This is a genomic window from Klebsiella sp. A-Nf5, assembly GCF_002810545.1.
In the GTDB taxonomy this organism is placed as follows: Bacteria; Pseudomonadota; Gammaproteobacteria; order Enterobacterales; family Enterobacteriaceae; genus Klebsiella; species Klebsiella variicola.
The window spans coordinates 173,015-260,028 of record NZ_PIOG01000131.1; the positions used below are offsets into that span (position 1 = coordinate 173,015).

95 protein-coding genes, 1 tRNA gene and 2 pseudogenes (1 of these 98 cut by a window edge) are annotated in these 87,014 nt (G+C 53.4%); 62 read left to right on the forward strand and 36 right to left on the reverse strand.

Annotation, left to right across the window (positions count from 1 at the left end; genetic code table 11):
* The 3 genes from pqiB to rmf all read left to right on the forward strand — a co-directional run.
* Positions 1-588, forward strand: partial view of an intermembrane transport protein PqiB gene (gene pqiB / locus CWM53_RS13400; RefSeq protein ID WP_074386395.1) — the end only. It extends 1,050 nt beyond the left edge of the window; the window shows 588 of its 1,638 coding nt (coding positions 1,051-1,638); the start codon falls outside the window, past its left edge; its stop codon occupies positions 586-588.
* The gene (gene pqiC, locus CWM53_RS13405; protein ID WP_074386394.1) at positions 588-1,151 is read left to right on the forward strand and encodes a membrane integrity-associated transporter subunit PqiC; all 564 of its coding nucleotides are present in this window, start codon (positions 588-590) and stop codon (positions 1,149-1,151) included. The genes pqiB and pqiC overlap by 1 nt, the downstream gene beginning before the upstream one ends.
* 253 nt (positions 1,152-1,404) lie before the next feature.
* Entirely contained in the window at positions 1,405-1,572 is a 168-nt protein-coding gene (gene rmf, locus CWM53_RS13415; RefSeq protein ID WP_002898396.1) for a ribosome modulation factor, read from the forward strand.
* A gap of 68 nt (positions 1,573-1,640) precedes the next feature.
* On the opposite strand, the gene fabA is transcribed toward rmf, so the two are convergent.
* Both fabA and CWM53_RS13425 read right to left on the reverse strand, forming a co-directional pair.
* On the reverse strand, positions 1,641-2,159 hold the full coding sequence (fabA, locus tag CWM53_RS13420) for a bifunctional 3-hydroxydecanoyl-ACP dehydratase/trans-2-decenoyl-ACP isomerase (RefSeq protein WP_012542300.1): 519 nt from the start codon (positions 2,157-2,159) through the stop codon (positions 1,641-1,643).
* 69 nt (positions 2,160-2,228) lie between these two features.
* Positions 2,229-3,986: an AAA family ATPase gene (locus CWM53_RS13425; protein WP_100631486.1), complete on the reverse strand. Its 1,758-nt coding sequence runs from the start codon at positions 3,984-3,986 to the stop codon at positions 2,229-2,231.
* A gap of 185 nt (positions 3,987-4,171) precedes the next feature.
* Between CWM53_RS13425 and matP the strand changes: the two genes are divergently transcribed.
* Positions 4,172-4,624, forward strand: coding sequence for a macrodomain Ter protein MatP (matP, locus tag CWM53_RS13430; protein ID WP_008805891.1), 453 nt, complete (start codon positions 4,172-4,174; stop codon positions 4,622-4,624).
* Between the two features lie 107 nt (positions 4,625-4,731).
* On the opposite strand, the gene ompA is transcribed toward matP, so the two are convergent.
* Together ompA and sulA are read right to left on the reverse strand one after the other, a co-directional pair.
* Positions 4,732-5,784 (reverse strand): porin OmpA, encoded by a 1,053-nt coding sequence (gene ompA, locus CWM53_RS13435; RefSeq protein WP_008805892.1) that lies wholly within the window; start codon positions 5,782-5,784, stop codon positions 4,732-4,734.
* Between the two features lie 352 nt (positions 5,785-6,136).
* On the reverse strand, positions 6,137-6,646 hold the full coding sequence (sulA, locus tag CWM53_RS13440) for an SOS-induced cell division inhibitor SulA (protein WP_100729783.1): 510 nt from the start codon (positions 6,644-6,646) through the stop codon (positions 6,137-6,139).
* 350 nt (positions 6,647-6,996) lie between these two features.
* Between sulA and CWM53_RS13445 the strand changes: the two genes are divergently transcribed.
* Positions 6,997-7,593 carry a TfoX/Sxy family DNA transformation protein gene (locus CWM53_RS13445; RefSeq protein WP_074386392.1) on the forward strand — a complete coding sequence of 199 codons (597 nt, stop codon included), beginning with the start codon at positions 6,997-6,999 and terminating at the stop codon, positions 7,591-7,593.
* A gap of 13 nt (positions 7,594-7,606) precedes the next feature.
* Here CWM53_RS13445 and yccS read toward each other — a convergent pair whose 3' ends face one another.
* Complete coding sequence (yccS, locus tag CWM53_RS13450) at positions 7,607-9,742, reverse strand: YccS family putative transporter (RefSeq protein ID WP_100729782.1); 2,136 nt, start codon at positions 9,740-9,742, stop codon at positions 7,607-7,609.
* A gap of 17 nt (positions 9,743-9,759) precedes the next feature.
* A complete protein-coding gene (locus tag CWM53_RS13455) occupies positions 9,760-10,206 on the reverse strand; it encodes a YccF domain-containing protein (protein WP_100729781.1) in 447 nt (148 codons plus the stop codon).
* A 124-nt stretch (positions 10,207-10,330) separates the two neighbouring features.
* On the opposite strand from CWM53_RS13455, the gene helD reads away from it, so the two are divergent.
* A complete protein-coding gene (gene helD / locus CWM53_RS13460) occupies positions 10,331-12,385 on the forward strand; it encodes a DNA helicase IV (RefSeq protein WP_100729780.1) in 2,055 nt (684 codons plus the stop codon).
* Positions 12,386-12,396: 11 nt separating this feature from the next.
* Here helD and mgsA read toward each other — a convergent pair whose 3' ends face one another.
* On the reverse strand, positions 12,397-12,855 hold the full coding sequence (mgsA, locus tag CWM53_RS13465; RefSeq protein ID WP_008805898.1) for a methylglyoxal synthase: 459 nt from the start codon (positions 12,853-12,855) through the stop codon (positions 12,397-12,399).
* Positions 12,856-13,008: 153 nt separating this feature from the next.
* Between mgsA and CWM53_RS13470 the strand changes: the two genes are divergently transcribed.
* Positions 13,009-13,422, forward strand: a complete 414-nt coding sequence (locus tag CWM53_RS13470) for a CoA-binding protein (RefSeq protein WP_002898434.1) — start codon at positions 13,009-13,011, stop codon at positions 13,420-13,422.
* Positions 13,423-13,451: 29 nt separating this feature from the next.
* Here CWM53_RS13470 and hspQ read toward each other — a convergent pair whose 3' ends face one another.
* Both hspQ and rlmI read right to left on the reverse strand, forming a co-directional pair.
* Positions 13,452-13,769: a heat shock protein HspQ gene (hspQ, locus tag CWM53_RS13475; protein WP_002898441.1), complete on the reverse strand. Its 318-nt coding sequence runs from the start codon at positions 13,767-13,769 to the stop codon at positions 13,452-13,454.
* A 59-nt stretch (positions 13,770-13,828) separates the two neighbouring features.
* Positions 13,829-15,031, reverse strand: coding sequence for a 23S rRNA (cytosine(1962)-C(5))-methyltransferase RlmI (gene rlmI / locus CWM53_RS13480; RefSeq protein WP_061155149.1), 1,203 nt, complete (start codon positions 15,029-15,031; stop codon positions 13,829-13,831).
* A 190-nt stretch (positions 15,032-15,221) separates the two neighbouring features.
* On the opposite strand from rlmI, the gene CWM53_RS13485 reads away from it, so the two are divergent.
* Genes CWM53_RS13485 through yccX form a run of 3 tightly spaced genes read left to right on the forward strand, consistent with a single transcriptional unit; the run spans position 15,222 to position 16,912 of the window.
* Positions 15,222-15,776, forward strand: coding sequence for a YbhB/YbcL family Raf kinase inhibitor-like protein (locus CWM53_RS13485; RefSeq protein WP_077268407.1), 555 nt, complete (start codon positions 15,222-15,224; stop codon positions 15,774-15,776).
* A 17-nt stretch (positions 15,777-15,793) separates the two neighbouring features.
* The gene (locus CWM53_RS13490) at positions 15,794-16,582 is read left to right on the forward strand and encodes an AraC family transcriptional regulator (RefSeq protein WP_061155147.1); all 789 of its coding nucleotides are present in this window, start codon (positions 15,794-15,796) and stop codon (positions 16,580-16,582) included.
* A gap of 48 nt (positions 16,583-16,630) precedes the next feature.
* Positions 16,631-16,912 carry an acylphosphatase gene (yccX, locus tag CWM53_RS13495; RefSeq protein ID WP_012542291.1) on the forward strand — a complete coding sequence of 94 codons (282 nt, stop codon included), beginning with the start codon at positions 16,631-16,633 and terminating at the stop codon, positions 16,910-16,912.
* On the opposite strand, the gene tusE is transcribed toward yccX, so the two are convergent.
* Both tusE and yccA read right to left on the reverse strand, forming a co-directional pair.
* Positions 16,909-17,238: a sulfurtransferase TusE gene (gene tusE / locus CWM53_RS13500; protein ID WP_002898457.1), complete on the reverse strand. Its 330-nt coding sequence runs from the start codon at positions 17,236-17,238 to the stop codon at positions 16,909-16,911. The two genes, yccX and tusE, sit on opposite strands and share 4 nt — an antisense overlap.
* 89 nt (positions 17,239-17,327) lie before the next feature.
* Complete coding sequence (gene yccA / locus CWM53_RS13505; protein WP_002898458.1) at positions 17,328-17,987, reverse strand: FtsH protease modulator YccA; 660 nt, start codon at positions 17,985-17,987, stop codon at positions 17,328-17,330.
* A gap of 268 nt (positions 17,988-18,255) precedes the next feature.
* Between yccA and CWM53_RS13510 the strand changes: the two genes are divergently transcribed.
* Together CWM53_RS13510 and CWM53_RS13515 are read left to right on the forward strand one after the other, a co-directional pair.
* Entirely contained in the window at positions 18,256-19,881 is a 1,626-nt protein-coding gene (locus tag CWM53_RS13510) for an ABC transporter substrate-binding protein (protein ID WP_100729779.1), read from the forward strand.
* 146 nt (positions 19,882-20,027) lie between these two features.
* A tRNA-Ser gene (locus tag CWM53_RS13515) sits at positions 20,028-20,115 on the forward strand.
* Positions 20,116-20,174: 59 nt separating this feature from the next.
* Here the strand turns inward: CWM53_RS13515 and CWM53_RS13520 are convergent.
* From CWM53_RS13520 to CWM53_RS13555, 7 genes are all read right to left on the reverse strand, one after another.
* Entirely contained in the window at positions 20,175-21,212 is a 1,038-nt protein-coding gene (locus CWM53_RS13520; protein WP_100729778.1) for a tyrosine-type recombinase/integrase, read from the reverse strand.
* Positions 21,213-21,215: 3 nt separating this feature from the next.
* Complete coding sequence (locus tag CWM53_RS13525) at positions 21,216-21,440, reverse strand: DUF4224 domain-containing protein (protein ID WP_004199480.1); 225 nt, start codon at positions 21,438-21,440, stop codon at positions 21,216-21,218.
* Positions 21,441-21,649: 209 nt separating this feature from the next.
* Complete coding sequence (locus CWM53_RS13535) at positions 21,650-21,835, reverse strand: hypothetical protein (RefSeq protein WP_004141609.1); 186 nt, start codon at positions 21,833-21,835, stop codon at positions 21,650-21,652.
* 1 nt (position 21,836) lies between these two features.
* Positions 21,837-22,403, reverse strand: coding sequence for a siphovirus Gp157 family protein (locus CWM53_RS13540; RefSeq protein ID WP_069135042.1), 567 nt, complete (start codon positions 22,401-22,403; stop codon positions 21,837-21,839).
* Complete coding sequence (locus CWM53_RS13545; protein WP_100729777.1) at positions 22,403-24,532, reverse strand: hypothetical protein; 2,130 nt, start codon at positions 24,530-24,532, stop codon at positions 22,403-22,405. The genes CWM53_RS13540 and CWM53_RS13545 overlap by 1 nt, the downstream gene beginning before the upstream one ends.
* 44 nt (positions 24,533-24,576) lie before the next feature.
* Entirely contained in the window at positions 24,577-24,900 is a 324-nt protein-coding gene (locus CWM53_RS13550) for a hypothetical protein (protein WP_227521711.1), read from the reverse strand.
* A gap of 840 nt (positions 24,901-25,740) precedes the next feature.
* Positions 25,741-26,148, reverse strand: a complete 408-nt coding sequence (locus CWM53_RS13555) for a helix-turn-helix domain-containing protein (protein ID WP_100729776.1) — start codon at positions 26,146-26,148, stop codon at positions 25,741-25,743.
* A gap of 82 nt (positions 26,149-26,230) precedes the next feature.
* On the opposite strand from CWM53_RS13555, the gene CWM53_RS13560 reads away from it, so the two are divergent.
* The 33 genes from CWM53_RS13560 to CWM53_RS13720 all read left to right on the forward strand — a co-directional run bounded on the left by CWM53_RS13560 (position 26,231) and on the right by CWM53_RS13720 (position 53,510).
* Entirely contained in the window at positions 26,231-26,431 is a 201-nt protein-coding gene (locus tag CWM53_RS13560) for a Cro/CI family transcriptional regulator (protein ID WP_100729775.1), read from the forward strand.
* A gap of 60 nt (positions 26,432-26,491) precedes the next feature.
* Positions 26,492-26,938, forward strand: a complete 447-nt coding sequence (locus tag CWM53_RS13565) for a toxin YdaT family protein (RefSeq protein WP_100729774.1) — start codon at positions 26,492-26,494, stop codon at positions 26,936-26,938.
* A 20-nt stretch (positions 26,939-26,958) separates the two neighbouring features.
* The gene (locus tag CWM53_RS13570) at positions 26,959-27,180 is read left to right on the forward strand and encodes a hypothetical protein (RefSeq protein WP_004141593.1); all 222 of its coding nucleotides are present in this window, start codon (positions 26,959-26,961) and stop codon (positions 27,178-27,180) included.
* A gap of 2 nt (positions 27,181-27,182) precedes the next feature.
* Positions 27,183-28,166 carry a helix-turn-helix domain-containing protein gene (locus tag CWM53_RS13575; protein ID WP_004191078.1) on the forward strand — a complete coding sequence of 328 codons (984 nt, stop codon included), beginning with the start codon at positions 27,183-27,185 and terminating at the stop codon, positions 28,164-28,166.
* The gene (locus tag CWM53_RS13580) at positions 28,163-29,551 is read left to right on the forward strand and encodes a replicative DNA helicase (RefSeq protein WP_100729773.1); all 1,389 of its coding nucleotides are present in this window, start codon (positions 28,163-28,165) and stop codon (positions 29,549-29,551) included. The genes CWM53_RS13575 and CWM53_RS13580 overlap by 4 nt, the downstream gene beginning before the upstream one ends.
* 38 nt (positions 29,552-29,589) lie before the next feature.
* On the forward strand, positions 29,590-30,240 hold the full coding sequence (locus tag CWM53_RS13585) for a hypothetical protein (protein ID WP_009308333.1): 651 nt from the start codon (positions 29,590-29,592) through the stop codon (positions 30,238-30,240).
* A gap of 3 nt (positions 30,241-30,243) precedes the next feature.
* Positions 30,244-30,477 (forward strand): hypothetical protein, encoded by a 234-nt coding sequence (locus CWM53_RS13590; protein ID WP_080922675.1) that lies wholly within the window; start codon positions 30,244-30,246, stop codon positions 30,475-30,477.
* 240 nt (positions 30,478-30,717) lie between these two features.
* A complete protein-coding gene (locus CWM53_RS30510) occupies positions 30,718-31,410 on the forward strand; it encodes a hypothetical protein (protein WP_103215074.1) in 693 nt (230 codons plus the stop codon).
* Positions 31,411-31,422: 12 nt separating this feature from the next.
* On the forward strand, positions 31,423-32,103 hold the full coding sequence (locus tag CWM53_RS13595; protein ID WP_133123792.1) for a hypothetical protein: 681 nt from the start codon (positions 31,423-31,425) through the stop codon (positions 32,101-32,103).
* Entirely contained in the window at positions 32,100-32,627 is a 528-nt protein-coding gene (locus CWM53_RS13600) for a hypothetical protein (RefSeq protein WP_100729771.1), read from the forward strand. The genes CWM53_RS13595 and CWM53_RS13600 overlap by 4 nt, the downstream gene beginning before the upstream one ends.
* A gap of 375 nt (positions 32,628-33,002) precedes the next feature.
* Positions 33,003-33,194, forward strand: coding sequence for a hypothetical protein (locus tag CWM53_RS13610; protein WP_100729770.1), 192 nt, complete (start codon positions 33,003-33,005; stop codon positions 33,192-33,194).
* 68 nt (positions 33,195-33,262) lie between these two features.
* Positions 33,263-33,856 carry a DUF1367 family protein gene (locus CWM53_RS13615; protein WP_100729769.1) on the forward strand — a complete coding sequence of 198 codons (594 nt, stop codon included), beginning with the start codon at positions 33,263-33,265 and terminating at the stop codon, positions 33,854-33,856.
* A gap of 10 nt (positions 33,857-33,866) precedes the next feature.
* The gene (locus tag CWM53_RS13620) at positions 33,867-34,169 is read left to right on the forward strand and encodes a Ref family recombination enhancement nuclease (RefSeq protein ID WP_009308344.1); all 303 of its coding nucleotides are present in this window, start codon (positions 33,867-33,869) and stop codon (positions 34,167-34,169) included.
* On the forward strand, positions 34,157-34,513 hold the full coding sequence (locus CWM53_RS13625) for a helix-turn-helix domain-containing protein (RefSeq protein WP_064145708.1): 357 nt from the start codon (positions 34,157-34,159) through the stop codon (positions 34,511-34,513). The genes CWM53_RS13620 and CWM53_RS13625 overlap by 13 nt, the downstream gene beginning before the upstream one ends.
* The gene (locus CWM53_RS13630; protein WP_023279624.1) at positions 34,510-34,743 is read left to right on the forward strand and encodes a hypothetical protein; all 234 of its coding nucleotides are present in this window, start codon (positions 34,510-34,512) and stop codon (positions 34,741-34,743) included. The genes CWM53_RS13625 and CWM53_RS13630 overlap by 4 nt, the downstream gene beginning before the upstream one ends.
* Positions 34,727-34,987: a hypothetical protein gene (locus CWM53_RS13635; RefSeq protein ID WP_009308351.1), complete on the forward strand. Its 261-nt coding sequence runs from the start codon at positions 34,727-34,729 to the stop codon at positions 34,985-34,987. The genes CWM53_RS13630 and CWM53_RS13635 overlap by 17 nt, the downstream gene beginning before the upstream one ends.
* Positions 34,988-34,993: 6 nt before the next feature.
* A complete protein-coding gene (locus CWM53_RS13640) occupies positions 34,994-35,446 on the forward strand; it encodes a DNA-packaging protein (RefSeq protein ID WP_020947865.1) in 453 nt (150 codons plus the stop codon).
* Positions 35,447-35,530: 84 nt separating this feature from the next.
* A complete protein-coding gene (locus CWM53_RS13645) occupies positions 35,531-36,925 on the forward strand; it encodes a hypothetical protein (protein ID WP_100729768.1) in 1,395 nt (464 codons plus the stop codon).
* Positions 36,925-38,589, forward strand: coding sequence for a portal protein (locus CWM53_RS13650; protein WP_100729767.1), 1,665 nt, complete (start codon positions 36,925-36,927; stop codon positions 38,587-38,589). The genes CWM53_RS13645 and CWM53_RS13650 overlap by 1 nt, the downstream gene beginning before the upstream one ends.
* 2 nt (positions 38,590-38,591) lie before the next feature.
* The gene (locus CWM53_RS13655) at positions 38,592-38,915 is read left to right on the forward strand and encodes a GTP-binding protein (RefSeq protein ID WP_100729766.1); all 324 of its coding nucleotides are present in this window, start codon (positions 38,592-38,594) and stop codon (positions 38,913-38,915) included.
* On the forward strand, positions 38,902-39,627 hold the full coding sequence (locus CWM53_RS13660; protein ID WP_100729765.1) for a hypothetical protein: 726 nt from the start codon (positions 38,902-38,904) through the stop codon (positions 39,625-39,627). Before CWM53_RS13655 ends, CWM53_RS13660 begins: the two co-directional genes overlap by 14 nt.
* Before the next feature lie 10 nt (positions 39,628-39,637).
* Positions 39,638-40,633 carry a major capsid protein gene (locus tag CWM53_RS13665; protein WP_004191051.1) on the forward strand — a complete coding sequence of 332 codons (996 nt, stop codon included), beginning with the start codon at positions 39,638-39,640 and terminating at the stop codon, positions 40,631-40,633.
* Between the two features lie 38 nt (positions 40,634-40,671).
* Positions 40,672-41,145: a Bbp16 family capsid cement protein gene (locus CWM53_RS13670; protein WP_100729764.1), complete on the forward strand. Its 474-nt coding sequence runs from the start codon at positions 40,672-40,674 to the stop codon at positions 41,143-41,145.
* Between the two features lie 61 nt (positions 41,146-41,206).
* A complete protein-coding gene (locus tag CWM53_RS13675; RefSeq protein ID WP_100729819.1) occupies positions 41,207-41,812 on the forward strand; it encodes a hypothetical protein in 606 nt (201 codons plus the stop codon).
* On the forward strand, positions 41,812-44,088 hold the full coding sequence (locus CWM53_RS13680; protein ID WP_100729763.1) for a hypothetical protein: 2,277 nt from the start codon (positions 41,812-41,814) through the stop codon (positions 44,086-44,088). The genes CWM53_RS13675 and CWM53_RS13680 overlap by 1 nt, the downstream gene beginning before the upstream one ends.
* Complete coding sequence (locus tag CWM53_RS13685; protein WP_100729762.1) at positions 44,081-44,482, forward strand: hypothetical protein; 402 nt, start codon at positions 44,081-44,083, stop codon at positions 44,480-44,482. The genes CWM53_RS13680 and CWM53_RS13685 overlap by 8 nt, the downstream gene beginning before the upstream one ends.
* 2 nt (positions 44,483-44,484) lie before the next feature.
* Entirely contained in the window at positions 44,485-44,766 is a 282-nt protein-coding gene (locus tag CWM53_RS13690) for a hypothetical protein (protein WP_016197572.1), read from the forward strand.
* A complete protein-coding gene (locus CWM53_RS31945; RefSeq protein ID WP_022644612.1) occupies positions 44,766-45,197 on the forward strand; it encodes a hypothetical protein in 432 nt (143 codons plus the stop codon). Before CWM53_RS13690 ends, CWM53_RS31945 begins: the two co-directional genes overlap by 1 nt.
* A gap of 3 nt (positions 45,198-45,200) precedes the next feature.
* On the forward strand, positions 45,201-45,698 hold the full coding sequence (locus CWM53_RS13700; protein WP_100729761.1) for a hypothetical protein: 498 nt from the start codon (positions 45,201-45,203) through the stop codon (positions 45,696-45,698).
* A gap of 111 nt (positions 45,699-45,809) precedes the next feature.
* The gene (locus CWM53_RS13705; RefSeq protein WP_100729760.1) at positions 45,810-46,181 is read left to right on the forward strand and encodes a hypothetical protein; all 372 of its coding nucleotides are present in this window, start codon (positions 45,810-45,812) and stop codon (positions 46,179-46,181) included.
* Positions 46,182-48,896 carry a transglycosylase SLT domain-containing protein gene (locus CWM53_RS13710; RefSeq protein ID WP_100729759.1) on the forward strand — a complete coding sequence of 905 codons (2,715 nt, stop codon included), beginning with the start codon at positions 46,182-46,184 and terminating at the stop codon, positions 48,894-48,896.
* A complete protein-coding gene (locus CWM53_RS13715; RefSeq protein WP_226649875.1) occupies positions 48,880-50,586 on the forward strand; it encodes a hypothetical protein in 1,707 nt (568 codons plus the stop codon). Before CWM53_RS13710 ends, CWM53_RS13715 begins: the two co-directional genes overlap by 17 nt.
* A complete protein-coding gene (locus CWM53_RS13720) occupies positions 50,586-53,510 on the forward strand; it encodes a hypothetical protein (RefSeq protein WP_100729757.1) in 2,925 nt (974 codons plus the stop codon). Before CWM53_RS13715 ends, CWM53_RS13720 begins: the two co-directional genes overlap by 1 nt.
* Here the strand turns inward: CWM53_RS13720 and CWM53_RS13725 are convergent, their stop codons facing one another.
* The 4 genes from CWM53_RS13725 to CWM53_RS32160 form a co-directional block, all read right to left on the reverse strand.
* Positions 53,511-53,723 (reverse strand): hypothetical protein, encoded by a 213-nt coding sequence (locus tag CWM53_RS13725; protein ID WP_032451348.1) that lies wholly within the window; start codon positions 53,721-53,723, stop codon positions 53,511-53,513.
* Positions 53,724-53,786: 63 nt separating this feature from the next.
* Positions 53,787-54,440: a hypothetical protein gene (locus CWM53_RS13730; protein ID WP_009308364.1), complete on the reverse strand. Its 654-nt coding sequence runs from the start codon at positions 54,438-54,440 to the stop codon at positions 53,787-53,789.
* 144 nt (positions 54,441-54,584) lie between these two features.
* A complete protein-coding gene (locus tag CWM53_RS32220) occupies positions 54,585-54,737 on the reverse strand; it encodes a transmembrane anchored protein (protein ID WP_071786703.1) in 153 nt (50 codons plus the stop codon).
* Between the two features lie 32 nt (positions 54,738-54,769).
* The gene (locus CWM53_RS32160) at positions 54,770-54,901 is read right to left on the reverse strand and encodes a hypothetical protein (RefSeq protein ID WP_023343144.1); all 132 of its coding nucleotides are present in this window, start codon (positions 54,899-54,901) and stop codon (positions 54,770-54,772) included.
* 165 nt (positions 54,902-55,066) lie between these two features.
* Between CWM53_RS32160 and CWM53_RS13740 the strand changes: the two genes are divergently transcribed.
* The 8 genes from CWM53_RS13740 (at position 55,067) to CWM53_RS30520 (ending at position 60,264) form a co-directional block, all read left to right on the forward strand.
* Positions 55,067-55,282 carry a phage holin gene (locus CWM53_RS13740; protein WP_004199490.1) on the forward strand — a complete coding sequence of 72 codons (216 nt, stop codon included), beginning with the start codon at positions 55,067-55,069 and terminating at the stop codon, positions 55,280-55,282.
* Between the two features lies 1 nt (position 55,283).
* Entirely contained in the window at positions 55,284-55,823 is a 540-nt protein-coding gene (locus tag CWM53_RS13745; RefSeq protein WP_004199518.1) for a lysozyme, read from the forward strand.
* Positions 55,820-56,350, forward strand: coding sequence for a hypothetical protein (locus CWM53_RS13750; protein ID WP_009308366.1), 531 nt, complete (start codon positions 55,820-55,822; stop codon positions 56,348-56,350). Before CWM53_RS13745 ends, CWM53_RS13750 begins: the two co-directional genes overlap by 4 nt.
* Positions 56,347-56,499, forward strand: coding sequence for a DUF1378 family protein (locus CWM53_RS13755; protein ID WP_004199504.1), 153 nt, complete (start codon positions 56,347-56,349; stop codon positions 56,497-56,499). The genes CWM53_RS13750 and CWM53_RS13755 overlap by 4 nt, the downstream gene beginning before the upstream one ends.
* Positions 56,500-56,587: 88 nt before the next feature.
* Positions 56,588-59,314, forward strand: coding sequence for a hypothetical protein (locus tag CWM53_RS31950; RefSeq protein WP_227521713.1), 2,727 nt, complete (start codon positions 56,588-56,590; stop codon positions 59,312-59,314).
* A gap of 6 nt (positions 59,315-59,320) precedes the next feature.
* Entirely contained in the window at positions 59,321-59,614 is a 294-nt protein-coding gene (locus CWM53_RS13765; protein WP_100729756.1) for a hypothetical protein, read from the forward strand.
* Between the two features lie 177 nt (positions 59,615-59,791).
* Complete coding sequence (locus CWM53_RS30515) at positions 59,792-59,980, forward strand: hypothetical protein (protein ID WP_133123791.1); 189 nt, start codon at positions 59,792-59,794, stop codon at positions 59,978-59,980.
* A gap of 11 nt (positions 59,981-59,991) precedes the next feature.
* The gene (locus CWM53_RS30520) at positions 59,992-60,264 is read left to right on the forward strand and encodes a hypothetical protein (protein WP_133123790.1); all 273 of its coding nucleotides are present in this window, start codon (positions 59,992-59,994) and stop codon (positions 60,262-60,264) included.
* 123 nt (positions 60,265-60,387) lie between these two features.
* Here the strand turns inward: CWM53_RS30520 and CWM53_RS13770 are convergent, their stop codons facing one another.
* Entirely contained in the window at positions 60,388-60,756 is a 369-nt protein-coding gene (locus tag CWM53_RS13770; protein WP_100729755.1) for a hypothetical protein, read from the reverse strand.
* Between the two features lie 124 nt (positions 60,757-60,880).
* Between CWM53_RS13770 and CWM53_RS13775 the strand changes: the two are divergent.
* Positions 60,881-61,090 (forward strand): annotated as a pseudogene (locus tag CWM53_RS13775) (helix-turn-helix domain-containing protein); the annotation flags it as partial.
* Here CWM53_RS13775 and CWM53_RS13780 read toward each other — a convergent pair.
* Complete coding sequence (locus tag CWM53_RS13780; protein ID WP_100729818.1) at positions 61,064-61,339, reverse strand: hypothetical protein; 276 nt, start codon at positions 61,337-61,339, stop codon at positions 61,064-61,066. The pseudogene CWM53_RS13775 and the gene CWM53_RS13780 sit on opposite strands and share 27 nt — an antisense overlap.
* Positions 61,340-61,900: 561 nt before the next feature.
* On the opposite strand from CWM53_RS13780, the gene CWM53_RS13785 reads away from it, so the two are divergent.
* Positions 61,901-64,327, forward strand: coding sequence for a glycogen/starch/alpha-glucan phosphorylase (locus tag CWM53_RS13785; RefSeq protein WP_100729754.1), 2,427 nt, complete (start codon positions 61,901-61,903; stop codon positions 64,325-64,327).
* Positions 64,328-64,390: 63 nt separating this feature from the next.
* Positions 64,391-64,729: an STAS domain-containing protein gene (locus CWM53_RS13790; RefSeq protein WP_074386387.1), complete on the forward strand. Its 339-nt coding sequence runs from the start codon at positions 64,391-64,393 to the stop codon at positions 64,727-64,729.
* A 38-nt stretch (positions 64,730-64,767) separates the two neighbouring features.
* On the opposite strand, the gene CWM53_RS31955 is transcribed toward CWM53_RS13790, so the two are convergent.
* Together CWM53_RS31955 and CWM53_RS31960 are read right to left on the reverse strand one after the other, a co-directional pair.
* Complete coding sequence (locus CWM53_RS31955) at positions 64,768-65,592, reverse strand: cyclic diguanylate phosphodiesterase (protein WP_227521714.1); 825 nt, start codon at positions 65,590-65,592, stop codon at positions 64,768-64,770.
* A gap of 96 nt (positions 65,593-65,688) precedes the next feature.
* Positions 65,689-66,303, reverse strand: a pseudogene (locus CWM53_RS31960) (CSS-motif domain-containing protein); the annotation flags it as partial.
* Positions 66,304-66,705: 402 nt separating this feature from the next.
* On the opposite strand from CWM53_RS31960, the gene CWM53_RS13800 reads away from it, so the two are divergent.
* The 4 genes from CWM53_RS13800 to CWM53_RS13815 all read left to right on the forward strand — a co-directional run bounded on the left by CWM53_RS13800 (position 66,706) and on the right by CWM53_RS13815 (position 71,491).
* On the forward strand, positions 66,706-67,722 hold the full coding sequence (locus tag CWM53_RS13800; protein ID WP_074386385.1) for an iron ABC transporter substrate-binding protein: 1,017 nt from the start codon (positions 66,706-66,708) through the stop codon (positions 67,720-67,722).
* A 21-nt stretch (positions 67,723-67,743) separates the two neighbouring features.
* A complete protein-coding gene (locus CWM53_RS13805) occupies positions 67,744-69,318 on the forward strand; it encodes an ABC transporter permease (RefSeq protein WP_165785078.1) in 1,575 nt (524 codons plus the stop codon).
* A 1-nt stretch (position 69,319) separates the two neighbouring features.
* The gene (locus tag CWM53_RS13810) at positions 69,320-70,348 is read left to right on the forward strand and encodes an ABC transporter ATP-binding protein (protein WP_100729752.1); all 1,029 of its coding nucleotides are present in this window, start codon (positions 69,320-69,322) and stop codon (positions 70,346-70,348) included.
* A 243-nt stretch (positions 70,349-70,591) separates the two neighbouring features.
* The gene (locus CWM53_RS13815) at positions 70,592-71,491 is read left to right on the forward strand and encodes a GGDEF domain-containing protein (protein ID WP_074386382.1); all 900 of its coding nucleotides are present in this window, start codon (positions 70,592-70,594) and stop codon (positions 71,489-71,491) included.
* Between the two features lie 17 nt (positions 71,492-71,508).
* Here CWM53_RS13815 and CWM53_RS13820 read toward each other — a convergent pair whose 3' ends face one another.
* The gene (locus tag CWM53_RS13820) at positions 71,509-72,342 is read right to left on the reverse strand and encodes a helix-turn-helix transcriptional regulator (protein WP_061155138.1); all 834 of its coding nucleotides are present in this window, start codon (positions 72,340-72,342) and stop codon (positions 71,509-71,511) included.
* Positions 72,343-72,602: 260 nt separating this feature from the next.
* On the opposite strand from CWM53_RS13820, the gene CWM53_RS13825 reads away from it, so the two are divergent.
* Positions 72,603-73,370, forward strand: coding sequence for a phytanoyl-CoA dioxygenase family protein (locus CWM53_RS13825; RefSeq protein WP_100729751.1), 768 nt, complete (start codon positions 72,603-72,605; stop codon positions 73,368-73,370).
* Positions 73,371-73,383: 13 nt separating this feature from the next.
* Here the strand turns inward: CWM53_RS13825 and CWM53_RS13830 are convergent, their stop codons facing one another.
* The 5 genes from CWM53_RS13830 to CWM53_RS13850 are packed head-to-tail and all read right to left on the reverse strand — an operon-like array spanning position 73,384 to position 78,347.
* Positions 73,384-73,725: a PTS fructose-like transporter subunit IIB gene (locus CWM53_RS13830; RefSeq protein WP_061155136.1), complete on the reverse strand. Its 342-nt coding sequence runs from the start codon at positions 73,723-73,725 to the stop codon at positions 73,384-73,386.
* A gap of 15 nt (positions 73,726-73,740) precedes the next feature.
* Complete coding sequence (locus CWM53_RS13835; RefSeq protein WP_100631498.1) at positions 73,741-74,616, reverse strand: [formate-C-acetyltransferase]-activating enzyme; 876 nt, start codon at positions 74,614-74,616, stop codon at positions 73,741-73,743.
* Positions 74,582-76,879, reverse strand: coding sequence for a formate C-acetyltransferase (locus CWM53_RS13840; RefSeq protein ID WP_100729750.1), 2,298 nt, complete (start codon positions 76,877-76,879; stop codon positions 74,582-74,584). The genes CWM53_RS13835 and CWM53_RS13840 overlap by 35 nt, the downstream gene beginning before the upstream one ends.
* A gap of 50 nt (positions 76,880-76,929) precedes the next feature.
* Positions 76,930-77,250: a PTS fructose-like transporter subunit IIB gene (locus tag CWM53_RS13845; protein ID WP_100729749.1), complete on the reverse strand. Its 321-nt coding sequence runs from the start codon at positions 77,248-77,250 to the stop codon at positions 76,930-76,932.
* A 20-nt stretch (positions 77,251-77,270) separates the two neighbouring features.
* Positions 77,271-78,347 carry a PTS fructose transporter subunit EIIC gene (locus CWM53_RS13850; protein WP_074386376.1) on the reverse strand — a complete coding sequence of 359 codons (1,077 nt, stop codon included), beginning with the start codon at positions 78,345-78,347 and terminating at the stop codon, positions 77,271-77,273.
* A 309-nt stretch (positions 78,348-78,656) separates the two neighbouring features.
* Between CWM53_RS13850 and ptsP the strand changes: the two genes are divergently transcribed.
* Positions 78,657-81,158, forward strand: a complete 2,502-nt coding sequence (gene ptsP, locus CWM53_RS13855) for a phosphoenolpyruvate--protein phosphotransferase (RefSeq protein WP_100729748.1) — start codon at positions 78,657-78,659, stop codon at positions 81,156-81,158.
* 37 nt (positions 81,159-81,195) lie between these two features.
* Here ptsP and CWM53_RS13860 read toward each other — a convergent pair whose 3' ends face one another.
* The 4 genes from CWM53_RS13860 to CWM53_RS13875 are packed head-to-tail and all read right to left on the reverse strand — an operon-like array spanning position 81,196 to position 86,454.
* Entirely contained in the window at positions 81,196-82,161 is a 966-nt protein-coding gene (locus CWM53_RS13860; protein ID WP_100729747.1) for a PDR/VanB family oxidoreductase, read from the reverse strand.
* A gap of 57 nt (positions 82,162-82,218) precedes the next feature.
* Positions 82,219-83,667, reverse strand: coding sequence for an NAD-dependent succinate-semialdehyde dehydrogenase (locus tag CWM53_RS13865; RefSeq protein ID WP_100631500.1), 1,449 nt, complete (start codon positions 83,665-83,667; stop codon positions 82,219-82,221).
* A gap of 18 nt (positions 83,668-83,685) precedes the next feature.
* The gene (gene yeaW, locus CWM53_RS13870; protein WP_100631501.1) at positions 83,686-84,810 is read right to left on the reverse strand and encodes a carnitine monooxygenase, oxygenase subunit YeaW; all 1,125 of its coding nucleotides are present in this window, start codon (positions 84,808-84,810) and stop codon (positions 83,686-83,688) included.
* Between the two features lie 36 nt (positions 84,811-84,846).
* Entirely contained in the window at positions 84,847-86,454 is a 1,608-nt protein-coding gene (locus CWM53_RS13875) for a BCCT family transporter (RefSeq protein ID WP_061155128.1), read from the reverse strand.
* Positions 86,455-87,014: the final 560 nt, after the last annotated feature.

Consider the following 87,014-nt stretch of genomic DNA (forward strand, 5'->3'; position numbering starts at 1 on the left):
GGCGGCGATCCGAATATTCGCGCCCACATTGACGATCTGATCAACCGCGGACTGCGCGGCTCGCTGAAAACCGGTAACCTGGTGACGGGTGCGCTGTATATCGATCTCGACTTCTATCCGAAAGCGCCGCCGCGCGGGAAAATTCAGGAGTTTAACGGCTATCCGATTATCCCGACCATCAGCGGTGGCCTGGCGCAGATCCAGCAGCGTCTGATGGATGCGCTGGATAAAATCAATAACCTGCCGCTCAATCCACTACTGGAACAGGCAACCAGTACGCTGGCGCAAAGCGAGAAGACCATGCAGCACGTGCAGGCCACGCTGGATAGTCTGAATAAGATCACCTCCAGTCAGTCGATGCAGCAGCTGCCTGCTGATATGCAGACGACGCTGCGCGAACTGAACCGCAGTATGCAGGGCTTCCAGCCGGGCTCCGCGGCCTACAATAAGATGGTGGCCGATATGCAGCGTCTGGATCAGGTGCTGCGTGAACTGCAGCCGGTCCTGAAAACGCTCAATGATAAGAGCAATGCGCTGGTATTTGAGGCGAAGGATAAAAAAGACCCACAGCCGAAGGGAGCGAAATAATGAAAAAATGGTTACTGGCAGCAGCCGTTTGCGCGCTGACAGCGTGCAGTAGCGGCGGCGAGAGCAAAACATACTACCAGCTGCCGGTGGTGCAGGGCGGCGCACAGAGCGCCGCCAGCCAGGGGGCTCGCCTGCTGTGGGTGGAGCAGATCAGCATCCCGGATTATCTGGCGGGCAATGGAGTGGTCTATCAGACCACCGATGTGCAGTATGTGATCGCCAGTAATAATCTGTGGGCCAGCCCGCTGGACCAGCAGCTGCGTACTACGCTGGTGGCAAACCTCAGCCAGCAGTTGCCGGGCTGGGTAGTGTCGTCCCAACCGTTGGGCAGCGAGCAGGATACGCTCAATGTGGCGGTAAATGGCTTTCACGGGCGCTACGACGGGCGGGTTATCGTCAGCGGCGAGTGGTTATTGAAGCATCAGGGACAGCTGATTAAGCGCCCGTTTAACATCGTGCTCAAGCAGCAGCAGGATGGCTATGACGCGATGGTGAAGACCCTGGCGCAGGCGTGGAGCCAGGAGGCGGCGGCCATTGCCGGCGAGCTTAACCGTCTGCCATAAGTAAAATTCATAAAAGTGATATGCCGCGCGGTTCATCTGAGCCGCGCGGCATTTTTTTTGCCAGGTCAGTTCGTTAGCAACCGCGGCGCGGAATGAACAAAAAATGAACTCTTATATAGGTCACAAATATGACACTGGCGTGAATTTTGCGCATTGACGTTGCCTTCATTTCGCGGTATTCGTAACCCGTGGCTGCATAATTTGCGACCACTGTTTTCTTTTCCACCAGATCAAAGAATGAGGGAAACGAGGCATGAAGAGACAAAAACGAGATCGCCTGGAACGGGCACATCAACGTGGATATCAAGCGGGTATCGCGGGAAGATCGAAAGAAATGTGTCCATACCAGAGCTTGAATCAACGCTCATGGTGGCTGGGAGGCTGGCGAGAAGCCATGGAGGACAGGGTACTAACGGCCTGACACTGTCTCTTTAAAAAAGAAGCCTCCGCATAGCGGGGGCTTCGCCTTTTAATCGCTGCCGATGATTATCAGAAAGCGGAAGTATCCTGGAACAGGCCTACTTTCAGATCGTTCGCGGTATAGATCAGACGATCGTCAACCAGCACTTCGCCATCCGCCAGGCCCATAATCAGACGACGGTTAACAATGCGCTTGAAGTGGATGCGGTAGGTGACTTTTTTCGCGGTCGGCAGAACCTGACCGGTGAATTTCACTTCGCCAACGCCCAGCGCACGGCCTTTGCCTTCGCCGCCGAGCCAGCCAAGATAGAACCCGACCAGCTGCCACATCGCATCCAGGCCCAGGCAGCCCGGCATCACCGGATCGCCGATGAAGTGGCAACCGAAGAACCACAGGTCCGGGTTGATGTCGAGTTCTGCCTCAACATAACCTTTGTCATAGTTACCACCGGTTTCGCTCATTTTGATGACGCGGTCCATCATCAGCATGTTTGGTGCTGGCAACTGCGGGCCTTTCGCGCCGAACAGTTCACCACGACCAGAGGCAAGAAGATCTTCTTTTGTATAGGATTCGCGTTTATCTACCATGTTTTCAGTAAGCCTTATTTTAAGTTCGGGACGCAGGATAGCTAACACGTGTAAGCTGAACAAGTCCGATCAGTTAGAACTTGTCCCACCTAACCAGCGTAGCGGCCACGGAAAACGATGGCGAGTCTCTTGCTGGGTCGCCTGCGCTATCCGCTCCTGAATGGTTTGTCGCAGCGTCTGCCCTTCACCGTCCCACATCAGTTGGGTCAGCATCGGCAGCGCTTCGGTGATATCGTCAATGGCCCAGATGGCAAACTGGTTTTCGGCAACGGCCTGACGGAGCTCATGGCTAAGACTGAGATGACGAACGTTGGCCGCAGGGATAATGACGCCCTGTTTACCGGTTAGCCCGCGCTGCTGACAGATAGTGAAGAATCCTTCAATTTTTTCATTCAGACCGCCGACCGGCTGCACGCGACCAAACTGGTCGACGGAACCGGTAATTGCGATGCTCTGATTAATCGGCACATTGGCCAGCGCGCTGATTAAGGCGCAGAGTTCGGCCATGGAGGCGCTGTCGCCGTCCACTTCACTGTACGACTGTTCGAAGGTCAGCGAAGCGGAGAACGGAAGCTGCTGCTCCAGCTCCAGCTCGGACATCAGAAAAGCCTGCATGATCATCATGCCTTTCGCATGAATATTGCCGCCGAGCTCGGCTTTGCGTTCGACGTCAATAAACTCGCCATCACCAATGTGCACGACGCAGCTGATGCGCGAAGGTTCACCGAATGCGCGCGGATGGCCGGGGAATTCAATCACCGACAGGGCGTTGATCTGCCCGACGCATTCGCCTTCGGTTTCAATCAGGATCTGTTCCTGCAGGATTTCATCCTGCATTCGTTCTGCGAGGTAGCCTTCACGCCACTCCCGGCGTGCCAGCATCGTCTGCATTTCTTCGCCAGTAATCTCCTCGCCCTCGCAGAATGCGGCGGCCTCCCGCAGCTGGCGGGCTATCCATAGCGGACTGAGCGGCAGGGTCTCCTGATCGCCGGTGTAGCGCGTCCCCTCATCGATCAGCAGTGGCCAGGCGTCGGCCGCCGGACCTGGCAGCGTCAGCTGCTGGGCATTTTGCCATACCCACTGGCACCAGGCTTTCAGCGTCTCGGCGTCAGCAAACTGCAAAGTGTCTTCATACTCACTGTAGATCGCCTGAGCACAAAGCTCTGGTTCCATTTCCTGGAAATCCGCCAGCGATTCGCGTTCGCCGACCAGCATGACTTTCAGGCTCAGCGGCATGGAGGGAATGCTGACCGGCAGCGGGCGTGACTCATCGATGGAGAGCCAGTCAAACCGCTGACGGGTCACCATATTTTTCAGGCGCACCCACAGCAGCGGTTGCGCCAGCAGTGTACGAAGCGAGATTACCAGCACGCCACCATTGGCCTGATGAACCAGGCCTGGCTGGAGGGTGATGCCACCGTTAAACTGGCGTACGCAGCCAAATAGCTGTTCCGCCTCTACCCAATCGGCCGCGACGACCGGCGCGGTGCTGGCAAAATTATCCTCAGCACGTTGTGCCGGGGAGAGCGTCACGCGAGCGCCGTCAATGTCATAGCGGACCCCGTAGAGCGGGGCGGCAGGTTCATGCAGCGTGCGGGTTTCTGCCGTCAGCCATTGCAGATACTCCGGTTCTTCGGGGGCTTTCACCAGCATGAAGGAGGAGACTGCCGGCGTGCACAGCAATTGCTCAAGCGCGTAGAACAAACGCGGCTGCAGATCGCCCGAGAGGGAGGGGGCCGGTTGAGAGAGATCAGCTTGGGCAAACAGCGCCTGATAAGGTTCCATATCGGGCGCAAGGTCGGTTCGGGTCAGTTTCGTAATGGTCAAAGTCGCTGTTTTTTAGTTAGATGTAAAGCGCGCAATTATACCTGATGCCGCGACTGAGCACACGGAGGATTATGATTACCCCGATGATTCCCCGGCCATACACATCACGAATAATGATTTATATTCAGCACATCAGGAAAAAACTGATATCCTGAAATGAGTTACACGGTCACATTGAGATCGCAATGAAATATCAACAACTGGAAAATCTTGAAAGCGGCTGGAAATGGAAATATCTGGTAAAGAAGCACCGGGAAGGTGAGCTGATTACCCGCTACATTGAGGCCAGCGCTGCGCAAGCTGCGGTAGATGACTTGCTGACACTCGAGAATGAACCTGTGCTGGTGCATGCCTGGATTGAGCAGCATATGAATCCGGCACTGATGAACCGCATGAAGCAGACCATCCGTGCACGGCGGAAACGGCATTTTAACGCGGAGCATCAGCACACGCGCAAGAAGTCTATCGATCTTGAGTTTGTCGTCTGGCAGCGTCTTGCCGGCCTGGCGCAGCGGCGGGGTAAAACCTTGTCTGAAACCATTGTGCAGCTGATTGAGGATGCTGAGCATAAAGAGAAGTATGCCAGCAAAATGTCGAGCCTGAAGCACGATCTGCAGGAACTGTTAGGCAAAGAGTAGCCTGTACGGCCAGTCAGGGGTTACCCTGATATGGAGGCTTCCACCGCGAAAGCGAGCGAGAAGACATAAAAAAACCCGCCGAGGCGGGTTTTTTCATCAGTTCTAACTTAAGCCGCTGGCTGAGTTACAACTTCTTTGTAGCCTTTAACTTCGATCTCTACACGACGATCCGGGGCCAGGCAGTCGATCAGTGCAGCGCGAGCTTTCACGTTGTCACAGGTGTTGCCAGTAACCGGGTTGGATTTACCCATACCGCGTGCGGAGATTTTGCCAGCCGGGATGCCTTTAGCAACCAGGTAGTCAACAACGGACTGAGCACGTTTCTCAGACAGCTGCTGGTTGTAAGCTTCGGAACCGATACGGTCGGTGAAGCCCATAACAACTGCAGAACCGTCTTTCGGATCCATGTTGCTCAGCTGGGTGTACAGCTGATCCAGAGCCTGCTGACCTTCCGGTTTCAGGGTTGCTTTGTTGAAGTTGAACAGAACGTCAGACTTCAGGGTGAAGTGCTTGGTAGTCACTTCCGGAGCCGGAGCCGGAGCCGGAGCTACAACCGGTGCAGCATCTTCCTGACCGAAACGGTAGGAAACACCCACGCTCAGCATGCCGTTGTCCGGACGAACGCCAACGGTGCCCGCGTCGCCAATGTTGTTAACCCACTGGTATTCCAGACGGGTAGCGATGTCACGAGTCACAGCCCACTCTACGCCGCCAGCAAATACCGGAGATACGCCAGTGTCGTGGTTGTCGCCAGCGATGCTGTTGCTGGAGTCTGCGCGCCATACCATGCCGCCCAGACGGGTGTAGATATCCAGATCGTCAGTGATCGGGTAACCCAGTTTAGCGGTCAGCTGAACGCCCTGAGCTTTGAATGCGCCATTAACCTGGTCGCCTTTGTACGGCATACGGCCCAGCCAGTCGTAACCCATTTCGAAACCGAGGTACGGGTTAACCTGGTAACCACCGAACGCACCAGCGCCCAGCTGGCTTTCGTGGGTCGGACCATTGTTGTTCAGAGAGCTGTTGTACCAGCCAGTGTCATGGAACTGGGACCAACCCAGTTTACCACCTGCATACCAGGTGTTATCTTTCGGAGCGGCCTGCGCTACGGTAGCGAAGCCAGCCAGTGCCACTGCAATCGCGATAGCTGTCTTTTTCATTTTTTGCGCCTCATTATCATCCAAAATTCGCCATGAAGTTACAAAAGACCTCACGGTTAAATCCTTCACCCGGGGCGTGACTTGTTGTTAACTATGCTGATACATGCAGCGTAAGCCGATCACCCCTGGCGATGTAAAGTCTACAACTTAGTTCGAAACTTACAAGTGTGAACTCTGTCAGGCATATGAAAAAAAAGGGTTGTGTACACAATATTTAACAAATATGGTTGATTTTCGTACGCAGAAAAAAGACAGAAATGCCCGTGTGACAGGCATTCCGCGAAAAAGACCCTGAAAAACGCTGTGGCTTTACCATCGGTAAAAAAAATTCCAGGAATAATCCTAATTTCACTCAATGATACAAATTTGAGTGAATTTTTAGCCCGTTGAGTTGTCTGCCGAGCGTGCCTTGATTTCTCACCGGGCGCATGATGAATCCCATCGCGCAACCTTCCTCGGCTGCATTGACCAGACGCTCATGCTCTTCCGCGGTTAGCTCCTCCGTTAGCCAGCAGATAACCACACTATAATTACCAGTGCGCAGCGCGCGGATCATCGAGTCTACGGTATGGCAGGGTGACAGCTGGCTAATTTGCATGACTTTAGACAGCGGTAGACCGGCAGACTGGACCCACTCTCGGCTAAGCTTTTGTTGCGGCGTGAGCCACAGCTGCCAGCGAGACTGTTGACCCAGCTGTTGTAATAAAGGTAGCAGCAGTAACTGTGTCATCATGGGTTGATCTTCACGATAGACAATTTCACTGATCAGCCCATTGGCGGTCTGTTCGCCAGAACGATGAGCGTAGTGGCCTGCAGAAGCAGAAGCCTGTGCTGAACGATTTGCGTGAGCTGAAGTAAACATAGTCTATCCCGCCTGTAGTTACTGTATGCATATACAGTATATCTACCTGGGGAAAAGATCAACCGCAATTTGCCATTTTGCTGGCTGAAATTTAATCATTTCCAGGCGCGTCTTATCTATAGAGATGCGCACCTCTTCTCAACGATATCCTTCACGCGGGCTAATCATTTCTTTCCACCCTGTTGATTGCAGCAACGTCAGCGATTTTCTGAAAGCGTCTCGCAAAACCGCGTTCTGGTGGAAAAGTCGGCGAAAATCATCTTGCTGCTGTTCGGGAAGTCCCTTATGTTTTCTCTTAGCGGATCCGTTAACAACTTAAGTTTAATTACATGATTAACAAAGGAATGATCATGAGAAAACTAGTATGTCCGCGGTTCCCGCAATTTCAGGCCTGCGTCTCGCCGCTGGGTCAGTTATATTCTCGTCCGCTTTTTGGCGGCTATAGCCTGGCCATTGATGATACGGTGTTTGCGATGGTGGCAGAGGGGGATATTTACCTGAGAGCCTGCGAGCAGAGCGCCGCGTATCGGGTTGAACATCGTAATCCTTTATTAACGCTACGCCGACACGGGCGCATCGTGCCGATGAAGTATTATCAAATTGACGAGGCATTGTGGCGCGATGAAACACAGCTTTTTCGGCTGTCGCTGCTGTCGTGGCAAAGCGCCCAGCGTGAAAAGTACCACCGCCGGGAGTCTGGCCGCCTGAAGGATTTACCCAATATCAGCTTTCATATGGAATTGCAGCTGATCCACGCGGGCATACCGGATGTCAGGACGCTTCGGGAGGTAGGCGCTCAGCAGGCCTGGCAACGGCTGCGAGAAAACAACGCCTCCCTGTCGGTCAACGTCTTGCTGGCGCTGGAGGGGGCGATTGTCGGCGTTCACACCGCTGCACTCCCGACGCTGCGGCGTCAGGAGCTGCTCGAATGGGCTGGAGCCCGCTAGCGGACGACCACCGTTATTCTGTTTGAGCGTGGACGCGCTGTTGCAGGCGGCAAATTTCAGGCAGCAGCGCGAGCAACAAGCCAATCTGCTGCAATACCAGCGGCTCTTTACTGTCGGCGCTCGGTTCCAGATGCTGGATCCGGCTTTGCAGGCTGCTCAAAGCCTTCTGCACCCGATGTTCATCGGCGGGGGTATGGTGCAGGGCGTCATCAACATAACAAACGGCATCATCCAACAGGGCAAGGATATCAGGGGTGGACAGTTTTTCCCGATGCGCGCCGAGAGCGGAGATGTAGCTGGTGAAGGTATGGTTGAGACACAGCAAGCGAAAAGCGGTCTCGCGCTGGGCGCCATCCGCGCGCGGTTCAGTCGACAAATTCGAGACCACGGAGGCCAGTTCGGCATCACGGTTGTAGGCATCACGGCGGGCGACACGATAGGCCAGACGGTTGTCGCGGCCCTGGTGATACTGCTCCAGAATGGCATCCAGATAACGGCAGTTCGCGTTCATCGCCCGGTCCAGGACGCGCGGCAGATTGCGAAATTTCCAGTCCGGCCAGATGAAGCTGACCGCCGCCCAGGCGATGGCGCAGCCGATCAGGGTATCAATGATGCGCGGCAGCGCGACCTCAAAGCCTTCGCCAAGCAGGTTAAAGCACAGCAGCACCAGCAGCGTAATAAACATGGTGGCATGGGCGTACTGCACGTTACGAAAGGCAAAGAACAGCACGCCGGTGAGCACGATCAACACCAGTTGCCCTTCAACAGAAGGCACCAGCAGCAGGACGGGCAGGCCGATCGCCACCCCCACCAGCGTGCCGATGATCCTCAGCGCCAGTCGGTGTCGGGTGGCGTTATAGTTCGGCTGACAGACAAACAGGCTGGTCAGCAGGATCCAGTAGCCATGCTGGAGCCCGGTAAACTGGATAAAGGCATAGCCGGCGCAGAGGACCAGCGACATACGTACCGCGTGGCGAAAGAGAGCGGACTCCGGTGACATGTTGCGCCGCAGACGCAGCCAGATGTCGTTCAACCCGCCGAGTCTGTCGTCGGCCAACAGCGTCTCGGTGTTGCTCCCGGCAGGCGCGGTCGTTTGCACAGATTCAATCGTGGCCAACTGCGCATCGATAGCGCGCAGGTTATTGAGTAAAAATCCAAGGGCATTGATCTGCTCGTCGGACGCGCCGCTGGCGCGCACGCGGTCGAGCGCCGCGTCGAGATGCATAAACGCGCGTTCAAATTGGGCGTCATGCTGGTAGGGTTCGCGCAGCAAAATCGCCCGTGAAAGTTTCTGACAGGCCTGGGCCTGCATCGAGAGCATGCGCTGGAAACGGAACATCACATCGCTGTAGCGGAATTGATCGCGTAAGGTCTGGTACTGAATATGCGATGAGCTGGCGCGTTCGTGGATATCCTGGGCCACAAAATAGTACTGCAGCGTGCGGCGGGTGCCGCGCTGGCCCCGATCGCCTCGCAGCCTGGTCAACAATGAGACCTTAGTTTGATTGAGCGTGGCCACCAACTGGCCGTTGGCGAGGGCCAGATCGTACAACGGCGCCTGGCTCTCATCCTCCAGGTCAGGATCAAACAGTCGGGATTTGAGCTCAAGATAGCGGGCCAGTTGCTCATAGCTGCGCGCAAGGTTGTCCTGTAGCGGTCGAATCGGAAATATCAGGTGCCCGGACAACGTCAGCAGGTTGTACCACACGGCGCCCGCCAGCAGAAACAACGGCTGCAGATACCAGTGATCGTACAGCGTGACGCCGAGCATCGTGTAAATGGCGATGAGCAGGGCGCCGAAGGCGATAGTGGCATAGCGCTGACCGAGGCCGCCGAGCAAAATAAAGCCAATGGTAGACACGGTCAGGCCAAGAGCAAACAGCGGCGGCCACGGAAACAGTAGCTCCACAGAGGCGGAGGCGATGAAAAAACAGACCAGGGTAATGGCGAGGTTGCGCAGACGACCGGTCAGCCGGTCGTCGAGGTCGGTCAGGGCCGCGGCAACAACGCCAAGGGTGAGAGGGATGGTCAGTTTGACTTCGCCGATCCACCAGGGAAACAGCGTTGTGCCGCAGAGCGCGATAAAGATCCGTACGTTATAAAGCCAGGCACTGTTCCAGGTATAGCGGCGTAGCAGGGGGCTAATCATGTCCGTGTTCCGTTCGGTTACTGAAAGCGACGACGCGCATTGGCTTCACGTGCGGCACGCGCGGTTTCCACAGAGACGACCCTGCGCCCTACCGGCCAAAGGGCAATGGCAGCAATTTTAAAATTCGCGATCCCCACCGGGATGCCAATAATGGTCAGACATTGAGCTATGCCGCTGAAAATATGCATCAGGCACAACCACCAGCCGAAAAAAATGAACCACAGAATATTCAGCACGGTGCCGCCGGCGTTGAGAAGACCGTTTTTACGGCGCGGCTCCAGCTCATCGACATGAATCGCCTCGTTACCGTAAGGAAATAACGAGAGTCGGGTGATTTCCCAGCAGGAGCGGGTCAGCGGCAGCGTGACGACCAGAATGATGCTAACCAGCGTGGCGAGCAGCCAGCCTAAAGTGGTGGCGAAACCACCAAGGATAAAGTTCAAAATATTCAGAATGGTACGCATAAACCCTCGGTTTTGCCCTGTGGATAATAAGACCTGACAATTGTAACGTTTTTTTGCGCTGGAGCACCTGGTCCCGGGCGGTTAAACTGAAAAACAATCCACCCTGATTGAAAATCGACATTATATGGAACTTAAAGCGACAACATTGGGCAAACGCATGGCTCAGCACCCTTATGATCGGGTGCAGTTACTGAATGCCGGCGTAAAGGTTTCCGGCGACCGTCATGAGTATCTTATCCCTTTCAATCAGTTATTGTCAGTGCATTGTAAGCGCGGTCTGGTCTGGGGCGAACTAGAGTTTGTGCTGCCTGACAGCAAAGTCGTGCGTTTGCACGGTACCGAGTGGAGCGAAACGCAGCGCTTCTATCACCATTTACAAGCACTCTGGGAGCAGTGGAGCGCGGAAATGAGCGACATCGCCGCAGGCGTGCTGAAGGCGCAGCTGGCGACGATCGAGCACACCCGTGCGGAAGGCAAATGGTTGACGCGTCAGCAGGTGGCGGATGTGCAGGATAACATTCGCCAGGCGTTGACTGGCTTGCCGATGCCCACCAGCCGGCTTGAAGCCTTTGACAACTGTCGGGAGCTGTGGCGGGAGTGTCAGCGCTGGTTAGGGGATATTGAAGCGACACGCCTGGCCCATAACCAGGCCTTCACCGAGGCGATGCTGGAGCAGTATCGCGGCTTTTTTGACGGCGTTGAGTCGTCCCCTCTTAATGCCTCACAGGCACGGGCGGTGGTGAACGGCGAACGTTCCCTGCTGGTGCTGGCGGGCGCGGGCAGCGGCAAAACCTCGGTGCTGGTGGCGCGGGCAGGCTGGCTGCTGGCGAGGGGAGAAGCGGCAGCAGAGCAAATTTTGTTACTGGCATTCGGCCGCCAGGCGGCGCAGGAGATGGATGCGCGGATCCGCGAGCGTCTTGCATCCGACGATATCACCGCGCGTACCTTCCACTCGCTGGCGCTACATATTATTCAGCAGGGCAGCAAAAAAGTCCCCACCATCAGCAAACTGGAAAGCGATAGCGCAGCTCGTCAGGCGCTGCTCGTGAAAAGCTGGCAGCAGCAGTGTCAGGAGAAAAAAGCGCAGGCGAAAGGCTGGCGCCTGTGGCTGGAAGAGGAGATGGGCTGGCAACTGCCGGAAGGCGATTTCTGGCAGGACAAGAAGGTGCAGCGGCGTATGGCCAGCCGGCTCGACCGCTGGGTCAGCCTGATGCGTATGCACGGCGGCTCCCAGGCAGAGATGATTGCCGGGGCGCCGGAGGCGGTACGCGATCAGTTCAGTAAACGGGTGAAACTGATGTCGCCTCTGATGAAAGAGTGGAAGGCGGCGCTGAAGGCCGAGAATGCGGTCGATTTTTCCGGCCTGATCCATCAGGCGGTCAATATTCTCGATAAAGGCCGCTTCGTCAGCCCATGGAAACACATTCTGGTGGATGAATTTCAGGATATCTCGCCGCAGCGGGCCTCGCTGTTGGCCGCATTACGCCGGCAGAATACCCAAACGACGCTCTTTGCCGTCGGGGATGACTGGCAGGCGATTTACCGGTTCAGCGGGGCCCAGCTTTCCCTGACCACCGCGTTTAATCATTACTTTGGCGAAGGGGATAGCTGTGCGCTGGATACCACCTATCGCTTTAACGGCCGCATTGGCGAAATCGCCAATGGCTTTATCCAGCAGAATCCACATCAGTTAAGTAAACCGCTGAACAGCCTGACGGCGGGCGATAAAAAGGCCGTCACGCTGTTAGCCGACGATAAGCTGGATGATTTACTGGATAAACTGAGCGGCTACGTTAAGCCCGAGCAGCGGATCCTGCTGCTCGCCCGCTATCATCATCTGAAACCCGACGCGCTCAACAAGGCGGCGACGCGCTGGCCGCATCTGCAGCTTGATTTTATGACTATTCATGCCAGCAAAGGCCAGCAGGCGGACTATGTGATTGTGCTGGGACTGCAGGAGGGAGAGGATGCGTTTCCCGCGCCGGCGCGCGAGTCGATCATGGAGCAGGCGCTCCTGCCGCAACCGGAAGATTTTCCTGATGCGGAGGAGCGTCGACTACTGTACGTGGCGATAACCCGCGCACGTCATCGGGTGTGGTTGTTGTTTAACAAAGCGCAACCTTCGCCGTTTGTCGACATCCTGCAGGCCCTGGATGTGCCGGTTGCCAGGAAACCCTGATCACGGCTGGGTTATTTCAGGCGCTCGGCAAGATAACGCGGATAATCCGGGATTAGAATATCGAGCGGCTGATTAAAGTGCGGTGACTGGATGATAAAGTCAGCGGTGGAGACGTTAGTCGCGACCGGAATGTTCCAGACGGTGGCCAGGCGCAGCAACGCTTTGACGTCCGGGTCGTGAGGCACGGCGTTCAGCGGATCCCAGAAGAAGATCAGCACGTCGATTTTCCCTTCTGAAATGAGCGCGCCAACCTGCTGGTCACCGCCCATCGGGCCGCTCAGCATGGCATTGACCTCCAGTCCGGTAGCCCGCGAGACCAGGTTACCGGTGGTGCCGGTGGCATACAAAACGTGTTGCGCCAGCAACGCCTGATGGCGAGCGACCCATTTCATCAGCATATCTTTACAGTGATCGTGAGCCACCAGCGCGATATGTTTTTGCGCGGACAGGGTACGAGTTGTCAGTTCCATATTTTCATTCCACATTTTGACCTGCAGACAGATTACTGAATGTGGCTGCTGCTGCAAGCATCGGGGTGAAAATTTTGTCGAATCTGTGGGTTAGCCTGGATGGCCGCCTGCTGCGGATTAGCATACACTTAGGTGAAATAGCAGGAGGAACCCATGAAAGAGAACGATATTGCCGGCATCCTGACGTCGACACGGACGATTGCGCTGGTTGGCGCCAGCGACAAACCTGACCGCCCGAGCTACCGGGTCATGAAGTATCTGTTGGATCAGGGGTATCACGTTATCCCGGTTTCGCCGAAGGTGGCGGGCAAGACGCTGCTGGGACAGCAAGGGTATGCGACGCTCGCCGACGTTCCGGAAAAGGTCGACATGGTTGATGTCTTCCGTAATTCAGAAGCGGCGTGGGGCGTGGCGCAGGAGGCGATAGCCATCGGCGCGAAAACGCTGTGGCTGCAGCTGGGGGTGATCAATGAGCAGGCCGCAGTGCTGGCCAGAGAAGCCGGGTTAAACGTGGTGATGGATCGTTGTCCGGCCATTGAGCTGCCGCGACTGGGATTAGCAAAATAACAAAAAACCCCGCCAGGCGGGGTTTTGTTTTAGTTGCGAAGGCGCGGAGCCTGCAGCTGCTGACGAATCGTTTTGGCCAGTTCGTCGAGGGACGGCTGTTCCGGGTGTTCGTCGCGGGTTTCGCTGCTCAGCTGCGCTTCTGCCAGATAGGTGTGGATCGGCTGACCATCATCATCTTCCATCACCACATGGTACCAGGGCGCCGCACGCAGTTCGTCATTGGCGGCAATCTCATCCTCTTCCGGTTCCGCGAGTGAATACTCGGGATCGACATCGACGATGACGCCCAGGTAGCCCAAGAGCGTATGGCGGACCTGTTGGCCGATACCGAATTTGCTGGCTATCATAGGCACCTCCTGGGAAACATGAATACTCCCTATATGAGGCTCATGTTTCGTTTTTCAAGTTACATGACGCGACAGGCAAACCCCTTCAGATACAGCCCTTCCGGGTAGGTTGCGATCACCGGGTGGTCGGCAGCCTGACGGAACTGTTCTATAAATTGTACATCACGCCCGGCATCAATTGCGGCATCCGCGATGATTTTCTGAAATAAATCGGTGGTCATCAGGCCGGAGCAGGAGAAAGTCAGCAGCACGCCGCCGGGGTTCAGCAGCTGGATCGCCAGCATATTGATATCTTTATAACCGCGGCAGGCGCCCATCAGCTGGCTTTTGTTTTCCACGAACTTCGGCGGATCCATCACGATCACGTCGAATTTCTCTCCCTGATCGCGGTATTTACGCAGCAGTTTGAACACGTCGTCGCGCACAAATTCCGCTTTGGACAGATCCAGTCCGTTGAGCTCTACGTTCTGTCGGGCAACGTCCAGCGCTTCCTGAGAGGTATCCACGCTGGTGACCTGGCGGCAGCCGCCCATCAGCGCTGACACCGCAAAGCCGCCGGTATAAGAGAAGCAGTTCAGCACTCGCTTATCGGCGACATAGCGGCGAGTGGCCAGGCGACTGTCGCGCTGGTCGAGGTAATAGCCAGTTTTGTGCCCGCCCTGGATATCAACCAACAGCTTCATGCCGTGCTCGGTGATTGGCAGCAGCGCCGGGGGCAGCTCGCCCACCACCGGCCCCTGGGCCAGCTCCAGTCCCTCTTTTTTACGCACGGCGACATCGCTGCGATCGTAAATGGCACAGTCCGGGAACAGGTTCTGCAGGGCGCTGATGATGGCGGCCCGCTGGTATTCCGCGCCTGCGCTGAGCAACTGCAGCACGAAAAAGTTGCCAAAGCGATCAATCGTCACGCCCGGCAGCCCATCGGACTCGCCGGCGATCAGACGGTAGCTGTCGAGGCCATCGCGCTCTGCCAGCCATGCCCGCCAGGTTTGCGCTTGCTGCAGGCGGCGTTCAAAGAAGGCGCTATCGATGGTTTCATTGCGGTCGAAGGTCCACACGCGGGCGCGGATCTGCGACGACGGCGAGTAAGCGCCGCGGGCCAGCCATTTTCCCTGATGGTCAACGATATCGATGGTTTCACCGCTGCGGGCTTTACCCTCCATGCGGGCGACGCCGCCGGAGAAAATCCACGGATGGCGACGCAGCAGGGATTTCTCGCGTCCTTTGGCTAACACTAAGCGGGGGAATAGGGAATCTGTCATGGAGCTACCTTTAAGCAACGGGAATGTCGGCACCGAAAAATGGCGCGTAGAGTAGCACACCTGGCGCACGCAAGCATCTTTCGCCCGGCAGGCACAGGTGAGCGTTTCGGCACAAAATGCAGGCGCTTCGGCACATTCAGCTTGTGCGGACTCTCATACCCTGTTTTCTCACCCCAACGAGGATCAGATGATGAAAACAGGTATCCGCATGGCCGTGGCGATGGTCACGATTGTGAGCAGTGGCGCGATGGCTGCGCCGTTTAGCGTGAGCAGCGATGATATGCATGACGGGCAGGCGCTGACCCGGAAGCACTGGTTTGCCGGTTTCGGCTGTACCGGAGGCAATGTCTCCCCGCAGCTGGCATGGAAAAATGCCCCGGCGGGGACGCGAAGCTTCGCGGTCACTGTCAGAGATCCCGATGCGCCTACCGGCAGCGGCTGGTGGCACTGGACGGTGGTCAATATCGCCAGCAGCGTCTTTTCGCTGCCCGCTGGCGCGGGAGATAAAAACAGCGCTACACTGCCGGGCGGAGCGGTACAGGGCCGCAACGATTTTGGCTATGCCGGCTTCGGCGGCGCCTGTCCGCCAGCGGGAGATAAACCGCACCGCTACCGTTTTACAGTATGGGCGCTGGATGTCCCTACGCTGCCGGTGGATGCCGGGGCCAGCGGGGCGCTGGTCGGCTATCTGTTACACAGCCATGCTCTCGCCAGCGCACAGTTGACAGCGATGGCCGGGCGCTAAAATAAAGGGTCGATCCGATGGAGAGTATCCACTTCCAGCATAACGCCTTAACCGCGGCAGAGGTCACCACCCGACGGCTGTGTAGATTGCATCGGGTGCGCCTGTTCTCCCCGGCGCTCTGTCGGGTTAAACGCGGCAGCAAAGTGATTGTGCAAGGGGAGAGCCGGGTGCTGGCGACGCCGCAACAGCTGATTGTGTTGCCGGCTGACGTTGAGCTGGAGGTGATTAACCAGCCGGATAACGGCCTGTTTTGTTCCGATCTGCTGTCGCTGACCCCCGAGCTGCTGACGATGTTTAAGACCCGTTATCTCAGGGAACCACCGCCAGGGCGTCTGACCTCGCTCTGTGCCCCGGTGACGACAGAGCTGGCGTTTATGTGGCAAAGCGTCCTGCAGGCGGTGCGGGAAGGCTTATCCTCTTCACTACAGCACCACCAGACCATGGGCCTGCTGCTGGCCTTGCACGAGGCGGGCTATGCAGGCCCGCTGCTCGTCGAGCGGCAGCAGGATCTGTCGGCGCAGGTTCGACAACTGGTCATGCTGTCGCCGGCGCAGGCATGGAGCGTGTCGCGGGTGGCGAAAATGCTCTTTCTCGGCGAGTCCACGCTGCGCCGTCGGCTGCAGCAGGAATCGCAGAGTTTTCGCCAGATTGTTGAGGAGGTGCGGATGGCCCACGCCCTGGGGCAGCTGCAGACCACCTCGCGGCCAATAGGCGAAATCGCGCAGAACAGCGGATATCAGTCGGGATCGCGCTTTACCGCGCGCTTCCGTCAGCATTATGGTTTACTGCCGAAGCACGTACGCTGAGCGAATTTGCTATCCTCAGCGTAAAGTGTGAGCGAAAAGGAGATGATAATGGCCAGTATCTGCACGATGGCATGGGTTTACGGTTCGGTTCAGGGCGTAGGGTTTCGCTATTCAACACAGCGGGAAGCGCTGCAGCTGGGGTTGACCGGCTATGCCCGTAATCTGGACGACGGCGGGGTGGAAGTGCTTGCCTGCGGCGAGGCAGAGCAGGTGGAGAAACTCATCGCCTGGCTGAAAGCCGGGGGGCCGCGCAGCGCGCGGGTTGACCGAGTGTTAACCGAACCCCATCAACCCACCCGCAGCTGGGAAAAATTCGCGATTCTCTATTAGATGCACTTCACCGGCTTCGGCAGCCCGGCGATTTTGGTCGCCTGTTTGGCGGGGCCTTTCGGGAACAGGCGATAGAGATAGCGGCTGTTGCCTTTCTCTTCGCCAAACTTGTTGGCCATCGCCTTCACCAGCATGCGGATCGCCGGAGAGGTATTGAACTCAAGGTAAAACTCGCGCACAAAGCGCACCACTTCCCAGTGTTCAACGGCGAGCGTTATCCCTTCCTGCGCGGCAATGACTTCCGCCATCGCCTCGCTCCACTGGGTGGTATCTTTCAGATAGCCTTCGCTATCCGTTTCAATTTCGTTGCCTTCAAAAATAAACATGATTTTTCACATACCGCCTGAAACTGGCCGCAGTGTAGCAAAAAAAAAGGCCCCGCATAAGCGAGGCCTCAGGATGAGCAGGAGAGCGGTTAGTCCCGGCTGGCGAAGCCCAGGATGCTCAGCAGGCTGACAAAGATGTTGTACAGCGAGACATACAGGCTAACTGTTGCGCGGATGTAGTTGGTTTCACCGCCGCGGATGATGTTGCTGGTCTCGAACAGGATGGCACCCGAAGAGATCAGGATGAACACCGCGCTAATCGCCAGATGAAGCGCCGGCAGCTGCAGGAACAGGTTAGCGACCATACCAATCAGGACCACCACCACGCCCGCCATCAGCATCCCGCCGAGGAATGACATGTCTTTGCGCGTCGTCAGCACGTAGGCCGAGCAGCAGAAGAAGACCAGTGCGGTGCCGCCCAGCGCCAGGCCGATTAAATCGCCCATGCCGGCAGAAAGGTACGCGTTCAGCATCGGCCCAAGGATATAGCCGAGGAACCCGGTGAAAGCGAAGGCGGAAATAATCCCGGTGGGTTTATTCGCCGTTTTATAGGTCAGGAACATCAGACCGTACATCCCCACAAGAGTCAAAATCAGCCCCGGGGAAGGAAGCATCAGCACCGTGCTGGCGGTGGCGGTGATAGCGGAAAACGCCAGCGTCAGGCTGAGCAGGAAATAGGTATTACGCAGAACCTTGTGCGTGCTGAGCAGCGAGGAACGGTCACGCGATGATGTAATTATGCGATCCATGAGTCACTCTCTTATGACAGATGTAATTAGGGATAAAGAATAAGAAAAACAAGCGTGAAGCCCTAATGCTTTTACCCATCTTTACTTAGCTTTTGCCGCTTTTGTCCAGCATAAAATTCTACATGGATTGGGAAAAGCGATATGTTTTCGCGTTTCGCTTCGGTGAGCCGATCGAAATCTTATAGGTTGCTGAAATATATTGCTTTATTTAAATTCTGCGACTAAGTGTGGAAGGGGGAATCACTCCGTACGTTAAAGGCAAAGGGAAATGACATTACACAAAAACAATCACATCACGCGAACGTTCCTGGCAATGAGTCTGATGGTCATAACCGGCGGGGCGCTGGCGGCACAGGTGCCGCCTGGCACCCAGCTGGCGGAAAAGCAGGAGCTGGTCAGAAATAACGGCAGTGAACCTGCCTCACTCGATCCGCATAAAGTCGAGAGCGACATTGAATTCAACATCATTAGCGATCTCTTTGAAGGGCTGGTCAGCGTGACGCCTGCGGGGGCGATCCAACCCCGGCTGGCGGAGCGCTGGGAAAACAAGGACAACCTGTTATGGACCTTCCATTTACGCCCCGGTCTGACCTGGTCCGACGGCACGGCCATCACGGCGCAGGATATCGTCTGGAGCTGGCAACGGCTGGTCTCGCCGGCCACCGCCTCGCCCTATGCGAGCTATCCCGGCAATATGCATATCGCCAACGCCCGCGAAATTGCCATGGGGCAAAAGGGACCCGAGACGCTGGGGGTAAAAGCGCTGAACGACTCCACGCTGCAGGTCACTCTGAACCAGCCGAATGCCGCTTTCCTGGCGATGCTGGCGCACCCTTCGCTGGTACCGATCGACAAAGTGCTGGTGGAGCGTTTTGCCGATAAATGGACCCGACCAGAGCATATCGTCACCAGCGGCCCGTATAAGCTGACCCAATGGGTGGTGAATGAGCGGCTGGTGGCTGAACGTAATGCGAAGTACTGGGATAATGCGCACACCGTTATTAATAAAGTGACTTACCTGCCCATCTCTTCGGAGGCTGCCGATGTCAACCGCTACAAAGCGGGGGAGATCGATATTGTTTATACGGTGCCGATCAATCAGTTTGCGCAGTTGCAGAAAACCATGGGCGATCAGCTGGACGTTTCGCCGCAGCTGGCGACCTATTACTACGAATTCAATACTACCCGCCCGCCGTTTAACGACGCCCGCGTGCGGCGCGCGCTGAATATGGCGCTTGATAAAGATATCATTGCCGGAAAAGTGCTTGGCCAGGGGCAGCGACCGGCCTGGGTGATCAGCCAGCCGGATATCGGCGGCGTGACGCTGCACAACCCGGACTACGCCAGCTGGCCGCGCGAGAAGCGGATTGCTGAGGCGAAAAAACTGCTGGCGCAGGCGGGGTATGATGACAGTCACCCATTGGTCTTTACCCTGCTGTATAACACCTATGAGTCGCACCAGCGTATCGCCATCGCCGCCAGCTCTATGTGGAAGAAAAACCTCGGCGTCGAGGTGAAGCTGCAGAACCAGGAATGGAAGACGATGCTGGATACCATGCATACGCATAACTTTGACGCCGTCCGCTATGCCTGGATCGCCGACTACGACGATGCCGCCACTTTCCTCAATACGTTCCGTACCGGTGATAGCGAGAACACCAGTCAGTACAGCAACCCGGCTTACGATGAGGCCCTGCGCAATGCGGCGAAAGCCTCCGACGTAGCGACACGGGGCAAATACTATCAGCAGGCGGAAGATCTGCTGGCGCAGGATGTTCCCGCCATTCCGGTCTATCACTATGTGCGTACCCATTTAGTGAAACCCAGGGTGGGCGGTTTCACGCCGGATAAGCTGGGGTATTACTACACCAAAGACATGTACATTAAAAAATAGTCATCTGATAGCGGTGAGGAGCGCTGATTTTCTGTGCGAACTGCCTGAAATTCAGACGAATAACACAAAATTGTTTGTTTTTAAGGCAGTTGAACAAAATGGTGCTTTACAGCATCCGCCGAGGTGTTTATAGTGCGCCTCACACCGGAAGTGTGGCCGAGCGGTTGAAGGCACCGGTCTTGAAAACCGGCGACCCGAAAGGGTTCCAGAGTTCGAATCTCTGCGCTTCCGCCATATAAAAGAAGGGGTTACCGAAAGGTAACCCCTTTTTGCTTTGGTGTCTTAGAATAGACTTAGAATATTAACTTAGAATTTTTAGTCTCAATTGGCGGCTTGTCGAGAGTGGGTGACACCTTCGTTTTACGATCATAAATCAGAACCTGGCTTTCTGTTTTATGTCCGCTGAACAGTTGTTTATCCCGGCTGCTTCCTTCGTAATCAGAGATACCTTTCGCCTTCAGATCGTGGAACGTACAGTCGAGAACGTACCCCAGTTTTACAGAAGCTTTATGCCTTGCCTCCTCCCATCGGTGGCTGAATCCTCTTTTACTGAACCCGCTACCATGTGAGCCCATCAGGACGAATGCTCCTGGATTGCCGGAATTAGAGAATGTTTTTGCAAGTTCGAAAGCCTGTTTAAGCCGGTCTGTCCACTGCTTGATCTGGCTAACATTGTTTTTACCCTGCTGAATGAAGATTCCTTCCGGCGTTACCTGTCGCCACTGCATGCCGAGTACATCAGCCAGGCGGGCAGCGCAAAGATAGGCAATTTCCATTGCTGTACGAACGACATCATCCGCCTCCTTATAGATGGCCTCATATTCCGCGTCGGTAATGTACCTCCCGCGGGCGACAGCTTTAAATTTACTGACGCCCTGGCAAGGATTTCCTTTAACCATACCCCGCTCAAAACCCCATCTGAAAACACGAGACATGCTACTCATTTCATGATTTGCCTGTGTTTTACTTTGCAAGCCTCGCCTATCCATAAACATCCTGATATCTTCAGTTTTAATTTTATCTGCCGTAATCTTCCCAAATACAGCAAGTAGCTTTTTCTGGTGTTGCAGATAATCTTTCTGCGTCCTTGGTTTCAATTCAAGATAATAGGCACTCTTAAGAAATAACCCCCATAATTTACTGAATGTCATTACGTTGGCCTGTTCGTCAATTAATGCCTCATATCTTGCCCATAACTGAGACAAGGGCATTGATACGGGGCCAATTGTGATGCATTCTTTTGAGGTTGGTTTGTAATAGTAACTGTACTTATTTGAATAAACGCGGGGAGGAAGTTTGTTATCCTCCTGTTTTTTTCTTTTTCTTCCCATAATTTAAATAGCATCAAAGTTTGGTTTTTCTTCTTCGTCAGCAACTATTTTTCTGTCTCCGAATAGTGCTGCATTCACATGTGTCCATGTCACGCGAGGCCGGCCGTCCCGACGTTTAACAAACGAAATACCGGATTTAGCTAAAGCCGAGCACTGCTTAGAAGGAAATCGGTATCCGGTCAATTCTATCAGTTCATCGTCGGTCAGGAGATCGTTTTCTCTGGTCATGGTCTTTCCTCATAAGCCGGGCTATTGCGTTGTCAGCTGTATCACAAGCGATATGGATATCGGACTGGGTCAGAGTCCTTTTTCTAACGCTGGCTGATAGCCTGCCAATTTTGATATCGAATTCAGAAAGTAAAACTACACCTGGTTGCCAACGTAGCATTGTGATCTCCGGTTTATTGGTAGACCACAATGCTAGCGGTAGTGATGGGCTATTTCTGATTATGCTTAATCAGGTTTTGTTTCGGTTGGAATGCACCATCCTCACGCGTTATCTTGATATTGCGGGGGAAGTGCATACCGAGTTCACACCGGGCCAGCGCTTCGATAATTGCGTTAGTCCCATCCGGTAACACGATATGAACTGCATCACCTTTTTTCAGAGATAGTCTCAGCATATCAGCGCACCTGCAGTGAACGTTCGCCAATCTCAAGGTGAGCGCCAGGCACTGGATTTAACAGTTCTCCCGGTATCTCTCCGCCATCAGCAGTAATCTGTGCAGCCGCCGCCTGCGAGGATTCGATAGCCTCTTTAATTGCCTTTTTGTCCGGTGTAACCACTGTCTCAACGGTTACCAAATCATCCGGAAGTAAATCGACATTATCGATCACCACGTTGATTGCACCTTTGCGGGCGGTGAAAGTGTTCTTTGCAGTTTTAACGGTATCCTGCCCCGCGGCCAGCAGGCACTGAAGCACATAATTCTTCAGGTTGATGATCTTACCTTCGAATGACTTTTTACGGGCGGCCAGGCGTTTGGCTTCTTCGTCGCAGGTTTTCGCCAGACCTTCAAGGTTGCGAACATGGACGAATACCGCGTCGAGTTTGTCGCCGAGCTGCAGTTCGAGCCCCTCCATTGTATCGGCGATCATTTCAGCTGACAGACCAGAACCGTCTTCATTTTCCAGAAGCGCCTGGAGTTTAGACATATCAGCAGCAATAGCGATTGCAGTTGTGGAAGTCATTATGCTTTCTCCTCGGCTTTATTCAGTTCTTTGAGACGACCATCTTTAATGGCAATCAGGCGGCGCAGGCGGCCAGAAAGATAGCGTTCATGTTGCTTGTCGCCGTTGGCCTGTGCGGCCTTAATGTGAACATCGATTTCACGTGCGATAGGGGAGAACACACCGTTTATTTCGTTCACTGTTACGCCATGTGCTAGTGTATTGGCGACGCGGGTTAGTTTGTCATCGAACTCCTGACGCAACCGCGCTGCATCTTCGGCGGTTTCGCTGGCGTTCTTAAGATCAAATTCGGCCTTATTCTTTTGGCGGTACTCCAGATTGTCGTAAAGCCCCATAAATATATCGCCGCTGAATCCGAGGCCGGATAATGCCTTTTTGGTGGCGTCAGTTAGTGATTTTTTAGTAGCTTCGCCGTCGCAGGTAGGGCCGTATTTACTGCCGTAAATGTAAGGGGTACATCCGTAGGCGTATTCTTCACCACGAACACCGTTTACCAGGTACCACAGCCTAATTTTTATCACATGGTGTTTTTCAGTTAGGAAGCCACCATTACCATCAGGGATCAGTTCCCATGTATTATTACCGTCAGCTCCTTTTACTGTACGTGTAATTGGTGCGCCATCATCAAAGCGTTCTTCCAGAATATCGACGCCCCAGCCACTCCCTTTCAAGCCAAACTCACGTGTTGCTACCATCGTTAGGTACGTGCCATTGATCGAGGTGCCGCCGCCGTTCTGCGTAAAGGCTTTAGTAAACCGTTCATCAGTTTTGAAAACTCGTTTCCATAGTTCCAGATTGTCACGTTCTGTTTCCTGCATTTCGTTAATGCTCTGGACGACTTCGGAAGCTTTCGGCAGGTTCTCTTCTCGGTTAGTTCGTTCAACAAGCTGATCAACGTCCTGAACGATAGTTTTTACTTTTTCTCTCAAATTCTCTTCTGGCTCTGCTCCTTCACCAGAGGCATATACGCCATAGCCCATATCGTTGAGCGTCTCACGCGCCTGTTTGGCCTGGGTATCGGTTACAATCGGCGGCGGCACTTCCTCTTTTTTGACCACGTTTGAGGCGGTATTTTGCTCCGCTGTCGGTTGTCTTTGTGATGAGCCTTCGTCTTCTTCAAAGCGGCCGTTAGCTTCAAGCCATGAAGTAATATGGCGGCGCAGACTTTCCGGAAAATGGTAAGTATCTTTCGCCGGAACGTTCTGCACTACGCCGAAAATGCTGGCACGGTCATATTTGAGTATGTTCGGTGTGACATGCAGTGATGCAGACCAACGTTTAAAATCCTCACGATCGTCTGCAATGATTTTCTCCGCGTCGCGAAGGTTGCCTGATAATACTGGCGCGTCGGGAGAGATAGGGAGCAGCGCAACAGCGATCTCCTGATCCAGTGTTGCATAGGTATGTTTATAACCACGCTTTGGCGCGATTTTAACGTTGTTATCAGTGCTGGGGGCATAATTTTGGCCTGGTACCATTTCTTCGCGTTTACCGGGATTTTCAAGCCAGCGTTTTACAAATTGAGAAATAGCCGCTTTACCCGGCATCTGGTTTTCAAAATGGGAGAAGATGCCATGGATCAGATTGTTCAGACCTTCCACGTGCATATGTTTCACTGGTTCGTTATTGTGCAGGGCGCAAAGCACATTGAAATTAAAACGGTCATCCTCTTCTATGGATTCGTTGTGGTTATCCAGATCATCAAGATAATCTACAACCTGCGAATAGAGCTGGCCGTTTATCTCTAATTTGCTGAAGAGTAATACAGCAGCAAAACGCTCCCTGGGGGATACCGTCATCAGATCGATAACTTCATCGCCTGCCGGCAACTCGGTGGCGCCGTCATCCTGGCTGTTAGCCACCCATTTTTCACCGTCAAAGGTGTTTTCCTGGGCGAAATGTTCATCGAACTGGCCGACTGCCGGCAGTGGCTGGCCTTCAATGTGTTCCCACAGCTTAGGTTTGAAATAGTTGTCTCCGTTCGCCGGGTAAGACTCCCAGAGTTTTCCGGTCATAATACTTTCAGCGACTTTCTTGTTAGGTGCTTCGACGGCGATCGCCAGCTGCACGGCACCGCAGTCTTTAATAGCCGATTTCTTGGGCTCAAATAAGCCGTTGTATATGGTCATTGGTCTTTCCTCTTGGTTGCAGGCGCAGGTCAGGCGCCAGTTAATTAAAACGGTACGTCGCTTTCTTCAATCGGAGAGTGGTCGATGCACAGCAGCTGCTGGATCTGATCTTCAATAACATTTTGCTGTATATCGGCTTCAACTGAGATTTGTTCTTTCCTTGCGCGCAGGGCGTTAACCTGCATCCCGATGATGTCGATAGGTTCTAACGGTGGAATGGGGAGTTCCAGCGTTTTGGTCGAAACGAGAACGTATCGACCAGGAAATTGCTGTGACATGTCACAAGTCGATGCATGATAAGAGGTTGGTAAAAAAGGATTAGTTGTTGCCAGAACGTAGATTGTTACTGGGATGGTAAGCGCTTCCATAGCGACTCCTTGTTGATGTATACTCAGAGCCGATCAGTGTTGATTCTGTCGGCATTGGTCTTTCCTCGCTACGGGGTTGGTCCCCTGTAGCATTCCGGGCGGTTTGGTCACTGTCCCGGGTAAATTAGCCCACTTCGGTGGGCTTTTTTACGCCTGCTGGTTGCCGGTCTTTCCTGGCAGTCAGGGCTGGTCAGGCCCGTTGGTCATTGGTCTTTCCCGGCGTCAGAGCTGGTCATGCTCACTGGTCTTTCCTCGCCACTTCCCTCTCTTGGAGGGCTTCAGTTTTCACTGAAGGGTCACAAAACCGTGCTGTTAAAAAAATTGCCCGCCGCAAAGCGGGCAAAGACTACACACAGCAGTTTTCCTCTGGTACCACGCTGGCTACGTGATTCTTTACAACTGGGAGCGCACTCCGCCTTTTGATTTAACAACATCGCCATAACTGATAAAAATGAAGCGCGCTCTCATGTTGTATCCCGGACTCTTCCCGGGAGTCACACCGTACCGCCACGATGGTGAATCGCCTGTCGTGCCTGGACACCTAGCTTGCACATTCCGGCTACCCGCTGGGCTATGTACCAAGGAGCCCCCGGACCGCTTCGACGCATGTGCCATACGCCGGTTGCAGTCTTTCCCGCATGTCATCGTACTGTCGGCGACCCGAAGAATTCGCGCCCGTCTTTCCGGACTGTCAGAACTGTTTCTGAACAACTGCCGCGTGGTTAGTGCGTCGTTGATGGAGGTTAATTTAATCAAGGTTAAATTTAACGTCAAGATAGTTTTGTTTATAAAAGTTAAATGCGATGACAAAAGAAAACAAACACATTGATTATTAAGTGTTTATTTTTTCTTATTTGATTTTCTTGCCTGAAGAAGTTCGTAAAAAAGCCGATTGAAATCGTCAACCTTGCCACGTAAGTCAGCGATATGTCGCTCTTTCTCTGATTCCGGCAGTGACCTGAATAGTGTGATCAGCTCACTTTCAAGATCATCAAGCTTAAGTGGCTCTTCGTTTGATTCAGGAATTGTTGGCTGATGGTTTTCATCACCAAAAAGAATCCATGTAGGTGAGCACCTCAACGCTTTACTGAGCTGGAAGAGGTTTTGGCCGCGGGGTTCGTTATCACTGCTTTCCCATTTAGAAATGGACACGTGGGAAACCTGCGCGAGCTTCGCAACTTCGCGCTGGGTGAGGTTCAATTCTTTGCGCCGATTTTTAATCCGATCGCCAGGGGTCACGTTGTTCATCAGGTTAATATAAATTTACTTGACTTAATTTTCTTTAACTCTTAGCTTTGTTTCTTAAAGTTAACAAAGTGGGAGTTCATCAATGTTGAAAGAAGATGCCCTGGCATTCTTTGGGAATGCCACAAAACTGGCTCACGCAGCCGGTGTGTCTCTACCAGCAGTTTCTCGTTGGGGGGAAGTAATCCCCGAACGCCGCGCTGCTCGCCTGGACAGAGCGACAAAGGGCGCTCTCAAATATGATCCTGTGTTTTATCAAGGGCAGCAGCCAGGTAACGCAGCTTAGCAGCAAGCGAATTTGATATCTGATTACGCTTAATCAATTTTCAGCGACAGGAGACGCGAAGTGGAAAACCTCGATGAACTGAAACGAGAGATCTTTAACTGGGCAGCAGAAAGCGGGCAGGAGTTAGTCGCCATCGAGATCAGCCGTATGTGGTTTCGTCTCGGCGGTAATACCGGCGCGCTGAAGCTGCACCAGATTGAAGATGCTGCGGGAAACGCCAACTGGCGGGCGATCAACAACAACCGGCAACAGATTTTTCGTTGGCTGCGAGGCGAGACCAAAGCTGCGAGAGCCAAAACTATGGCCCTGGCCAAGGCGATGGAAGCGGCGCTGCCGGCGGAACGTTACGCACGCCTGGACATGTCTACCCAGTATTTGATCTGCGTCGCCATACGCGAATTTGCGGCGGCCATTATCGCGTTATTGCTCGAGGCCAGAGACGGCCCGCAGCAAGTTGCGAAGGCATTGCAAGCGATGAGAGAAACACAGCGCCTGACCAGCGTTTAACCTGTACCGAGGAAAGACCAATGAGAACACAAGACCGCATCACCTGGCGGAACGGGTTTCGCCGGAACGGGGTGCAAGTCCCGATGGAAGATATCGAATCGATTTTCGAGGAACGTCGCGCTGCTGCGCTGACGATCTGGGAACGCTACGAGCTGCGAAAGGCAGAACTGCAGGAATTAGGTCTGACCCAGAAAGAATATGAAATAGCCTGCCGCCAGTTGGCCGATACGCTGGGGATCTGACTATGAGTATGACACTTATGGCCAAAGCAATGGCCATCAAAACCGGTAACCCGATACGAAAACTAGTGCTGATCAAACTGGCGGATAACGCCAATGATTCCGGCGAATGCTGGCCGTCTTATAAGCATATTGCCGATCACTGCGAATGCAGCAAAAGCGCAGTTCGTGATCATATCGATGCATTAATTTCTATGGGTCTGCTGGTCAAAGAAAACCGCCCGGGGGTAAAAAACGGAAAGGGAAACGCATCGAATCTGTATTGTATGAATCTCGATAACCCTATGCCGCCAAAAAGCATAGCCCCTATGCCGCCAGAAAGCACAGGTATGCCGCCAAAAAGCATAGCCCCTATGCCGTGTGGCGGCACCAGAACCAGTCACTCTTTTGAACCAGTCATAGAACCTACTGATCCCCCTAACCCCCAAACGGGGGAAGGCGAGGAAAGAATTAATTCTAATGCTAAAAAAGCGCTGGAATTTTACAACGAGAAAACGGGCACCCGCTGCCGAGACCTGAAACCGTTTGTGATGATGCTGACTCCTACCACCACTCGGGAAGGGTACACCCTGGACGAACTGCAGTTGGTTATCCGCTGGGTGCTGGCCACATGGCGCCGCCGCGGCGATAGCCTGCCGAAGCCTGCGAACATCTGCCGGATAAACCGCTTTGATGGCTATCTTGCCGACGCTGAGGCATGGGCTGTTTTGGAGGCGAATATCGACCCGGAAGCCGTCATGAACGGCTACAACGAAATTTTCGCTGACGTTCTGCCTGCTGCTGAACTGGATGCCGACCGCCGCCGGATGATCACCCGCCTGGCTGCTCACATGAAAAATAAAACTACCGGTGCATTCCTGGGGTACTTCGAAAAATTCCGCGCTGATGCTCCTGATTTTTATTTCGGTACAGATGGCGGATGGCGAGCCAGCTTTGACTACCTGATGAAACCAGAAACGTTACGCAATACCCGGGAAGGTTCGTTATGACTCCGCAGGAACTGGAAGCTTGTGTGCTGGCTGGCCTGCTAAATGGCGGCGCCAGTCCGGACGCATTCGATGTGATCGCCTCTACGCCTGAAGAATCTTTCAGTATCGGGTTTCACCGTCGCGCGTTCTCCGAAATTAAAAAACAGGCGCTGGCGAACGGCCTGATCGACATGCTGTTTGTCAGTGAAGCGCTGGGCGGTAGTAGTCTGGCTGATTTATCAGAAATTACACGTATGCCTGCCACGGTACCGAACCTGAAGGGTTACGCCGGCAAAATGGTTAAGGCGTGGCGCAGCCGCCGTATGGCCGAATTACTGCAGCAGGGCGCTGATGGCATCCGGCAGGCAAACAACCAGGAACAGCGCGATCAGGTTGTTGAAACTGCCGTGGCGCAGCTGCTGGACATGACCGGCGACACTGGCGACGTGCAGCCGGTACACATGAGCGAATTATTGCCTGTGTACATGGAAACCATGCAGAAACGCATGGACGGCGAAGAGGGCACCCGAAATTTAAAGACCGGGATCGACGAACTGGACGATGCCACTGGCGGTATTAACCTGCAGGATTTGATTGTTGTCGCTGGCCGTCCTGGCATGGGTAAAACGGAATTTGCGCTGAAGATTGTCGATGGCGTTACTGCTGCCGGCGGTGGCGCGTTGATATTCAGCATGGAAATGGCTGCTGCGCAAATCGTAGAACGCTCTCTGGCGGGCTCTGGCAACATGTCGGTTTCACGCCTGCGTAATCCCCTCGATATGCAGGATGAGGACTGGGCGCGCTTTACAGCGGCCATGGAGACCATGAACGGGCGCGATATCTGGATCGTCGATGCTACCGATCTGACGATTGAGCAAATCCGGGCTGTTGCAGAGACGCATAAGCGCCGCTATCCGCATCTGGCGATGATCGTTGTTGATTACCTTGGCCTGATTAAAAAACCGAAGGCAGAGCGTAACGACCTGGCGATCGCCCACATTTCCCGGAACCTTAAAACTATGGCTATGCGCCTGCATACGCCGACGTTCGCGCTTAGCCAGCTTTCGCGCGCCGTGGATTCCCGTCCGGCGACCCAGCGTCGCCCGGTTATGTCAGACCTCCGCGACTCCGGTTCTATCGAGCAGGACGCCGACAGCATCATGTTCCTGTACCGCGATGAAGTCTACAACCCTGAAAGCCCGGCGGCGGGGATCGCCGAAATCATCCTGGGGAAAAGTCGATTCAGTGCTGCTGGTGCCGTTATCTATCAGGAGTTCAAAAACGGTCACTTCCTGCACGTTGATCAGCATGTCGGCAAAGAGAAAACACGCATTCAGCTGGAGGCAGCAAAACCACGAAAACAACCGCGTAGATATTCAGAGAAGTACAACACCGATGCATTTTAACTGCGCCTGACCAGCGCAATAAAACCGAGGAAAGACCTATGACCACGAATTTAAATTACCCAAAACCTGTAAATCCAGATGATGGCTGTAACTGGATCCCCGTTATTCTGTGGCGCATGAACGCCGGCGCCCGTGCGCGTAGCCGTTCTGTATTCGTCGCTGCTCCGCGGCCAGAACCAGTTCCGGGGATCACCCCGAAAAAGCCGGTAAAACGTGAAACTGCTACGGCCGCGGTATCCGGCCGCCGTCGTAAAACACATGTCGGCACCGTGATTTATTACAAGGGTGAAAAAACTGTACGGCTCAGCGAGGGTGCTACCGTCTGGTCTGCTGGACCTAATGAGCATTTCGATAAAAAAACTGGCCAGCGTGTCGGCAGCATTGGCCGGCATCGCCTGCTGCTGGAGAGTATTAAACCTCTGAATAGCACCATCGATGAAGTTTCCGCCCAACAATTAGTTGCGCTGATGAAGGGTAAGACACTGTCGTATCAGAACATTCTTTCAGCCATCAAAAAACATCATCCTGATGCTGAGATCACCTTACGTGATCTGCAAAAACGTATCTCAACGATGCTCGCATCGAATCACGTCGGAATTATTCGGCATGACGACATGCCTGTGCCGCATTTCACACTGACCAGCGTGGATCCCCGCTATTACGCCAACTCTGAAAAAACGAGGGCATGAGGCATGGCCGGGCAATCAGATTATCTGCCGCCCGGCTTACCGCTCAATCGCGCCAAATGGCCGCAGGAGTGCCAAATCAAAGAGCACTACGACATGCGCGCCTCGGCACTCATACGCCAGCTGTTCGAGAAGAAAGTTACTCGGCAGTACATCGTTGAGTCGATTGCAGCGACGCCGGAAAGCTACCGGGAGTTTTTCAAAGCGAGATTAAATTTTTGGCGGGAGAAGCGAGCGTAGATAGAGTTATTTAAGTAATTGCAGGTTTTAAAATATACTCATCTTGGCGTTTTTATACTAATTAACAAGCTCATGGATGGCTTTAGATTTATCGATAGGCTGGCTTATTTAATGTAGGTTGTTAAAGATAGCATATGTCTTAGAAGAGCTCTTGCGTGAGAATATGATTTTCTTGACTTTTTTGATGGAAAGTGGTAAAGATAAAAAAGATTTTATATAGATCATTTTAGGGACAGAATCATGCAATGTGTACAGAACAATCAGCAGTTTAATTTTTTTTCTGATAATACAGATGTTACCACTAACCCAATGGTAATTAGCTCATTTTTGAATGCTTTATCTAAATTTGGTCTGATACCGACTTTTGGTCAAGAGTTAAATGCTTTAACGGGTGAAAAAAAACAAGTTTTAATCATGACTAACCCTGAGCAAACGTATAAAATTGAATTCCCTTCTCACGCTGTAATGATATCTGGCGTTGGCATGGATGTTGATGAATATAACGCCAGAACTATCGATGTTCTTGGTGCGCTGGGATCACTGATGCCTAATAAGAAAGCGAACAGGTTAGCTGTTATTAATGCGGCAATATATAGTGGAACTCAAGAGCAGTATCAAAGCACATATACTAAACTATTTACCTATAAAGATATTGAACCATTTGAGTGGGAGAATAAAGTAGTTCAAAGATTCAACACTCCTGAAGTGGATGTAGATATTAATCATGTTAGCGTGATTAGACGCTGTACAATTTCATCTGCGCTAGTCAATTCAGGGAGAGATACTGATGTTATAATGTTTGAAAATGATACCAATACTGTACGTGAGGCATCTGCTTTTCGTTATGACTGGAATCGAACTATTGAATTATTTAAATCATTATCCTCAATTAACGCTTCTGAATTAGCAAAAGCTGAAAGATACACAAAATAAATGGAGGTTGGAGTGAGTAAATTTTCAAGTGATTTATATTCAATATCTTACAAGCGAAATGATAGCTCTCGCGGTTATACTGGAATAGTATCTTTTCTTGGGGAAAACAGTATTGAGAGGTCAGGGGATAATGACGGTCGGTATAAAAACCTGGGAATCACTAAAAATTTAGCATTTCCAGAATTGAAAGGAGTTGCAAGTAGTGTAAATGAAATGGCTTTGATTAAGTCTCAAACATCAGGTTCTTCTCAACAACAAGATGTTTATATCGAAGTCCCTAATTTGGTTAGTAATGTTTTAGGTTATTTAGTCTCTGAGGAGTATATTGATGGCGAGATATCGAAAACACACTTGTATTTAGAAACAATTAGAGAAAAGCATCCAATTCAATTCCCCGATGTTTTTCAACAGGTTTGGTTGAGGCTTTTTAGAGATGATGCGCTAAGGTTTAGGAATTTCATTTGTATAGCAGCCGGCCTGAATTATAACCACCTTAAAGACAGGGCCGATGCTCTCGTTTTGGGAGCATTTGCGCATGTGGATGAAGATGTAAATGAAGCAGGTATTAGGGCTGTGGAATCCTGGGGAGTTTCCAGCCATTATTCTTTAATTTCAAATTTACGTCCCTTTAATGATTCATTCTTAGAGGAATATAGAATTGCTGTTCTTGCTGATTTGAAAGGTGGGATATGACCTATTTATTAAGGAAGTTTTCATACTCTAAATGGAAGGTGAATAAAGAATTCCCTCCAATGCATTTTACTGCTGATGCTATTACTAATTGCATTAAAACAAGCAAAAACCAGCTATCTGTTTGGTTGTCAGACAGTAATGATTTTTCTAGTGATGAAGTGCAAAAATTAGTTGTTGCTTTAGCAACGACTATGGATAAACCAGATGTGATGGATTTTGTTTGGTTGGATTCAGAATGGTTTGAGAATGAGGATATTCCATTAATCTATAATAAAGGCATATCAAAATATGAATCATTAAATGTTAAGCATAGAGATTTATCTGAGTTAGATTTGGAAAGGCTTTCAAAGGTAGGAAAGCATATAATCGAAAAAATGGAAGCGCCGGATAATCGAAAGAGATTCACTAAAAAAGAAATAATAGCCTTGGTTTTGAAGTGGCAAATGACAGATAACGAATTTCAAATATCAGATTTGAAACCAAGCTGGCATGAGCCATTAAATGAACTACTTGCAAAGTCCTAATAATGGCCTTTCTATCTGAATGTAAAAAATAAATTATTATCTAGCTTCAAATTGTGGCTCCTGAAGGATATTTTTTTACGACTTGTAAAGCAGAAATTATAGCAATTAGATGTGAACTTCCTGTTTGGCTTGGGTGCCACCAAGGAAGTTCCAGTGATATTTTATGCGGTGTATTCATTAAACAACACTCCCAATAAACATACAGGCATACACATAAGAGCCGTCAAAAATGACGGTTTTCTTTTATATTAAATCGGGTATTTTCAGATTAATTGTTGTTTTTTAACGATTTGTGCTCTGAAAAATTTGCGCTTACTGTCAGTTGATAGTATAAATACTGTAATTTTATACAGTGTTATTGTTGAGGGAGAGGTAGTGGTTGATAAGAAAGACGCAGGAGACCTTCTCCCCGACGATGGCGATGTACTGATAACGTGTGAAAATGGGAAGATCAAGAAGACCAGAAAAGTCCACCCTGATGAGCATGTGGCAACACTTAACGCGTTGTTTGAGTTAGCTAAATTGACTGGTTACACCATTATCAAACCAGACGGTACTATGCTATAATTACTCCGTTGGCCTGAACACCCAACACAATGTAATTCTGAACAATTGCTGCGCTAAAGGGGAACCCAATGGCGCAGTATTCATTTATCAAATCAGCAGGCGATGTATTAATCCCTGCATCTCCAGACGCCCGCGAGTTTGTTAAGAAAATTCGCCTAGGGGCAGTCCTTTATTCTGATTTTAAGCAGGCAAGAAACCCGGCATTTCACCGCAAATTTTTTGCCCTCCTGAATCTGGGATTTGATTACTGGCAACCTTCCGGCGGTGCAATATCGCCAGCCGATAAAAAACTGGTCCGTGGTTACGTGCTGCTGGTGGCCCACTATGCCGGACATGGCGACACATTGCAGGAACTGGCGGATCAATATCTCCGTGAAGAGGCTGAAAAGCGCGCAGGGAATATCAGCGCTGTTAAATCGTTTGAAGCGTTTCGCGCCTGGGTAACCATCGAAGCTGGTTTTTATAACGAATACCAGATGCCTGATGGCACCACTCGCAAGGAACCCAAATCCATATCGTTCGCAAAAATGGACGACCTTGAATTCTCCCAGCTTTATAAGTCAGTCCTCGACGTTCTCTGGAACTTCATTCTGTTCCGCACCTTCCCGACACAGCAGGCCGCAGAAAATGCAGCCTCTCAGCTTTTCAGTTATGCGGCCTGAGGTCACCACCATGACTAAAGACGATAAAGACTGGCTGTCAGACGTAGCCGAACTGGGTTGCATTGTCTGTCGCAATCTTGGTTTTGGTTCCACTCCGGCAGAAATTCACCACATCCGAACCGGTCAGGGCGCCGGCCAGCGAGCAAATCACAAAAGAACCTTGCCTCTTTGCCCTGCGCACCACCGCACTGGCGGTTTTGGCGTGGCAATTCATGCCGGACAAAAGACATGGGAGGGCAAATACGGTACCGAACTGGAGTTGCTCGATCAGGTGACTACTGAAGTGAAGGTGTTGCGCCTATGTCGGGTTTAACCAGAAAAAAAATTGCGGTACTTGAGCTTATTCGCACCTGTTCGGAAGGGATAACTTCTGCCGAAGTGATGTATTCGCTCGGCATGTCGCGCAGCACAGTATTTTTTATTTTGGACAGTCTGCTTAAAGCCAATCTCATATTCCGCGCCCACAACGAAACAGGACGTAATTCACGTCGTATTTATTTCCCAACTGCAGAGCTGGCGGAGGAGTTTTCCGGGAAAAAAATCCCTATGAGCAAGCGTGAAAGCTTTTTCGACTCCTGCCGGCGCCACAGCAAAAACTACATGATCACTCTGCTGCTGCGGAGCGCACGCCAACCACCGAAAGAGGAGAATCAATGATCACCCTTAATGAAGAACAGGCAAAGAAACTGCTCTCACTGATGAAAGAGCGGTTTCTAAAAGCTCACCTTAATACCGCTATGTACGGCGCAGCTGCTTACGCGAACGGTGATTCTGACCGTGTAATTTTACGCGCAATAAAAAACGGTGACGCCCCTGAACTGAAAATCCTGATGGCCGCCATGGGTCTCATCCCAGAAGAGGAAGACAATAGTGAAAAAACTGCATGAGTTAGACACCAGTATTCAGGTGGAGATCGTCAAAAGTGCTGGTGCTGTTCTGGCTAAAAATTTCGGCTGGCCCGGCGGTTCAGACGGAACGCAGGCAGCTAAAGACATTGTCACATCTGTCGTGGATGCATTCCTGTCGCTTTACCCGGAAGAAAAACCACACGATGAGAAAATTGAAGAGCCAAAAAGCGATCCCGAAGAAATTCAGCAGAAACGGAAATACACCCGTCGTAACACGGAGTAATGAGATATGGCAGCGCCAAAGGGCAATAAATTCTGGCTGGCACGCAGCAAGCACGGGAGAAACCCAAAGTTCTCTGATCCTGAAAAGCTGTGGGATGCCTGCTGTGAATATTTCGACTGGGTGGAAAAGCATCCTCTGTGGGAAACCAAAGCATTCAGTTTTCAGGGACAAATCACTAAAGCCAGACTCCCGAAAATGCGTGCTATGACGCTTAGCGGCTTGTTTCTGTTCCTCGATATAGACCGGAAGACGTGGGAAGCATACGCGAAGAAAAAAGATTTACTCCCGATCACTACGCGAGTGGAAAGCCTCATCTATGAGCAGAAATTTTCTGGCGCTGCCGCTGATCTGCTTAACGCCAACATCATTGCTCGCGAGCTTGGGCTGGTGGAAAAAAAATCTGTTGAGGGTGATCTGGAAATGACCGTCAAGGTAAAGCACTTCAACGAAAAAGAATAGCCAGGCGTTTCAATTGCCTGGTTAATCGATTGAATGAGATAAACCCCGGCATTTTATCCAGTAGAGTGAATAGGAAGTGAATAAATGGCAGAAATTATTCTCCCGGCGAACAACTGGACTCCCCGCCCACATCAGCGAAGGGCATGGGCTGAAATTCAGGGTGGAAAAAAAAGAGCGGCGCTTTGCTGGCCTCGCCGTTACGGGAAAGATGATTTCAGCCTGCACATGACAGCATGTAAGGCATTCGAGCGTGTCGGGAACTATGCCCACTGCCTGCCGCAGGCGAACCAGGTAAGAAAGGCTATCTGGAAGGCGGTTAATCCGAGGACGGGGCGTCTGCGTATCGATGAGGCTTTTCCTCATGAGTTGAGAAGAAAAACGCTCGATAACGAGATGATGATCGAGTTCATCAACGGTTCCACGTGGCAGGCAGTCGGCAGCGACAACTATGGCGCGCTCATTGGTTCCGGTCATGTCGGGATTGTTTTCTCTGAATGGGCACTAAGTAACCCCTCTGCGTGGGCATTTTTGCGACCGATACTGGCTGATAACGGCGGCTGGGCTTTTTTTGTCTCCACACCACGCGGGAAAAACCACTTCTACAAAATGTTCCAGGGTGGGTTAAAGGATCCTGACAACTGGTTTTGTGATCATTTAAGCGCCGATATTACGCTGCACATCCCACCGGAAACACTCGCTCAGGAGTTGCGCGAGATGCAGGCAGAGCGCGGGGAGGATGAGGGGCAAGCTCTGTTCAATCAGGAATACATGTGCGACTGGAACGCTGCAATACCCGGCGCCTATTACTCATCGATTTTGGTTGGTCTGGAGAAGGCAGGGCAAATAGGGAATGTGCCGTGGGATCCCCAGTATGAGGTTTACACGTCATGGGACCTGGGCATTGGCGACGCAACGGCTATCTGGTTTTATCAGTTTATCGGCAAAGAGGTACGCGTCATTGATTATTACGAATCGTCCGGTGTTGGCCTGGAGCACTACGTAAAAATATTGCGCGAGAAACCGTATACCTATGCTGAGCGTCATTTCTTCCCGCACGATGTACGCGCCCGAGAACTTAGCACCGGAGCATCACGCGAAGAGACGCTGGGCAAGCTGGGGATACGCTGTAAGGTACTGCCGGCCACATCGGTTGATGATGGTATCAGCGAGGTGCGCATGATGCTGCGTTCCTGCTGGTTCGATAAGGCCAAATGCGAAAAAGGCCTGGAGGCTCTGGGACAGTATCAAAAAGAGTGGGACGACACTCGCAAAATGTATAAGCCAACCCCTCTGCATAACTGGACGTCTCACGGCGCAGACTCATTCCGCTATGGTGCAGTAGGCAGTAAGTCTTTGCGTAGCGGCAACCGCCACACAATCCAGCAATTTGCCCAGTCCAATTACGATCCTTATAACCCTCCTGGACAAAGCCAGCAGTTTTACGCTGATTCCGACTGGGATCTGTACGGGGATAACTGATGTCAGACCAAAACACACAAGAAAATGAATCAGAGCGTATCGGCCGGATACTGCGCGAGCAAAAGAGCATGGAAACGGATCGCTCCGTATTCGAACAGCACTGGCAGGAAATAGCAGAGCGCATTCTACCGCGCAGTGCTGAGTTCAAGGGGACCAGGCAGAAGGGCGGTAAACGTACCGAGAAAGCGATAGATGCTACTGGCGCGCTGGCGCTGCAAAAATTCGGAGCGGCCATCGAATCAGTTATCACCCCGAGAACACAGAAATGGCACACTCTCAGCAATGAGCGATTCGCTAATGATGAAGAGGTGCAGCGTTATTTCCAGGAGGTTCGCGATATTCTCTTCCGCCTCCGTTATGCACCGTGGGCTAATTTCGCCTCGCAATCTCATGAGCATTATATTTCCTCGGGTGCATTTGGGACCGGCTGCACGTTCGTTGATAACGTGATCGGAAAAGGCCCGCGTTATTGCACTTATCACCTGCGAGAAATTTATTTCACTGAGAATTTCCAGGGGATGATCGATGTTGTCCACCGTAAATATTGCATGACTGCCCGTCAGGCTATTCAGCAATTTGGCGAAGATAATCTCCCTCAACAGGTAAGAACGACCGCGAAGAGCGACCCGTCAAAGCAATTTAACTTCCTACACCGCGTCGAACCTAATGATAAACGTGACATGTCACGGCAGGACAAAGAGGGCATGCCATTCCGGTCTGTGCATATTTGCATGGAGGGAAGCAAGATTGTGCAGGAGGGTGGCTACTGGTCACAGCCCTATGCAATCAGCCGCTATTACACCGCGCCGGGTGAGGTATATGGACGCTCACCTGCAATGGTTGTTCTACCGGATATTAAGCTGCTGAACGAAATCAACCGCGCCATTATCGAGGGTGCGCAAATGGCCGTGCGCCCGCCGATGCTGTTACCGGAAGACGGCATTCTGCAACCGTTCAAAATGATGCCTGGCGCGCTGAACTTCGGCGGAATGAACCGGGACGGTAAACCACTTGCCTTACCTCTGAATACTGCTACTGATTTTAGCGTGGCGATGACGCTGGCAGAGCAGAAACGACAGACAATCAACGACGGTTTTTTTATCACGCTCTTCCAGATCCTCGTTGATAACCCTCAAATGACTGCAACAGAAGCGATGCTGCGTGCTCAGGAAAAAGGTCAGTTGCTGGCGCCGACCGCCGGGCGTATTCAGGCCGAGTTCCTGGGGACTCTGATCCTGCGGGAAATTGACATTGCTTATCAGAACGGTCTGCTGCCCGAACCGCCCGAACAACTGAAAGAAATTGGTGGCGAATACGATATCGAATACACCAGCCCGCTGGTGCGCCTGCAGATGAGCGAAGAAGCGAGCGGGATAATGACCGTTATAAACGCAGCAGGCACTATCGGGCAGTTTGATCAGGGCATCGCCAGAAGCCTGAATGGTGACGACGCATTGCGCTTTATTGCTAAAGCCAGTGGCGCGCCGCAGCAGATCGTTAAAACCGCAGAGGAAATATCTGAGCAGGATGCTGCAGATCAGCGGCAACTGCAACTACAGCAGCTTCTTGCTGCAGCTCCCGTCGCTGCAACCGCAGCTAAAGATTTCGCCCAGGCCAATCAGATTGCGCAGACACCCGCGCCGTCGCCAGCGTTACAGGGATAATGATGAACCGTATAAAAAGTCTGTGGCTCACGCTGAACCGTGCGCGGGCTTTCCAGTCCGTCTTCGGCACCCCGGGGAACATGACGCCGGAACAGAAAGTTGTCATCCGACTATTGGCAAAACTCTGTCACGTCAATTCTTCCAGTGTCGCTATTTCCCCAACGACCCAGCAAACCGACCCATACGCCGTATTTGTTTCGGAGGGCCGCCGGGAAGTTTTCCTGCACATAAACCACTATCTCGGCCTGTCGCAATCTGATATTGCCGCCATGATCGCCGAAGAAATGAACGAACTAAACGAGGAGGACAACAATGAATCTGTTTGAACGTTTGATGCTGCGCCGTCTTATGAATGTTGCGGGTGAAGGTGGAGAGGGTGGAGCCCCGTCAGCAGCCGCAACAGAAGAACAACAACAGGAGCAGCAGCCCGGCCTTCTTAATCCCGGTGAACCAGCAGGGCAGCAACCGGGCCAACAACCTCAGCAGCAGGAACAACAACAGGCGCCCGCGGCGTTTATTGAAAAATTGCCTGACGATGGCGACGAAAAAGGCTGGCAGGATCTTTATGCGAAGTTGGGGCGCCCGGAAAAAATTGAAGACTACGGTATTAAGCCACCGGAAGGCAGTGACGGGGCATTTTTAAATACGGCCTTGAGCTGGATGCATGAAAGCGGGCTCAATAAAAAGCAGGCTGAAACCGTAATTAATAAATTCAACGAATATGCAGCCGAACAACAAAAAAGTGCCCAGGAAAATATTGCTAATCAAAATGCTGCTAACCGGGAAAAGGTTATCAAGTCCTGGGGAAGTGAAGTTGAGGCAAATACAGCGATCCTCCAGAACGCCGTGCAGCGATTTTTCCCCGATGCTGTGATTGAAAAATTCAACACTGCGGGATTACTCAATGACCCAGACCTTGTGAATGCAGTCCTGGCGATCGGTAAAGCGCTAGGTGAAGACAAAACAGTTACAGCCGCAGCGACGGGGAATGCAGCAGAAAAAGACATTGCCCACCGCATGTGGCCGAACATGCAATAAGGAGTTTTAAATGCCAACACTTACCGGCTTACCGACTCTCTGGGACGCAGCGAAATTGCTTGATCCTGATGGCACTTCTGCGAATGTCGCGGAGGTTCTGGATCAGGACAACGAAATGCTCTGGGATTGCCCGTTTTATGAAGGCAACCTGCCGACCGGAACGCGCATCACAACCCGTACTGGTTTACCTGCTGTGTACTGGCGCAAGCTGAACAAAGGTATTCCGGAAAGCAAGGCAACTACCGCGCAGGTAGATGAGACTACCGGTCTTCTTGAAGCCCGCTCTCAGGTTGATGTTCGGGTTGCTGCGCTGAATGGTAATACGGCAGGTTTTCGCTTCAACCAGTCTAAACCGTTCATGGAAGCGATGAACCAGAAGGCTCAATTCCAGATGCTTAACGGTACGCTTGTTGGGCAACCGGAGGCATTCCTGGGCATTGCTCCACGCTTCAGCGATTTGTCTGCGCCTAATGCCGACAACATCATCGACGCCGGCGGTACTGGTGCGAATCTCACCTCGATTTATCTCATCGGATGGGCGCCTGACAAGGTCTACGGAATTTTTCCGAAAGGTTCAAAAGCCGGTCTGACTCATCGTGATTTGGGCGAGGGCGACGCCTTTGATGATGATGGCAACCGCTTCCGGGCGCTGATGGACCTCTATACCTGGGATCTCGGTATTGCGCTGCACGACTGGCGCTACGTCGTACGCATCGCCAACATTGATGTTACCGCTCTGCGTACTAACGCTAATGCGGGTGCAAACCTCATCAAACTGATGGCTATCGCGGAAGAGCGTATCCAGTCACTGGTTGGTGTAAGCCCGGCTTATTACATGAACCGCACACTGCGCGCGATGCTGCGTCTGCAGCTGGTTGATGCCGTGAAAAACTCAACCCTGACAATGGAAATGGCTGGCGGACGTCGTGTGATGTTCTTTGGCGAGGTTCCGGTGCGCCGGGTTGACCAGTTAAAAATCGGGGAAGCTCAGGTCGTCGCCTCTTAACGGGGCGATTTTCCGGTTTACTTTTTCAGGAGATAACCATGTTTGTTGATGCCCAGCTTGAATTTTCTGACTCCCAGGCGATCACCGCCTCGGCAGCCAGCACGAATATTATCGATTTCAACCCGGCCTTTGATTACAACACAGTGATCGATGCGGGTGCTGGCGAGCCGACTTTTCTGGTTGTGACTCCGTCGGTGACATTCGCTGCCGCAGGGGCGGCCACGCTTGCGATTGAGTTACGCGCTTATGCCAACGAGGACAAAAGCGATACGCCAACCGTTATTTTTTCTACTCCAGCGAAAGCGCTGGGCAGTCTCGTCGCAGGCAAACCGGTTGTCGTGGTGGCGCTGCCTTCGGCCAATTATAAACGCTTTTTAAGCCTGCAATATACGGTGGCGACAGGCCCATTCACCGCCGGCGCAGTGGATGCCTTCATAACGAAAGATGCACAGACGTGGCGCTCTTACGCTAATAACGTTGAGTTCGCTGCGCTTAATCTCAGCATTGCTTAATTAGGGTGGAGTGAGTGCGTTTTCAGGGGCTGCGGCCCCTGCTTTTTTATGAGGTATTATGATGACCGGTCAGACAGATATCATGAATCTGGCGCTGGTTTCCTTCCTGGGATCCGACCATCTCATGGATCGTGATGAGCAGGATAAAAACACGCGCGTGATGAACCTGATTTACAACCCTCTCCTCGAAAAACTACAGCGCGAATATGCCTGGAATTTTTGCGCCCGCAGCGCCCAGCTTACCCCGTTAAACAAAACGCCTGTCATCGACTATCAATACGCTTACCAGCTGCCCGTTGATTTAATGGTACTGGTATCGGTGGGGGACAGATATTACGGGCGTGATTTCTCTGAATACGATCCCCGCCTGGTCACGGCTGAATATCGCATCGAGGGACGGGAATTGCTGACGGATCTACAGCCACCGCTTAGCGTGCGCTATCGGGCCAGAGTAACCGATGCATCACAATTCGACTCCACCTTTGTTGATGCGCTGGCTTGTATGCTGGCGGTTCGCTCCTGTAAAGCGGTGACCGGCAAGGATACGCTGGTTGAATCGCTGTTGCAGCAGTTCCAGATGATCATCGCAGGAGCCATTCGCGTAAACGCTATAGAAAAGCCCAGTGAGAAATTCCCACCTTCAACCTGGATGGAGGCTCGTTTGTAATGGCAAAAATCCGCCCTATAAAGCGCAGCTTTAATGCTGGAATACTTTCGCCTGTGATGTATGGGCAAGTAGATTTTGATAAGTGGGCCAGCGCCGTCAAGTACATGAAAAACTTCATACCGCTACCGCAGGGGCCCGCGCGTCGCCGCGGCGGGACGCAATACGCCGGTTCAGTAAAAAACAGCAGCGACCGAGTCTGGTTAGCATCATTTCAGTTTAGTACGACGGAGGCTTTTATCCTGGAGTTTGGCCCTGGATACATCCGGTTCTGGTACAACCATGCGCAACTGCTGGATGGCGATAACAACATTCTTGAAATTGATACGCCGTGGGGAGCTGATGATCTGACCCGTAACGGGAAATTTGGCCTGTCTCTGCAGCAGTCAGCAGACGTGATTTACATAACCTGCACAAATGGAAATTACCCTGTTTATAAGCTGACGCGAAACACTAATACCAACTGGAGCCTGGCAGAGGCCAGTTTTTCCGGTGGCCCATTCGCTGATATTAATTCTGACAAATCCAGCGTCGTTTACACCGACCAGTTCAGGATCTGGTCTGAGGATGGAAACGATTTGCCTGATGGCACCCCAACCACTACAAGCCTGTGTAACATCACTGCCAACACAGATATTTTTCAGACTGCGCATGTAGGGTGTCTTTTTTACATCGAAGCCAGCACTGATGCAGTGGATGATGATACCGGTCATAGCGGTTACATACCCGCCTGGGCTGCTGGCACATCAGAAACTTTCTCCGCCGGTGTTTTCTGCCGTTCAGATGGGAAATATTACGAAGACATGGACGGCACCAAGACCGGTAATACGCAGCCTACATGGACAGCTGGCGCCCACAGGGATGGAAGCGGTGGTGATGCGTCGCTCTGGCGATATTCAGGCGGTGGCTGGGGGATCATTGAGATAACAGCGGTCAATAGCGCCACATCCGCAACCGGTAAGATCGTCACTGAACTACCACCCAGCGTCAGAAACACAGTTGGGAAAACGTATAAATACGCTTTCGGTGACTGGTCTGATGTTCTCCGCTACCCCCAGTTTGCGGCATTTTTCCGGGGACGCCTGGTCTTCGCTGGCCGACAAAAAATATGGTCCAGTGTCGCTGGTGATCTGCAGAACTTCAGCCCAATGACAAATGGCTATGAGGCAGAAAGCGATGATTCGATTAATGATCGCATTGATGATACTCAGGACACCATGCAATGGCTGGTCGCCTCCGCAGGGAAAATATTTATCGGCACTGCCGGGTATGAATTCTCCTATGGCGAGCAAAGCCTGACTTCCGTTTTTGGAGCGGGTAATACAAAGGTTGAGCTGAACAGTACGATCGGCAGCAACGAAGTGCAGGCAGAGCGCCTTTTTGATCGAGTTGCGTTTGTGCAGCGTGCTGGGCGCAAGGTGATGATTGCCGCCTATGATTCGGGCAGTGACTCGTTTTCAGCAACCAATTCCTGCATTCTGGCCCCCCATCTTTTTACGTCTGAAATCATTGCACTGGCGTATCAGCAGGAGCCCAACCGGATCCTTTGGGTGTTGCTGGAAGAAGGCAAACTGCTGGGACTGACCTATGACGCAGAGCAAAACATCACCGGCTGGCATGAGCATGCTACCGGCGGTGCGGTGGAAAGTATCAAGGTCATTCCGGATATCGATGGCGGACGCGATGAGCTGTGGATGGTGGTCAGGCGTACCATTAACGGTGCGACGGTACGTTATCTGGAGTATCTGCTGCCGGAGTATGACAGCGCCTTTATTGCGCAAGCGTGGGCGAGGGTGCTGGATTGTATGGCGACGTACAACGGTGCTGCGACAACCGTTATTTCCGGGCTGGGGTTTCTGGAAGGGCAGACTGTAGCAGTCGTGACCGACGGTGCCACGCACGCATCGCGAACGGTCAGCGGAGGAAGCATCACGCTGGACTGGCCATCTTCTGTTGTTCATGTCGGTATCAATAATGCGGCTGAAATTATCACCCTGCCTCTGGAGGGGGGAATCAAGCGATTTGCCAAAGCCCGGTTGCGATTTATCGATACGCTTGGCGGTAAATTCGGCGACGAGGGCGGCAAATATCTGGATAAGCTTCGCGCGCGAGATTACTCAGACAATATGGATGAGGCGCCTCCGCTGTTTAATGGCGTGGTTACCGTTCCGTGGCCTGGCGAGTTTAATGAGAATGGAAGCATCCGTATCGTGCAGGACCTGCCGCAGCCCATGACCATCGTCAGCATCGATCCAGTAGGAGAAATGGAAGATGACTGAGCCTGTAATCGTCCATCTTGAGGAGTTCCACCTTAATGAAATATTCCCGGACTCATTACCGCCGGAGGCTGTTGCGTCGCTGGTATCTTTCCCATCGTTTGCGATGGAATACGGGAAAAAAACACTTGCCGCTGGTGGCGCCATTCAGTTAGCCCCGGGCCGGGTCAGACTCTGGTTACATACCGTACCAGATGCAGAACAGTTCCCTGTTCATATTTTCCGTGCTGCACTGCGGTTTACCGAAATAGCGTTATCCGAAAATTATCGAGTGGAATGCATCTGCGCCGATAACCTGTCTGCCCGCGTTGCAAAAATGCTCAGTTACCAGCAGGACGCTATTATCCGCAATTATCAGCCTGGCTGTGACGCCAGATTATTTTCAATCGTGAGGTGATCATGCTGTTTAAACGCAAATTCACACTGGAAACTGACCCGGCATCATGGGCTGCTGGTGCCGCTGTTCTGTCGGCTGGTGCAGGAACTTATTCAGCCATCTCCAGCGCAAATAAAAAAGGAAGCGTCATAAAGCCATCGGCGCAGGTTACGCAGGATGCTTCAGTTGCTGAATCCGATGACCTGCTGCGCCGCCGGCAGCGGCAGGGGAACCAAAGCAACGTAACGGGAGCTTCGGGAACCGCTGCTAATACTTCAGGCCAGAAGACGCTGCTGGGTGGCTGATGATCGTTCCGTTTGAGCCCTGGCACCTGGTAGCCATTACGCCGCAACCACATCAGATCGGCAGTATCAGGACTGAACAGCACGCCGGGAACATTGCCAGTGTCGGCGCGTTTACCTGTTTGCACAATGGCCAGCCTGTGGCAATAGGTGGCATCGTACCCGCGGAAAAGTACGGACTGGTATTTGACTCCGGCATAGGGTACGCCTGGATGATGATTTCGGCCGGGATTACTCACCTCTGGCCGGAGATATTCAGGGCAACGCGCCGGGAATTACACCGGGCGCTGGCGAACTATCATCGCATCGAGGCCAGCACCACATTCCCGGAAGGCGAAAGAATGCTGGCGATGCTGGGTATGCGATGTGAGGGGCATCTGAAGAAATTTAACCACAGGGGAGAGGATTCTTCACTGTGGGCGATAACGAGGTGATCTATGGATTCTGTAAACTGGCAGACGGTCGGCGACAGTTTCAAAAATAATGCAGTACCAATAGCGCAAACCTCAAGCTCTGCGTTAAATGCATTCTCATCACTCAGCAGCGCGCGCCAGCAATCAAATAACCTGAACACTAACGCGCAGCTGCTTGACCAGCAGGCTAACCAGGCCATTTTAAATGCTGGACAGCAGTCGGCGCTTATTCGCCGTCGTGGTGCCCAGTTCCAGGGAGATCAGGATGCGCGTATTGCTGCGAGCGGTACCGGCTTTGGTGGCACGAATGCGCTGCTGCGCCGGCAGACCTCGCTCAACATCCAGGAGGATGCAAACGCCGTTGCTAACGAAGGCATTCTCCAGTCTGATGCCCTGAAGAATCAGGCCAGTGCCATGCGTCAGCAGTCTAAAGCTGCACGACCGGGCTTACTGGGCTATTTGGGAGCAGGTACATCAGTGGCGTCAACGTTTCTCGGGGCGAAGTACGGGAAGAAGACATAGCAACCTGTTTCGCCCAGTTGAGCACGCAAGCCAAAGCCAAACGAAATAAATTTGCCCAGTAAATAGCGCCCAACGTACTTTCCTCCTGAAACCCAAACAGGAGGAAAGACCATGAATCAGCTGACCAAAACCAAACCTATCCTTTTAACCTACGCACAACGCGAAGCACTGGAAATTATCCAGAGTGAAGAGCGGGCGCGTTCTCCCTACGGCGCAGCGCCATCAATCCCCGAACTGGTGCGTAGCCTGCTTGATATAGCGCTGAAGGATGTCTACGCGGGCATTGAAAAGCAGAAAGAAATAAAGGCGCAGCAGGAAGATTTGGAAAAACTGCTAGCCACCGCGCCGGTAGCAGAAGAAGCGACAAAGGATTTTCTTGCTACACGTAATTCTCTGCTCCAGCAGGAACATGGGGCAGCCCCCGGCTCATTAAATTACATGGGCGCAACTATGCTTACTGAAACAAAACCAGAGGAAGCGTAAATGCCACAACTTCCTTTTTACAACCGTCAGGTGACGACTCAGGGCCTCGGAGCGGGTCCTGTTAACCTCCCCAACTCTACTACTGATCAGCAGTTTTTAGACGAAGGGTCCGACGCAGCGTCGAGAGCTGCGGTATCAATCCAGTCCCATCTGGATGATACTTCTGTACAGGATAATCTCCTGAAGCTTACGTATAGCCGTTACAACCTTGCAGAAGAACAACAAAAGAAATTGGGGATTAATGCCGATGGATCATCTGATCAAGCACTTTCCCAGTTTGACGATTACGCCGCCACCCTCAGGCAAAATATCCCTCAGTCCCGTATGGAGGAGTGGGACAGACAGGCTGCCATCACTCGCCTTCAACTCCAGAGCACAACCGACACACATGAGCTTGACCAGCACCAGGCATTCAAGCGCGGGCAGTATGAGGGCAACCGGGAAATGGCTATTGCGGATGCTCAGACGTTCCGTGCTGATACGCCAAACTATCAACTTACCTTAGCCAGAATGAAAGACAATATCACTTCTTATGGGCAATCTAACGGTTGGTCGCAAGAGCTGATAGATGGTGAAATTCGTAAAACTGAGCAGCAAATGTCTCAGAACGCCACACAGGCATACATTGCTGACTGGCGGACCAAACAACTGACATCACCAACCACCTTCACACCTGGTGACCTTTCGTCTGACAAAGTTTTCTCAGCGATGATCCCTGCGGAATCTGGCGGACGGCAGTTTAATGGCAATGGTCAAACGCTTACCTCGCCGGCTGGCGCCATGGGGATAGCGCAGGTCCTCCCAGCAACAGCTGAAGAAACGGCCAAAAAACATGGCATGCAGTGGGATCCACAACGCTTTATGTCTGACGCCAGTTACAACATGCAAATAGGTCAGCTATATCACCAGGATCTTACCAAAAAATACGGAGGTAACCAGGCGCTCGCGGTAGCTGCATATAACGCCGGGCCGGGTGCGGTAGATGACTGGATTAACGGTACGAATAAAGCCGGAAAAAATCCGGCGCTCCTTCGTTTAGGGGATCCCAATAAAGGGGAGATTTCCAGCGATCAGTTTATTGCCGGGATACCTTTTAGCGAAACCCGTAATTACACCATGAATGTTTTAAGCCGTGCTCAGTCTTTGCCGCCGGAAGCTGAGATATCGCAGATCCAGAAAATGCCCTGGTATCAGAATGCGAGTCCGGAGCAGAAGAGCCAGTTTTTAGGTCAGGTATCCGCTGAAGTAAACCGGCAGCGCGCATACGGCATGCAGAACCTGCAGGACACCATGCAAAATAATATGGCTCAGATGCAGAACGGGATCATGCCCACACGTGACGTCACTCGCCAGGAATATCTCTCATATCTGCCGCAGGGAGCAACAGCGCCGCAGCTTGAACAATACAACCGCCAGTATGATGAGTATGAAGCGACAAAAGCGCTGGTGCCGACATATAACACGATAATGACCCAACCCGTCGCGATGGCGCAGCAGAGCGTTCAGGCGCTTTACCCGCAACCTAACGACCCTGACTTTGATCGCAAGTTGTCTTTATACCAGAAAGCTACCGCCCAGTTGCAGCAGGTAACTCAACAGCGCAAAAGTGATCCCGGCGCGTGGTTTATGAAAAACTCGCCACTTGTGCAGCAGGCATATAACTCATGGCAACAAAACCCCGCCGATCCTGCTATGGCACAGTCATTTATTGCTTCGGTGCAGTCAGAGAAAAGTCGATTCGGTATCAGCAGTCAGAAGGTGCTTCCTGACTCGATAGCGCAGGCTATGGCTGAAGGATTTAACAACAACAAAGAAACAACGGTTGAATCCATCAGGCAGCAGCTGAACGCGTTTGGGCCATATTCGCAGGCGGTCGGCCGACAGATTATGGGGCAAAGTAAAAATGGTCCTCTGGTTGGTGCATTATCAGCTGGAAATCCGCGGGCAAGTGTACCGTTGTGGCAGGAAAGAAACACGCCAACGTCAGCCCTGAAAGAGTCAGTCGTTGCAAAAAATGGAAAGGGGTCAGACACCTCCGTTATGCAAGAATGGGCCGATGCGTCTGCAGGTTTCCGTCAGACGATGCTTGTGCAGCCCGGCGGTGCAGGAAGCTGGTCAACGCTTGACGAACAGGGGCAGCGGCTGACGATGATCAACGTATTACGTGGAATGGATGCAGGTGCTGCGGCAAAGCAGGCTGCTGCCGATATGTTCACCAGTCAATACACTGTCAACGATACATATCGCGTTCCAACTTATCTTGGCTATCAACCAGATTACATCGCCCGCGGTGCCAGCCTGTTTAAAGATAAGCTGACAGCAGATCAGCTTCAGCCTCTTAATTTCGGGAGTAAAACGCCCGACGAATTCACCAAATCACAAACGCTTTATGAGGTAAAAAATAACGCCCACTGGGTAAATAACTCGGATGATACCGGTCTGGTGCTGTATCTGGGCAATAACGTACAGAATGACGCCAGTGGAAATCCGATTACCGTTAGCTTTGCGGATCTCGACAAAATGGCGAAAGCTGACCCATCCTGGTGGCAGAGCGTTAAAAAATTCGCATCCCGGGAGACGACGTATACTCCAGGGACTGAAAGAGATGCGCGAGCGCAGAATCTTCAGGGATTACGTGAAACGTACGGCGGCCAGTCGCAAAGCGGCCCATCCTTTTCTGAAGGAATGAGGGACACCAATGCCAATATTCGTTGATGATGGTGACGGAGGTTCAGGCCTGCAGCAGCCAGGTAGTAACTTTGAAAGCGGATTTGGTCAGGCTTTGGGGGCTGCTTTTTCTGAAGGAATGCGCTCAGGACCAGCCAACGCTGGAAGTCGGTTTTTTGAATCCGAGGCCTATGCTAATGATCCTACATCTCCTTTAGTAGATCAGCAGACGGCTCAGCAAAAGTTTGACTCTCTGGGCATCAAAAATATCAAAATACCCGAACAGGGTGTAACACAGGCGTATCTGGACCATGTAACCGAGACAAGCCGGGCGACACAGGAGCGGCGAGCAATATTGCAGTCCGCGCCTTCCGGCGTAGCAACACCTCTTATTTTTACCGCGGGGCTGGCTGGCGCAATGACGGATCCGGGTAACCTTGCTCTGGGGTTTGTTCCAGGTCTTGGGGAGGTGAGAGCGGCCAGCGTTGCTGGTCGATTTGCACAGCGATTTGTACAGGGTGCCAGCGCCGGTGCCGTCCAGTCTCTGGTTGCTGAACCTATTAATGCCCTGGCATCAGCGTCTGAAGGTGATGATTACACCCTCGGCCAGGCAGTGGAAAATTTCTTCATGAACACGATAGCCGGCGGTGGACTGCATGCCTTTGGCGGTGCCATTCGTGATTCAATAGCCGCCAGGCGTCAGCAGCGTTTACAGCAGGATAACCCGCAGGCGGTTTCTGACGCTGCGCCAGCAGGGCAGGCGGATATCGTTAATGCCGCTGGGCTCACTCCGGACAACACTCCTGTATTGCGTGACAGTTTTGCCGACGCACAGGCTGACTTGGCCCGAACCATTAACACTGGCCTTGATGATTATGCCTGGCAGCGTGCATGGAACGAAACTATTCAGCCCTATCGTGATTCTCTCTCCGGGCAGCTTGACGGGCAGTCGCCCCGCATTGCCGACATCAACCGGCAGATTGCCGAAAATGAAGTCTCGTTGCAGCAGTCAGATCAGCAATTCCGTGACCTGGCAAAACAGTATCAGGGCCAGCGCATGAGCCGCAAGCAGGCGGAAGCACGTGCGCGAAAAGATATTGAGCAAATCCGCCAAAACACTGAGGAATCGACAGCACGGTTACGCGAAGAAATTTCTGCCAACCGGGACGCAGAAATCTCACGCGGCAAATTACACCAGCTTGAGCGTGGGGAAATTCCGGATGATCTGGCAAGTCTGATTGAAGCCAGGGCCGGGCAGATCAAACAAGGGTTGCAGGTTTCTCCGCTGGTTGGAGGTGTAAGAACCGCGTCTGAGCGTTTCAGCGATGCGAATATCTTTGTTCGCCAGAATGCACTGAGGTCTGCGATTCGCCAGGCAGTAGACGGTTACAATCCTGATATTGAGGATTTTTTCCGTCTTGCAGATCCGGCGGAACGTAACGCTGCACTCAATCGCCTGAAGATGCAGGCTGATAACCAGCGGCATTCTGATGCGGCCGCACGTGCAGCCAGCACAGATGCAGAACAAACCATCCAGCAGCGCGGAGACGACGAACTGCGGGCAGCGCAAGAAGACCTGCAGTCTGAAATGGAACTGGCCCAGGCGCATTTTAATGGACTGGAAAATCAGGCAGAAATAAACGCCCACCTTGCTGAAATTCAGGCTGGGGCCGGGGATATGAGTTTTGCTCAGGCTGCACGCGCATTTGCTGCCTGTATGTTGAGGAGAGCCATCTAATGGCACAGGGTGAATTTCTGACAGCCTGCGAGCAGGCAGTAAACACGGCGGCCGGGCGCCAGCTCGGTGAGGATGAGATGCAGGAGCTGGTTACCCGTATGGAATCTACTGTCGCGCGTATACGGGCAGAAAATCAGGGGTTATCCCTGGAGGAAGCTGCTCTCCGTGCTGCTGATGAAGTGGCGCGTGATGATGCGCTGGCGAAGCACATCGAAGCGCGAAACCGGGTTATCAATCTTCGCCTGATGCATGAGAACCTTCAGCGTATTGATGCCTTCGGTGGACGCCCTGATCTCGCTTTGTCCGCTATCATGGTGGGGCGCAATGAGGCTGTAGCCGGTTCCCGTGACAGCGCGTTTAATAACATGCGCCAGCTGCGCGATCACTACATTTCCGGTCTTGCCAATGATCTGGAAGCGCAGGGGGTTTTACCTGTTTTTGCTAATGGTTCACTGGATCAGAATATTGCTGATGCTATGTGGCGGTTGGGAAACAACCTCGATGTGGGGCATATTCCGGAAGACGCAATCAAAATTGCCCGCGTGCTGGAGAAGTGGCAGGAAAAAGCCCGCATCGATGCAAACCGTGCTGGCGCGTCGATTGGCAAACTGCCCGGTTATATTGCCCGCCAGTCTCACGATATCCATAAAATTCGCACCGCAGGCTTTGAGGCCTGGCGTGATGCCATCCTCCCGGAGCTTGACCATCGTACTTTCGAAGGTCTGGACGTTAACGGTCAAAACGGCGTGACCGTTCGAAAAGCGGCGGTGATGACGGAAGACCAGATTTACGGACGTGCCCGCCCGGCCAAACCACTGAAACCTGAAAACGTGGGAGCGCTGGCGCAGCGTGCTGATGGACGTTTTTATATCAAAGGTATTGTCAGCGAAAATGTCGATCTCATGCGCGGTAACGGGCAGGTGGTGCGGGCGAATTTCCGCAATGGTGATTTGCTGGCTAACGGGCAGGATATCGATCTCGGTGATATCGTTGGTTTCCGGAATGACGGCGGCGAGTGGGTGAGCGTCGCCGGGCGGATCCCGCGTTTTGATCCGGCGACGCCGGGCGGACTGTCGCCATCACAGGCGGTCATCGATGATTTTTTGCATAACGTTTACGTGGGGCTGTCTTCCGGCGTCCATTTACGTACTGACCGCCCGGACTGGATGACGGGTTTTAAAGGCGGTAGCACCAACGTTGCGCGCCGGGCGAGCCAGGAACGCGTATTGCATTTCAAAGACGGGCTGTCGTGGTACCGCTACAACGATAAATTTGGCGTGGGTAACTTGCGTGAAGCCGTGGGGAGCGGTCTTATTCATTCAGCTGAAACTACCGGACTGATGCGGCGTATGGGGACCAATCCGGAAAACATGTTTAATGAGCTTGCCGACCGGATCGAACAGCGCTACAAAGCCGCGAAAGATGATAATGCGTTGAATAAATTCCGCCAGAAACGAAACACATCTTTGACCAATCAGTTAAAGGAAATCACCGGGCAAACCAACATTCCCGGTAATGCCGCGCTCGCCAGGGTCGCAGCAACAACCCGCGCGATAGAAACCATGATGAAGCTCGGCGGTTCAATGATTTCATCATTCAATGATATCGCTACCCAGGCTATGGAGATGCGCTATCAGGGACGAAATATGTTGGGCTCTGTCTGGGAAGCTACGGCCAATAAAGTCCAGCTAACACGCTGGAAAAATGCGGAGCGTCAGCAGGTTCTTAAATCGATCGGGTTACATGCTGATGCGATGAAAGATGAGCTAATTTATCGCTTCAGCGCTGACAATTCGATGCCTGGTAGAGTTAACCGCGCGATGCGCAATTATTTCCGGTTGAACCTTCAAAGCTGGTGGACGAATAGCAGCCGCTACAGTACCGGCATGATGGTTTCTGAATGGATGGGAGCGCACGCCGGAAAATCATTCCGTGATGTGCCGGAAGAACTGCGCCGGGTTCTATCGATGCATGGCATTGAAGAAAACGAGTGGGCAGCGCTCAGCAAAATGAAACTGCACGCAGCGGACGGTAACGCCTACATGACTCCTGACGGAGTAGCAGATATACCTCGAACAGATATAGAGAATTACCTCACCAACCGCGGGATAAAAATCAATGATCGTTCAGTAGAATACGCTCGCGAGCTTCTCTCCGATAAGGTGCGCGGTTATATACTCGATCGCGTTGGCGTAGCTCTGAACGAACCGGATGCACGCACAATGTCGATCATGAAGCAGGGTATGCAGCGAGGCACTGCCTATGGCGAAATGCTGCGATTTGCATGGCAGTTTAAATCTTTTACAGCCAGCTTTATGCAGAACGCGATCGGTCGAGAGCTCTACGGGCGTGGTTATGATTTTGGTTCACTAAGCCAGAATAATACCTTTCGCAATAACGCTCTGATCCGGGCGATGCGTAATGGAAACGGTGAGCTGATGGGCATTGCTCAGCTTTTCCTGTGGGCGACGGCGTTCGGTTATCTCTCCATGCAAACGAAGCTGATGCTTAGGGGCCAGACCCCGCGCCCTGCCGACAATGTCAGTACATGGACAGCAGCCATGGCGCAGGGCGGTGGGCTGGGTATTCTGGGGGATTTCCTATTTGGGGAGTACAACCGGTTCGGAAATACCCCGGCGACGTCGCTGGCTGGTCCGTTTGCATCAGATGCAGCACAACTGGTTAATCTTTTTGGACTGACGAAACAGGGGGATGCAAAAGCCGCTGATTACTTCAACTTTGCGATAAACCACACGCCGTACATGAACCTGCATGTGGTGCGCCCGGTGATGGACTTCCTGATCCTGAACCAGATGCGGGAATGGATGTCGCCTGGATCTTTGCAACGCTACCAGCAGCGCGTGAAGGAAGAGCAGGGAAACGACTTTATTATCCCGCCTTCGCAGTTTATGTTGGGACGATAATCAGTAATCCCTGAACCCAAATTTTTGCAGGATTTTATTGATGCCGATAGTGGAATACCAAGCGATACATAATCCTGCAACAGTTCCGATTACTGCAAAAGGGCCACACAGAATGTTCAGCAGTGAAAACCCATCATTCAGAACGGTAACAAAGCTGATTGCTATAGCAATACCGATCGCGAGATATATTACCTGGCTGTACTCACGGTTCATTATTATCCACCATTACAGAAGTATCTTTTTAATATAACAGATAATCAGCCCACTTAGGTGGGCTTAACTTCTTCCTCGATAAGAATCCCAGCAACTTTTACACCATGACATCAATCCGTCCGCATTGTTAGCATTCTTATAGTAACTGGTTCGTTTGCGGCGGATCTCGCAAATTGGACACCATTTGGTGTGCCTAGTGTTTTTGGGGCCATCAAGACAATGGGCGCACCATGTGGTGTAACCATCATGATGGGACTTGCTCGACTTTCTGAACTTATCCATCGGTAGATTGCGACTGCATCTGGTACACACTTTTCTGTGTTCCACCGGCGCAGATTCGGTTTTAGGTGTGATTTGTTTCTGCTCAACTCTTGGCAATGGGTTGACTATCTTCTCCACAGGTCTGCTTGATGCAACAGGCTGTGTTTGGTTTTGCCTTAGAGACTCAATAGCTTTTTGCTTAGCTAGTTGTTTGTAGTAATCAGATATCACCGCGTTGTCATAATCCGGCTGTGCGACGTTCACTGTATTTGGTTTAGTGTATTGGGTTGATACACTGTCTATAACCTGTCGTTCACGTATGCTGATTTCGCCGTCATCCGTTTTTATCTTGCGATCTCTGGTTATCTCAGTTCTGTTTGTCACTCTGGTTTTGTTCTGGTTGATGAGGTACAAAATCACAACCACAACGCCCACCACAACCCAAAAAATTTCCATATGGTAATGCTCTTAAAAATTCGTGATAGGTAGAAACATAATCTGACATTTGACAAGATAAAACCCTGATATTTAAACAGTGGTGTGCTGCGTGGTGAAATGTACTGCGGCATAAATAAGCCCACCGCATGGTGGGCTTTATCATTACTGCCCGCCCGGGCGAGAGTCAGCCGAACGACCACCACAACGTGAACCGTCAGCAGCGGTATCGTCAGGATGCTGGCAGTTTCCGGCGTACGCCTGCGTTACAGATCCCAAAGAGAGCATAACAAATAACACAGCGAATAATTTTTTCATGTTTTTCCTTGTGTGTAGTTTCTGAAACCTGATTAAGAGCAGGTACCACCTTTATGATGGGAGCCCGTTCCTCCATGCGGATGGGTGCCTTTCGGGCAAGCCATCGCCGACACTGACATCACACCAAACACCGCAACCAGTAACAGAGTAATTATTTTTTTCATTCGTCATTCCTTAATCATTGCCATAGGGATAATCCCAAAACCACTATAGCACCTGTTTCATTTCATGAATCCTGAAAAATGATCAGCTTTTGCCCAGTGTGAGAGGCCCTATCAAAATCTTCCTTGCCACTTAAATCAGCCATCCCGGCCGGGAGGTAAGGAACGATGAAAATGACACACAGAGTTTCCGAGGTCATCACCTACGGGACGTCAACAGTCAGCGCTACGTATTGGTTTTCGCAGCTGCTTGATTCATACACCCCCGGCCAGTGGGCAGCTATTGGCGTCATTGGCAGCTTGGTGTTCACCGCTTTGACCTTTCTCGTAAATATCTACTTCAAATGGCTCGCGTATCGCCGCGGCAAGTTCTCGGAAGAATAATATGGCTTCGACCAAAGCAAAGCTCAGTGCAGCCATGCTGGCGCTAATTGCCGCCGGTGCATCCGCGCCAACGCTCATGGATCAGTTCCTGAACGAGAAAGAGGGCAACAGTCTAACTGCATACCTTGACGGATCTGGTGTCTGGACGATTTGTCGGGGGGCAACCCGCATTGACGGCAAGCCAGTAACGAAGGGTATGAAGTTGACGCAGGCCAAATGCGATCAGGTAAACGCTATTGAGCGTAACAAGGCGCTGGCGTGGGTTGACCAGAACATCAGGGTTCCGCTGACGGCACCACAGAAAGTTGGTATCGCCAGCTTCTGTCCGTACAACATCGGACCGGGGAAATGTTTCCCCAGCACGTTCTACCGCAAGCTTAATGCGGGCGACCGTAAAGGGGCGTGCTCTGAAATTCGTCGTTGGATCTTTGATGGTGGCCGTGACTGCCGCCTCACCAAAGGCCAGAAGAAAGGTTGCTACGGTCAGGTTGAGCGACGTGACCAGGAAAGCGCCTTGACGTGTTGGGGGATCGATAAGTGAAACCAGAATCCATCGCCGCGGCAGTTATTATGCTTCTTCTTATCATCGGGCTCACAATCGCCGCAGGGCTGGGCTATCGATATAGCTCGGCATCCAGCAGAGCTGAAACGGCTGAAAGTCAGGTGACGCTGCAGGCAAGGGTTATCCAAATACAGGCGGATAATATCGCTGCTTTTCAAACTATAAGCGGCGATGTCCAGGAAAAAAACAGGGCAGTAGATGCCGGTACAGAGGAAAAAACCATTGAATATCGAACGATTCTCAAGCGCGAAAAAACGTGTGATATGCCTGTTCCTGCTGACGTTTCTGGTGGGTTGCTCGAATACACGAACAGTTTACGTTCCAGCGCAGTGCACGCCTATACCGACGGATCTGACAAGCCCAGTACTGGCACCATTACCGCCGGCGAACTGACATATTGCCAGGCTGTTTTATGGATAACCCCATTACTTGCTGCCATTGAAAAAGCAAATAACCAGCTGGCTGGTATTCGCCAGATTGAACAGAAAAGACAGGAGACAAAATGACGAACGTGCAAATGGGCTTACTTTACTTCAGCGTAGTGGTATCGGCTCTATATCTGGTAGCGGGCGGTTACAAGTCAATCCGGGCCTACTTCCAGAAAAAATTTGATGATGCTGTCGCAGCCAAAGCATCGGAAACCACCGAGAAATAACCCCTCAGGGCCGCATATTGCGGCCTTACTTTTGCCCAGCTTCAAAACGATTCTGACAATGCCACCATGTCGAACTGTTTTGGAGTAGATGATGGTCGAGAACGACACTTCATCGGTTGAGTATCAGCTATCAACCAGCACTGGCCCTTTTAGCATCCCTTTCTACTTCATTGAAAACGGGCATATTGTCGCGGAACTGTATACACAGAACGGTGACGACTTTAACAAAACTACGCTGACAATTGACGTTGATTATTATCTGAACGGCGCCGGCGATAAGAATGGCGGTCAGCTGACTTTGCTCTCCGCACACAGTGGCGCTACGCTACTGATTTATCGTGATCCCGATGCGACCCAGTTAACCAGTTATCTGGCGACCGGTAAGTTTCCTGCGACAAGCCATGAACGCGCGCTTGATAAGCTGACTATGCTTATCCAAAAATTCGGTTGGTGGTGGGACTCTTTGGCTCTGAAAAAGCCAAATATCTTCGCTAACTATTATGACGCGCTCAATAACCGTATTCGTAACCTGCGTGATCCTTCACTGGCGCAGGATGCCGCAACAAAAAGCTACGTCGATAGTCGTGATATCGATCTGCAGCAGCAGATAACCAGCAACTTTAATCGTTCGCTGCGTGTCCCTGACTCCTATATAAGCCAGCTACCATCGGCCCAAGACCGCGCCTGGAAGGGGTTGGGTTTTGACGGTGCTGGTCAGCCTAAATTGCAGGACCCTGCAGGAACGGGGCTATGGGGATACGTTCCGGCCATAGGTTCGTTTGAGCAGGGATCGCTACTCACTCAACGTTTTGAGGTTCTTCTGTGGGAATCCACGGACGAATACTGGCGCTGGGATGGCGTAATGCCTAAGGTCGTTTTACCTGGTAGCACGCCGGCGACGGCTGGCGGTACAGGAAAGGGTAAGTGGATCGACGTTACCGATGCGACCCTTCGCTCAAACCTGGGTTCAAGCGAACCGGGCATGGGAGCGGGTATATCTAAGCTTGAGCAGCCAGGAAATGTACAGAACGCACTGAGGGAATTTTATGCCGACGCGTTTCCGGGGGTAGACCCGACAGGACAGACGAGCTCAACCCAGGGCATTCTTGACGCCATCGCCAAAATCAACAGCCAGGTCGACAGTACCTTTAACGGTGATATCACCACCTATCCCCGACTGGTATTCCGTGGTGGCGTGTTTCTCGCAGCAGGCTTGTTGGTAAAGTCCAATATTGTAATTGAGGGCAATGACGGTACGTTATTTGTTCCGGAGGCCGGAACGGATGCCTCCCATGTCTGGATTACCGAAGGCACTGAGGCCACTACCCCAAGCGGCGGTGCAAAGCGGTTATTCCGGCCTGTCTTTCGAAATATCAAAATCGGGTATGGTTTTCAGAATAAATTCCCCGGAGTCGTTATTGCAGAGAACGTTGGCGGCATTAAGCTGGAGCACAGCTCTTATGCAATTATAGAAAACGTGGAAATGCGGTATCTGGACGGAGAGGGGTTAACTGGCGAATCCGTGTGGGACTCCACGATTTATAACGTTCGTATCATGCACTGTGGTAATACGCGTGACCGAAACAATATTAAATATGGGTTGAATTTTGGCCCAGGCAATGACGGTACCGATGGCTCTAATGCAAACAGATTCATTGGACTACATATTGAAACCTGCCCGGCGATGATGAAAATAGGATTGCGTTCACGGCATAACTTTATTATTGGTGGGAAACTGGAGGGGATTCGTAATAACGACCCGTTGGCTTACGGACCATCAGTATTTGAGGGAGTAGACGGCCTTCAGTTTATTGGCGTGGAGTTGTCATGGAGCAATATCGGTCATCGTATGTTTAGGGCGGTTGGCACGACGGTCATGAACGACACTAGCGATGATGATACATCTGACTATGATAATGACCACTGCCGCGGGATTGAGTTTATTGGGTGTCATACAATAGATAGCCAGAACCTCTCAGGGGATTATTTTGAATACTCATCTAAGCGGGGGCGTCTTAATATTACTGGTGGTTATATGCACCATGTACGCTACCTGTTGACGGGTTCTGATATAAACCTTCGGGGTGTGACGCTTACTCAGTGCGGACCAACTCTGGGAAACATTGTCGATAATGTACTGGTGGAAGGCCTGACCGTTGAGAATCACCGTGTGCTTCCGTCTGGCACATTCAATGTGTTTTCCGTGTCGGGTAAAAACAACATTATCAGGAATTCCCATTTTTCCACACCATACGGAAGTAACAGCAATGGCTGTGCCTGGATTGCGCAGAGCTCTGTAGCTGACCTTCGGGTAGAGAACGTCACTTTTGGCGGGAAAATGCAGTGGGGTATCAAAGGAGCGCCTTCTGCATTCCAGTACAAAAAATTCAAAAACCTGGTCCTGGCCGACGGCGCCGATTATGGCGAAATCGTTCAGGGCGGATTCAGCGTTGATGGGTTCCCTACCCAGATGAACAAGAACTCTGGCGGGGCGGTAACAGACCAGAAAGACATAGCAAATGATGCGACTGGGGTTATTAGCGGGTGTATCAAAGGCGGGTGTCTTATTTCCATCTCTGTTGAAAGTTCATCGTCTGTGTTTATTGGTGCAACGGTGGTATCAGGGGATGCACGCGTTAGCACACTGAAGATTGCCGACAATTTGAGTCTGACTTCTAACTTTTCAGTATCTGGAACAGGAACATCCGGTGACGGTAAAATTTATCTTTCATCATCGAATGGAAATCTATCTGTAACCAACCGCACTGGAAGCACTATTAAAGTATTTGTTTCCACATTTAACGCAAAAATGTAGGAGGTCATGATGTCTGTAACAATCAGCCGAACGCTGGAAAAACAAATCACATACCCCGGACTGCGCCTTACCGTTCCCGGAGGGACGGAGTCAGTGGATGTGACGTACACCGCGACCGGAATTAGCAACTTTGACGGAACCAACGTAACCGCGCTGTTTTCTGTTGCTGTCGGCAATGAGAAAAGCCCGTTTGATTACTCTTTCACTTTCAAGTACAGCGGCAGCGGAAACCCACTGGATGAGGCAGAACCGGCACTTAAGGCAGTACTTGGAGAGGGGGTTACAAATAATGAAAGTTAACTTTAAATACAGCGGAGGCCTGGTTGGCCGGGTGATGATGCTATCTTTTGTAATAGTTTACATCACGCAACACTTCTCTCCCGCTTACGCTTTCTGCACGATTATGGGTGTGTCAATTATTAGTGGATGTTCAATCACTATTCGGAAGCAATAACCAAACAGCAAGAGGTAAATAAAATGCTCAACGGAAAAGAAATTAAATGCATTAAAGGTATGATGCTCACCGGAACCCCGGAGCGCCCCGTGTATTCTGGTGGAAGTGTAACCTTTCATAACCCCGTTACCGATGCTGTGAAAGTGAAAGAGGGCCACCCTGAGCAATCATGGGGTAACATTTCAAAACCTGTATTTGATGCTGGTAAGTAATGAGGTTACTGATGGCTAAATTATCAGATGAACAGAAAACCGGAAAGTGCCACGGTTTTTTAGGAAGGGTTTTGGGGCACTCATTTAGACCTGTGATAACGAAAGGTGAGCCGGTTTTTCGTATTGGCGAGCAAAGAGGATGTGACTTAAATAAAATTATTGAATTGACTGATAAATCCAGGCCGGAAACATTTCATGGTCTGTATTGCAGTCGCTGCGGGATAGTAGTTAGCAGGCAACATGGATGCCATGGAAATCTGTCAGTGCAGATGTATGCTAATTAAAAATACCGCCAGCTCATAACTGGCGGTGCAATGTCACAAATCCAATTATTTGAGGCTAACGCGTAGTAAGGTAGATAAAATATCTCTACCAGATTATTGGCGGTGTATATAAATTCATGGAAGCTATGAACGCAAAATTATTGTACTTTCAACAGGGAGTCCATACAATTGAAAATTTGCTAACTTTACCCTCATGAATTTCTTAGGTGGCATTGAAGCAAATTTTCTCAAAGACTGATCTATTATGTTGGTGACTGATGGTGCACAATCCGAAGTGGCAAAAGAAGTGATTCCGATATCTGAAATCTCTTTTGAAATGTCACTTTTTATTTCATTTTTATCAAGGGAGTTGTAGTTACCCAGGACAATAATTAACTTCCATATGCCATCCTGCCTCCACCAACACAAAAATGTTATGTTGTATTTTAAATCCAATTTTCCTATGAGTTTTTCTGCGTCAGCGCATTCAATTTCACTTATGCTATTTATCATCTTTAGCTCCATGAGTCATTGCTGTATTTGTATTTACATAAAGTTACATTGAGTAACAGATATTATGTAGACCATTGTTTTTGTTTCTGCAACGGCTTTGCATAAAAATTAACAATCAGAAGCAGAGCGAACCCGAGCTGGTTTAGCCGCAGCGAGGGAGCAGAGTAGAGTAGGCGGCCGCCGCCGGGTAATGACTGAAGAAGTGGTGGAGCGGTGCCGCAGAATGCTGGAGAACGGCGCTACTAGGCAGCAGGTTTCCGCGGTGATTGGTGTCGATGTGAAAACCATCTATCGCTATTGCCCCGCATCAGAGGTCATCGTCGATAAGAAATAGCGAGGGCGAATCCATCCCAGCATCCAGATAATAGATCGCTCTCTGGAGTTGATGGAGCAAGGCTTCCGCCCTATCCCTGGAGATGCAACAAAACAGGTCAGGAAACTCTTTCAGTGGCCAGTGAGGTACTGAAGCCATATTGTCAGTAAAAGTAGCATTGAGGAACACCTGACGGGTTAAAGCCGAATGGCTGACGTTAAAGCCAGTCAGTTCTGGAATGCTCGATGCGTTGGATTCTCTGTAGATCATTTTGGTCACCAATACTGTTTTTATGTACAGTATTTTTACTCTTGAAACTGTGAGGAAGTCAAGGGAGATCCCTTAAAAGTTGAAAGAATAAAACCCATGCATTAAATGTAACTTATTGATTTCTAGTGGTGTCAAATAACGACTTTATTCTATGAATTCATCATAACTTACTGATTATAAAGTAATTTGATTTGGTCTTGAAAACCGGCGACCCGAAAGGGTTCCAGAGTTCGAATCTCTGCGCTTCCGCCATATAAAAGAAGGGGTTACCGAAAGGTAACCCCTTTTTGCTTTTCCACTCTAGCCGTCCTGACTGCACTTCACCTTCACCTTCACCTCCCGACTCCGCAAACCTGCCATGTTTGTAGCGTTATCGCTGGCGAAAAGGTGACGATCAATCCATTGCAAATGGTTGTGATTTTAATTATTCAGCCTCTCGTTATAAACGGCAATGGTGCTGAGGAATAAAAACCATTCGGCAAAATATCTTCGTCTATACTTGGAAAAATGATGATTTACCTGCCATGGTTTTACGCAGATACAGAGACCAGTGAGGTCAGAATGCCTGTCACTAATCGTCCAGAAATCAAAGAACTACGGGTTTTGGTAGAACAGCAATTAAAGTACACATTGTGTGTTAGCTTAAATAAAGCTACGCCTGGCGATATTTTTAACGCGGTGGCGCTGGCCATTCGTCATTTTCAACAGGACCATTTTCTGTTGAGCCAGACGCGGCAACGTGAAGAACATAAAAAGCGCGTTTACTATCTGTCGATGGAGTTTTTACTGGGACAGTCGCTGCGTAATAACCTTTTGAATATGAATTTACTGGCGGAGATGCGCCAGGTGGTGAATGACCTGGGGTTTGATCTTGACCACCTTCTTGACGAAGAGCCCGACGCCGCGCTGGGCAACGGGGGGTTAGGGCGCTTAGCCGCCTGTTTTATCGATTCGATGGCCACCCTTGATATTGCCGCATCCGGGCATGGCATCAAATACGAATATGGTCTTTTTCGCCAATCCTTTCAAAATGACCAGCAGATGGAGCATCCGGATGACTGGCATTCCATGCACTCCCCGTGGCTGGTCGAACACCATGCTCAGCAAATCCTGATCCCGCTGGGAGGCTATATTGAACACAGCGAAGATGTTGATGGTAATTACAACCCAATGTGGCTGGGTTGGAAAACGATTATCGGTATTCCCCATGACTATTTCGTTTCCGGCTACCGGGATACGACGACCAATAAGCTGCGGCTCTATAGCGCGGTCGCCTCTGACTCCTTTAATATCCATATTTTCAATCGTGGTGATTATATCAAGGCGGTGAGTGATAAAATTGCTTCGGAGAATATTTCAAAAATACTCTATCCATCCGATGAGGTGCTGACCGGAAAAGAGCTGCGGTTGACGCAAGAGTATTTTCTGGTGGCCTGTACGCTGCGGGATATATTTCGCGACTATGCCGAGGTTAATGACGATATTACTTTCCTGCCGCAGCATGTGGCGATTCAGCTTAATGACACCCATCCGGCATTAGCGGTGGTGGAGCTGATGCGTATCCTCGTCGATGAATACCGGTTGCCCTGGGAGCAGGCGTGGGAGATAACGCAAAACACCTGTGCCTACACGAATCATACGTTGATGCCGGAAGCGCTGGAGACCTGGCCGGTGACGCTGTTTGAAAAACTGCTGCCGCGTCATTTGCAAATTATATTTGAGATCAACCATCGCTTCCTTGAAGAGGTGGCCCGGCGCTGGCCGGATAAACATCATCTGTTATCTTCGCTGTCTTTAATTGACGAACATCACGATAAGCAAATCCGCATGGCCAATCTGGCCATTGTTGGTAGCCATCGCGTGAACGGGGTAGCATGGCTGCATTCGGAACTGGTCAAGAAACAACTGGTGCCCGACTTCTATTTTATGACCCCGGAGAAATTCATTAATCAGACCAACGGCGTCACGCCGCGACGCTGGGTGCAGCAGGCTAACCCCGGCCTGGCAGCATTTTTGCACCAACAGCTGGGGGAAGGGTGGCCAACCGATTTACCCTTGCTGTCCAGTCTGGAAAGCCTGGCCGATGATACTGCTGTTATTGATAACATCCGGGCCATTAAATTTGCCAACAAAACCGCGCTCAGCCAGCTGGTCGCGCAACGCTATGGCATTGCCCTGGATCCGCTGGCGATGTTTGATTGTCAGGTCAAACGTATTCATGAATATAAGCGTCAGTTGCTCAATATTCTTCACGTGATCGCGCTTTACCTGGATATCAAAGAGACAGGGAAAACTATCGCGCCTAAGGTGCATTTGTTTGCGGGTAAAGCGGCGCCGGGCTATCGGATGGCGAAGCTGATTATTCAGTTGATTAATACCGTCGCCCGGAAAATTAACAGCGACCCGCAGGTTGCCGGGCAGCTTAAAGTGGTTTTCCTCGAAGATTATAAAGTCTCGCTGGCGGAAAAAATCATTCCGGCCACGGATCTCTCTGAGCAGATCTCCACTGCCGGCACCGAGGCGTCCGGCACCAGCAATATGAAGTTTGCCATGAACGGCGCGTTAACCATCGGCACCTATGATGGGGCGAATATCGAAATCCGCGAGGCCGTGGGAATCGATAATTTTTATCTGTTTGGCGCCGTAGCGGAAGAGATTGAAGAGAGCCGGCGACTCGGGCATCACCATGCTTTCTATCATCAGAACCCGGCTATTGCGCGTGTTGTCGATACCCTCGTGTCTGGGTTGTTCACCAGCGATCGTGAGCTGTTTGCACCACTTCACCACATGTTGACGGAGGGCGATCATTACTGTCATTTACTGGATTTCGACAGTTATTGTCAGGTCCAGCGGCAGGCGATGGCCGATTTTGAACTGCCGGAACAATGGCACCGTCGGGCCTTACTCAATATTTGTCGGATGGGAGAATTTTCCAGCGACAGAACCATACGTGGCTACGCCCGGGATATTTGGGGTATCACCTGCTAAAGAGAGAACACGCCGAGCGGAAAGGGACTCGTCGACGGATATCAGTCACTATTGAGGATGAGCATGAACGTTGAATTACATACCGAGCAGGGCGTAAAAATTATTATGCCACTGGTGCGCCGACTGGACGCTTCCGTCGTACAGGCGTTTAAGCAGCAGGTTCTGGAGGCTATCGACCCGGATACCAAAAACGTGCTGCTGGATCTGAGCCACGTCGATTTCATCGACAGTAGTTGTCTTGGCGCGCTGGTATCCATTCTGAAAAGCGTCAACGGTCAGGGCGAGCTGGTGCTGTGTTCGCTCAATGATACGATTAAAAGCCTGTTTAAGCTCACCCGTATGGATCGCATCTTTTCCATTAAGGAGACTCGACAGGATGCGCTGAACACGTTCACTCAGTGATGACGTTGGTGCAGGCCAGCGGGTGATGGGTCGCCCGCTTATTCTTCGACAATTCGCGCCTTCGGTTTGCTCAGCAGAAGCATGACCAGGGCGACGTAGGGCATTGGCTTCCAGAAATAGTAGCCCTGTAACAGATGAATATTCTGGCGATTGAGATAATCCAGCTGGGCCTGGGTTTCGACACCCTCGGCAATGATGCGCAGTGACAGCGTCCGGGCCATCTCTATCACGCAGTCCAGCAGTTTGCTTGACGGTGTCTCCCCGGTCACCCTGCCGACAAAGCTCTGATCGATTTTGATATAGTCGAAAACCAGCTCGTGGAGATAGGAAAGCCCGGAATAGCCGGTGCCAAAGTCGTCCAGCGCGATGGAAAACCCGCGGGAGTGTAACGTATTGAGCTTGTCCACAACCGCGCCGTTGAGCAACAGCGGCTCCTGCTCCGTGATCTCCAGCATCAGCTTCACCGCTTTGCCCTCAAAGCCGCGCTGATAGTGCAGGCAATCGTCGATAAACGTCGGAGCGTTAATGTGTGACGCGCTGATATTCAGGCCAATATGAAACCCATCCGGCAGCTTACTGAAGATGGGTCTCATCTGGGCGGCGACCTGCGCCATCAGGCTGCGGGTCAGTGGGATAATTAAGCCGGTACGTTCGGCCAGTGGAATAAATTCAGCGGGCGAACGCCACGGTGCGGTGGTATTTTTCCAGCGGGCCAGAATTTCCACGCCGTATATCTCCCCGGTTTTCCCGTTCACGACGGGCTGGTAGTAGGGAACGATATACCCATGGGCGATAGCGTAGCGCAAATTCTCTTCTTCAGAGGTATAGACATTGAGGTATTTGCGCAGCAGGAAATAAAACAATAGCGCGACAGAAAAAATAAAAATCAGCAGACCGAAACCATTATGAAATAAGCGGCCGGGGCTAAAAAAAGGCGACTCGGGATAGATAATGCGAAACGGGTAGTCCGGTGAGCTAAATATACCCTGGTGTGGACCCGCGTTTAGCGATTCCACATCGCCATACCTGGCGATCATCTGATGGTTGACCCATAGTACCAGTCCGTCGTTATCCGTATCGCTATACAGAGCATCGCGGAGATGCACGTCGCTGATAGTGACAATCACCCGGATCTGCGCTGAGTGCGTCTGATAAATGAGCACCGGTCGCTTATTAACCATCATTCTGGCTGGCAATAGCAGCAGTGGCTCGACAGACAAAGACTCAGGATGAAGCGTCAGTACGCGATTTCCTGGCAGCGACGAGCACCACACCTGGCCATCTTTTATCAGCAAAATGGTACGCAAATGTGGCTGCAGAGCGGTCTCGGTTCCGAGCTGAAACTGGCCCTGCACGGAGCAACCGCTGCGGCTGACGTTCAGGGCTGTGACCGTCGCGGCTCGAGCCTCATCAATAATAACGGCGATTTTCTTCGCCGCCTGACGGGCGGAGGCGACATGGGTGGCCTGGTCTGAATGCCACAGCTGCCAGTTAATGACGAACACCCCAGCCAGAAATACCACCAGCGCCAGGGAAAAGGCAATCCATGCGTTTCGCACCGTTATCTTTTTCATTTATTACGCGTGCTATGTGGAGCGAGCATAAAATGAACCATCCATCCCGCTGAAAAGGCGTTATCCAATGATCGTAGAAGGGGGATATCCTCCGTGACGACGGAGCATGTAAAAACATGATCATTATCACAATACCTGCTGATAAAAACCGCTCACGACCGGATGCGGCTACGAGTCCGTCACGACAGGAATAAAAAAACAAATCTTAATGTTTTCTTAATATAACTTCCGGCAATGGATGGTTTTAAGCATTTTCTAATCCCTAATAACAGACCGACGCTATTTTTTGCTTTTTTAAGTTTATGATAATTGTTTTCATTATCATTCTTTTTTTGCTGTGATTTAATCCTCTCCGCTCAGGCTATTTACCGTTTATTGCCCTATTTCATTAAGGATGCGTTCATGAAATCTCGCTTATCGCCCCTCCGTACGGCAGCGTTGGTTGCCGCTTCTCTGTTTCTGGCGCCGCAGGGGATGGCGGCTGACGCTCAGAACGGGATTGTGGTCTACAACGCCCAGCACGAAAATCTGGTGAAGTCGTGGGTGGATGGATTTACCAAAGAGACCGGTATTAAGGTCACGCTGCGCAATGGCGATGACAGTGAGCTGGGTAACCAGCTGGTTCAGGAAGGCTCCGCGTCGCCGGCCGATGTGTTTCTGACCGAGAACTCGCCGTCGATGGTGCTGGTCGATAATGCCAAACTTTTCGCCCCGCTGGATGCTGCCACCCTGCAGCAGGTTCCGGCGCAGTACCGTCCGCAGCATGGGCGCTGGATCGGCATCGCCGCGCGCAGCACCGTTTTCGTCTACAACCCGGCGAAAATCAGCGAGGCGCAGCTGCCGCATTCCCTGATGGATCTGGCAAAACCGGAGTGGAAAGGGCGCTGGGCGGCTTCGCCATCGGGGGCTGATTTCCAGGCTATCGTCAGCGCGATGCTGGCGCTGAAGGGTGAGCAGGCGACTCTCGACTGGCTGAAGGCGATGAAAACCAACTTTGTCGCCTATAAAGGGAACAGCACGGTGATGAAAGCGGTCAACGCCGGGCAGATCGACGGCGGGGTGATCTACCACTACTATCGCTTCGTCGACCAGTCAAAAACCGGTGAAAACAGCAAAAACACCCAACTGTATTATTTCAAACACCAGGATCCGGGCGCCTTCGTCAGCATTTCCGGCGGCGGTGTGCTGGCCTCCAGCAAACATAAAGCGCAGGCGCAGGCCTTTATTAAATGGATCACCGGCAAACAGGGGCAGGATGCGCTGCGCACCAATAACGCCTTCGAATATGCCGTGGGGGTAGACGCGGCCTCTAACCCGAAACTGACCCCGCTGAAAGATCTGGATGCACCGAAGGTAGAACCTTCCTCGCTGAACAGTAAAAAGGTCATTGAGCTGATGACGCAGGCTGGCCTGCTCTGATCCTGAGGAAGTGATGTTGCTATGTCTGTTCTGAGTTTGTCGCTCGGAAAGAAAACAGGACGCCTGCCCGAGCGCAGGCGTCCTGCATTTCCGATGGTGGCGTTAGCGCTGCTGTTTTCATTGCTGGCGCTGTTGCCGTTAGGGTTTGTGGTGGCGGTTGGGTTCGACACCGGCTGGCCGACGATCAAAGCGCTGGTCTTTCGTCCGCGGGTAGGGGAGCTGCTCAGCAATACCCTGTGGCTGACGGTGCTGGCGGTCCCCATCAGCATTGTGCTCGGCGTGACGTTGGCCTGGCTGACGGAACGTACCGCCCTTGCCGGTCGGCAGCTGTGGTCGGCGCTGGCGGTGGCCCCGCTGGCGATTCCAGCCTTTGTCCAGAGCTACGCCTGGGTCAGCGCGGTGCCTTCGCTGCATGGCCTCTCCGCCGGGGTGTTTCTCTCGGTGCTGGCCTACTATCCGTTTATTTATATGCCGGTGGCGGCCGTGCTGCGCCGCCTCGATCCCACCCTTGAAGATGTCGCCGCATCGCTGGGCACGCCGCCGTGGAAAGTATTCTTTCGGGTGGTGCTTCCGCAGCTGCGCCTGGCTATCTGCGGCGGTGCGCTACTGGTGGCCCTGCATCTGCTGGCGGAATATGGCCTGTATGTGATGATCCGCTTCGATACCTTCACGACCGCCATTTACGATCAGTTCCAGTCGACCTTCAGCGGTCCGGCCGCCAATATGCTGGCAGGCGTGCTGGCTCTGTGCTGCCTGGCGATCCTGCTGCTGGAGAGCGCCTCACGCGGTAAAGCGCGTTACGCGCGTATCGGCGCCGGGGCAGCCCGCGAGCAGAAGCGGCTTGTGCTGGGTAAAGGGGCCGCTGTTGGCGCGCAGCTACTGCTTCTGCTGCTGGTGATGCTGGCGATGGGGGTTCCCTTACTGGTCCTGTGCCGCTGGCTGTGGCTGGGCGGCATCGACAACTGGCTGCATGCCGATCTGTGGCATTCGCTGCGCCAGACCCTGCTACTGGGCGTGGGCGGGGCGCTGTTGACGACAACCTGCGCGATCCCCATTGCGTGGCTCGGCGTGCGCTATCCGCGCCCGCTGTTCCGCCTGCTGGAGGGGTGTAATTACATCACCAGCTCGCTGCCCGGTATTGTCACCGCGCTGGCGCTGGTGACGGTCACCATCCACTACGCCCGCCCGGTGTACCAGACCGAAGTGACGCTGTTTCTGGCCTATCTGTTGATGTTTATGCCGCGTGCGCTCATTAACCTGCGTGCCGGTATCGCGCAGGCGCCGGTAGAACTGGAAAACGTTGCCCGTAGCCTCGGACGCAGTCCGGCCCGCGCCCTGTGGAGTATCACCATGCGGCTTGCCGCGCCGGGCGCGGCCGCAGGGGCCGCGCTGGTGTTCCTTGGCGTCAGTAATGAGCTCACCGCCACGCTACTGCTCTCGCCGTTAGGCACCCGCACCTTGTCGACCGGTTTTTGGGCGTTAACCAGCGAGATCGACTACGTGGCGGCGGCGCCGTACGCGCTGCTGATGATCGTCATTTCGCTGCCGCTGACCGCGGTTCTTTATATGCAGTCGAAAAAAATGGCAGGGTTGTAATATGCTGGAATTGTCTTCTATTTCGAAATCCTTCGCCGATGCGCTGGTTCTCGATAATCTCAATCTGACCGTGGCGCCGGGGAGCCGGACGGCCATTGTTGGTCCGTCGGGCTCGGGAAAAACCACGCTGCTGCGCATTCTCGCCGGTTTCGAAACGCCCGATCGCGGGCGGATCGTCATGCACGGTACTCCTCTGTTTGCCGACGGCGTGTTTGTCCCCGCCCACCAGCGGCGGATCGGTTATGTTCCGCAGGAAGGGGCGCTGTTTCCTCATCTCAATGTTGCGGACAATATCGCCTGGGGGCTGGACGCCAGCCGAGAGGAGAAGCGTCGCCGGGTGGGGGCATTGATGGAGATGGTCGCCCTCGACGCTGGCCTGGCGAGCCACTGGCCACATGAAATTTCCGGTGGTCAGCAGCAGCGCGTTGCCCTGGCCCGCGCGCTGGCTCAGCAGCCGGCGCTGATGCTGCTGGATGAGCCGTTTTCTGCACTGGATACCGGGCTGCGCGCCAGCACGCGTAAAGCGACGGCGGACCTGCTGGCCGAGACGGGAATCGCCTCGATTCTGGTGACCCATGATCAGAACGAAGCGCTGTCGTTTGCCACTCAGGTGGCGGTGATGCGCCAGGGGCGCTTTGCCCAGGTCGGAACGCCGCTGACAGTTTACTCGCAGCCAGTGGATGAAGAGACGGCGTTGTTTCTTGGCGATGCCCTGATCCTTCCTGCGCGCCTGAGCCCCGGCCGGGCAAGCTGCGTGCTGGGGGACCTGGCGACGGACGCACTGCATCCTGCTGGCGAAGGCAGGGTGATGCTGCGTCCGGAACAACTGAGCGTCAGTGTGAGCGGGCCGCAGGAAAGTACCGCCATCATCCGCGATGTCGATTTCTCAGGCCAGCTTTCCACGTTGACGCTGTCGATGGCCGGGCACGAGCGGCCGATTGTCCTGCGAACCGTGAGCCAGCCGGCGTGGCAGCCCGGCGCGACGGTACGACTGACGGTCAGCGGCAAGGCGCGGGTGTTTAGCGGCTAATCCCTGAGCAGGCGCCGTCGGCTATCGACGGCGCCGCACGGAAAGCTAATCAGATGGCGGATGAAGCCGCTAGTATCCGCGCCACTGACCTCGTCGCCATGGAGTGGTAGTACGTTGGAACAATTCCGCGGGGTCAGTCCAGCGCCCACCATTTTACCGATCCGTCGCTTTTTCATTCGTCCCGCTACGCTTAACTGTTATCCTGTCTCGCGATCGGCCCTGTTGTTACCATGAGACACCGCTATGCCTGAACTCCATACTCCTGCGAATCGCCCCGGCCCGGCCGCTGTGGCCCGGGTGACGCTCCTGCCTGCGCTGCTGGTTATCGTCGCTGTTGCTGTCGGCTGCGCCCTGGTGTCGCCTCCGGTCGGTACACGACACGAGATCCTGACTAACCCCGGCCTCTATATCGATCTGCTGGCGTTGTTGTTTCTGGTGTTTATGCTGTGGAGCTCGGCAAAGGTGCGGATGAGCCACATTGCCGTCAACTGGGTGCGTTATGGGCTGCTGCTGTGGATTGCCGGTGGCACCTTTGACGTGATGGATGAGATCGTGGTTCAGCCGCGCTGGATGGGCTATTACTGCGAAGATCTGCTGCGCCTCTCCGGGATGCTGCTGACCGTGGTGGGTGTCTACAAAATTATTGAGCGGATTAACCTGCTGTACGTTGACGCGCGCTCGCAATCCCTGAAGGATGAACTGACCCAGTTACCCAACCGGCGTTTTTTCATTGATACCATTCGCGAGAAGTCCGGGCATGCGCTGGGACTCATGATTCTGGATATCGATTTTTTTAAGAAAATCAACGATACCTGGGGGCACCTGGTCGGGGATGAAGTGTTATTTTCGCTGGGTAAACAGCTGGCAAACTTGACCAGCGATCGCATCCAGCCGGCGCGTATCGGTGGGGAAGAGTTTGCCATTATCGTCGATGGCCTGTCGGAGCCCGAGCTGCACGCCCTGGCGCAGGCGATCCTCGACAATGCCGGCACCATCCTGATCAATCATCAGACGCCGCTGTCGATCAGCATTGGCGTCGGAATGTGGCGGCCAGGCGAAGCGCAGGAGACATTTATCCGTAAAGTCGACGAGGCGCTGTACAAGGCCAAGCACAACGGACGCGGACGCGTGGAGTGGGCGTAAGATTCCGGCGCGGCAGGTTAGGCCTGCTGCGCGCTACGGCAGTGTCGCCGATACTCCGACGGTGAGCGTTCGGTGTAGCGTTTGAATACCCGGCAAAAATAGTTGCTGTCGACGAAACCGCAATTATGGGCGATCTCTTTCACCTTCAGGTCATAGCCGCGCAGTAGCTGCTTCGCCTTTTCCAGGCGAACCCGGGTCAGATACTCATTAAATCCCACCGAGCCTGATTTCTGAAAAATATGCGATAGATAGTTGGGTGTGATGTGAAAACGTTTGGCTACCGATTCCCGTGTCAGCGGCAGGCTAAGATTTTCCTCGAGGTAGTCCTGGACGGCGAGAAACAGATCCCGACTGCGGCTGACGCGCATTTCCAGACCGACCAGCTGTTCACGACAATGACTCAACAGCGCGGCGACCACCAGCCGTGCGGTCAGCGGGTCGGGTTGCAGGCTGACTTCATTCAGGCTCAGCAACAGGTAAGAGCCCACGCGCGGTCCAAGCCGGGAAACGCTCTGCTTTTCCGTATGCAGGCTTTTCCCGTCCCAGCGCTGAATACTGAATCCCAGTTTCTGCCGACCAAACAGGATGCTCAGGGTAGTGGCCGGGCCGGTCCACTGCGGCAGCGTCCACTTCCCCGCCTGCACGTACAGTACCTGCAGCGTGGTTAACGTCGAGGCGGCCAGCGGCAGTCCCTGTTCACTCAGCTGGCCCTCCAGCACAATTTCCAGACGCGGAAACGGCACGTTGAAGGCGAGGGCAGGCACGGAGATATCCGGCTCAGGAAATCTCACCTGTAAGTGATCTTTTTGACCGATTAACCGATGCAGAATATCCGGCAGTTCTTCAATCATTCTATGGCCTCAGCATGCGCATTATCCTGTTGATGGTAATCTAATTTTTTCGGCTCGACAGCGTTTGTTTAGCGATTTTGCGCTGCGAATTCATGACCAACTGCAGCGCATCCATCGTCGGAAATAAGATTATTGATGCCCATCACACTTTGTGAGCTCGCATACGTATGTCCAGTTTTTCGTAGCGCTCGCCTCCTGTTATACCGCGGCGGGGCCAGTAGAGTTTATTTGTGTTATCGGAACGTTAAAAGGAACGTAAAATGAACTCATCATCGGCTAACTTTCTCGATGCGTTAGGCGCCAGCCAGACGCTCAGCGCGCAAATGAAACACGAGCTCGACACCCTCGGCTACACCGTCGTGCATAACGTCGTTGACGCCCAGTGGCTGAGCGAAATGCGCCTGCTCATTGACACCCTGGTTGAACGCGAAGGCGATAATCTGGCGATGGAGCACCATCAGGAGGCGATGGCGACGCGGATCGCTAACCTGATTAATAAGGGGGTTATCTGGGAGAAAGTCTGGTCACACCCGCTGATCCTCTCCGCTTGTCGCTATATCTTCAACGGGGATTTTAAAGTCTCCAGCCTGAACGCCCGCGAGGCGCTGTATAACGGCGGCCACCAGCCGCTGCACGCCGACTGGAAAAAGCCGCGCCCGGATTTTCCCAAAGTCCACCTGGTGAATACCATCTGGGCGATAGATGATCTGAGCGCCGCCAACGGCGCGCCGCGGATCATTCCCGGTACCCACCTGCGCCCGGCGTTGCCGGAGGAGGTGCTGGCCGACCCGGAACTGACCCATCCCGATGAGATTGTGTTTGCCGCACCGGCCGGCAGTGTGATGATTTATAACGCGCACGCCTGGCACGGTGGTACTCGTAATCGTGAAGGCAGCAGACGACGCGTACTGCATGGGTTATATATCGATCGCGCGGATACGCCGCAGCAGGACCAGCGGCGCTGGCTGACGCCGGAGACGGCAAGCCGGCTGACGCCGGCGCAAAAGTGGCTGCTGGATGTAGAATAAGGTCTGTCGCCGGTCAGGGAAGTTCTACATAGACGACCGGCTTTTTCATGATGCTTTTCACGGCCTCGACGATCTGCTGCGGCTGCAGCAGGAAGCTCTTGATGCTGGTTTTAATCGTCCGCAGGCCGCTAAAGCGCTGGGCGTCATCGATTTCGATATCCGTCACCAGCAGCACCACTTCGGCGCGGGCGATATCTTCGGCGGTGATCCGGTTTTCAACACCGAGCGCGCCCTGGGTTTCGACTTTCAGGTGCCATTTTTCATGATGACCGACCTTTTCCAGTCGTTCGGCGGCCATGTAGGTATGCGCCACCCCGCTGACGCAGGCGGTTACGGCAACGATCGTAAAGTCCATAATATCCTCCTGGCGTTATCCGCCGATAGTGACGTGGAATCCGGCCGCTTCGGCCAGCGTCCGGTAAGGTTGAATTTCCGCTTCGTCAGGCGCTTTCACGCCGGCGAGCGGCCAGCGTTTGCCCAGCAGACGGTATTTGGGCTCGCCATATTGATGAAACGGCAGCAGGTGTATTTCTTTTAGCGCGAACGGCGCGAGAAACGCCAGAATCTGGCGAAAATTATCGACGTTCAGGGTGTAGCCTGGGATCAGCGGCACCCGCGGGATCAGGTTGATTTTTCTCGCCGCCAGCTGGCGAAAATTGTCCAGCACCCGTGGCTGATTCATTCGCAGCAGCGACCGCGCCCGCTCAGGTTCCATGATTTTAAAATCAAACAGGACTTCATTGCAGGCTTCGGCCACCGGCAGGAAGCGGTCGAAAGCGCAGTCGCCCGCGGTTTCGATGGCGGTGCGGATCCCCCACTGGCGCAGGCGCTGGAGAAAGCGGGCGGCAAACCCGGCCTGCATGAGCACTTCGCCCCCGGAGAGGGTGACGCCGCCGCCGGAGGCGCGAAAGAAGACCTCATCCTTCAGCACCTCCTGCAACAGGTTATCCAGCGTCACATCGCGGCCAATCTGTTCCCACGCACCGGACGGACATTCGGCGACGTCCTGCAGGCAGCGGGTGCAGCGCAGGCATTTGCTCTCCCGGCGCAGGGTCTGAATCCTGGGTGAAATTGATTCGGGATTGGCGCACCACGGGCAGGTATGAGGGCAGCCTTTAAAAAAGACCACCGTGCGGATCCCCTGGCCATCGTTGAGCGAGTAGCGCTGGAGGTTAAAAATACGCGCCCGGTCGGCGCGCGTGTCGATGACCTCACAGCTGATGCGCGGTGCGGCGGATAATGTCATCCTGAATCTCCTTTGACAGCTCAACAAAGAAGGCGCTGTAGCCCGCGACGCGTACCACCAGGCCGGCAAAGTCCTGCGGCCGCTGCTGCGCTTCACGCAGGGTGTCGGCGTTGACCACGTTGAACTGAATATGCTGCAGCTTGAGCTTGCAAAAGGCCTGTAAAAAGTCTGCCAGTTTGTTCAGGCCGCCGTCGCCGGCCAGCGTTGCCGGGGTGAATTTGACGTTTAGCAACGTACCGTTCGACAGCAGATAGTTATCCAGCTTGCTGACCGATTTCAGCACTGCCGTTGGCCCCTGGGAATCCTGACCGACCATCGGCGACAGGCCGCCGTCTGCCAGTTGCTCACCGGCCAGCCGCCCGTCCGGGGTGGCGCCCACCACCGAACCCAGCGGCACGTGCGCGGAGACGGTGTAGGAGCCGGGGGTAAAATGACCGCCGCGTGGGTTCAGATACTGCTCAACCTCTTTGCAGTAAAAACGCAGCAGATCGGCGCTAATATTGTCGACATCGTCGATATCGTTGCCGTACTTGTCAAAACGGTTAATCAGCCGGGCGCGGATTTTTTCCCCTTCCGGCGTCTGGAAATTGGCTTTCAGCACGGCCATCAGTTGGTCAAAGCTGAGACGCTGCTGGTCGAAGACCATACCTTTCAGGGCGTGCAACGAATCGCTCAGGTTAGCGATCCCGATACCCTGGACGCCGGAGAAGTTATAGCGCGCGCCGCCAGCGGTGATATCTTTGCCGTGCTGCACGCAATCTTCAATGAACGAGGAGAGCAGTGGGACCGGCGCCCAGTCGCGGTGGCCGATATCGCAAATGTTGCTGCCCTCGACCATCAGCTTGATGTAATGGCGAATTTTGTCGCGGATCTGGCAGATAAGGCCGTCCCAGCTGACGTCAGGCTGATGTTCATTTTCCTGCAGCACAATTTCCATCACCTTCAGCAGATTAAACATGGCGATATCATGCAGGCCGTAGGTGCGCCCTGGAATAGAGAGCTCCACGCAGCCGACCACCGCGTAATCGCGGGCATCTTCCAGCGACACGCCGCGGTTAAGGAAGGCCGGCACGACCACCTCATCGTTGAAAATCTGCGGGATCCCGGTACCCAGGCGAATGGTCTCAGCGGTTTTACGCAGGAACGGGCGATCAATCAGCTCGTTGACCCGCACGCCCAGATTCGGCTGCGGCAGCTGAACGTTTTGATAGGCGTCGAGGCATAAAAATGACAGCACGTTGACCGCGCTGCGCCCGGTGTCCGTCAGCCCGCCGAGCAGGGCGGTATAGCCGGTGGGAAAACCCGCGAAATAGCGCGCGCTGCTGGAGGAGCGTAGCAGGACGATATCGTTGCATTTCACCCACAGCGACTCCAGCAACTCCTTGAGATACGCGGGATCCTGACCCTGATTCAGCGATGCCTGATAAAACGGCAGCATATACTGGTCAAAACGCCCCAGCGAAATCGAGCTGGCATTGGATTCGTACTGCAGAATGATATTCATATACCAGAACAGCTGGCAGGCCTGGGGAAAGTCCGTTGGCCGGTGTTGCGCGTTGTGGCGCGAAATAGCGGCGATGGTTAACAGCTCCTGCTGACGCTGCGGGTCCTGACAGTGCCCAGCCATCTCCTCGGCCAGCGCGGCGTAGCGCAGAATATGGCGCTGGGAAGCTTCCAGCAGGATCAGTACCGCCTGATAAAAGGGGTTCTCCGGTTGCCGGGCGCAGTGCGTTTTGAGTTCGGTGACCAGCGCGCCAAGGCCATGATTCAGCAGTCGTGGATAGTCGATGATGATATGGCCCTGGCCTTTATCGGTCTGGTTAACGCTAAATATCTGGGTGCTGACAGCAGCCTTGACCTCTTCAGTCATCTGACCGTTGATGAAATCTTTCATTGAGCGCTTTTCCCAGTAGGGGAACAGCGTTTCGCGGTAGATTTGTTTATCTTCTTCGCTTATTTCGAAGCGATCCTGCGGGCGGGTCGGGAAGGCGTCGAGCTCGTTGAGCAGCCAGTAGGGGTCCATCTCTGGCGACATTATTCCCGCGCGTGGTTTGACGGTGCGGTTGCCAGCGATCAGTTCATCCTCACGAATCGAAATCATCACCTTATCGAGGATCCACGCCGTGGCTTTCGCCCGGCGGATAATGACCGGTTCGCCCTCCGTCTGCCGATGGCTGGCAGTGTAGAGTAATGCGCGTTCAAGGGAGATTTCGCGCGGCTGGGCGAACAGGCTGGCTTTCAGGCGTTGGGTACGATTCGTCATGATAAACTCCATGTTGTGGCGAAGGGCGCGAGGGCGCCCTTTTTAAGGCTTCAGGCGCTCTGGGAAAGGTGGCTGTCTATCTTGTTCATGATGACGTCGGCGCGTTTTACCGCATCGCTGATGTTGACGCGCACGATAGTTTTCCCGGCAAAACGCTCTTCGAATTTGATGCCGATATCTTTGGTCAGAATGACCATATCGGCGGCGGCAATCTCTTCCGCCGTCAGTTCATTTTCAATACCGATAGAACCCTGCGTTTCTACCTTGACCTGCCAGCCTTTGGCTTTGGCGGCGCTTTCCAGCGATTCGGCGGCCATGTAGGTGTGAGCCACGCCCGACGGGCAGGCGGTGACAGCGATAATGTGGGTCATAATCTGTTCCTTCCAGTCTGTTAGTTAATTTCGAAATCAAGGTCTAGTTCATCGTCAGCGTTGACGTCAGTGGGTTTCTTTTTGGCAAAGGCTTTCAGCAGGATGACGCAGGCGGCGCTGACGCAGGCGCCGACCAGCAGCGCGGCGACAAAGCCCAGCTTGCCCTGGACCACCGGCAACACGATGAGCCCGCCCCAGCCGGCGTAACACTGGACGCCCATCAGCGCGGCGGTGACGCAGCCGCTGGCGGCGCCAATCATATTGGCCGGAATGACGCGCAGCGGATCCGCGGCGGCAAAGGGAATCGCCCCTTCGGTCACGCCGACACAGCCCATCACCAGCGCCGCTTTGCCGGTTTCCCGCTCTTCGGCGGTGAAATATTTGCGGCCAATCAGCGTCGCCAGCCCCATGCCCAGCGGCGGTACGGCGATACCGACGGCGGCGATGGCCACCACGCTGTAGACGCCCTGCGAAACGCAGATCAGCATGAAGGCGTAGGCCACTTTGTTCACCGGGCCGCCCATATCAAAGGCCAGCATCAGGCCCATAATGATGGCCAGCACCACGATGCTGCCTTCACGCATCCCCTGCAGCCAGCCGGTCAGATTAGCGGTCAGCGCGCCAACCGGCTCGCCAAGCCCCCACATCATGATCCCGGCGGTGATAAAGGTGCCGACGATGGGAATGATGAAAATCGGCATCACCGAGCGCAGAACTTTATGTACGGGGATTTTTTTCAGGTAATAGACCACCAGGCCGCCAATCATGCCGGCGATCAGCGCGCCGAAGAAGCCGGCGCCAAAGCTGTTGCCCACCCATGCGCCGATGGCGCAGGGGGCCAGCGCGGCGCGGTCAGAAATGGAGTAGCCGATGTAGGCGGCGAGAAAGGGCACCATCAGCGTCAGCCCGGCGACGCCAATATCAAAGAGTTTCTTCAGATTAGGGTCGGTGGCGGCATCGGGCACCGCGCCTTTGCCATACAACATGACGGAGACCGCCAGCAGGATCCCGCCGGAAACCACGAAGGGGATCATGTGCGAGACGCCGGTCATCAGATGCTGGCGGGTATTTTTTAGTATTTGCACCAGTTCGTTCATTGCTTGCTCCTGAGCGCTGTAGGGCCCGTGACAGTATTGATGCCTCAACATTAGAAAAAGGGCGGGGTATTAAACAGTAGAGAAAAAGTGCATTTACTGGATATTTGTAAGGTGAGAAAAGAATTGCGATCCACCTCAAATCTTAGTGGTGACAAGAAAGATGAGCGCTAACAGGGTGGAATTGTGATGGCGGGCATAAAAAAGTATCGTGTGTACAATAGTCCAGTAATTGCCAGTTTTATCACCTAGTCCCGGGGGCTGTCTTTTATTACCTTTTGGGGAAATAATGGATTGCTCAGGAGGAAGGCGATGGCTCTGGTCATTGAATTTACATGTGATTTGCCCAACGGCGTGCATGCGCGTCCGGCCAGTCTGGTCGAAACGCTGTGTAATCGTTTTTCATCAGCGATTGAGTGGCGGAACTTGCGCCGCGAGAGCGGTGGAAATGCCAAGAGCGCGCTGGCGATTATCGGCAGCAATACCCTGAAGGGCGACGCCTGCCAGCTGCTTATCAGCGGCGAAGATGAAGCTGAGGCATTCGCCGCGTTAACGGCTTTTATGCGCGATGAATTTCCCCACTGTGACGCGCCGCTGCCCGCTGCGCCAACGCTGGATGTCCAGCCGGTGCCAGAGTCGCTTTCGCGGCTGAACCCGACGCTGTTTCATGCCCGTCCGGTGTGCGCCGGCAGCGCTGGGGGAACGCTGGTTCATCTCAAATCACGCGATCTGCACGAGCTGGGTGAACTGCCCGTCGCCGCCAGTCCCGAACAGGAGCAGGCGGCACTGGATAATGGCCTGCGGCTACTGGTGAAAGATATTGCGCTGCGGTTGCTGGACAACGACGGCACCGCCAGCGCGATCCTGGAAGCTCACCGTTCGTTGGCGACGGATGCTTCGCTGCGCCAGCACCTGCTTGGCGGTATTCTCACCGGGCTGAGCTGCGCCCAGGCGATTGTCGCCACCGGCGACCACTTCTGCGCCCAGTTCCGCGACTCCGGTAACCGCTATCTGCAGGAACGGGTACTGGATGTCCGCGACGTTTGCTTCCAGCTGTTGCAGCATATCTACGGCGAAGCCCGTTTCCCGGCGCCGGGCCAGCTGCGGGAAGCGGCCATTTGCCTTGCCGACGAGCTGACCCCCAGCCAGTTTCTGGAACTGGATAAAACGCATCTCAAAGGGCTGCTGCTGCGCAGCGGCGGCACCACCTCGCATACCGTGATTCTGGCACGCTCATTCAATATCCCTACTCTGGTGGGCGTGGATTTAGCCGCGCTGCTGCCGTGGGTGGATACGCAGGTGCAGATTGACGGCAACGCCGGGCTGCTGGTGGTGGATCCGAGTCCGGCGGTAGCGCGCTACTATCAGCAGGAGGCCTGGCTACAGACGCAAATCCAGCAACAGCAGCAGGTATGGCTGGATAAAGCCGGGCAGACGCAAGACGGTATCCGCGTGGAGATCGCCGCCAATATCGCCCATTCGGTGGAAGCGGTGGCGGCATTCAACCAGGGCGCGCAGTCGGTAGGGTTGTTCCGCACTGAAATGCTGTATATGGATCGCCCGAGCGCGCCGTCGGAAGATGAGCTCTACAACATCTTCTGCCAGGCACTGGAACCCGCTGCCGGGCGCAGCATTATCGTGCGGACTATGGATATCGGCGGTGATAAGCCGGTGGCCTATCTCAACATCCCTGCGGAAAACAATCCGTTCCTCGGGTACCGTGCGGTGCGCATCTATGAAGAGTATCAGGCGCTGTTTCACACTCAGCTACGGGCGATTTTACGCGCCTCGGCACACGGCTCGCTGAAGATTATGATCCCCATGATTTCATCAATGGAAGAGATCCTGTGGGTGAAAGAGCGACTGGCGGAGGCCAAACAGTCGCTGCGCGCCGAGCAGATCCCGTTTGATGAAAAGATCCCGCTCGGCATCATGCTGGAGGTGCCATCGGTGATGTTTATCATCGATCAGTGCTGTGAAGAGGTGGATTTCTTTAGCATCGGCAGCAACGACTTAACGCAGTATCTGCTGGCGGTCGATCGTGATAATGCGAAAGTGACGCGCCATTACAACAGCCTGAATCCCGCCTTCCTGCGCGCGCTGGACTATGCGGTACAGGCGGTGCATCGGCAGGGGAAATGGATCGGTCTGTGTGGCGAACTGGGGGCCAAAGGATCGGTGCTACCGCTACTGGTAGGCCTCGGTTTAGATGAATTGAGCATGAGCGCGCCGGCGATCCCGGCGACCAAATCGCGCCTGGCGCAACTGGACAGCCGCGCCTGCCGCCAGCTGCTGAATCAGGCCATGCAGTGCCGTACCTCACTGGAAGTGGAGCATCTGTTGGCCCAGTTCCGCATGCGTCAGCAGGATGTGCCGCTGGTGAGCGCCGAGTGCATTACGCTCAATAGCGACTGGCGCAGCAAGGAGGAGGTGCTGAAAGGGATGACGGATAACCTGCTGCTGGCCGGACGCTGCCGCTATCCACGTAAGCTGGAGGCTGACCTGTGGGCCCGCGAGGCGGTGTTCTCCACCGGTCTGGGCTTTAGCTTCGCCATTCCGCACAGTAAATCCGAGCATATCGAGCAGTCGACCATCAGCGTCGCCCGTCTGGCGCAGCCGGTGGTGTGGGGCGATGAAGAGGCGCAGTTTGTGATTATGCTGACGCTGAACAAGCACTCGGCGGGCGATCAGCATATGCGTATCTTCTCGCGGCTGGCGCGGCGCATTATGCACGCGGAGTTCCGCCAATCTCTGGTATCCGCGGAGAGCAGCGAGGATATTGCCGACCTGCTGCGCCGCGAGCTGGAACTGTGATCTGCACACCGGCCAGCGGTGCCGGCCGGTGTGCGCTTTACAAATCCAGTACCAGGCGGCCGCCTTTGGCGCGCGAGCAGCAGATCAGCATACTCTGCTGGCTGGCTTTCTCTTCCTCGCTGTAATACTGATCGCGGTGGTCCGCTTCCCCTTCCAGAATCATCGTTTCGCAGGTGCCGCACACCCCTTCGCGGCACAGGCATTCCACCTTCGCCGCTTTGTTATTCTCAATAACCTGCAAAATGGTCATGTCCTGCGGTACGGTAAATTCGCGTCCGGAACGCGCCAGCACCAGGGTAAACGCCTCTCCGCCTTTATCCTCAACGATAAACTGCTCAAAGTGCAGCTGACTGGCGGGCACCTGATGGCGTTCGGCGGCGGCTTTCACCGCCTCGTTAAGCGCCGCCGGGCCGCAGGTATAGACGTGGGTTCCGGGCTCGAGGTCGGCGAACAGGCGCGGCAGGTCGAGACGGCTGCCGAGCGCTGATACATGAACATTGACCCGATCTCGCCACGGCGCGGCGCTGAGCGCATCGACGAAAGCATTATTGTCGGCGTCGTGGAAACAGTAGTGCAGCTGCCAGTCGGCCTGCCGTTGTTCCAGTTCAGGAATATGCGCTAAAAACGGCGTGATGCCGATGCCGCCGGCGATCAGCAGATGTTTTCGCGCCTGTGGTTCGTTGGCGAACAGGTTGTTGGGGGTGGACACCGTCAGGGTATCGCCCGGGCGTACCTGCTGGTGCATAAAACGCGAGCCGCCTTTGGAAGGCGACTCAAGACGCACCGCAATCTGCCAGCTGGTGGTATCCAGCGGCGAGCTCATCAGCGAGTAGGCGTTACTGTAGCGCTGCTCGCCATCCTGCATCTGGACGATAATATGGCTGCCGCCGCTGAATGCCGGCAGCGGGGCGCCGGTCGGCGATACCAGCGTAAAACGCTTCACAAGGGGGGTGATCTGCTCAACATCGCGAACGATCGCCTCAAACATTTGATAATCAGACATCGCTGAACTCCATCAAAAAATCCCGGCGTGGCCAGCGCCGCCGCCGGGAGAGGACATTTACAACCCCTGGCAGAGATACTTCATCTCCAGGTAATCTTCGATTCCGTGTTCCGACCCTTCGCGGCCAAGGCCGGACTGCTTCACTCCGCCAAATGGCGCGACTTCGTTGGAAATCAGTCCGGTATTGATGCCGACCATCCCGTATTCCAGCTGCTCGGAGACGCGCCAGATACGGGCGGCATCGTTGCTGTAAAAATAGGAGGCGAGGCCGTAGATAGTGTCATTTGCCTGCTCGATGACCTGCTGCTCATCGTCAAATTTCACCAGTGCCGCCACCGGGCCGAAAATCTCTTCCTGCAGCAGCAGTGACCCCGGCTGTACATCGCCGATCACCGTAGGGGTGAAGAAATTACCGCCCAGTGGGTGCGCTTTACCGCCGGTTAACAACGTTGCGCCGCGGGTCAGGGCGTCGTCGAGCAGGGACTGGACTTTGCGCCCGGCGTCGGCGTTGATCAGCGGGCCAATCTGTACATCGGACTCACTGCCATCGCCAACTTTCAGGGCGGCGACGCGGGCCACGAATTTATCGCAGAATTGGTCGTAGATGGCGCGATGAATATAGAAGCGGTTGACGCAGACGCAGGTTTGCCCGGCGTTGCGGAACTTGGCGATCAGCGCTCCCTCGACCGCTTTATCGATATCGGCATCGTCAAAGACGATAAACGGCGCGTTACCGCCGAGCTCTAAAGAGAGCTTTTTGATGGATTCCGCGCACTGGCGCATCAGTACGCGGCCAACTTCGGTCGAGCCGGTAAAGGAGAGTTTACGCACCCGCTCATCGCCGGTGAACACCGCGCCAATTTCGCGCGACTGGCCGGTAACGACGTTAATGACGCCCTGCGGGATCCCGGCCTGATTCGCCAGTTCCGCCATCGCCAGCGCGGTAAACGGCGTTTCGTTAGCCGGCTTTATCACCATCGTACAACCCGCAGCCAGCGCCGGGCCGGCCTTACGGGTGATCATCGCCGCCGGGAAGTTCCACGGGGTGATCGCCGCGCAGACGCCCACGCCCTGGCGGATCACCATCAGGCGTTTATCCGCGCCAGGGGAGGGGATTATTTCGCCGTTGGTGCGTTTGCCCTGTTCGGCAAACCACTCGATAAACGAGGCGGCATAGGCGATTTCGCCTTCCGCTTCCGCCAGCGGCTTGCCCTGCTCGGCGGTCATGATCTGCGCCAGCGCGGTTTTGTTTTCGAGGATCAGGCGGTGCCAGTTTTTCAATAGCGTGGCGCGCTGAGCGGCGGTTAATGCGCGCCAGGCCGGCAGCGCGGCCGCGGCGGCATCCACGGCCTGCTGCGCTTCCGCCCGACCCATATTAGGGATCTGGCCGAGCGCCGCGCCGGTGGAAGGATTGCTGACGGCAAGCGTCGTGCCGTCGGCGGCGTCGCGCCAGCTTCCGGCAATCAGCGCCTGCTGGCGAAACAGATCTGAGTGAAACACGGACATAGCAAACTCCTTCAACGATTACGGCTGGAACACCTGGGCCACCAGATTGTGGAAATGGGCGATACCGTGCTCGGAGATACCGCTGCCGCTGTTATCCGCCATAATGCGTCCCTGGCCGCGATAGCCGCGGGACTTCAGCCCCTTCTGCACGCTTTCCACCAGGCGTAAATCTTCCGGGCGGAACACGTCGCGATACCACTCAATCAGCGCTTTCTGATCGTCGGTCAGCTCTTCGTTGGTGAAATAGATGTCGTAATTCTGCAGAGTGGTCTCTTCATCCACCGGGAATTCATAGATCACGGTCATCATGCCCTTGATCGGCGTGACGTTGAACATGGTGCACGGCCATAGCCAGAAACCGTGGAACGCGGCTTCGGTACCTTCTTCGAATTTAAACGACTGCTCCGACGGCTTGGCGAAGCCATACTGCAGCGTCCATTTGCCGTGCATGGTGTGCCAGTAACGGTCAACCTGTACGGAATCCGAGAAGCCCGGGTGCGCCGGGCCGCAGTGGTAACATTCCAGATAGTTATCGACGATATTTTTCCAGTTCGCCGGGGTGAGAGTGGTAAAGCGCGCCGCCAGTTTCAGATCATGCACGTCCGGGCAGGCTTCCAGCACTTTGTCCTGCAGGCCCGGCAGCTGTGATTCCACACTCTCGGCTTCCGGGTTCAAATTGATAAACACAAAGCCGGCATACTCTTCCAGGCGAACCGGCACCAGCTGCGCCTTTTCGCTATCGAAATTTGCCACGTTTTCGCAGTTGCGGGCATGGGCGAGATTGCCGTCAAGCTTGAAGGCCCAGGCGTGATAGGGGCAGGTAATCACGTTTTTGGCTTTACCTTCACCGCTCAGCAACTGGTGGCCGCGGTGCGGGCAAACGTTATAGAAAGCGCGCAGAATGTTGTCGCGACCGCGGACGATAACGATATTTTCGCCAATGATCTCCCGGGTGATGTAGTCGTTCGGCCGGGCGACCTCGCTGCCGTGGGCGACGCAAATCCAGCTATTGGCGAAGATGCGCTCTTTCTCGTGCTCAAACGCCTGGCTGTCGGTATAAAAACGGGCCGGAATGGTCCAGGCATCCTGCGGATTGGCGCAAAAATTAATCGGCAGCGTAAAGTCAGGGCTCAAATTGCTCATGTAAGGTCACCTTGTGATTATTGTCAGTAAGAGGTTTTACAGCGACTGGCCGTCGCCTTTGAGTACCGTGCCAACCGGTAGCGTCTCGGCTTTAATCATTGGCTCGGGCGTATGGGTTTCTATCTGATTGACCGGCACGTGGGCGTAGTCCTGTTTTAACCAGCGCACGAAGCCGCCAGTCTTAATCAGCAAAATGGCAAGGAACGGTAGGGCGGTCAGTACCACGGTGGTTTTCATGGTCTCAAGCGAAGCCCCGGTAAACAGAATCGATAGCGGGATGAGGGTGATCACCACGCACCAGAACAGGCGCATGCCGCGATCCGGATCTTCGCCTTCGCGCAGGTTGCGGGTGCTGGTCGCCGCCATGGTGTAGGCCACCGCATCCATGTGCGAGGCGAGGAAAACAATCATCACGAACAGATAGGCGGCGAGGAACAGCTTACCTGCCGGCAGCGACATCAGCACCTGCTGGACGGCGGTTTCGCCGCCGAGAGTCTGCATCACCTGCGGTACGTTAATCACGCCGTTAACGAACTGGTGCATGGCGTAGCTTTCCATCACCCCGAAGAAGAACCAGCAGCCGGCGGTGCTACCGAGGAGCAGTCCCCAAATGACCTCTTTGATTTTGCGCCCGCGGGAGACGCGAGTGACGAACATCGCCACGCCTGGGGTATAGGAGATCCACCACAGCCAGTAGAAGACGGTCCAGTTGCGGGTAAAGGCGCCGTCGCCGAGGGGGTCGGTAAACAGGCTCATCTGCAGGAAGTTTTGGGTGGTGAGGCCAATGGCGTTGATAACGTTATTGGTGATGAATTCGGTCGGGCCAACCAGTAATACCACCAACGGCAGCAGGAACGCGCCCCAGCCAACCATTTTGCTCAGGCGCTGCAGGCCGTTGTTGATGCCAATCCACGAACTCATGCAGAAAATGCCGCCGGAGAGCAGGATCACAAACGCCTGCACGGTGAAGTTATCCGGCAGTCCGGTCAGCGCTGACAGGCCGCGGGTGAAGGTGGCGGCAGTGACCACCAGCGAAATGGTTAACGCGCCGACGGTGGCGATCAGGAACATCAGATCAACCAGACGGCCCCAGAAGCCTTGCGGACTCACTCCGGTGATCGCTGAAATGATCCCGGAGAGGCTGAGGCCTTTATTTTTCCGCACGTGGAAGTGATAGGCCATGATCAGCGAGGCGAGAGTGTAGGTCGCCCAGGCGCTAACCCCCCAGTGGAAGAAAGAATAAGGGATGCTGTATTCCAGCGCTTTCGGCGATTGCGGCGCAATGTTCAGGCCCGGGGTCTGGTAGTAATAAGCCCATTCGGCAACGCCCCAGTACAGCGTGGAGGAGCCGAGCCCGGCGCAGATAAACATAAACAGCCATGAGAGGGTACTGTATTCGACTTTGCCTTCGCCGAGACGGATATTGCCGTATTTGCTGGTTGCCAGATAGAGCACCAGTCCCAGTGCCAGCAGCACCAGTACCTGTACCGTGGAACCCAGCAGCCGGGTCACGCCGTTAAAAATCGAATCAGCCGCCTGCGCGGTTTGGTGGGGGAAGAGACTTAATGTAGCGGCGATGAAAACAATGGCCGCCAGGCTGATGGCAATCAGCGGCACATCTTTTTTCTTTACGTTGCTCAACATGGGTGATCTCCTGGGCATGATTGCCCGTCGGTGGCTTTAGCCTGTCGTTGTTATCACGCTGTAGGGTCAGGGTTCGTAGCAAAAAGCTATTAACAATCGGATTATTTCTTCGTTACATGAATTAAACAATTGGCCGATTCGTGAAGCAATAAAACACGGAACGGAAATAATAAAAGGTGAATTGGCGCAGGTTCTTTCCTTTCAGGAATGAATAAAGTTCACCGCTGTGATGCGGTTCACTTGTCAATCGTGGGGGATTCTGCATAGCGAAAAGAGAGGGAAGTTGGCGGGCCAGGCGCGCGGGTTTTCCCGGGTAGCGGCTACGCCTTACCCGGGCTACGGTCCGTGCGGCCTGCCTTTAATTTATTCTCCATGGTTGCTGAAACTGCCGGTGTTGGCGGCCTCAACATCGCTGAGACGTTCCCGGCAGGCCGGGGCAGCCCGCATGGATGCGGGCTGAGGGCCGTGTTTTGCAAGGACGCTGCCTCGGCCCGACCCGAAGCCTGCAGGGATAAGTCGAAGGCACCACGCAGTGGCGATGTTGCTGGCCGGAGCCCGGG

Bases quoted from the DNA above. Each gene is read 5' to 3' on its own strand.
- pqiC (WP_074386394.1), top strand. From the start codon at position 588: ATGAAAAAATGGTTACTGGCAGCAGCCGTTTGCGCGCTGACAGCGTGC.
- rmf (WP_002898396.1), top strand. From the start codon at position 1,405: ATGAAGAGACAAAAACGAGATCGCCTGGAACGGGCACATCAACGTGGA.
- fabA (WP_012542300.1), bottom strand. From the start codon at position 2,159: ATGGTAGATAAACGCGAATCCTATACAAAAGAAGATCTTCTTGCCTCT.
- matP (WP_008805891.1), top strand. From the start codon at position 4,172: ATGAAATATCAACAACTGGAAAATCTTGAAAGCGGCTGGAAATGGAAA.
- ompA (WP_008805892.1), bottom strand. From the start codon at position 5,784: ATGAAAAAGACAGCTATCGCGATTGCAGTGGCACTGGCTGGCTTCGCT.
- sulA (WP_100729783.1), bottom strand. From the start codon at position 6,646: ATGTTTACTTCAGCTCACGCAAATCGTTCAGCACAGGCTTCTGCTTCT.
- CWM53_RS13445 (WP_074386392.1), top strand. From the start codon at position 6,997: ATGAGAAAACTAGTATGTCCGCGGTTCCCGCAATTTCAGGCCTGCGTC.
- yccS (WP_100729782.1), bottom strand. From the start codon at position 9,742: ATGATTAGCCCCCTGCTACGCCGCTATACCTGGAACAGTGCCTGGCTT.
- CWM53_RS13455 (WP_100729781.1), bottom strand. From the start codon at position 10,206: ATGCGTACCATTCTGAATATTTTGAACTTTATCCTTGGTGGTTTCGCC.
- helD (WP_100729780.1), top strand. From the start codon at position 10,331: ATGGAACTTAAAGCGACAACATTGGGCAAACGCATGGCTCAGCACCCT.
- mgsA (WP_008805898.1), bottom strand. From the start codon at position 12,855: ATGGAACTGACAACTCGTACCCTGTCCGCGCAAAAACATATCGCGCTG.
- CWM53_RS13470 (WP_002898434.1), top strand. From the start codon at position 13,009: ATGAAAGAGAACGATATTGCCGGCATCCTGACGTCGACACGGACGATT.
- hspQ (WP_002898441.1), bottom strand. From the start codon at position 13,769: ATGATAGCCAGCAAATTCGGTATCGGCCAACAGGTCCGCCATACGCTC.
- rlmI (WP_061155149.1), bottom strand. From the start codon at position 15,031: ATGACAGATTCCCTATTCCCCCGCTTAGTGTTAGCCAAAGGACGCGAG.
- CWM53_RS13485 (WP_077268407.1), top strand. From the start codon at position 15,222: ATGAAAACAGGTATCCGCATGGCCGTGGCGATGGTCACGATTGTGAGC.
- CWM53_RS13490 (WP_061155147.1), top strand. From the start codon at position 15,794: ATGGAGAGTATCCACTTCCAGCATAACGCCTTAACCGCGGCAGAGGTC.
- yccX (WP_012542291.1), top strand. From the start codon at position 16,631: ATGGCCAGTATCTGCACGATGGCATGGGTTTACGGTTCGGTTCAGGGC.
- tusE (WP_002898457.1), bottom strand. From the start codon at position 17,238: ATGTTTATTTTTGAAGGCAACGAAATTGAAACGGATAGCGAAGGCTAT.
- yccA (WP_002898458.1), bottom strand. From the start codon at position 17,987: ATGGATCGCATAATTACATCATCGCGTGACCGTTCCTCGCTGCTCAGC.
- CWM53_RS13510 (WP_100729779.1), top strand. From the start codon at position 18,256: ATGACATTACACAAAAACAATCACATCACGCGAACGTTCCTGGCAATG.
- CWM53_RS13520 (WP_100729778.1), bottom strand. From the start codon at position 21,212: ATGGGAAGAAAAAGAAAAAAACAGGAGGATAACAAACTTCCTCCCCGC.
- CWM53_RS13525 (WP_004199480.1), bottom strand. From the start codon at position 21,440: ATGACCAGAGAAAACGATCTCCTGACCGACGATGAACTGATAGAATTG.
- CWM53_RS13535 (WP_004141609.1), bottom strand. From the start codon at position 21,835: ATGCTGAGACTATCTCTGAAAAAAGGTGATGCAGTTCATATCGTGTTA.
- CWM53_RS13540 (WP_069135042.1), bottom strand. From the start codon at position 22,403: ATGACTTCCACAACTGCAATCGCTATTGCTGCTGATATGTCTAAACTC.
- CWM53_RS13545 (WP_100729777.1), bottom strand. From the start codon at position 24,532: ATGACCATATACAACGGCTTATTTGAGCCCAAGAAATCGGCTATTAAA.
- CWM53_RS13550 (WP_227521711.1), bottom strand. From the start codon at position 24,900: ATGGAAGCGCTTACCATCCCAGTAACAATCTACGTTCTGGCAACAACT.
- CWM53_RS13555 (WP_100729776.1), bottom strand. From the start codon at position 26,148: ATGAACAACGTGACCCCTGGCGATCGGATTAAAAATCGGCGCAAAGAA.
- CWM53_RS13560 (WP_100729775.1), top strand. From the start codon at position 26,231: ATGTTGAAAGAAGATGCCCTGGCATTCTTTGGGAATGCCACAAAACTG.
- CWM53_RS13570 (WP_004141593.1), top strand. From the start codon at position 26,959: ATGAGAACACAAGACCGCATCACCTGGCGGAACGGGTTTCGCCGGAAC.
- CWM53_RS13575 (WP_004191078.1), top strand. From the start codon at position 27,183: ATGAGTATGACACTTATGGCCAAAGCAATGGCCATCAAAACCGGTAAC.
- CWM53_RS13580 (WP_100729773.1), top strand. From the start codon at position 28,163: ATGACTCCGCAGGAACTGGAAGCTTGTGTGCTGGCTGGCCTGCTAAAT.
- CWM53_RS13585 (WP_009308333.1), top strand. From the start codon at position 29,590: ATGACCACGAATTTAAATTACCCAAAACCTGTAAATCCAGATGATGGC.
- CWM53_RS13590 (WP_080922675.1), top strand. From the start codon at position 30,244: ATGGCCGGGCAATCAGATTATCTGCCGCCCGGCTTACCGCTCAATCGC.
- CWM53_RS30510 (WP_103215074.1), top strand. From the start codon at position 30,718: ATGCAATGTGTACAGAACAATCAGCAGTTTAATTTTTTTTCTGATAAT.
- CWM53_RS13600 (WP_100729771.1), top strand. From the start codon at position 32,100: ATGACCTATTTATTAAGGAAGTTTTCATACTCTAAATGGAAGGTGAAT.
- CWM53_RS13615 (WP_100729769.1), top strand. From the start codon at position 33,263: ATGGCGCAGTATTCATTTATCAAATCAGCAGGCGATGTATTAATCCCT.
- CWM53_RS13620 (WP_009308344.1), top strand. From the start codon at position 33,867: ATGACTAAAGACGATAAAGACTGGCTGTCAGACGTAGCCGAACTGGGT.
- CWM53_RS13625 (WP_064145708.1), top strand. From the start codon at position 34,157: ATGTCGGGTTTAACCAGAAAAAAAATTGCGGTACTTGAGCTTATTCGC.
- CWM53_RS13630 (WP_023279624.1), top strand. From the start codon at position 34,510: ATGATCACCCTTAATGAAGAACAGGCAAAGAAACTGCTCTCACTGATG.
- CWM53_RS13640 (WP_020947865.1), top strand. From the start codon at position 34,994: ATGGCAGCGCCAAAGGGCAATAAATTCTGGCTGGCACGCAGCAAGCAC.
- CWM53_RS13645 (WP_100729768.1), top strand. From the start codon at position 35,531: ATGGCAGAAATTATTCTCCCGGCGAACAACTGGACTCCCCGCCCACAT.
- CWM53_RS13650 (WP_100729767.1), top strand. From the start codon at position 36,925: ATGTCAGACCAAAACACACAAGAAAATGAATCAGAGCGTATCGGCCGG.
- CWM53_RS13655 (WP_100729766.1), top strand. From the start codon at position 38,592: ATGAACCGTATAAAAAGTCTGTGGCTCACGCTGAACCGTGCGCGGGCT.
- CWM53_RS13660 (WP_100729765.1), top strand. From the start codon at position 38,902: ATGAATCTGTTTGAACGTTTGATGCTGCGCCGTCTTATGAATGTTGCG.
- CWM53_RS13665 (WP_004191051.1), top strand. From the start codon at position 39,638: ATGCCAACACTTACCGGCTTACCGACTCTCTGGGACGCAGCGAAATTG.
- CWM53_RS13670 (WP_100729764.1), top strand. From the start codon at position 40,672: ATGTTTGTTGATGCCCAGCTTGAATTTTCTGACTCCCAGGCGATCACC.
- CWM53_RS13675 (WP_100729819.1), top strand. From the start codon at position 41,207: ATGACCGGTCAGACAGATATCATGAATCTGGCGCTGGTTTCCTTCCTG.
- CWM53_RS13680 (WP_100729763.1), top strand. From the start codon at position 41,812: ATGGCAAAAATCCGCCCTATAAAGCGCAGCTTTAATGCTGGAATACTT.
- CWM53_RS13685 (WP_100729762.1), top strand. From the start codon at position 44,081: ATGACTGAGCCTGTAATCGTCCATCTTGAGGAGTTCCACCTTAATGAA.
- CWM53_RS13690 (WP_016197572.1), top strand. From the start codon at position 44,485: ATGCTGTTTAAACGCAAATTCACACTGGAAACTGACCCGGCATCATGG.
- CWM53_RS31945 (WP_022644612.1), top strand. From the start codon at position 44,766: ATGATCGTTCCGTTTGAGCCCTGGCACCTGGTAGCCATTACGCCGCAA.
- CWM53_RS13700 (WP_100729761.1), top strand. From the start codon at position 45,201: ATGGATTCTGTAAACTGGCAGACGGTCGGCGACAGTTTCAAAAATAAT.
- CWM53_RS13705 (WP_100729760.1), top strand. From the start codon at position 45,810: ATGAATCAGCTGACCAAAACCAAACCTATCCTTTTAACCTACGCACAA.
- CWM53_RS13710 (WP_100729759.1), top strand. From the start codon at position 46,182: ATGCCACAACTTCCTTTTTACAACCGTCAGGTGACGACTCAGGGCCTC.
- CWM53_RS13715 (WP_226649875.1), top strand. From the start codon at position 48,880: ATGCCAATATTCGTTGATGATGGTGACGGAGGTTCAGGCCTGCAGCAG.
- CWM53_RS13720 (WP_100729757.1), top strand. From the start codon at position 50,586: ATGGCACAGGGTGAATTTCTGACAGCCTGCGAGCAGGCAGTAAACACG.
- CWM53_RS13725 (WP_032451348.1), bottom strand. From the start codon at position 53,723: ATGAACCGTGAGTACAGCCAGGTAATATATCTCGCGATCGGTATTGCT.
- CWM53_RS13730 (WP_009308364.1), bottom strand. From the start codon at position 54,440: ATGGAAATTTTTTGGGTTGTGGTGGGCGTTGTGGTTGTGATTTTGTAC.
- CWM53_RS32220 (WP_071786703.1), bottom strand. From the start codon at position 54,737: ATGAAAAAATTATTCGCTGTGTTATTTGTTATGCTCTCTTTGGGATCT.
- CWM53_RS32160 (WP_023343144.1), bottom strand. From the start codon at position 54,901: ATGAAAAAAATAATTACTCTGTTACTGGTTGCGGTGTTTGGTGTGATG.
- CWM53_RS13740 (WP_004199490.1), top strand. From the start codon at position 55,067: ATGAAAATGACACACAGAGTTTCCGAGGTCATCACCTACGGGACGTCA.
- CWM53_RS13745 (WP_004199518.1), top strand. From the start codon at position 55,284: ATGGCTTCGACCAAAGCAAAGCTCAGTGCAGCCATGCTGGCGCTAATT.
- CWM53_RS13755 (WP_004199504.1), top strand. From the start codon at position 56,347: ATGACGAACGTGCAAATGGGCTTACTTTACTTCAGCGTAGTGGTATCG.
- CWM53_RS31950 (WP_227521713.1), top strand. From the start codon at position 56,588: ATGATGGTCGAGAACGACACTTCATCGGTTGAGTATCAGCTATCAACC.
- CWM53_RS13765 (WP_100729756.1), top strand. From the start codon at position 59,321: ATGATGTCTGTAACAATCAGCCGAACGCTGGAAAAACAAATCACATAC.
- CWM53_RS30515 (WP_133123791.1), top strand. From the start codon at position 59,792: ATGCTCAACGGAAAAGAAATTAAATGCATTAAAGGTATGATGCTCACC.
- CWM53_RS30520 (WP_133123790.1), top strand. From the start codon at position 59,992: ATGGCTAAATTATCAGATGAACAGAAAACCGGAAAGTGCCACGGTTTT.
- CWM53_RS13770 (WP_100729755.1), bottom strand. From the start codon at position 60,756: ATGATAAATAGCATAAGTGAAATTGAATGCGCTGACGCAGAAAAACTC.
- CWM53_RS13780 (WP_100729818.1), bottom strand. From the start codon at position 61,339: ATGATCTACAGAGAATCCAACGCATCGAGCATTCCAGAACTGACTGGC.
- CWM53_RS13785 (WP_100729754.1), top strand. From the start codon at position 61,901: ATGCCTGTCACTAATCGTCCAGAAATCAAAGAACTACGGGTTTTGGTA.
- CWM53_RS13790 (WP_074386387.1), top strand. From the start codon at position 64,391: ATGAACGTTGAATTACATACCGAGCAGGGCGTAAAAATTATTATGCCA.
- CWM53_RS13800 (WP_074386385.1), top strand. From the start codon at position 66,706: ATGAAATCTCGCTTATCGCCCCTCCGTACGGCAGCGTTGGTTGCCGCT.
- CWM53_RS13805 (WP_165785078.1), top strand. From the start codon at position 67,744: ATGTCTGTTCTGAGTTTGTCGCTCGGAAAGAAAACAGGACGCCTGCCC.
- CWM53_RS13810 (WP_100729752.1), top strand. From the start codon at position 69,320: ATGCTGGAATTGTCTTCTATTTCGAAATCCTTCGCCGATGCGCTGGTT.
- CWM53_RS13815 (WP_074386382.1), top strand. From the start codon at position 70,592: ATGCCTGAACTCCATACTCCTGCGAATCGCCCCGGCCCGGCCGCTGTG.
- CWM53_RS13820 (WP_061155138.1), bottom strand. From the start codon at position 72,342: ATGATTGAAGAACTGCCGGATATTCTGCATCGGTTAATCGGTCAAAAA.
- CWM53_RS13825 (WP_100729751.1), top strand. From the start codon at position 72,603: ATGAACTCATCATCGGCTAACTTTCTCGATGCGTTAGGCGCCAGCCAG.
- CWM53_RS13830 (WP_061155136.1), bottom strand. From the start codon at position 73,725: ATGGACTTTACGATCGTTGCCGTAACCGCCTGCGTCAGCGGGGTGGCG.
- CWM53_RS13835 (WP_100631498.1), bottom strand. From the start codon at position 74,616: ATGACATTATCCGCCGCACCGCGCATCAGCTGTGAGGTCATCGACACG.
- CWM53_RS13840 (WP_100729750.1), bottom strand. From the start codon at position 76,879: ATGACGAATCGTACCCAACGCCTGAAAGCCAGCCTGTTCGCCCAGCCG.
- CWM53_RS13845 (WP_100729749.1), bottom strand. From the start codon at position 77,250: ATGACCCACATTATCGCTGTCACCGCCTGCCCGTCGGGCGTGGCTCAC.
- CWM53_RS13850 (WP_074386376.1), bottom strand. From the start codon at position 78,347: ATGAACGAACTGGTGCAAATACTAAAAAATACCCGCCAGCATCTGATG.
- ptsP (WP_100729748.1), top strand. From the start codon at position 78,657: ATGGCTCTGGTCATTGAATTTACATGTGATTTGCCCAACGGCGTGCAT.
- CWM53_RS13860 (WP_100729747.1), bottom strand. From the start codon at position 82,161: ATGTCTGATTATCAAATGTTTGAGGCGATCGTTCGCGATGTTGAGCAG.
- CWM53_RS13865 (WP_100631500.1), bottom strand. From the start codon at position 83,667: ATGTCCGTGTTTCACTCAGATCTGTTTCGCCAGCAGGCGCTGATTGCC.
- yeaW (WP_100631501.1), bottom strand. From the start codon at position 84,810: ATGAGCAATTTGAGCCCTGACTTTACGCTGCCGATTAATTTTTGCGCC.
- CWM53_RS13875 (WP_061155128.1), bottom strand. From the start codon at position 86,454: ATGTTGAGCAACGTAAAGAAAAAAGATGTGCCGCTGATTGCCATCAGC.